104 protein-coding genes (2 of these 104 cut by a window edge) are annotated in these 115343 nt (G+C 39.5%); 27 read left to right on the forward strand and 77 right to left on the reverse strand.

The genetic code is table 11. The features are described from left to right. Nucleotides 1–480, reverse strand: the 5' portion of a protein-coding gene (rph, locus tag PaeCFBP13512_RS13100; protein ID WP_069325547.1) for a ribonuclease PH. Its footprint begins 279 nt before the window's first position; the window shows 480 of its 759 coding nt (coding positions 1–480); it begins with the start codon at nt 478–480; the stop codon falls past the left edge of the window. Nucleotides 481–646: 166 nt separating this feature from the next. On the opposite strand from rph, the gene PaeCFBP13512_RS13105 reads away from it, so the two are divergent. Next, complete coding sequence (locus PaeCFBP13512_RS13105; protein WP_137223601.1) at nt 647–1231, forward strand: phosphatidylglycerophosphatase A family protein; 585 nt, start codon at nt 647–649, stop codon at nt 1229–1231. 89 nt (nt 1232–1320) lie between these two features. On the opposite strand, the gene PaeCFBP13512_RS13110 is transcribed toward PaeCFBP13512_RS13105, so the two are convergent. Beyond that, nucleotides 1321–1983 carry a hypothetical protein gene (locus tag PaeCFBP13512_RS13110; protein ID WP_137223603.1) on the reverse strand — a complete coding sequence of 221 codons (663 nt, stop codon included), beginning with the start codon at nt 1981–1983 and terminating at the stop codon, nt 1321–1323. 127 nt (nt 1984–2110) lie between these two features. Here PaeCFBP13512_RS13110 and PaeCFBP13512_RS13115 point away from each other — a divergent pair, with 127 nt between their 5' ends. Continuing rightward, nucleotides 2111–2539, forward strand: a complete 429-nt coding sequence (locus PaeCFBP13512_RS13115) for a hypothetical protein (RefSeq protein WP_137223605.1) — start codon at nt 2111–2113, stop codon at nt 2537–2539. A gap of 148 nt (nt 2540–2687) precedes the next feature. Here the strand turns inward: PaeCFBP13512_RS13115 and PaeCFBP13512_RS13120 are convergent, their stop codons facing one another. From PaeCFBP13512_RS13120 to PaeCFBP13512_RS13130, 3 genes are all read right to left on the reverse strand, one after another. Then, on the reverse strand, nt 2688–3671 hold the full coding sequence (locus PaeCFBP13512_RS13120; RefSeq protein WP_137223607.1) for an MBL fold metallo-hydrolase: 984 nt from the start codon (nt 3669–3671) through the stop codon (nt 2688–2690). A gap of 131 nt (nt 3672–3802) precedes the next feature. Beyond that, the gene (locus PaeCFBP13512_RS13125; protein WP_069325552.1) at nt 3803–4234 is read right to left on the reverse strand and encodes a hypothetical protein; all 432 of its coding nucleotides are present in this window, start codon (nt 4232–4234) and stop codon (nt 3803–3805) included. Nucleotides 4235–4759: 525 nt separating this feature from the next. Continuing rightward, entirely contained in the window at nt 4760–6127 is a 1368-nt protein-coding gene (locus PaeCFBP13512_RS13130; RefSeq protein ID WP_069325553.1) for an Nramp family divalent metal transporter, read from the reverse strand. A gap of 465 nt (nt 6128–6592) precedes the next feature. On the opposite strand from PaeCFBP13512_RS13130, the gene PaeCFBP13512_RS13135 reads away from it, so the two are divergent. Further along, entirely contained in the window at nt 6593–7951 is a 1359-nt protein-coding gene (locus PaeCFBP13512_RS13135; RefSeq protein WP_069325554.1) for a dipeptidase, read from the forward strand. A gap of 165 nt (nt 7952–8116) precedes the next feature. Here PaeCFBP13512_RS13135 and PaeCFBP13512_RS13140 read toward each other — a convergent pair whose 3' ends face one another. Continuing rightward, a complete protein-coding gene (locus PaeCFBP13512_RS13140) occupies nt 8117–9343 on the reverse strand; it encodes a MalY/PatB family protein (protein WP_137223609.1) in 1227 nt (408 codons plus the stop codon). 108 nt (nt 9344–9451) lie between these two features. Next, nucleotides 9452–10090: a beta-phosphoglucomutase gene (gene pgmB, locus PaeCFBP13512_RS13145; protein WP_137223611.1), complete on the reverse strand. Its 639-nt coding sequence runs from the start codon at nt 10088–10090 to the stop codon at nt 9452–9454. Nucleotides 10091–10989: 899 nt separating this feature from the next. Here pgmB and efeO point away from each other — a divergent pair. The 8 genes from efeO to PaeCFBP13512_RS13185 all read left to right on the forward strand — a co-directional run bounded on the left by efeO (nt 10990) and on the right by PaeCFBP13512_RS13185 (nt 19766). Further along, the gene (gene efeO, locus PaeCFBP13512_RS13150) at nt 10990–11886 is read left to right on the forward strand and encodes an iron uptake system protein EfeO (protein ID WP_137223613.1); all 897 of its coding nucleotides are present in this window, start codon (nt 10990–10992) and stop codon (nt 11884–11886) included. 5 nt (nt 11887–11891) lie between these two features. Continuing rightward, a complete protein-coding gene (efeB, locus tag PaeCFBP13512_RS13155; protein WP_083243269.1) occupies nt 11892–13277 on the forward strand; it encodes an iron uptake transporter deferrochelatase/peroxidase subunit in 1386 nt (461 codons plus the stop codon). Between the two features lie 115 nt (nt 13278–13392). After that, nucleotides 13393–15144 carry an FTR1 family iron permease gene (locus tag PaeCFBP13512_RS13160; protein ID WP_241669372.1) on the forward strand — a complete coding sequence of 584 codons (1752 nt, stop codon included), beginning with the start codon at nt 13393–13395 and terminating at the stop codon, nt 15142–15144. A 175-nt stretch (nt 15145–15319) separates the two neighbouring features. Beyond that, entirely contained in the window at nt 15320–15889 is a 570-nt protein-coding gene (locus PaeCFBP13512_RS13165; RefSeq protein WP_161594267.1) for a histidine phosphatase family protein, read from the forward strand. Nucleotides 15890–16066: 177 nt separating this feature from the next. After that, entirely contained in the window at nt 16067–16930 is an 864-nt protein-coding gene (locus tag PaeCFBP13512_RS13170) for a MurR/RpiR family transcriptional regulator (RefSeq protein WP_069325559.1), read from the forward strand. Then, nucleotides 16930–17658, forward strand: a complete 729-nt coding sequence (gene nagB, locus PaeCFBP13512_RS13175) for a glucosamine-6-phosphate deaminase (RefSeq protein WP_069325560.1) — start codon at nt 16930–16932, stop codon at nt 17656–17658. The genes PaeCFBP13512_RS13170 and nagB overlap by 1 nt, the downstream gene beginning before the upstream one ends. Continuing rightward, on the forward strand, nt 17658–18854 hold the full coding sequence (nagA, locus tag PaeCFBP13512_RS13180) for an N-acetylglucosamine-6-phosphate deacetylase (RefSeq protein ID WP_137223619.1): 1197 nt from the start codon (nt 17658–17660) through the stop codon (nt 18852–18854). The genes nagB and nagA overlap by 1 nt, the downstream gene beginning before the upstream one ends. Before the next feature lie 156 nt (nt 18855–19010). Further along, nucleotides 19011–19766 carry a DeoR/GlpR family DNA-binding transcription regulator gene (locus PaeCFBP13512_RS13185; protein ID WP_069325561.1) on the forward strand — a complete coding sequence of 252 codons (756 nt, stop codon included), beginning with the start codon at nt 19011–19013 and terminating at the stop codon, nt 19764–19766. 97 nt (nt 19767–19863) lie between these two features. Here PaeCFBP13512_RS13185 and fba read toward each other — a convergent pair whose 3' ends face one another. From fba to PaeCFBP13512_RS13305, 24 genes are all read right to left on the reverse strand, one after another. Further along, nucleotides 19864–20739: a class II fructose-1,6-bisphosphate aldolase gene (gene fba / locus PaeCFBP13512_RS13190; protein WP_137223621.1), complete on the reverse strand. Its 876-nt coding sequence runs from the start codon at nt 20737–20739 to the stop codon at nt 19864–19866. Between the two features lie 44 nt (nt 20740–20783). Beyond that, the gene (gene iolD, locus PaeCFBP13512_RS13195) at nt 20784–22697 is read right to left on the reverse strand and encodes a 3D-(3,5/4)-trihydroxycyclohexane-1,2-dione acylhydrolase (decyclizing) (protein ID WP_137223831.1); all 1914 of its coding nucleotides are present in this window, start codon (nt 22695–22697) and stop codon (nt 20784–20786) included. Between the two features lie 7 nt (nt 22698–22704). Continuing rightward, on the reverse strand, nt 22705–23697 hold the full coding sequence (gene iolC / locus PaeCFBP13512_RS13200) for a 5-dehydro-2-deoxygluconokinase (protein WP_137223623.1): 993 nt from the start codon (nt 23695–23697) through the stop codon (nt 22705–22707). Between the two features lie 59 nt (nt 23698–23756). After that, entirely contained in the window at nt 23757–24572 is an 816-nt protein-coding gene (gene iolB / locus PaeCFBP13512_RS13205) for a 5-deoxy-glucuronate isomerase (protein ID WP_137223625.1), read from the reverse strand. 15 nt (nt 24573–24587) lie between these two features. Then, complete coding sequence (gene iolA, locus PaeCFBP13512_RS13210) at nt 24588–26060, reverse strand: methylmalonate-semialdehyde dehydrogenase (protein ID WP_137223627.1); 1473 nt, start codon at nt 26058–26060, stop codon at nt 24588–24590. Between the two features lie 328 nt (nt 26061–26388). Further along, nucleotides 26389–27369, reverse strand: a complete 981-nt coding sequence (locus PaeCFBP13512_RS13215; protein ID WP_137223629.1) for a DUF4340 domain-containing protein — start codon at nt 27367–27369, stop codon at nt 26389–26391. An 18-nt stretch (nt 27370–27387) separates the two neighbouring features. After that, nucleotides 27388–28803 carry a GldG family protein gene (locus PaeCFBP13512_RS13220; RefSeq protein ID WP_137223631.1) on the reverse strand — a complete coding sequence of 472 codons (1416 nt, stop codon included), beginning with the start codon at nt 28801–28803 and terminating at the stop codon, nt 27388–27390. A 5-nt stretch (nt 28804–28808) separates the two neighbouring features. After that, nucleotides 28809–29522 carry an ABC transporter permease gene (locus tag PaeCFBP13512_RS13225; protein WP_137223633.1) on the reverse strand — a complete coding sequence of 238 codons (714 nt, stop codon included), beginning with the start codon at nt 29520–29522 and terminating at the stop codon, nt 28809–28811. Next, nucleotides 29519–30538, reverse strand: coding sequence for an ABC transporter ATP-binding protein (locus PaeCFBP13512_RS13230; protein ID WP_137223635.1), 1020 nt, complete (start codon nt 30536–30538; stop codon nt 29519–29521). The genes PaeCFBP13512_RS13225 and PaeCFBP13512_RS13230 overlap by 4 nt, the downstream gene beginning before the upstream one ends. Nucleotides 30539–30665: 127 nt before the next feature. After that, nucleotides 30666–31121, reverse strand: coding sequence for a hypothetical protein (locus tag PaeCFBP13512_RS13235; RefSeq protein ID WP_137223637.1), 456 nt, complete (start codon nt 31119–31121; stop codon nt 30666–30668). 37 nt (nt 31122–31158) lie between these two features. Then, nucleotides 31159–32016: a pilus assembly protein TadG-related protein gene (locus tag PaeCFBP13512_RS13240; RefSeq protein WP_137223639.1), complete on the reverse strand. Its 858-nt coding sequence runs from the start codon at nt 32014–32016 to the stop codon at nt 31159–31161. Between the two features lie 39 nt (nt 32017–32055). Beyond that, nucleotides 32056–32244 carry a hypothetical protein gene (locus PaeCFBP13512_RS13245; RefSeq protein WP_137223641.1) on the reverse strand — a complete coding sequence of 63 codons (189 nt, stop codon included), beginning with the start codon at nt 32242–32244 and terminating at the stop codon, nt 32056–32058. A gap of 30 nt (nt 32245–32274) precedes the next feature. Continuing rightward, on the reverse strand, nt 32275–33753 hold the full coding sequence (locus PaeCFBP13512_RS13250) for an S-layer homology domain-containing protein (protein ID WP_137223643.1): 1479 nt from the start codon (nt 33751–33753) through the stop codon (nt 32275–32277). 24 nt (nt 33754–33777) lie between these two features. Continuing rightward, entirely contained in the window at nt 33778–34071 is a 294-nt protein-coding gene (locus PaeCFBP13512_RS13255) for a hypothetical protein (protein ID WP_137223645.1), read from the reverse strand. 32 nt (nt 34072–34103) lie between these two features. Continuing rightward, nucleotides 34104–35750, reverse strand: a complete 1647-nt coding sequence (locus tag PaeCFBP13512_RS13260) for a hypothetical protein (RefSeq protein WP_137223647.1) — start codon at nt 35748–35750, stop codon at nt 34104–34106. A 38-nt stretch (nt 35751–35788) separates the two neighbouring features. After that, nucleotides 35789–36268 carry a TadE/TadG family type IV pilus assembly protein gene (locus PaeCFBP13512_RS13265; RefSeq protein ID WP_137223649.1) on the reverse strand — a complete coding sequence of 160 codons (480 nt, stop codon included), beginning with the start codon at nt 36266–36268 and terminating at the stop codon, nt 35789–35791. Continuing rightward, on the reverse strand, nt 36237–36464 hold the full coding sequence (locus PaeCFBP13512_RS13270; protein WP_137223651.1) for a hypothetical protein: 228 nt from the start codon (nt 36462–36464) through the stop codon (nt 36237–36239). Before PaeCFBP13512_RS13270 ends, PaeCFBP13512_RS13265 begins: the two co-directional genes overlap by 32 nt. A 55-nt stretch (nt 36465–36519) precedes the next feature. Beyond that, on the reverse strand, nt 36520–37446 hold the full coding sequence (locus tag PaeCFBP13512_RS13275; protein ID WP_137223653.1) for a type II secretion system F family protein: 927 nt from the start codon (nt 37444–37446) through the stop codon (nt 36520–36522). A 7-nt stretch (nt 37447–37453) separates the two neighbouring features. Further along, nucleotides 37454–38395, reverse strand: a complete 942-nt coding sequence (locus tag PaeCFBP13512_RS13280; protein ID WP_161594268.1) for a type II secretion system F family protein — start codon at nt 38393–38395, stop codon at nt 37454–37456. Further along, nucleotides 38385–39731: a CpaF family protein gene (locus PaeCFBP13512_RS13285; protein ID WP_137223657.1), complete on the reverse strand. Its 1347-nt coding sequence runs from the start codon at nt 39729–39731 to the stop codon at nt 38385–38387. Before PaeCFBP13512_RS13285 ends, PaeCFBP13512_RS13280 begins: the two co-directional genes overlap by 11 nt. Next, a complete protein-coding gene (locus PaeCFBP13512_RS13290; protein ID WP_137223659.1) occupies nt 39697–40911 on the reverse strand; it encodes an AAA family ATPase in 1215 nt (404 codons plus the stop codon). The genes PaeCFBP13512_RS13285 and PaeCFBP13512_RS13290 overlap by 35 nt, the downstream gene beginning before the upstream one ends. Before the next feature lie 47 nt (nt 40912–40958). Continuing rightward, nucleotides 40959–41795: a Flp pilus assembly protein CpaB gene (cpaB, locus tag PaeCFBP13512_RS13295; RefSeq protein ID WP_137223661.1), complete on the reverse strand. Its 837-nt coding sequence runs from the start codon at nt 41793–41795 to the stop codon at nt 40959–40961. Continuing rightward, the gene (locus PaeCFBP13512_RS13300; protein WP_137223663.1) at nt 41788–42255 is read right to left on the reverse strand and encodes a prepilin peptidase; all 468 of its coding nucleotides are present in this window, start codon (nt 42253–42255) and stop codon (nt 41788–41790) included. Before PaeCFBP13512_RS13300 ends, cpaB begins: the two co-directional genes overlap by 8 nt. Before the next feature lie 476 nt (nt 42256–42731). Beyond that, on the reverse strand, nt 42732–43646 hold the full coding sequence (locus PaeCFBP13512_RS13305) for a DMT family transporter (protein WP_137223665.1): 915 nt from the start codon (nt 43644–43646) through the stop codon (nt 42732–42734). Nucleotides 43647–43765: 119 nt separating this feature from the next. Between PaeCFBP13512_RS13305 and PaeCFBP13512_RS13310 the strand changes: the two genes are divergently transcribed. Further along, entirely contained in the window at nt 43766–44656 is an 891-nt protein-coding gene (locus PaeCFBP13512_RS13310; protein WP_137223667.1) for a LysR family transcriptional regulator, read from the forward strand. A gap of 129 nt (nt 44657–44785) precedes the next feature. On the opposite strand, the gene PaeCFBP13512_RS13315 is transcribed toward PaeCFBP13512_RS13310, so the two are convergent. The 9 genes from PaeCFBP13512_RS13315 to PaeCFBP13512_RS13355 all read right to left on the reverse strand — a co-directional run bounded on the left by PaeCFBP13512_RS13315 (nt 44786) and on the right by PaeCFBP13512_RS13355 (nt 57107). Further along, the gene (locus tag PaeCFBP13512_RS13315; RefSeq protein WP_137223669.1) at nt 44786–48586 is read right to left on the reverse strand and encodes a DUF5704 domain-containing protein; all 3801 of its coding nucleotides are present in this window, start codon (nt 48584–48586) and stop codon (nt 44786–44788) included. Nucleotides 48587–48703: 117 nt separating this feature from the next. Beyond that, entirely contained in the window at nt 48704–49951 is a 1248-nt protein-coding gene (locus PaeCFBP13512_RS13320; RefSeq protein WP_161594269.1) for an S-layer homology domain-containing protein, read from the reverse strand. 264 nt (nt 49952–50215) lie between these two features. Continuing rightward, entirely contained in the window at nt 50216–52885 is a 2670-nt protein-coding gene (gene clpB / locus PaeCFBP13512_RS13325) for an ATP-dependent chaperone ClpB (protein WP_137223673.1), read from the reverse strand. Nucleotides 52886–52898: 13 nt separating this feature from the next. After that, nucleotides 52899–53813 (reverse strand): DnaJ C-terminal domain-containing protein, encoded by a 915-nt coding sequence (locus tag PaeCFBP13512_RS13330; RefSeq protein ID WP_137223675.1) that lies wholly within the window; start codon nt 53811–53813, stop codon nt 52899–52901. Between the two features lie 172 nt (nt 53814–53985). Then, nucleotides 53986–54462, reverse strand: coding sequence for an Hsp20/alpha crystallin family protein (locus tag PaeCFBP13512_RS13335; RefSeq protein ID WP_137223677.1), 477 nt, complete (start codon nt 54460–54462; stop codon nt 53986–53988). 288 nt (nt 54463–54750) lie between these two features. Then, nucleotides 54751–55707: an acetylxylan esterase gene (locus tag PaeCFBP13512_RS13340; RefSeq protein ID WP_137223679.1), complete on the reverse strand. Its 957-nt coding sequence runs from the start codon at nt 55705–55707 to the stop codon at nt 54751–54753. 33 nt (nt 55708–55740) lie between these two features. After that, a complete protein-coding gene (locus PaeCFBP13512_RS13345; RefSeq protein WP_069326287.1) occupies nt 55741–55965 on the reverse strand; it encodes a hypothetical protein in 225 nt (74 codons plus the stop codon). A 73-nt stretch (nt 55966–56038) separates the two neighbouring features. Beyond that, nucleotides 56039–56599: a pyridoxamine 5'-phosphate oxidase family protein gene (locus PaeCFBP13512_RS13350; RefSeq protein ID WP_137223681.1), complete on the reverse strand. Its 561-nt coding sequence runs from the start codon at nt 56597–56599 to the stop codon at nt 56039–56041. A 64-nt stretch (nt 56600–56663) separates the two neighbouring features. Continuing rightward, the gene (locus PaeCFBP13512_RS13355; protein ID WP_069326285.1) at nt 56664–57107 is read right to left on the reverse strand and encodes a GNAT family N-acetyltransferase; all 444 of its coding nucleotides are present in this window, start codon (nt 57105–57107) and stop codon (nt 56664–56666) included. A 274-nt stretch (nt 57108–57381) separates the two neighbouring features. On the opposite strand from PaeCFBP13512_RS13355, the gene PaeCFBP13512_RS13360 reads away from it, so the two are divergent. Then, complete coding sequence (locus PaeCFBP13512_RS13360) at nt 57382–59097, forward strand: glycoside hydrolase family 13 protein (protein WP_137223683.1); 1716 nt, start codon at nt 57382–57384, stop codon at nt 59095–59097. Between the two features lie 70 nt (nt 59098–59167). Here PaeCFBP13512_RS13360 and PaeCFBP13512_RS13365 read toward each other — a convergent pair whose 3' ends face one another. The 3 genes from PaeCFBP13512_RS13365 to PaeCFBP13512_RS13375 form a co-directional block, all read right to left on the reverse strand. Further along, on the reverse strand, nt 59168–60136 hold the full coding sequence (locus PaeCFBP13512_RS13365) for an aldo/keto reductase (protein ID WP_137223685.1): 969 nt from the start codon (nt 60134–60136) through the stop codon (nt 59168–59170). A gap of 59 nt (nt 60137–60195) precedes the next feature. After that, the gene (locus tag PaeCFBP13512_RS13370; protein WP_137223688.1) at nt 60196–61107 is read right to left on the reverse strand and encodes a helix-turn-helix domain-containing protein; all 912 of its coding nucleotides are present in this window, start codon (nt 61105–61107) and stop codon (nt 60196–60198) included. A 204-nt stretch (nt 61108–61311) separates the two neighbouring features. After that, nucleotides 61312–62103, reverse strand: coding sequence for a GNAT family N-acetyltransferase (locus PaeCFBP13512_RS13375; protein ID WP_137223690.1), 792 nt, complete (start codon nt 62101–62103; stop codon nt 61312–61314). Between the two features lie 127 nt (nt 62104–62230). On the opposite strand from PaeCFBP13512_RS13375, the gene PaeCFBP13512_RS13380 reads away from it, so the two are divergent. The 3 genes from PaeCFBP13512_RS13380 to PaeCFBP13512_RS13390 all read left to right on the forward strand — a co-directional run bounded on the left by PaeCFBP13512_RS13380 (nt 62231) and on the right by PaeCFBP13512_RS13390 (nt 65775). Beyond that, nucleotides 62231–63439: a cytochrome P450 gene (locus PaeCFBP13512_RS13380; RefSeq protein ID WP_137223692.1), complete on the forward strand. Its 1209-nt coding sequence runs from the start codon at nt 62231–62233 to the stop codon at nt 63437–63439. Nucleotides 63440–63615: 176 nt separating this feature from the next. Next, nucleotides 63616–64587: a nuclear transport factor 2 family protein gene (locus PaeCFBP13512_RS13385; RefSeq protein WP_137223694.1), complete on the forward strand. Its 972-nt coding sequence runs from the start codon at nt 63616–63618 to the stop codon at nt 64585–64587. Between the two features lie 240 nt (nt 64588–64827). Continuing rightward, nucleotides 64828–65775 carry an AEC family transporter gene (locus tag PaeCFBP13512_RS13390; RefSeq protein ID WP_137223696.1) on the forward strand — a complete coding sequence of 316 codons (948 nt, stop codon included), beginning with the start codon at nt 64828–64830 and terminating at the stop codon, nt 65773–65775. 33 nt (nt 65776–65808) lie between these two features. Here the strand turns inward: PaeCFBP13512_RS13390 and PaeCFBP13512_RS13395 are convergent, their stop codons facing one another. Then, nucleotides 65809–66426 (reverse strand): NUDIX hydrolase, encoded by a 618-nt coding sequence (locus PaeCFBP13512_RS13395; protein ID WP_137223698.1) that lies wholly within the window; start codon nt 66424–66426, stop codon nt 65809–65811. Between the two features lie 38 nt (nt 66427–66464). After that, on the reverse strand, nt 66465–67064 hold the full coding sequence (locus PaeCFBP13512_RS13400) for a histidine phosphatase family protein (protein ID WP_069326277.1): 600 nt from the start codon (nt 67062–67064) through the stop codon (nt 66465–66467). Between the two features lie 222 nt (nt 67065–67286). Between PaeCFBP13512_RS13400 and asd the strand changes: the two genes are divergently transcribed. Next, nucleotides 67287–68132: an archaetidylserine decarboxylase gene (gene asd, locus PaeCFBP13512_RS13405; protein ID WP_137223700.1), complete on the forward strand. Its 846-nt coding sequence runs from the start codon at nt 67287–67289 to the stop codon at nt 68130–68132. Between the two features lie 448 nt (nt 68133–68580). On the opposite strand, the gene PaeCFBP13512_RS13410 is transcribed toward asd, so the two are convergent. Further along, nucleotides 68581–69366, reverse strand: a complete 786-nt coding sequence (locus PaeCFBP13512_RS13410; RefSeq protein ID WP_137223702.1) for a helix-turn-helix domain-containing protein — start codon at nt 69364–69366, stop codon at nt 68581–68583. 129 nt (nt 69367–69495) lie between these two features. Next, nucleotides 69496–71031: a MocR-like pyridoxine biosynthesis transcription factor PdxR gene (gene pdxR / locus PaeCFBP13512_RS13415; RefSeq protein ID WP_137223704.1), complete on the reverse strand. Its 1536-nt coding sequence runs from the start codon at nt 71029–71031 to the stop codon at nt 69496–69498. A 114-nt stretch (nt 71032–71145) separates the two neighbouring features. On the opposite strand from pdxR, the gene PaeCFBP13512_RS13420 reads away from it, so the two are divergent. After that, nucleotides 71146–71763, forward strand: a complete 618-nt coding sequence (locus tag PaeCFBP13512_RS13420) for a pyridoxamine 5'-phosphate oxidase family protein (RefSeq protein ID WP_137223706.1) — start codon at nt 71146–71148, stop codon at nt 71761–71763. A 193-nt stretch (nt 71764–71956) separates the two neighbouring features. After that, on the forward strand, nt 71957–73255 hold the full coding sequence (locus tag PaeCFBP13512_RS13425) for an aminotransferase class I/II-fold pyridoxal phosphate-dependent enzyme (protein WP_137223833.1): 1299 nt from the start codon (nt 71957–71959) through the stop codon (nt 73253–73255). Nucleotides 73256–73421: 166 nt separating this feature from the next. On the opposite strand, the gene PaeCFBP13512_RS13430 is transcribed toward PaeCFBP13512_RS13425, so the two are convergent. The 8 genes from PaeCFBP13512_RS13430 to PaeCFBP13512_RS13465 form a co-directional block, all read right to left on the reverse strand. After that, entirely contained in the window at nt 73422–74126 is a 705-nt protein-coding gene (locus PaeCFBP13512_RS13430) for an ABC transporter ATP-binding protein (protein WP_137223708.1), read from the reverse strand. After that, nucleotides 74123–74926 carry an ABC transporter ATP-binding protein gene (locus tag PaeCFBP13512_RS13435; RefSeq protein ID WP_137223710.1) on the reverse strand — a complete coding sequence of 268 codons (804 nt, stop codon included), beginning with the start codon at nt 74924–74926 and terminating at the stop codon, nt 74123–74125. The genes PaeCFBP13512_RS13430 and PaeCFBP13512_RS13435 overlap by 4 nt, the downstream gene beginning before the upstream one ends. 65 nt (nt 74927–74991) lie before the next feature. Continuing rightward, nucleotides 74992–76260, reverse strand: a complete 1269-nt coding sequence (locus PaeCFBP13512_RS13440) for a branched-chain amino acid ABC transporter permease (RefSeq protein WP_137223712.1) — start codon at nt 76258–76260, stop codon at nt 74992–74994. A gap of 9 nt (nt 76261–76269) precedes the next feature. Beyond that, complete coding sequence (locus PaeCFBP13512_RS13445) at nt 76270–77256, reverse strand: branched-chain amino acid ABC transporter permease (protein WP_137223714.1); 987 nt, start codon at nt 77254–77256, stop codon at nt 76270–76272. Between the two features lie 131 nt (nt 77257–77387). After that, entirely contained in the window at nt 77388–78599 is a 1212-nt protein-coding gene (locus tag PaeCFBP13512_RS13450) for a branched-chain amino acid ABC transporter substrate-binding protein (RefSeq protein WP_137223715.1), read from the reverse strand. 490 nt (nt 78600–79089) lie between these two features. Further along, nucleotides 79090–79710 (reverse strand): TetR/AcrR family transcriptional regulator, encoded by a 621-nt coding sequence (locus PaeCFBP13512_RS13455; RefSeq protein ID WP_069326267.1) that lies wholly within the window; start codon nt 79708–79710, stop codon nt 79090–79092. A 107-nt stretch (nt 79711–79817) separates the two neighbouring features. Next, on the reverse strand, nt 79818–80969 hold the full coding sequence (locus PaeCFBP13512_RS13460; RefSeq protein WP_137223717.1) for a YhgE/Pip domain-containing protein: 1152 nt from the start codon (nt 80967–80969) through the stop codon (nt 79818–79820). A 249-nt stretch (nt 80970–81218) separates the two neighbouring features. Then, nucleotides 81219–81491: a DUF6809 family protein gene (locus tag PaeCFBP13512_RS13465; protein ID WP_137223719.1), complete on the reverse strand. Its 273-nt coding sequence runs from the start codon at nt 81489–81491 to the stop codon at nt 81219–81221. A 182-nt stretch (nt 81492–81673) separates the two neighbouring features. Here PaeCFBP13512_RS13465 and PaeCFBP13512_RS13470 point away from each other — a divergent pair, with 182 nt between their 5' ends. After that, entirely contained in the window at nt 81674–81940 is a 267-nt protein-coding gene (locus PaeCFBP13512_RS13470) for a hypothetical protein (RefSeq protein WP_137223721.1), read from the forward strand. Nucleotides 81941–82116: 176 nt separating this feature from the next. Here the strand turns inward: PaeCFBP13512_RS13470 and ald are convergent, their stop codons facing one another. The 7 genes from ald to PaeCFBP13512_RS13505 all read right to left on the reverse strand — a co-directional run bounded on the left by ald (nt 82117) and on the right by PaeCFBP13512_RS13505 (nt 89914). Further along, nucleotides 82117–83253 (reverse strand): alanine dehydrogenase, encoded by a 1137-nt coding sequence (gene ald / locus PaeCFBP13512_RS13475; protein WP_137223723.1) that lies wholly within the window; start codon nt 83251–83253, stop codon nt 82117–82119. A 232-nt stretch (nt 83254–83485) separates the two neighbouring features. Beyond that, nucleotides 83486–84700 carry a PucR family transcriptional regulator gene (locus PaeCFBP13512_RS13480; RefSeq protein WP_161594270.1) on the reverse strand — a complete coding sequence of 405 codons (1215 nt, stop codon included), beginning with the start codon at nt 84698–84700 and terminating at the stop codon, nt 83486–83488. A 305-nt stretch (nt 84701–85005) separates the two neighbouring features. Then, a complete protein-coding gene (locus tag PaeCFBP13512_RS13485; protein WP_137223727.1) occupies nt 85006–86232 on the reverse strand; it encodes an ABC transporter permease in 1227 nt (408 codons plus the stop codon). Nucleotides 86233–86234: 2 nt separating this feature from the next. Beyond that, a complete protein-coding gene (locus PaeCFBP13512_RS13490; protein WP_069326259.1) occupies nt 86235–86981 on the reverse strand; it encodes an ABC transporter ATP-binding protein in 747 nt (248 codons plus the stop codon). Between the two features lie 10 nt (nt 86982–86991). After that, entirely contained in the window at nt 86992–88473 is a 1482-nt protein-coding gene (locus PaeCFBP13512_RS13495; protein WP_069326258.1) for a DEAD/DEAH box helicase, read from the reverse strand. A gap of 205 nt (nt 88474–88678) precedes the next feature. Continuing rightward, nucleotides 88679–89458 (reverse strand): SDR family NAD(P)-dependent oxidoreductase, encoded by a 780-nt coding sequence (locus tag PaeCFBP13512_RS13500; protein WP_069326257.1) that lies wholly within the window; start codon nt 89456–89458, stop codon nt 88679–88681. A 51-nt stretch (nt 89459–89509) separates the two neighbouring features. After that, nucleotides 89510–89914, reverse strand: a complete 405-nt coding sequence (locus tag PaeCFBP13512_RS13505) for a hypothetical protein (protein WP_137223729.1) — start codon at nt 89912–89914, stop codon at nt 89510–89512. Nucleotides 89915–90293: 379 nt separating this feature from the next. Between PaeCFBP13512_RS13505 and PaeCFBP13512_RS13510 the strand changes: the two genes are divergently transcribed. After that, nucleotides 90294–91628 (forward strand): FxLYD domain-containing protein, encoded by a 1335-nt coding sequence (locus PaeCFBP13512_RS13510; RefSeq protein ID WP_137223731.1) that lies wholly within the window; start codon nt 90294–90296, stop codon nt 91626–91628. Between the two features lie 12 nt (nt 91629–91640). Then, entirely contained in the window at nt 91641–92780 is a 1140-nt protein-coding gene (locus tag PaeCFBP13512_RS13515) for a S1C family serine protease (RefSeq protein WP_137223733.1), read from the forward strand. Nucleotides 92781–92921: 141 nt separating this feature from the next. Here PaeCFBP13512_RS13515 and PaeCFBP13512_RS13520 read toward each other — a convergent pair whose 3' ends face one another. Further along, on the reverse strand, nt 92922–93380 hold the full coding sequence (locus PaeCFBP13512_RS13520) for a chemotaxis protein CheX (RefSeq protein ID WP_069326253.1): 459 nt from the start codon (nt 93378–93380) through the stop codon (nt 92922–92924). Between the two features lie 409 nt (nt 93381–93789). On the opposite strand from PaeCFBP13512_RS13520, the gene PaeCFBP13512_RS13525 reads away from it, so the two are divergent. Further along, a complete protein-coding gene (locus PaeCFBP13512_RS13525; protein ID WP_069326252.1) occupies nt 93790–94692 on the forward strand; it encodes a LysR family transcriptional regulator in 903 nt (300 codons plus the stop codon). 82 nt (nt 94693–94774) lie between these two features. Next, nucleotides 94775–95584, forward strand: coding sequence for a histidinol-phosphatase (locus tag PaeCFBP13512_RS13530; RefSeq protein WP_069326251.1), 810 nt, complete (start codon nt 94775–94777; stop codon nt 95582–95584). Between the two features lie 349 nt (nt 95585–95933). On the opposite strand, the gene PaeCFBP13512_RS13535 is transcribed toward PaeCFBP13512_RS13530, so the two are convergent. The 9 genes from PaeCFBP13512_RS13535 to PaeCFBP13512_RS13575 form a co-directional block, all read right to left on the reverse strand. Beyond that, nucleotides 95934–96869, reverse strand: a complete 936-nt coding sequence (locus tag PaeCFBP13512_RS13535) for a DMT family transporter (protein WP_137223735.1) — start codon at nt 96867–96869, stop codon at nt 95934–95936. Next, nucleotides 96866–97507, reverse strand: a complete 642-nt coding sequence (locus tag PaeCFBP13512_RS13540) for a GNAT family N-acetyltransferase (RefSeq protein WP_069326249.1) — start codon at nt 97505–97507, stop codon at nt 96866–96868. The genes PaeCFBP13512_RS13535 and PaeCFBP13512_RS13540 overlap by 4 nt, the downstream gene beginning before the upstream one ends. A gap of 17 nt (nt 97508–97524) precedes the next feature. Continuing rightward, nucleotides 97525–98268 (reverse strand): metallophosphoesterase family protein, encoded by a 744-nt coding sequence (locus PaeCFBP13512_RS13545; protein ID WP_069326248.1) that lies wholly within the window; start codon nt 98266–98268, stop codon nt 97525–97527. A 139-nt stretch (nt 98269–98407) separates the two neighbouring features. Continuing rightward, nucleotides 98408–99373 (reverse strand): metallophosphoesterase, encoded by a 966-nt coding sequence (locus PaeCFBP13512_RS13550; RefSeq protein ID WP_441343330.1) that lies wholly within the window; start codon nt 99371–99373, stop codon nt 98408–98410. 156 nt (nt 99374–99529) lie between these two features. Then, nucleotides 99530–100306: a DUF3891 family protein gene (locus tag PaeCFBP13512_RS13555; RefSeq protein ID WP_161594271.1), complete on the reverse strand. Its 777-nt coding sequence runs from the start codon at nt 100304–100306 to the stop codon at nt 99530–99532. Between the two features lie 65 nt (nt 100307–100371). Further along, the gene (locus tag PaeCFBP13512_RS13560; RefSeq protein WP_069326245.1) at nt 100372–101169 is read right to left on the reverse strand and encodes an aminoglycoside N(3)-acetyltransferase; all 798 of its coding nucleotides are present in this window, start codon (nt 101167–101169) and stop codon (nt 100372–100374) included. 119 nt (nt 101170–101288) lie between these two features. After that, nucleotides 101289–102077, reverse strand: coding sequence for a succinate dehydrogenase iron-sulfur subunit (sdhB, locus tag PaeCFBP13512_RS13565; RefSeq protein ID WP_069326244.1), 789 nt, complete (start codon nt 102075–102077; stop codon nt 101289–101291). Nucleotides 102078–102130: 53 nt separating this feature from the next. Continuing rightward, a complete protein-coding gene (sdhA, locus tag PaeCFBP13512_RS13570) occupies nt 102131–103873 on the reverse strand; it encodes a succinate dehydrogenase flavoprotein subunit (protein WP_069326243.1) in 1743 nt (580 codons plus the stop codon). A 200-nt stretch (nt 103874–104073) separates the two neighbouring features. Beyond that, nucleotides 104074–104742, reverse strand: coding sequence for a succinate dehydrogenase cytochrome b558 subunit (locus tag PaeCFBP13512_RS13575; protein ID WP_069326242.1), 669 nt, complete (start codon nt 104740–104742; stop codon nt 104074–104076). A 277-nt stretch (nt 104743–105019) separates the two neighbouring features. On the opposite strand from PaeCFBP13512_RS13575, the gene PaeCFBP13512_RS13580 reads away from it, so the two are divergent. Beyond that, the gene (locus PaeCFBP13512_RS13580) at nt 105020–105937 is read left to right on the forward strand and encodes a LysR family transcriptional regulator (RefSeq protein WP_069326241.1); all 918 of its coding nucleotides are present in this window, start codon (nt 105020–105022) and stop codon (nt 105935–105937) included. A 10-nt stretch (nt 105938–105947) separates the two neighbouring features. Here the strand turns inward: PaeCFBP13512_RS13580 and PaeCFBP13512_RS13585 are convergent, their stop codons facing one another. Continuing rightward, on the reverse strand, nt 105948–107288 hold the full coding sequence (locus PaeCFBP13512_RS13585; RefSeq protein WP_241669373.1) for a TrkH family potassium uptake protein: 1341 nt from the start codon (nt 107286–107288) through the stop codon (nt 105948–105950). A gap of 233 nt (nt 107289–107521) precedes the next feature. On the opposite strand from PaeCFBP13512_RS13585, the gene PaeCFBP13512_RS13590 reads away from it, so the two are divergent. Then, a complete protein-coding gene (locus PaeCFBP13512_RS13590; RefSeq protein ID WP_069326239.1) occupies nt 107522–109321 on the forward strand; it encodes a CPBP family glutamic-type intramembrane protease in 1800 nt (599 codons plus the stop codon). 82 nt (nt 109322–109403) lie between these two features. On the opposite strand, the gene uvrC is transcribed toward PaeCFBP13512_RS13590, so the two are convergent. From uvrC to PaeCFBP13512_RS13610, 4 genes are all read right to left on the reverse strand, one after another. After that, nucleotides 109404–111470, reverse strand: coding sequence for an excinuclease ABC subunit UvrC (gene uvrC / locus PaeCFBP13512_RS13595; RefSeq protein WP_137223741.1), 2067 nt, complete (start codon nt 111468–111470; stop codon nt 109404–109406). Nucleotides 111471–111663: 193 nt separating this feature from the next. After that, entirely contained in the window at nt 111664–112017 is a 354-nt protein-coding gene (trxA, locus tag PaeCFBP13512_RS13600) for a thioredoxin (RefSeq protein WP_273594606.1), read from the reverse strand. Nucleotides 112018–112165: 148 nt separating this feature from the next. After that, entirely contained in the window at nt 112166–113128 is a 963-nt protein-coding gene (dnaI, locus tag PaeCFBP13512_RS13605) for a primosomal protein DnaI (protein ID WP_137223743.1), read from the reverse strand. 29 nt (nt 113129–113157) lie between these two features. Continuing rightward, nucleotides 113158–114720, reverse strand: coding sequence for a helicase DnaB (locus tag PaeCFBP13512_RS13610; protein ID WP_069326235.1), 1563 nt, complete (start codon nt 114718–114720; stop codon nt 113158–113160). Between the two features lie 319 nt (nt 114721–115039). Here PaeCFBP13512_RS13610 and hemQ point away from each other — a divergent pair, with 319 nt between their 5' ends. Next, nucleotides 115040–115343: the beginning of a hydrogen peroxide-dependent heme synthase gene (gene hemQ / locus PaeCFBP13512_RS13615; protein WP_137223745.1), read on the forward strand. The gene runs 446 nt beyond the window's last position; only the first 304 of its 750 coding nucleotides appear in the window; its start codon is at nt 115040–115042; the stop codon falls past the right edge of the window.

Here is a 115343-nt window from a genome sequence, read left to right on the forward strand (position 1 = left end):
AGCTAAATAATCTGTAATAGGGAATTTAGTAAATTTATTTTGAGCTGATAATTTGTTCATGGCAATCGCTAAAGCGACAAAAGAACCTGTGATTGAAGTGGTACGTGTACCTCCATCCGCTTGAATCACATCACAATCGACTGTGATTGTACGTTCTCCAAGAGCTTGTAGATCAATCACAGAACGAAGAGCACGTCCAATCAGACGTTGAATCTCCATCGTACGTCCGCCTAATTTACCTTTAGCGGCTTCACGTTGGTTACGGGTATGTGTAGCACGGGGTAACATAGAGTATTCTGCGGTTACCCAACCTTTACCCTGACCTTTCATAAAGTGCGGTACACGTTCTTCCACAGATGCCGTACATAATACTTTGGTATCGCCTACTTCAATATATACAGAACCCTCTGCATATTTGTTCACGTTCGGTGTTATCGTTAACGGGCGTAATTCGTTGGCTTGTCGTCCGTCTGTTCTCATAAATGGTTGCCTCCTGCGTCATATTCACCTTCTTATTCTAACAAACCTAACTTGTAAAAGCATCCTTATCTGACGATTGATTCTAACGTTGATGAGGAACCTTGAGATTTTCACAAAAAATAAGGTTAATACTACATAACGTTATCTATGAAAGAGGTGTCTACTCATGGAATCCAAACCAAGCAAAGTTCCTTATAATCTAAGCAGTCTAAATGTAGAACAAGCGACAAGAGAATGGTTGCTTAAACGTGGGGTAACGATTTTGGAAATAGCTGATATTGTGATGTTTCTACAAAAAAGTTATTATCCTTCACTTACGATTGAAGAGTGTGTAGAAAGCGTAGAAAAAGTACTGCTCAAACGCGAAGTACAGAATGCTGTCTTAACGGGTATTCAACTGGATATTCTTGCAGAAGAAGGAAAGCTTATCTCACCTTTACAAGAAATGATCGAAAATGATGAAGGTCTGTATGGTGTCGATGAAATTTTGGCATTTGCGATTGTAAATGTATACGGAAGTATCGGCTTCACCAATTACGGTTATGTGGATAAATTAAAACCGGGCGTTCTCGCACGATTAAATGATAAAAGTATCGGACCAATCCATACGTTTTTTGATGATATTGTAGGTGCGATTGCAGCAGCAGCAAGTAGCCGGATTGCGCATGGTAAATATAAAGAACAAGATCCCGCTGTAGATACGACCGATACTGAACTGCCTGAAGATGATGAACCGAAGCAACCAATGTAAATCCAACAAAAAAACTCTGACTCCCTAGTATGTTAAAAGGGAATCAGAGTTTTTGCTTAGGATAATTGTTATACCTATTGGAATACATTTTAGAATCCTTTGGAATGAAATAATGAAGAATCTGGTTTGGATTCTGGTTGTACATTAGATGAGGAGTGATGACCGACTTTGATATCAGGGCTAACCCACCAGTGTTTGCGTTCACGTCGTCTTTTGCTTTCTCCTGACATAAATTGCAATACGAATAGCCAGATTAAACATAACCCTGTAAATACATAAAATAAATGAATCGATATAACACCTGAATCATTACGAGTCAATAATCCAGATAATAACAACAATTCTAATACGGGATACAATAATACCGAAATAAAACGGGGTGAAGGATGATGATTACGGCATTGCCAGAGTAGAATAGCCGGAATCACATAAGCCAGAGTGATATAGAAAGCAATCAGCGCACAACCATTTGCCAAACGCCCTGAAGCAGTAGTGAATGGAATAATAGCAGCAGACCATCCTTGATGAATCATTATGTTCACCATACTGGTGATTCCTTGAATAATACCTACACCAAGTCCCATATAGACCATCGTATTACGGCAACGATACCAGACAGAACGGTACTTTTCTTGTATCATAGACATATTACTAAATATTCCGATGACTGCACCAATAAGCAGTAATAAATAAGCAAGGAATCGCAATCCTTCGACTGTGATATCCAATATCGTTCCATTTGTGCTGAACATGTTAGATGCCCCTTTCACGTTTCGGGGTGTTGACTAGACTTATTGTAAAAGGATTAGCTTAATTTTGGATGAAAATGGACTTAATCTTAGTTAAAACTAATAATGATAGGTTGCGGAGGTTGATCTGATGTCACAAGAAGTGAGTCGAGTACACAAAATTCCTTTTCGTAAAATATGTGGGCTGTTGCATATCAGGCAAAAAATTGTGAATGTCTATCCTGATTATGCTAACAAAATGGTGGTTGTGGAAACAGAGCGTAATGCTCGTAGTACAGAAACAGTTATCGAATACAAAAATAGTTATCTTGATATTCGCAAAATGTCAGCTTCCGAGTACAATCAGATGCCACATGAGCCGAATGTAACCGATAAGCTCAAAGCATTATTCGATGAAAATGAACGTGATGTGCTTCTTCGCAGTCTGCAACACACAATTCATCAATCGGAAAGACAGTTAGAACAAGTTCAATCTGCTCAAAATAAAGCACACTCTGAAGAAACATTACAGATTGCCCGGCGTGCAATTGCTAAACTAACCGGCGATCTCACTGAATAATAGTCTACTCCCCGTTAGCTAAATATAAAGTTATCTAAATACAAATATTTTGAATAAGATATACATTCCATAATAAAAAGCATGATAGAGACTGTAATTAGCCTATATCATGCTTTTTTAGTTATGGATGAGAGTTGATAATCTAACTCTATTCATGAGCTGTATAGATCCAAATTCCATCTTGCTGATATTTATGAGCACGATCACGGCGAATTAATTCTTCTAAATGTGCCAATGTCTCTGACATCGCAAATCGTAATTGATGTAAAGTGAGCTTACTATTAAATATAGACATACATACATCGTATCCATTTAAAGGTTGTATACGAATACGTTCTGCCATAGCATCCAATCGCTGTTCATGATGATCCAGTAATTTGACCGTTCGCTCTCTAAATCCTGTAAAAGGACGACGATGTCCTGGATATGCCCACTCTACTTCATATTCACCCAGTATACGTAATCCATCTAGATAAGATTGTAGTGGTTCAGGGTCACTATTTGGAATCAAACTAATATTAGGCGAAATCTGAGGTAATACAGCATCACCACAGATCATTAATTTCCAATCCGCTTGATAAAAAGAAAGATGCCCTGCCGCATGGCCGGAAGTCTGAATCGGTATCCACCAATGACCGGATATCTTAAAAGGTTGTTCTGGCGTAATTATGGATACTTGAGGTTGTGGCAATACCTGCGCAACAAAACTTTGTAAATGTTCTGGAAGCTGGTCTGTAATTTCGTTCGGCATGCCATTAACAGTGTAAAAATCAATAAGATCATGTGCTGCTGTATTGCCTTCTCCCCATGATAATCGTGCTTCTGCGAGTGAACGTGCTGACATATATACAGGTGCATCACTTTGTGCTTGTAACCAGCCAGCCAGACCATAATGATCTGGATGATGATGAGTTAAAATAATAGATTCCAATTGGGCAACGTCTAATTCGAGTGTTCCCCATACTTTTTGCCATGCGGCTTCATTTTCTTCGCTACGAGGTCCTGGATCTATAACACTCCATGTACGATCGCCAACGATAATATAACTGTTTACCCAGCGCAATGGATAAGACATAGCTATTTTCACCTGAATAATCCCGTGTTCAAACATTGTGATTTCTGGTAATTCCATAATGTATGTATCCTCCGTCAATCCGTCTATATTTCTATTATAAACGATCCAAACACAAAAAACTCTCCTGATTGCACCTCTATAGCCTGAGGTGTTCAGAAGAGCTTATTTTTGAATCGGTCATTCATTGCTCAATAACTTTCTTCCCATGGGTTGAACATTTCATGCTTGAAGTACGTGCTGTCTGCCGCTTTTTCGTTCCAATCCCACAATTTTTGGCTTGCTTTTTCGATCTCATCATTTTTGATTTGACGAATTTCATCAAGAATAGTGAATGATTTGCCTGATTCTTTTTGGTGTTCCCAGATCACGAACATAATGCTATCTAAATTATCACCATAACCTACAACATTTACTTGGTTAGCGTGATCGTTTAATCCCACATTTAGAAAATCATTAGTTACGATATATTTGTCATTAGCTACGTGGTAAATCGCTGCCCATTGTTCCATTTCATTAGCATTGTTTTTAATTTCGCTATTTTCTACAAATCGGAACCATCCACCAGAAGTTGCTTTAGCTTTTTCCATAATTTTTACGTTGGATAATTTAGTATAATTCATAGGTTGAATCCCCCTTAGATTTTAGGTAATATTGGAGTCTTTCATGCGACTTTGTGCCTGTTATATAGTTTATCGGTAAATTTTGCATAATATTTATAGCACTTTCCTCTCATTCGTTCTTTTTCGACATTTTTATATTCCTATATATAGGTATAGGAATAGGAATAGCATGTCTATAGAACCATAAATCAATAGGAGTAAGTAGGTATTATTACTCATCAGTAACTTTTATAATGAAGCTGATAAGTACTGTTGTATATATTGTAACCACAGTGTATCAAACAAATCTGAAAAGGAATATTTAGTTATTGACCAAGCCTTATTCTGTTTCAAAGGTGTTCTACTTATATATACGTAAAAAACAAAGAAAACGATTAGTATTTTATCAAAAAAAATTCAAATTTTACCACTTTTTTTATATTAAAAATGTAAAGAAAATATAATAAAAAAAGCTTTTACCCCTATAAAAAGGATAAAAGCTTTTTGGATAGACTATGCAGCTCATAGGTTTAATGAATGTGTTACTTAAAAACCGCCACCTGTTGCAAAAATATAAAGTATTAAAAAGATATTTAAAGCAACAATAATGACTGTAGCGATCCATGCCAAAATTTTGACCCATGCTGGATTTACAAATGAACCCATTTTCGCCCGGTCGCTTGTAAAGCGTACCAATGGAATAATTGCAAACGGTAATTGGAGACTCAGTACTACCTGACTCCACAATAGCAATTCTCCTGTTCCTTTGGCACCTGCAATCCATGTCACAATAAAAGCAGGAATAACGGCTAATAAACGAGTAATGATTCGGCGTAACACTGGCGAGATACGTAAGTTGATAAATCCTTCCATTACTATCTGTCCTGCAAGTGTACCTGTAATCGTAGAATTCTGACCTGAAGCCAGTAAAGCTACTGCAAATAATGTACTGGCGATTCCTACTCCTAGTGTTGGACTAAGTAAGGCATACGCATCTTCGATCCCACTTACATTCAATCCAGTTCCAAAAAAAGCAGAAGCTCCCAAGATAAGAATCGCCGAGTTGATTAGAAAAGCGACCGATAATGAAAGAATCGAATCGATATTTGCAAATTTCACAGCTTCTTTGCGACCTTTTTCGGTTCGCTTGTATTGCCGGGTCTGTACAATCGATGAATGTAGATATAGATTATGTGGCATCACTGTTGCACCCAAAATCCCCAAAGCGACAAATAACATCGCTGGATTCGTAACAATCTCGAACTTCGGTACATATCCACCTAATAGTGCATGAATTTCCGGCTTAGAAATAATCACTTCAAACACAAAGATACAGAAAATCGTTGCCATCAATACGATAATAATCGATTCGATAATCCGAAATCCTTTTTTCTGCAATAGTAATAGAAGTAAAACGTCAAATGTAGTGATGACAATACCCCATAATAGTGGGATACCAAATAATAAATTCAGTGCTATAGCTGAACCGATAACTTCAGCTAGATCGGTAGCAATAATCGCAAGCTCTGTCAGTATCCATAGAAACACAGCTGTTCTTTTGTTAGTCGTATCACGGGTAGCCTGTGCCAAATCTCGACCTGTTACTATTCCTAATTTGGCAGACAGACTTTGTAATAACATAGCAATAAGATTAGAAATCAGTACTACTGATAATAGGGCGTAACCAAAGCGTGCTCCTCCTGCTATTGAAGTTGCCCAGTTCCCCGGGTCCATATATCCAACAGCAACCAATGCTCCCGGACCGGAAAAAGCGAAGAATTTGCGCCAGAATCCAGCATTTTCAGGAATCTTAACGGTATTATTGACTTCTTCCATACTGATACTTGAACTGGAATGTAACCAGTTTGATTTTTTGACATCTATCTTTGCATTTAATTCTGTGTTGGAATCCATTCTTCATCTCTCTCCTTTCTCTCTATCCTTCTATATATTTGACTGATTTGATTTAGAATATAAGCGCAACAGCCTATCTATCTTTATATCAATAGCAACATAATACATTGACCATATTTTGCACTAGGGAAACATATTTGTCAACAGCTAATTTTTATGGCTAATGACAATATAAAAGGCATCGCTTTGCCATGTTCATATTATAAAATATGTATATGATCTATTACACATTACCCATTAATCTTATCGTTATGATGTTGCTACAAAAATTATTTTTATATTCTCATGCCATCTATACGGTATCTACGATTTTAAAAAAGGGTTTGAACATCAATCGATTTGATTTGTGGTTAAAATTTTCGCAATTAGAGCAAAACGTAGTAAAATAGAAACATACGCTTTTTGATGATAGAAATGATCTATCAGCTTAAGCAATGATCTCTATTTCCCAAGGAGGATTATATAATGACGAATTATGCTACATATTTTCAAGAAAACCGTGAACACCATTTAAATGAGTTAAATGAATGGTTATCGATTCCAAGTATTTCTGCTATTTCAGAGCATAAGCCTGATATGCAACGTGCGGCTGAATGGTTAGCTGCAACATTGAAAAAAGCAGGTCTAGAACATGTAGAGATTCATCCAACAGCAGGTCATCCGATTGTTACTGCTGATTACCTTCATGCCCCTGGCAAACCAACGGTATTGGTCTATGGTCATTATGATGTACAACCTGTTGATCCATTACACTTATGGGAGACACCTCCATTTGAACCTACAATTCGTGGTGACAAATTATTTGCTCGTGGTGCAACTGATGATAAAGGTCAAATCTTTTTGCATATCAAAGCAGTTGAAGCCATTCTGAAGCAAGAAGGAACACTTCCGGTTAACGTCAAATTCTGTATCGAAGGCGAAGAAGAAATTTCAAGCGCAAATCTACCTGGCTTTTTGGAAAGCAATAAAGAAATGTTATCTGCGGATGCTGTATTGATCTCAGATACGTCTTTGATCGAAAAAGGTAAACCAGCGATCTGCACTGGATTACGTGGACTATGTTCACTTGAATTTACGATTCATACTGCTAATACGGATCTACACTCTGGTAGCTTCGGTGGCGGTGTTCCAAATGCTCTTCATTCGATTGTAGAACTGTTGAACTCTTTGCATGACAAACAAGGTCGTGTACTGGTCGATGGATTCTATGAAGGCGTATTGCCTTTGTCTGATGAGATGCGTAATGAATTTATCAAGCAAGCTTTCGATGAGAAGAAATTACAACAATCTTTGGCTCTTGAATCTCTTCATGGAGAAGAAGGCTATTCGTTTGTAGAGCGTGTTGGTGCTCGTCCGACACTTGAAATTAATGGATTGTATGGTGGTTTCCAAGGCGAAGGTAGCAAAACCGTTATTCCTAAAGAAGCAAGTGCCAAAATCACTTGTCGTCTAGTGGCTAATCAAGATCCAGCTTATGTATTGGATCAAATTATCAAGCACTTGGAAGCCAATGTACCAACAGGTGCAACGATTGATATCAAACCAGGTGAAAAAGCGCGTGCATTCAATATCGATCCGTCTAGCGAATTGTTGCAAAAAGCGGCTGATGCATTCAAAACGGTCTATGGAACACGTGCCTTATTTACCAAAGATGGCGGTTCCATTCCAATCGTTGAAGCTTTCTCTCGTCTGATTGCTCCTACCGTAGTATTGATGGGCTTCGGTCTGCCTGATGAGAACCTTCATGCACCGAATGAGCATTTCAACTTGGAGAACTTTGATAAAGGCTTGCTTACCATTGTAGAATATCTAAACCAAATCTAAATGGATAGCTACATTTAATACTGAATTGTCTTTCTTTCTATAATTAGATGATTATTTCTCAAACAAAACAGACCGCTTTCTAGATACCTGTATGTCGGTATGATAGAAAGCAGTCTGTTTTTAATTATGATGAAGTTTCTTTTTCAAGCATACCTATTCATCTATCTATTCATTATTCATGTGTGAAGTGGTCGTTACTGCTTGGGTAGTTCGCCATGTCTTTATAGCATGATGCAATCGCTCCATCGCTTTTTCTAATAAAGAACGTGAACAAGCGATATTCATACGCATATATCCTTGACCTGTTATCCCAAATGCATTGCCATCATTCAGCGCAATTTTGGCATGATCCAGTAGGAAAGAAACTAAATCCAATTGCTCCATCCGTAGCTTACTACAATCGATCCATAGCAAATACGTAGCTTCTGGTAGACGCACCGATAATTCCGGTATATGCGTAGCGATATATTGCTGTACATACTCCATATTTCGATAAGTATAGACTTTACACTGCTCTAACCACTCTTCGCAATACGTATAAGCGGCTTGAGTGGCTACAGCGCCAAATGTATTAATTTGTCCCACACCGAATTGATTGATTTTTAACGCAAATGCATTCCGTAATTGTTCATTCGGGATAATAATATTAGATGTATTCATACCGGCGATATTAAATGTTTTGCTTGGTGCTGTACAAATAATACTACGGTTCATCGCAGATTCAGATAGACTGGCATACGGAATATGAGCATGAGGTGCATAAACAAGATCGCCATGAATTTCATCGGACACGACAATAATATTCCACTTCGCACATAAATGTTCTAACTGTTCCAACTCTGTACGTGTCCACACTCGCCCTATCGGATTATGTGGATTACACAAAATCAACATTTTCACCTGTTCGTCCAGCACAGTCTCTAACTGTTCAAGATCCATACGATAATCTCCATACTGATCTTGCATGAGGGGATTTTCGACCAATTCTCGTCCATGCCCTTTGACTACATTATAGAAGGGAGGATACACTGGCGTCTGAATAATCACTTTATCTCCAGGCTCCGTATAGGTTTGCACCGCAAAGTTCAAGGCAGATACAACACCAGGTGTGAAAACAATCCAGTCGTTTTCTATCGTCCATTGATGCTTACGCTCCATCCAATTTACAATAGATTGATGATACTCATCGGTACGAAATGTGTATCCAAGTACGCCATGTTCAATCCGTTGACGTATAGCCTCCTGTACAGGCAAAGGTGCCGCAAAATCCATATCTGCTATCCACAAAGGAATAATATCTTCTTTGCCAAAATGCTTATGCAGTGCATCCCATTTCTCTGAACCAGTCCCTATGCGCTCAGGTGTATGATCAAATGTTGAAGTATAATCCATACAAGTCCCTCCATATCCATCTATCCAAATATTCTATCTATTCATTGTCTTTATCCCAGAATGAATTTAAGATATATTCATCATATCAGGTTTTGGAGGGTGTTCAAGTTATAATACTAATTCAAGCAATTCATCGACACTTTCCAGATAGTAGTCTGCATCTGAACTACGCAATGTTTCACCTACAGCAGCCACATTCATTTTACCTGCAATCGCCGCTTCCACACCTGCTAACGCATCTTCTACAACCAGACATTCTTCCGGTACGATATCCAGACGAGTTGCCGCTAGCAAAAAGACTTCAGGATCAGGCTTACTGCGAGTAATATCGTTACCATCTGCAATCGCATCGAACTCTTTATCCAGACCAATCTGCTTCAGAATAGTCGGTGTGTTTTTGCTCGAAGAACCGATCGCGATTTTGATATTATTTTGTTTCAATGTTTTTAACGTATATTCTACTCCCTGCAAAAGATCGCTTGGGCTTAAATGGTGCAACGATTGGCGATAGTACTCATTCTTTTTCTCTGCCAATTGCAATTTTTCTTCATCCGAGTATGTTTTGGTCGCACGTTGCAAAATAATATCCAGACTCTCCATCCGGCTTACTCCGCGCAACTGATGATTGATCGTTTCATTAAAAGGAATGCCTTCTTCTTCACTGATTTTACTCCATGCCTCAAAATGATACTGATCTGTCGATACAATCACGCCATCAAGATCAAAAATAACTGCTTTAATTGTCATTATTACTTCCTCCTCGGGTATGTTCAATGATTTGTAGTGATGGGTTAACAAATTAAGTATGTTCTTTATTAAACAAGAAACAAGGATACTAGACAGAAAACGCTAAATTATATTTGCAGATGAAGTGGAAAAATAGGTACTTTAGTGTGAAGTGAGATTTAAAAATAGTAATCCAGTGTTAGCTTAATGAAGTTCATTCCGCTACCCAAACGGATCATTCTTCTGATCCCTGTTAAGAATAGATATCTTTGAAATCTGCTGTCGTAGAGGATATCTATTCTTAAAGGCGAACGCTACGCTTCTCCAGAACGATTCCATTTGCTCCGCTAGAGGTGCTTATCTACATTATTGTTTTGTATATCATTTCTTACTTTAGCATATGCCCGTAAAGTTAATTTCCCTCTAAAATCAAGCAACAAGATTAAACAATACAATTAGATGAATCTATTTTAATAACAAATAAGATTTGTATGTTTTATCCATTCATCCTTCACTCATTCCAAATAAAATATAACTATATTTTATTCCCTTATCCTCTTTTCTACCTCCTCCCCCCTGATTGAAAATAAGCACTCCCTACTAAACACCCGGCAAAGGTGCTCACCGAACCTAGCGGAGGTAAAGGAATCGTTCAGCAGAAGCGAAGCGTTCGCCTTTAAGATCGGATATAATCTGTTGAAAACAGAATTCAATATATCCGATCTTAACAGCGATCGTATGAATGATCCTTTACCAGAGCGATATTCCCTCACACCCTTCGCCACTCCCCCAACCCTCCGGCTTATTTTCCACCTTCCCTGTATTCATTTACATAAAAATAAAGATTGACGCTCTTATCGTTCACCATTATGATAGATTAATAATTGAGAACGATTATCATTATTAAGGAGTGTAATTTAATGAAAGCACGTGTAACTTTACCAGCTACAATTCTTTTATCTTCTGTACTGTTTGCCGCTTGTGGGAATCAAGCTGCTACCAATACAACCACAACTCCAGCTACAACAGAAGCAACGACTACAACACCAGCAGCGTCTACCTCATCTACCGAAACAACAACTACAACAGCTGATTTCAAAAATGAGACCGAACAATATCGTACATATGCGATCGGTGAGATTGATTCCTTTGTAACAGAGACAGAGAAATTTACGGAAGCGGTCAAAGCAAGGAAATTAAAAGAAGCTCAAGCGCTATATGCTCCAGCTCGTATGCATTATGAACGGATCGAGCCGATTGCCGAAGCGTTAGGAAATCTTGATCCTGATATCGATGCTCGTGCAGGCGATGTGGATGATAAAGACTGGCGCGGATTCCACAAGATTGAACAAGCTCTTTGGGAAAAGAAAACAACCGATGGTATGAGCGAATATGCAGATCGTCTTTTGCAAGATGCACAGTTGTTACGTGCTAAAGTCGAAACGGTTGAAATCGATGCCAGTATGCTTGTGGTTGGAGCCGTTGAACTACTGAATGAAGTTTCTTCTTCCAAAATCACAGGTGAAGAAGAACGTTACTCTCATACCGACTTGTATGATTTTGTAGCCAATGTAGAAGGTGCAGAAAAAATCTACGAAATCCTCAAACCACGTTTGGCTGAAAAAGATCCTGATTTGGAAAAACAAATCGGCGAACGTTTTGATGCGTTAAATAAAGAATTAGCTCCTTTTGCTACTAAAGACGGTGGCTATGTTACGTATGACAAATTAACTAAAGAAGATATTCGTACATTAAGTCAGAACCTTGATGCTTTGGCTGAACCTTTATCCCAGATGGGTACAATTTTAGGGGTGTAATTATTATGAGCAAAAAAGACTCTTCCGAAAATAAAACAAAATCAACTCCTGTTCAATCTGATGTCGATTCTTCTACAGAAGTGTCGACAGAATCTCAAACAGGAGTATTCAAAAAGCCTGTTAGCCGTCGCGATATGTTGCGGTTAGCAGGCGCTTCTGGCGTTGGGCTTCTTTTAGGAGGTTCAGGCGCGCTTGGAATTATGAAAGCTACTGGACTGACCAAACAACCTTTATCAGATACGCCGGGTAGTGCTGAAAATGTAACGACAGGTATTACAAACGTAGGCGATGAGCATTCTTTTTATGGTACTCATCAATCAGGGATTGTTACACCAAGTCAGAACTTTATGTGCTTTGCTTCTTTTGATGTAACGTTAAGTGATGCAGCAGGTTTACGTCGCTTATTTCAAGCATGGACGAAAGCCAGTGCTTCGTTGATGGCTGGCGAATTGTTAGATGGGCAAAATGAAAATCCCAATCTTCCGCCTGCTGATACAGGTGAAGCGGCTGGACTTTCTTCTTCCAAGTTGACGATTACATTTGGCGCAGGCCCTGCTTTATTTGATCATCGATTTGGACTATCTGGCAAAAAGCCTGCTAATTTTGCAGACTTGCCTGCCTTTAATGGAGATAATCTACAATCGGAATGGTGCGGTGGCGATCTAGCCGTACAAATTTGTGCAGATGATATGCAGGTCGCTTTTCACGCAATGCGTAACTTGATCCGAATTGCTCGTGGTTCTGCGGTTCTCCGTTGGAGTCAAGAAGGATTCCAGCGCAGTAGTGCAGCAGATCCGAATCAAGCCACTCCACGGAATCTAATGGGCTTCAAAGATGGAACTGCTAATCCAAGTGTCAAAGACAACTCGATGATGAATGAAGTTGTCTGGGTACAACCGCAAGATGGTGCAGGTTGGATGACCAACGGTAGTTATATGGTCGTTCGTCGTATTCGGATGCGTATCGAAGTATGGGATCGCTCCAGTCTAGCAGATCAGGAAAATACGTTTGGACGGGAACGGGTCAGTGGTGCTCCAATCGGTTCACATCATGAATTTGATCGTGGCGATATGGAAGCCAAAGATGCTTCAGGCAAACCTGTTATTCCGATGAATGCACATATGCGTGTAGCTCGTGGAGATGGAAGTATGCAGATTTTGCGTCGTCCTTATTCTTACTCTAGTGGGATGGATAAAGTTACTGGACAATTGGATGCAGGATTGTTTTTTATCAGTTATCAGCGCAGTATCGACAAACAATTTATTCCTATGCAGCAAAGACTCGCACAGATTGACGCATTGAATGAATATATTCAGCATATCGGAAGTGCTGTTTTTGCTTGTTTTCCGGGTGTACAGCAAGGCGGTTATATCGGAGATGAATTGGTATAACCGCTCGTTATTTATTTTGATATAGAAAAGAGGGTTCTAGGCTATGCGTAAAAGTGCCCTGTTGATCAGGTTTATGCTTTGCTTGAGTCTATTGATTGTTTTAGGTGGAACACCTTTGAGCGTAGGAATATCTACTGCACAAGCATCTGCTACCGATTCTTCCTCTATCGATCAACTGTTACCGCTTGTAGGTAGTGCGCTTGTCGATGCTGGACAGCAGAAATGGACAGATGCCAAGCAGGAATTAGATACTTTCGCCACAGCATGGCAAACGATTGATACATCTACCGCTTCAACAGAAGCTGGCGCAGTCAATACAGCTCTGACGGATGCACAGACAGCGCTTGCTGGGGCTTCGTCTGATCCCAAAGCAGCTACCTCTGCGCTAGGTACACTAGCACGTGCAGTCAATACGTACGCAGAAGCAAGTCAAGCCAAAGCAAGCGGTACAACGACAGATAACAATGGACCTTCTCAGCAAGGGTTAACCGCTGTGAAAGTGATTCTCCCACTTGCAGATACGACGATTCAACATATTGATGAACGTAACTGGCAAGCCGCTCAAGATAGTTATAAACAGATCGTCAATTCATGGCCGGATGTTGAGAATGCGATTCGTGCCGATAATTTTACGGTGTATAGTCAACTAGAGATCAAAATGAGTATGATCCGTGTAGCTTTACAGGCTGATCCTCCACGTGAAGAACAAGCCAAAGCAGATACTCAAGCTCTTATTAAACTACTCAACGAATATGCCGCAGGCGATATTGCAGATACGGCTCCTGCGAGTGGTACCGTTCGCTTAAGTGATGCTGTGACGTTACTTCAACAAGTACAGACAGCCACAACAGCTCAAGATCAGAGCAAAGCATCTGATCTGATGACTCAATTTATCTCGATGTGGCCTCTGGTTGAAGGAGAAGTACAGATTTCTTCGGCTTCGACCTATACTTCGATTGAAAATGAAATGGCTGAAGTACAAGGATATTTAGTATCTAATCCTCCTGTATGGACACAAGCTAGTACTGTAATTCAGACGATGCTGGATGAACTCACTCCTTTAACATCCAAAACATCGTATACAGCTTGGGATGCAGCGATTATTTTATTACGTGAAGGTCTAGAAGCGATTCTGGTATTAGCTGCTTTACTCGCTTATGCCAAACGCAGTGGTAGCCGTACCGCAGGACAGTATATCTGGTCTGGTGCTATTTCAGGTCTAGTGCTCAGTGGTATTATGGCGGTGATCTTTGTCTATGCGTTCTCTCAAGTATCGAGTAGCGGTAGTACACGCGAAATGATCGAAGGCATTACCGGCCTCGTCGCTGTTGTGATGATGCTTAGTGTAGGACACTGGTTACATCAGAAAGCCAACTTAAAAAATTGGAATACTTATATTGAAAATCAAGTCAGTGGTGCTTTAGAACGTGGTAGTTTATGGTCATTAGCGATTGTCTCCGGACTTGCCATTTTACGTGAAGGTGCCGAAACAGCGATTTTCTATATCGGTATGGCTCCTGCGATTGCTCTTTCGCAATTCATTTTGGGTATAGCGATTGCCCTTGTCATTCTGATTGTGATTGCTGTACTGATTATCAAGTTCAGTGTGAAATTACCGATTCGTCCGTTCTTCTTAACGGCAACAGTATTGATTTATTATCTGGTATTTCGTTTTCTGGGCGAAAGTATTCATGCCCTTCAAGTGGCAGGTAAATTCCCTGCACATACAGTGGCAGAATTACCTTCGATCAGTTGGATCGGTATGTATCCGACATGGGAGACCTTTATTCCTCAAATGATCGTCTTGATCTGGATGGTATGGAGATTGATTTTACCAGAATATCGCAGTCGTAAGCAGACGGCTTAACTAGGGTGTTATGGAGTTAAGAATGATAGTGTGATCCGCTCTACACCATAATAATGATGAGATGAAGTAAATTTAGAGAGTCTGTATCCTTTTGTATAAGGATGCAGACTCTTTTTGTTAATATATTATATGTAGTCCATTCTATGCACGATTCATTATGCTAAAGGAGAATACGATGAAAATTATTTTTATACGTCACGGTCAAGGAGAACATACATTATCTCCACCTGAAAGTTTGCAAATGTCTGATGCCACTCTGACGGAAAAAGGAGTTCAACAAGCCCAACAATTAAAACAGACTTTTCCTTTAACGAATAAAAATATCATTATTATCAGCCCTACTCGTCGTACGATTGAAACAGCACTTATATGGGCAAAAGAAATCTCTTGTACATTGTACGTTCATCCTTTGGTGAGTCCACGTATGTTCCCTTTATTAGCCCCTGATCAAGCGTATGCTTGTGATCACATACTTCATTATACCAAAATCAAAACAGATTACCCTTCCCTACATAACATTGAAAGTTCAGAAGAAATATGGACAAACGGAATAAATACAATAAGTGAGGAAGCATTTCATAGAGTAGCTAAAGCATTTACGATCTGGTGTAAACAACTAAACCAACACACATTGTATATTGTTTCTCATGATGGAACGATTAATGCTTATCGTTCATTTTTGGGGGAATCGGTTACTCGTGATCATTTTTTAGATGAGTCCGGATCATATATTGTACATCTATAATGGAGCAACATTTCATACTCCATCCACTCTAATCTACCTTATTTATAATCGTGCCCCAAAATAGAAATTTATGAGTTGCAATCTTTGACGGGGTGCTTTAAGATAATGGTGAAAGAAAATAATTTTCTATATATATTATTATAAAATAAAAATAATTTTCATTAGGGAGGGTTAAACTTGTCTCCTATTTTGCATATGTTGGAGCAACGCATCGAAAGTTTATCTCCTCAAGAGCGCCGACTGGCTCATTATATTTTACAACAACCTTCCACTGTTATTCGGCTTGGGATTACACAGTTAGCGACTCAATGTGGAATCAGTCCTGCTACTGTTACTCGCTTCTGCAAAACATTTCATTTCGAAGGCTTTCCTGATTTCAAAATGAAGTTAGCTAGTGAATTAGCGCAACAGTCGATTCCAAGTTCGTATCAAGATATTATTGCAGGTAATCCGCTTGCCGAGATTGTTAAAGCGATTGAAACCAATCATATTACATCGATCAACGATACTACCCGTTTACTCGATTTACCCAAGCTTGAGCAAGCGATAGGTTACCTTACCCGTGCACGTCGGATTGATCTGTATGGTATCGCTACCTCATCTATTGTAGCGCAAGACTTTTATCAGAAATTGATTCGAGTCGGTAAAAACAGTACATCGTTTTCTGATTCTCATATGCAAATCACTTCTGCTTCTACACTTTCTTCAGAAGATGTAGCGTTAGCGATTTCGTATTCTGGGGAAACTAAAGAAACGATCGATGCATTATCATGTGCCAAAGATAATGGAGCGACTGTATTATCACTGACTCAATACAGCAACAATAAGCTCGCTTCGATGGCGGATATCGCTTTATTTTCATCATCATTGGAACAAGGGGTTCGCCGTGGAGATATGGCTTCACGGATTGCTCAACTGCATATTATTGATATTTTATTTACCGGTATGATTAGCGCCCAATTTAACGATTCTGTAGCGAAGTTGGAGCTATCTTATAAAAATGTGCAACGTTATCGCAAAGACTCAGGAGGTTTTGAATAATGGCTAATGTAATCAAAGTGACTCATGAAGAAGATTTTCACAAGGTAGCTGCTCATATTGTTGCTAGTCTGGTACAAACTTCTCCTCGTGCTGTATTAGGATTGGCTACCGGAGGCACGCCTGTAGGCTTGTATCGTGAATTGATTCAGATTCATAAGCAAGGATTAGTCAGTTTTGCCAAAGTGAAAAGTTATAATCTGGATGAATATGCAGGTCTACCGACAGAACATCCAGCTTCCTATCGTACATTTATGAACGAGCATTTATTTAATCATATTGATATTAATCTTGAAAATACTCATGTGCCTGATGGACAAGCAACCGATTTGGATGCCGAATGTCGCCTGTATGATGAAATGTTGTCTGAAGCGGTGATTGATCTACAAGTTCTAGGCATTGGACATAATGGGCATATTGGATTCAATGAACCCGATGATAGCTTGAATCCTGCGACTCATGTCGTGACATTATTAGAACAGACCCGAGAAGCGAATTCTCGTTACTTTGGTTCGGTGGATGACGTTCCAGCACAAGCGATTACGATGGGTGTAGGTAGTATTATGAAAGCCCGTCAAATTCTACTGCTTGTACGTGGTGCAGACAAAGCTGAAATTATCCATCGCGCTGTAACAGGTCCGATCACAACACAATGCCCTGCTTCACTATTACAACTGCATTCCAACGTTACTGTACTGCTGGATGCAGAAGCAGGGAGGTTGTTCCAGTAATGTCTATTTCAACAGATGTACCACATTCCTTTCAAATTATTCATGGACGTGTGGTTACACCTACAAAAGTGATTGAAAATGGAACGGTACAAGTCCAAGATCAGACGATTACGTATGTAGGTTCTACAGCGAACGCTCCGATATGGAAAGAACAGACAACATATGATGCCAAATCTGGACTTGTGATTCCCGGCTTTATTGATATCCATGTGCATGGTGGGATGGGTGCCGATTTTATGGATTCCGATCCACACGTATTAGATACGATTACTTCTTTTCATGCCAGTCAAGGAACGACAGCTCTACTAGCGACAACGATGACCGCACCTCATGCTGATATCGATCATGTATTAGAACAAGTCTATGCTTATATGCAAAATGGACAAATGCCCGGTGCACAGATCGAAGGCGTGCATCTAGAAGGCCCTTTTATCAGTCCTAAGTGGCCTGGTGCTCAAAATCCAGAACATATCGTACTCCCAAATATCGAATGGTTAGAGCAATGGGAATCTCGTTATCCGGGGCTAATCAAACAACTTACTCTAGCTCCTGAACGAGAAGGTGCTTTGGAACTGATCTCATGGCTACGTCAGCATGACATTACAGCTGCCGCAGGTCATACCGATGCTTCTTATGAAGAGATTATGTTAGCGGTCGAACAAGGACTTAATCATGCGGTTCATACATTTAATGCAATGACTCCACTTCATCATCGCAAACCGGGAGTAGCCGGTGCAGTACTAAGTACCCCTGCAATTCATGCCGAAATTATAGCAGATGGGATTCATGTTCACCCTGCGGCAGTATCGATCTTAGCTCAACTTAAGCAACAAGATAATTTAATCCTGATTACCGATGCGATGTCTGCGGCTGGACTTGGGGATGGCGAATATATGTTGGGTGATCAACCTGTCAAAGTCATCAACGGTATAGCGACTTTGCCGGATGATAGCGGAACACTTGCAGGTAGCCGTTTAACCATGATCGAAGGTTTCCGCTTTTTAATTCAGCAAGTAGGGCTATCGATTCTACAAGCTTCTGCCGCAGGTAGTGGTAATCCTGCGCGTGAACTAGGATTATACGAACAGACAGGTAGTCTTGAAATCGGTAAACGTGCTGATATCCTAGTACTGAATCCAGATATGGAATTACAGCATATTTTTATTAAAGGGTTATTGAAATCATATAATGAATAGAAGCGGTATTAGCAAGTTCTCTGTTTTTGATCATAGAGAACTTGCTTTTTTGTGAGTTTGGACTTCAAATTATTGTTTTAAGATTAACTATTGATTAACTTTTGGTCATGTGTTATATTTTGAGTACTATTTTCAACAAGACAGGAGTTCAATCGTATGAAGGAAAAAAGGCTACAACATCTTGAAGATTATATTCACTCGGTGGGTACAGTTTCTTTAGATGAACTTTGTGAATATTTTAACGTTTCTAAAAATACTGTGCGGCGTGATGTGAATCAAATCCTTGAAAAAGGAACGATTCAAAAGGTCTACGGTGGAGTGACTTCTGTAACTCCTGCTCTAATTCCATTTGAAAATCGGGATCATACTAATCATCCTGAAAAAGTGAAAATTGGACAACAAGCGGCTGCACTCGTAGAAGATCAAGATTTGATTTTTATCGACTCGGGCACAACGACTCGCAATATGATTGAGTTCCTTCCTTCTTCTCAACAGTTAACCATTTTGACCAACAGTCTGGATGTGATTAATGCGGCTGTCGCTTTTGAAAATATTACGCTGATCACAATTGGTAATCGCTACAAACGCAAAACCAAATCATTTGTTAGTATTGATGATCTACATATTTTGGATAAATATAATATCAGCAAAGCTTTTATGGCGGCTACGGGTGTATCGATTGCTCATGGGTTAACCAACTCTGATATTTTGGAGTACGAAATAAAAAAACGAATCGCTGAAAAAGCTCAGACTTTATATTTGCTAGCAGATGCCTCCAAATTCGGCAAATCTACTCAGCTTACCTATGCTCCTTTGCATGAAGTCGATGTATTGATCACCTCTGGTGCATTATCAGAAGAATACCATTCGTTCTGTCGTGAGCATCGAATTGAATTATATATTTGTAAATAAAAGGACTCAAAAAGACATATCTTACTCTAAGAATAACTTAGAACAAGATATGTCTTTTTAATGGAATATTAGCTTTATCCTGATGGGAAGCGACTTATTATACTTTAGAATAGTTGGCATTCGCTTGACCACTTGTGCCAAATTCCTGCATTTTACTTTGTACCACTGCTTGGATCGCTTCAGTACCGGGGGTAAGGATTTTACTTGGATCATATATATGAGTGTCTTGATTCAATACTTGGCGAACAGCTAATGCCCATGCTTGAATACATTCGGTATTTACATTGATCTTGGCATGCCCTAATGCGATGGCTTGCTGGATCTGATGCTGTGGAATACCTGAACCTCCATGTAGAACTAACGGAATGCCTGTTAAGTCTGCAATGTGCTTCATTTCAGCAAATCCAAGTACAGGCTCACCTTGATAAGGGCCATGCACTGAACCGAGTGCAGCGGCTAATGCATCGATCCCTGTTTCTTTGACCAGTCGATCACATTCAAGCGGGTCTGCATATTGAATACCTCCGATGAGTCCATCTTCCATACCACCTACAGTGCCTACTTCTGCTTCAACCGATACGCCATATGCTCTAGCGTACTCTACCACTTCACGAGTCATGGTTATATTTTGTTCGATCGAATGATGTGAACCATCAATCATGACAGAGCTGAATCCACTATCGATAGCTTTTTTACAACGTTCTACACTGATGCCATGATCTAAATGTAAAGAGACAGGTACTGTAATGGATAACGCTTGTATCGAAAGGTCTACGATAGCAGCAATCAGCGCATATCCACCCAGATAGTCTACCAATCGATCAGAAGCTGCTAGAATCACAGGTGCTTGTTCCTCTTCTGCTGCTCGCAAAATCGCTTGTACCCACTGCACACCGTTTATATTATACTGCCCGATAGCATAACCACCTGCTAAAGCTTCTATTAGCATAGATTTCATTGATACGGTTCGCACATGTCATCTCTCCTTTAATCATCATCATTTCAGAAGAGCCTATTTTAATATTGTTTAGCTTTTTTTAACTGATGTTGTCTAGCTTCAAATACTTCATGAATCTTTTCGTTGTCAGAGACTTCAGCCACGCCCACATTCCACCAGCTATCATAGCCATTGGTCATTGTTTTCGGTAATACTTTGATCTCGATCAATGTGGAGTTCGATTGCTGTGATGCATCTTTCAAAGCCGCCTGCAATTGTTCTATCGTATTCACTTTGTAAGACTTGGCGCCATAACCTTCAGCTACTTTGGCATAATCAATATTCATAATCCGTTGATCGTGAGTACGGAATTCGCAGAAATAGCTACCTCCGCCGTTCTCCATTTGTAGATTATTAATACAGCCAAAACCTGCATTATCAAAAAGGATAATATTGATCTTATGATTGTATTGAATCGCTGTAATGAATTCAGAGTGTAACATGAGAAAGCTACCGTCACCGACAATAGAATACACTTCTTTGTCAGGTACAGCTAACTTAATCCCTAGAGCACCAGACACCTCGTACCCCATACAAGAGTATCCATATTCCAAGTGATACGTGTTAGCCACTGTAGGATTCCAAATGCGTTGTAGATCACCTGGCAATGATCCTGCTGAGCCAATAATAATGCTATCTGCTGGAATAACTTCATTGATAGCGATCAATGCTGTCGTCTGTGGTAATTCAGTCTGAAGTGCATCGGCATATTCATTGAGCATCTGTTGATCAAATTGATCGCTCACTTCTGGCTTAAAATTGTCCCGCTGAAAAGTAATCTTACTTAAACGATCTCGCTCCTGATTCCACTCTGCTTTGAATTGCTGAATCTGATCTCCAAATTCACTAACGTATCCTTCTAATAAAGGAGACAGTTGTTCCAAGGCTGTTCTAGCATCCGCTACCATTTGAAAAGCATCCAATTTGTATGCTTGAGCACGGCTAACATTAATATTTAAAAATCGACCATTTTCAAAATCAAAAGCTGTTTTGGAAGATGTCGCAAAATCAGTGTACCTTGTACCAATACCAATCACTAAGTCAGCTTGTCTTGCCACTTGATTCGCGGCAAGTGTCCCGGTTACGCCTATACCACCTAGATTATTAGCAAATGTATATTCAACTGTTGCTTTACCTGCTTGTGTTTCTACTAATGGAATATGATGCTTTTCAGATAATTGGATCAATATATCCCGTGCTTGCGAATATTTAGCTCCACCGCCTACAATAATCACTGGCTTACGACTGGATTGGATTAATGCCGCTGCTCCTGTTAATTCGCGCATCGTAGGCAATTTACGATCTAAATAATGAACCCGACGTGCAAAAAAGGCTACATCATAATCATAAGCTTCTCCTTCTACATCTTGCGCAATACAGATCGTAGCTGGGCCAGCTTTGGCAGGATCAGTCATCACTTCAAAAGCTCGTAGTAAGCTAGACATTAATTGTTCAGGACGAGTGATCCGATCCCAATAGCGTGATAATGGTTTTAACGCATCATTGGTTGTAATCGCTGCACTATATTCTTGTTCAATCTGTTGAAGTACAGGATCAGGCTGTCTTGTAGCAAACGTATCTCCAGGTAAAAATAATACTGGAATGTTATTAGATAATGCTGTCCCTGCCGCCGCTGCTAGATTCGCTGCTCCTGGCCCTACCGATGTGGTAACCGCATATATTTTTTGACGTAACATTTGCTTGCTGTATGCGATAGCCGCATGAGCCATTCCTTGTTCATTTTTACCTTGTATGACTTTGAGATGACCGGATTCTTGTTCTAATGCTTGACCGATTCCCAGTACGTTACCATGTCCAAAAATAGTAAATATCCCTTCGACAAAAGGAAATTCTTGACCATCTACATGGATATATTGGGCATTCAAAAAACGGATTAAGGCTTGTGCTGTTGTCAGCCGAATGGTTTGCATTATGTCACCTCTATCTGTATTGTGCCTCTTTTTCATCTGCTGTAATCAATTGTTCAATTTCATTTACTGTAGGCATGGCTTCAGAAGAACTATGCTTACTCACCACGATCGAAGCTGAAGCACTGCCGTATTTAAGAGCGGTCTCGATATCTTTACCTGCAAATAAAGCATACAGAAAAGCAGAAGCATACGAATCACCTGCACCAAATGTTTTCAATACTTGAGTGATATACGCTTTACTTTGAAAACGTTGACCTGACTTTGTATAGGCATATGATCCTTCGACACCATGCTTGATTACAATCAGTTGCGGAAGATGCTGGAATAAATAAGCGATCGTTTGCTCATTTTTTCCTTTACGATGTTCAAGAATATCGAATTCATCGCGTGTTCCGATCACAATATCTGCTTGCTCGGCAACCAGTGCATAATAGATAGCCGTTTCTTCTATAGAGTTCCATGTATATGGACGATAATCTAATTCAAAAATCACTTTTACGTTGTGTTTACGCGCAAGACTGACTGCTTTGAGTACAGCTTCCCGTGAAGGACTTTGCGAAAGAGCAGTACCTGATACTAATAAAGTACTTGTTTGTCGGATATAGTCTTCATCTACTTCACTAGGTTCCAAGTACAGATCGGCTACATTATCACGATACATCAGAATACTGCATTCTTCAGGGCTTTTGATTTCGGTAAAAGCAAGCCCTGTTTTGTGACCTGCTCGATCAATTACGACTCCTGTGGTATCGATACCTAAATTCTGAATATAGTTAGCAATAAAGCGACCATGTTGATCATCTGCTAGCTTCCCGATAAAGCCTGTTTTGAGCCCTAATTTGGAACTTCCAATTGCGATATTAACAGGTGATCCACCGACGTATTTGGTGAACGTCATCGTTTCTTCCATAGGACGATTGTATTCTGTAGCGTTCAGATCTATACAGGCTCTACCGATCGCAATAATATCGAAAACACGTTCACTTTTTAATTCGTACTTCATCTGTTCTTCCACTCCGTTTCCTTCACAAATTTCTATTCTGTACAAGCTTGATCATCAGCTTAACGTTGCAATATCCATTCATGATCAGGATCGTTGTGGAATTTCCAGATGCGCTTGGGTCCTGCCATCACATTAAGATAATACGAAGTGTATCCGTCAGGCACACCTACAGGATGATAACCGACAGGCACGATCACAACATTCCGATGTTCAACCGCCATCGTCTCATCTATTGAACGATCATCAGTATACACACGTTGAAATACAAACCCTTGTGCAGGATCGATCTCATGATAGTATGTTTCTTCTAATAACGATTCCGCAGGCAATTGATCAACATCATGCTTATGAGGTGGATAACTGGACCAGTTCGCACTTTCTGTGATGACTTCAACGACCAAAAGACTATTTACCGTCTGATCAGAGTCTGGCAAAATATTATGTACCAGACGCTGATTGTTGTATTTCCCACGATGCTCGACACCATTTTCGGCGGCTTGAATCATACGGGTTGGACGTTGTTCGATAGAAGGTGAATAACATAAAGCCACTCTAGCTGTTGTCTCTGCGGTAACGGTAAATGCACGATCATTTGAAATATAAACGCTATCTGTAGGCTTTTTCTCAAAAACACTTGCACGTGTTCCTACTCCGGTAAACGTCTGTTCATGATCGCTGACTGTAATTTGGCCTGTGACGGCTACAATACAACATTCGGTTTTTCCCAGTGCTTCGCTATATGTCGCACCGGGTTCGATATCTATCATTTTGAATCCTACATAGTGTAAAGGAGAATTATCTTGATTCACTTCATGTAGCAGAGTTACTCCTGTGCTGAGAAGTTGTTGTTGAGGTTTACGCAATAAACGACTCATGATTTGGAACCCTCCTTATTCAAACGTAGGCGTAACATAACGAGCAGTGACTACTTTTTTGTGCGTATAAAAGTCTACACTGTCTTTTCCATTAGCATGTAGCGTACCGAAAAAGGAAGATTTCCAACCGGAAAATGGAAAGAATGCCATCGGTGCAGGTACACCTAAGTTCACGCCTAACATCCCGGCATCTATATTTTCACGGAAATAACGAATCGCTGAAGCATTGGATGTAAAAATACAAGCTCCATTAGCAAATTCCGAGCGATTAGCCGTTTCGACTGCTTCTTTCAAATGCTTCACACGAATAACCGATAAGACAGGCGCAAAAATTTCATCTTTCCAGATCGTCATATCTGTTGTGACATTTTCAAAAATAGTTGGTCCGATAAAATAGCCTTCTTCTGAAATGTGTTCACGACCATCGTAGACCAACGTTGCGCCTTCGCTAATCCCTTTTTCGATGTAGCTTATAGTACGTTTCTGATTTTCTTCTCGAATCACCGGACCTAAAAATACACCGTCATCAAGACCATTTCCGATTTTGATCTCGCCTGCTCGCTCTTTCAAACGGGTGATAAAAGCATCCGCAATTCCTTCTTCAACAGCGACAACAGCACATGCCATACACCGTTCACCTGCTGAACCGAAAGCAGAAGCGATCACATTGGTCACCGTGTCTTCTAGATCAGCATCGTTCAGTACAATCGTATGATTTTTGGCTCCTGTTAATGCCTGCACTCTTTTGAGATTATTACTTCCACGCTTAAATACATATTCTCCTACAGGCTTCGAACCAACAAATGAGATTGCTTGTACCGAAGGATGATCCAGAATACCATTCACCACATCATGCGCTCCGTATACGATATTGAATACGCCTTTAGGCAATCCTGCTTCAGTAAATAATTCAACCAGACGTCTAGTTAATAACGGTGTACGTTCAGAAGGTTTGAGAATAAATGTATTGCCTAAAGCAATTGCCATCGGGAACATCCAACAAGGCACCATCATAGGAAAGTTAAATGGAGCAATCCCACCAACTACGCCTATCGGGTACCGATAATTTACCGCTTCTACATCTGTTGCAATAGAAGCCAGTGAATCGCCCATCATCAATGTAGGCGCACCCGCGGCAAACTCTACATTTTCGATACCACGACCTACTTCACCTAATGCTTCGGTCAAATTTTTCCCATTTTCTAAAGTGATCAGACGAGCTAATTCTTCTTTATGAGTAGACAATAATTGTTGGAAGTTAAACAGAATGCGTGCACGACGAGGAACAGCTACTTTTTGCCAGGATTGAAAAGCTTGGTGGGCTACTTCAACAGCATAATCAATATCTTCTTTGGTAGACAGGGGGACTCTTGCAATAACTTCTTTGGTCGCTGGATTGTAGACATCTTCGTAGACGGTTGTTTTACTTTCGATCCATTCCCCATTGATATAATTTTTTAGCTTTTCTACTTGTAGCGCTTCTGTCATTTTTGTTCCTCCTCTAATTGAATACACTTCAATAGATCATCACAATAGTTGTATCATTGTTATATTTTGATTAATTTATCACTTTTTGATTATGTTTTGATTAATTTATAGTTAAATATTATTCTCAAAACTGCTTACAGTCAATCATTTTATCCTTTTACCTTCTTTTTTTATCAAATGAGATCAATATAGATAGATATCGAACTCAAAAAACACCTTTTACCAAGTATGCAATCTACTCAATAAAAGGTGTTTGGTGTGAATGTTCACTTTATTGGCTGTGGATAACTGATGATTAGACAACGATCATTGATAACAGATAAGCCTATCATTTAGAGAGCGCTTGTGCCGACTGTATCACTTGATGGATCGATTCTGAAGGTAGACGATACACCCACATATGAGTAGGATCGGTCACCCAAATTGATGTAGGATCATCGGCATTTTGAAATCCTCGATACGTATCTACAACCGTATGCCCTTGCTCTGTTCGAGTCACTTTCAAAATGAATACAGACGATTGCGATGATTGTTTAGAAGCAGGTTGTGGCAATTGATCAGTTGGTATATTTTTGATACTATCTGTCAAATTGGATGCTTGTTCAGCAGTAATAGAATGACCATTAAAAGTCCAACGATCTTGCGATGGATCTTCTAGATTGGCTTGATGATGTACTGTCCAATGGCTCTGATCTTTGGTATCCGTCCAGCTCAAAGCTGTCATATCTTGATCATTCCAACCCATTGGCGTCGTATCGACAAATCCAAAAACAGTAGCTGACAAATCTGTAACGGTCTGCTGTGCTAATTGGATAATTGCTCCTTCATTTAAGCGTGCATAATAATATCCATCGGTTGGTAATTTGCTCCCAATATACAGTCTATCTTGTTGCCCTGTCGATGTGGTTAATACCATATTAGGTTGCTGTGGATCTATCCCGTATTTGGTTACATCGGTTGGTGCTTCTTCTACAATATTGTGCACTGTAGCAGCTTGTAATGTGGTCAACCAATCTGCAATCATATACGAATTGGTAGGGTAGCTGGCAGGTAGACTCATTTGCCATTGATCCTTATTTTTTTCAAGCACAATCGGTGTTAAAGATCCCGACGGTGTAGTCGCTTCCTGCTGTTCAGGTAAAGGTTTGATTTGGATCTTCTGCACAGTATCAGGTGTAAACGAAATCCATTGGGCTTCTACAGGAGTTGTCTGATCTTTTTGAAAAAAGTTGTGTGAATACGCGTACGCTCCACCTACCAGCAAAATGATAACCATACTTATAGTCGGTATCCATTGACGAAATTGCACGATCTGTAAGACTCCTTTCTATCCTCTCCGTCGTCTCCACCATAGTACAATCCCTATAATGACAAAGAGTAAAGGAAATACAATCACTGTTCCGATGAAAATCATTTTCGCTTGAGATAATGATAAATTCGCAGTCTGGTATTGTTCTTGTACTTGAGGTCGAATCGTGATTTTACTCGTATTACCTAACAGATCATTGATACTATTCAGTGCAAAATCTAAATTCGCTTGCTGAACAATTTCCTGATCCATCATAAAAGTAGATCCGCCTAAAATCACTGCTTTGGGTGCACCTTTGCTATCAGCGACAGCAAATCCCAGATCGAAAGGGCCAGGTAAATCTTTCTGATCTCGTTCTGTTTTGGATTCTAATAAGCCTGACAGATTGGTTTCTCCATAACTATTACTCGAAGAAGTCAGTAACGGTGTTGTTGTCCATCCTTGTACCGCTTCTAATTGCAAACCAACTGACAGAGACATCATCGTATACAGCTTGCTTGTTGCTAATTTGGATGTAATCTCATGTTGTCCATAGTCTGGAATAATCGTCAGTGGATCATATAAGGTCGTGTCTTTAGGTTCTACAGCTACAGTATGAGTATCTTTAACCCCATACATGCTCATTAATGAGTCTAAGTTCTTCCAACTACTACTCATTTTTTCATTAAATCCAAGAGATAAGAATAACTTGCCTCCATTACTCAAGTACTGCTTAATGAGCTTGGTTTCCCCATCACTCAAATCATTTTGCGGGCCTACAATCATAAGTAGACTTGCGTCTTTCGGAATAGCACCTTCTTGTAGTAAAGACAGATCGCTCACCGTAATATGTTCTTCTTTTAAATGATTCACCAGTGTACTGATATCAGTGGTTGCAAATTCATTATGCCCGTTGAGCAGATATGCTTTGTGTGTTGTAGATGAAGATAGAGATAACAGACCTGAAGTTAGCTTTTCTTCACCACTAAATTGATAAGAAGTACTGGCTTCTGCGCTTTCTGCACTCATATCACTTGCTCCTGCACCATCAGCAAACATATCATATACCGGAACGATTTTGGTACTATCTCCTTTTTTGAGTACCACTGCACTTTCAGTCACTCCGTATTGCTTGGCAAGTGTTGGATTGGTCAGCAGATCATACGTTTTGACTTGCAACTTGCTGTTCACTTTATGATATTCTGCTAATAAATCTGTCACTTCACGGGTATAGACTTCAGCATCTTGCGAGTTGAGAAAGACTAGTGCTTCGACATTCTGGTCTAATCCTTGCAATGTTGTTATCGTCTGATCGGATAACGTATATTGTTTATTTTTGGTCAGATCGACTTGAAAAGTGCCAATCGAATTTAGAAATAGTGTCACAATAATAAAAATCCCGATCACTGCTACTGAAAAGACAACTGCATTTGTACCCTGTATCCATTTTTTCATATTGATCACCTCCACCTTTTCCGTTCCACGACTTGTATACTCAGCACGAGGAACAATAGAGATAACGTAAGATAGAACAGAATATCAGGTCCATGCAGTACGCCTTTAATTAAATTATCGATTCGACTCGATATTGAAAAAGGTTCTAACCATTTCTGTGCAATATCTGAATTCATTGTAAAAGAATCAATAATCCATAGTCCCAGTAAGAGTACAAATGCGATCACTGCCGATACCATCTGGTGTTGAAACAGACTAGAAGCAAATAGCCCTATCGCCATCATTGCGGCACCGAGTAAAAATACCGCCAATAAAGATAACAATAACATTGGCATATTCATCGTACCGAAAAAAGACATCGTCATCGGATACACTAGATTACATGCAATTAATACTACTAATAAACCAAGCGAAGCTAAGTATTTACCCACCACAATCTCTGTTACTGTGACAGGCGAAGTGAGCAGAAGTTCATCGGTTCCCTGTCTAAATTCTTCAGATATCAAACGCATCGTTAACAGCGGAATAATAATCAATAACATAAAAATCGTATTGCCCAAAATCAAACGGTAATCCAATATACTTGGCTGATAACCGACAAAACTAACATAAAACATATAACTGGATAGCAATACATAGACGGCAATTGCAAAATAAGTCGTTGGATTTAAAAAATACAGCTGTAATTCTTTAGAACAGATCGCCCACATGCGTCTCACTTGGATGTATCCCCCTTTGTCTCAGGAGTATCTGTAACGTCCACAGATGATACATTGGTTTCTTTACTCGATATCGAATCTGTTGTTAATTTGGCAAATAGATCTTCTAAACTGTGACCTTCTTTACGCATTTCTAATACAGGTATTCGTGCTTCGGCTAATAATAAAGAAAGTGATTCTCTAAAATCTTCCTGATCGACTCCAGTTAATTGGATCGTAATCAATTGTTCTTGTTGTTCATTGGTATCTGAATACTGAAATTCCATATGTGCAAAGACTAAATGTTCCAGTACTGATCGTACGATCGCAGGCTTAGACTTCACTTCCAATTGCACCTGGAAATTCTCATGCAATGAATCACCAATATGATCAGCTGCTCGATCCAGTACTAATTTGCCTTCATGGATAATCAACATTCGGTTACAGAGCATACTGACTTCTGGCAAAATATGAGTGCTCAACAACACGGTATGTTGCTCTCCTAATTCTCGAATCAATTGACGAATTTCCATAATCTGATTTGGATCAAGCCCAGATGTTGGTTCATCTAAAATCAATAATTCCGGTTGGTGAATAATCGCACCTGCTAATCCTAGACGTTGCTTATATCCTTTAGATAAAGAACGAATCACCTGTCGTTCTCTTCCTTGTAGTCCAAGCCGATCCACCATTTCACTTATCCGTAACTTCTGTTCTCGTACCGACACATCACGTAGATCCGCCACAAAACGTAAATACGAACGCACGGTCATATCGGGATAAAGTGGCGGTGTCTCTGGCAAATAGCCGATTTTACTACGTGCTTGTCTGGATTGTTCATGCATCGGTAGTCCATCTACCCATATCTGTCCCGTAGAAGGGGTTAAATATCCTGTAATCATCCGCATAGTTGTTGTTTTACCCGCACCATTAGGTCCTAGAAAACCAACAATTTCACCACGCTTCATCTCAAAATCTATTCCATCTACACTGCGACGCTGATCAAACCATTTGCTTACTTGCTGGACTTGCAGCATATTGTTTTCCCTCCCGCTTTTCCCAAAATCCTTTTTACTATAACGTAAATGTTATAAATCCAGCTTAAAGGAAGGTAAAGGAAAGCTTAAAAAAAGCCGCCAGATCATGATGATCTTAGCGACTGATTTAGGAAGAAGAATGAGCAGAATGATCCAGTTCAAAAAACCATTCTAAAAATGAATTAAAATCGGACCATTGCGGTTGTAATTGCCCTGCCCAAAAGTCTTGTAACGGTTGACCAAGACTCAATTCTAACACTTGTCCCGTCTGCCGATTATAAAAGTATCCACCTTCACCGACAAAAGCATCCAGTGGAAGATATTCTTCTGGTAATTGCAACGTCGTGCGGGCACTATGTACACTTAGATCATAATTCGAATACAGTACAAACCAAGCAATATGGTAAAGTTCACGATGTCTACTGTAAAACGTAGGCCCTGTCTCAGCATGTAAATAAAATTGAGCAAAGTCTGAGTCTAGCGGAATATTTAACTGTTCCAAAGCACCTACATAGTCAGACGAAGCTTCTTCATACCAGCCATTTTGTTCTTTGAAGTATTGTTCAACTTTGGATGATAACAAGGTCTGCCTCCTTTTGATTTCATGATTCGATTCGTTCTTACCAGTTTATCGTAAATTCTGGCTTTGTGCTCACATCGATCGGTACATCTTTAGAACCTATCCCTGCGGCAGATGCAGCAAAAATATCTTCTTCGATCCCTAGTTTTTCTAATTTGAGTGTTCGCGCTGCTGAAAGTTTGAATTTGGCTTCTCCTTCAACAGGAAACGTAAGACTACCTTCACTTGTATCTCCACCATTACTATCTATTGCTTGTTGAGCAGCAGCGCCGATCTGACTTGCATACTGACGCATTCGATCATACAATAAATCACCATTTTGGGCTGCTGTAAATTCTTCTTCAAAATAAGGCTCTTTCACCACCAGCATCCAATCAGTTGTAGCATCAAATTCATTATCAATCAAGATATCTTCTAACTTTTTGGTATATATATCTTCTTTAATTTGTTCTTCGCGATCTGATTCTTGATCACCACCTGAACCAGAACCACTGTCGCTATTAGAACCTGTCGAGCCTGATCCATTTGTATGTCCACCTGCATTACCTTCATAGTGACCACCACCAGAAGAATTTGAATGATTAGATGAACTTGAAGAAGAACCACTACTTCCACTTTCAGAAGATTCTTCATCCAGCTTTTCTAAATAGTCCTCTATGGTTTGCTCTGCTTTTTCTTGCATTGCCAATTCATACTGTTTTTTCACTTCTTGTACAGCAGTAAGCGACGCGGCATCAGCTACATTCTGTGCCTGTCGCTTTTCAATAAAGACAGTAAAATAATAAAATAAAAACACACTACCGATGATAACAAAGGCAAGTGTCGATACTGTCAAAATCGACATTCCGCCCTGTTCATTATGAAGTTTTTGCTGTATATTCTTCATCCATCGGTTCATGTGTACTCATCTCCATTTTTAGTTTAACCAAACCAATAATTAGCCGTATACAATAACACAAATAGCAATAATCGCCATTACGACAAGTACTAACATGATTTGTTTATTCGCTTTTGTCATCTGCTGCGGATCCGCTACAATCTCACCGCCACATCTAGCACATACCATTTCTTTACGTAATAATTTGTGCGTCGAGATATCCCGGCAAGATTGACAGGTATATTGCATGCTTTATCCCTCCGTGTTTATATTGCAGTCTCAATCATCTTTATCAGTGAATTTTACAATCCACTGTGCTGCTTCTGCTCGTGATACTTCAGCTTGTGGTTGAATATGGGGAACATAGCCAAATACTTGACGATATTCACGATCTCCAATCAGAAACGGCAATACAGCTTGCTGATAAAATTCTTTGTTTTTATAATCTTTTCCAACTTCTTTACCATCGATATAATTTAATAGATTAGTTTGTGTTACAGATGGGCTCACAATCGGATCTTTCAAAGAACTTATATTAGTATAAGCTGTCCATAACAAACACAATTGTTCACGAGTCAAAGGTTGATCTAACTTTAAAGAATGATCGTCAAATCCTACAATTTGATCGGTTTGCTGTAGTTTTTGAATCAATGCATAATCAGGATCATTTTCCGCTACATCTACAAAAGGAGTAAACTCTGTTAAGGGAGTAGATTCTTCTATAGGATGATAACGATACATCCATTCAATAAAGTCTCGTCTTGTAATGAAATCATTTGGATTAAAATGTCCGTTAGTATCTACAGAAGCAGCACCAGAAGAAAGCAAATTCACAATATCATTTTGAGCAATATTGTGAGAAAGATCAGTTACTGTGACCGTGGTAGATGCTGATGTCTCGAAATTGGCTTTTACATCGTCTGTATCTTCTTCTTCGCGGTCTTCGATTTTGGTGTAGTCAACAATCCATTTTGCAGCTTGTTCCCGAGTTACAGCTTGTTGAGGTTGTAGCTTATTATTTTTCCCAAATACGTTAGTATACTCACTATCATCATTAGCCCCATAACGATATACGGCATCTATAAAAATATGACCTATTTTTTTATAATCACTATAGTTTTTTAATGCTTGTAGATGAATTTCTGGAGAGACAGCAGAATCTACTACATCACCATCACTTTGATACCAGCCCCACAATAGAGTTAATTCTTCTCGTGTTAACGATTTATTTAATTTCATAGTTCCATCAGGAAACCCTGTAATCACACCTGATGTATAAAGTCCTTCAATTAATAGATAGTCAGGATTGTCTGAAGCAACATCATCAAAACTAGCGTTAGGATTATTTTTAAGCTTGATTTCTTTATTGTCATATCCATACATCCATTGGATAAATTGAGAGCGAGTGATTGGCTCTTTGGGATTAAAATTTCCGTTATCGTCTAGCGTTACTGCAACTGATTCTATTAATTTTTGGATTTGCTGTTGAGCAGGACTATTGCTGATATCTTTAGCATCATTAGGTGTAGTACTGTATGATTCTTTATCATTTTGTACAACTACTTTTACAGGAGTAGCAGCAGCTAATGGATCATTCGTTGTTGTTTGCTGAGTTGCTGTTTCTGTATTTTCTGTTGATGTTTCTATCGAACTGGTTGTACTTGTAGATGGATTGGCTGGTTCTGATGCGTTGTTATTACATCCTGCTAGAGCGATTACAGCAGTCAGCAATAAGATATAATATCCCTTCTTTCTCATAACTATTCACATCCATTTGTTAATTTATATTCCATATCTTAAATATCCGATGATACTAAATACAATTACTCCTAAGTATAATCGGATTCGATATTGTTTACGCTCTGGTCCATCTGCAAGTATATAATTAATCGTTGTTATGATTAAAGCCGGGATTAATGAAATAACAACAATAATTACTCCCCATTTGAAACTTAATATACCTAAGTGTCTATTAAGATAACTTGTTAACAACATTGCAGCAACAAAAATCAAAGCACTTATTCTCAAATAATTTAGTTGTCGCTTACTAGTAAAATATTCACGAATTGCCTTCACGGTACCACTCCTTTCCTTGCAAATGTATCATATTATTTAGCAGATTTTGATGGATTATCATTTGATAACCATTCTGTCCCTTTATTTAGAGATTCTTCTGATATCTTTTGAGTAATATCCAGTGGATTTTTTATATTTTGTAATGCTTTTTCTTGTTCTAATAAACGATCATACTGAGCTTGAGTTAGAGAAGAATTATGATTATTCTGCCAACGATTAACAGTATTTTGATTGGAACGATTATTCCAAATCATATCTAATTGACGATGCGTTATTGATTTATTTCCTACATTACTTTGGCTTACTTCAATGCCTCTTTCTTCAAGATCTGATGTAGTAGTAGTAATACTATTTTTAGTTCTTAAATTTTTAAGAGCTCGTCCAAATATAGGAGTCAAAATCATTGATTTAATAACACCAGATTGACTTTGTTCGAGTATACTTTTGTTTTCCTTTGGATCAATTAATGATTTGATTTTAGTTATTGAAAGAGATTCAATCATTCCTCCAAAAAATCCAGATACAGATTTCCCAAAGTTAGATATTGCTGGCTTTTTGAGGATATCTGCTACTTTATCAAAAACTAATGCTCCAGCAACACTTTCTAATAAGATTACTCCTGATTCTTTTAAATCAGGCAATTGTCCATCAAATGCCAATTTATTAAAAAACCCTACTGCTGCATTTATTGTAAAACCAGTAATTGTAGTTTTACTTGTTATTGCAGTCTTTAGTAATTGGATAGGAGAAGTTACTAATCCTCTACCTGCATCCCATAAACCTTTACCCAAACCTTTTACATATCCTAAAGATTTTTTTCCTACTTCTTTCAAAAACAATTTTGTACCTTGGCTCCTGAAGAAAGTCCAACCGCCTCGGACTGCACCAACTATTCCAGATTGTGCTATACCAATTACAGATATGGCTCCTAAAGCACCATAACCAATTCCTTTAATAAATTCAAAATTATCTCCTGCCATTAATCCATATATACCACCGGCTACAATACCAACTACTCCAGCTACAATAAGAACAGGCACAGAAATAGGGGCGCTCAAAACAACTGCGAAAATTACAACAGCTGCTATGATAACAACGCCGGCTCCAACAGCTCCTGCTGCTGCACCTTTTCCAAAATTCTGTAAGCTTTCAATAGGGTTAGCAGCAATATCTTTTGCTTTATCCCATAGCTTCTCATACCATGGTCGATTGTCTGGTGCACTGACGTTTGCTTGATCTGCAGGATCTGTCGAGGTACTTTCTGTCTTGGTTCCATCTGTATGAGTTGGATCTATGTTGGTTCCATTGGTAGTAGTGCCATCTATTGGGTTAGGACTTGGTATATTTATACCATTTGTAGAAGTTCTATCTGTCTGAGTACCACCATTTTGATTGCTGTTAGGAACTTCATTCGTAGGCGTTGAGACATTTCCTTCTCCATTAGGATTTGGTATCTGATTCTGTCCCTGATGATTCCCATCTGGATTCACTCCATCGATAGGCGGAATTGCTGTATCTGTTGTTGTGTCTTGTGGGACTTCATTTTGATCTTTCACTTTAACATCACTAAGATGAGTTTTAAAAGGTGATTCTTGATCTGCATCTGCTGTGGCAAATACAGGAGTCGCCGATATGAGAACAAAAAGCACTGCAAGCAGTGCTCCACCTATTTTGTACATAACGCGCCGGATATTGAACACTTCCTTTCCGTACGTTTTTATTCCACTACTTTTGTCGGATCTTCTTCTTTGCGTACCGTCGCTGAAGATGAAATAGGAATAGATAATCCCGATGTATTGAATAAAGCTCCAGATACAAGCGGTGATTCCAACGTCACTTTGACGGTGACATATGTATTGCCACCCGATGAGTATTCTTGCTTACTCATTTCTTTGATATCATATTTACCTGCAAAATTGCGTATAGCCGTCTGATATCCTGCATTACCTTGATCTTCTACCATAGCTACGCGCGCACCCTCCATGACAGCTTGCTTAACTGTTACAGCTGTAATCGCAGCAGAAGCAAATTGAAATACAATAAGTACCATTAAAATAAATAAGGGTAAAACACCTACAAATTCGATCGCTTGTGCACCACGTTGATTGCGAAGATAATGACGCCAACCGCCCGTAGACGGCACGTCACCCTTGCGAATATTGGAGTTATCCACCAATTTTGATTTTATCGATTGCATCTTTAATTTTATCAACCAAAGCTTCTGCAATTCCGCCACCCTCTTTACCAAACAAGCTCATAAGTGCAATGATCAGTACAACGACAACAGCAGCTACACCTACATACTCAATCGCTTGAGCACCTTTTTCATTTTTGGTATATTGCCCAATTGTTGTTGCTTTAGCATATAGGTAAGAACCTAATTTATTCATCATCGTTATTCACCCCCTCTCAAGTAAAGTCAACTATTTAGGATACAATGTTCATGTGTTACTGCAAAGCATCCCATGAGACACCAATACCTTCAGGATTGTAAATAAAGTTAAGCACTAACAATCCAACAACACATAGTAATACCGCAGGCAAAATGAGAAAACTAGTAATTAAAGTAACTTTAGGTCCTGCTTTAGCAGCCCGCTCTTTCATCATTCCAATTCGTGTCTCACGCATATCTGTCGATAGCAGATTAAATGTCTGTGAGATAGGAACCCCTAATTTGCTACCTTGCACCAGTGAAGAGACCAATGTTTCTAACTCTTTACTTTGATTACGATTCATTAAGCGTACGTAAGCTTCTTCACGAGGAACACCAATATCTAATTCTTGCTGAAAACGAGATAGTTCCTCTTGCAAAGGTCCTTGCATTTTCATAATGATCTGCTTCATTGCAGGATCCATTGGTACACCTGCTTGTAAAGTTACACTCATGGCATCCATAAAATCAGGCAAGTCCAAACCTAAGCGTTCTTGTCTTTCTTTTGCTGCGCCTCTTAACCAAAGTGAAGGAAAAGCTAATCCTGCTACGATGAATAAAATCAATACGATTCCATTTCCGAATCCCATCCATACCAATAATGTTCCAAGCAACATTCCTGTAAAGACACATAAAAAGCGAAATCCGTAAAATGAATCCAATCGCAATCCGCCAGGGTGTCCAGCCAGTTCGATTTGCCCTTGAATAGTAGCCGGATTTGTAAATAATTTAAAGCGTAACCCTAATGGAATTAATTTCTCAGACCATTCAAATACTCGCTTTTTAAATTGTTCACTAATCTTCTGTTTCTTCTTCTTATCTTCATTTACCATACCCATTCTTTTTTTGAGACTAAGACGCTTGAGTTGATAACGCCAGTAAAAGAATACGGCAGCGCCCCAAAAAATTAAAGCTGTATACAATAATGTATTTATCCATAACATAAATTATTCACGCCTTTATATTGGTGACTTTACGAATCATTAGAAATCCGAACACCATCAAAATAGCGACAACGATTAATAGAATCAAACCTGGAATCGTAAATAAAGGAGTAATGAATCCTTTAAATACAATATTAAAAGCAATAATTAGAAATACAGGCATCAGTCCAAGTGTTAATGCAATATATCTAGATTCTGCTGTTTGATTGCTTAATTCTTTGTTCATACGTTCTCGTTCTTCTAAGGTTTTGGCTAGTTGATCAAGTGCTTTAGCAAGATTACCTCCAGCTTGACGTTGAATAGTAATAGTCTGGGTCATTAATTGGATATCCCGACTGCTAAATTTCTCATTCATATTTTCAAGTACAGTATCTAGATTGTTACCAAGCTGCATCTCACGAGCCATTCCTTGAAAAAGAGGTCCCGCAGGTGCTTTCAGTTCTTTGGCTACCATATCAATTGCTTGTTGAATACTCATTCCTGCACGAATAGAGCTCCCCATCATGCGACATACTTCTGGTAATTGACCATTAATCTGTGCTGCAAACTTTCTTCTTCTTGATTTGAGCCATTGAGAAGAACCGATTGTGACTAGAAAATAAGCGACAATAATATCCATTGGAAACTGTAATCCTACCAATACATTCAATAAATAGGTTGTTATAAAGAGCAATGCACATTGAATCAATACATAATTAAATCCTGAGATATTCAAATCTGCTCCTGCCAAACGGTTATCCCATTCACGTCCATATTCAGAACGATTAAACTTGCCAGCTAATCTACGATATGTTCCTTTGTTTGTTTTAATCTCATCTGTATGAAGATCAGCAAGTCGCTTATTTAGTACTTTTACTTTTTTACGTACTGTTGTAATTTCCATAATAGCTACTGTAGCAACCACAACAGTTAAAAAAAGAATAAGTAAAAACCAATCTTCAACCAACATATGTGATTGCCTCCTCCGCAGGAGTGAAAAATGAATTCCCCAAATCATAACCAAATGTTTTTAATTTATCTGCACATTGCGGAATATAACCTGTAGTTACAAACCCACCTTGGATACGCCCATTCGCTTCTGTGCCTATTCGGTGAAAACGAAAAATATCGTTTAATAGAATATTTCCGTTCTCACTGATTGCTTCTGCAATAGACACTACTTTGCGGGTACCATCAGATAAACGTAATGTCTGTACCACTAACTGAATAGCTGCAGAAATAAAAGGTCTGACTACTTCAGCAGTCATAGATGAATTATTCATCAAAATCATAGCTTCTAGTCTAGACATAGCATCTTGTGGACTATTTGCATGAATCGTTGTTAATGATCCTTCATGACCTGTATTCATCGCTTGAAGCATATCCATAGCTTCACCACCACGTACCTCACCGACAATAATTCGATCGGGACGCATACGAAGTGCATTTTTAACCAGTTGCCGAATTGTAATCTCGCCAGCACCCTCCATATTGGCTGGACGTGCTTCAAGAGAAACAACATTTTTACGATTTAGTCGTAGCTCCGCCATATCTTCTATCGTAATGACACGTTCACCAATCGGAATCGCTGCAGACACGACGTTAAGCAGTGTTGTTTTACCACTACCTGTACCACCTGAAATAATAATATTCATTTTGGCACCTACCAAAGCTTCTAGAAAAATAGACATTTTATTAGATAATGATTGAAACCCAATTAAATCATTCATCATATATGGGTCTTTTTTGAATTTACGAATTGTAATGACAGGACCATGTAGAGCGATAGGTGGAATTGCTGCATTTACACGACTGCCATCTTCTAATCGTCCATCAACAAGTGGAGAACTTTCATCAATACGTCGGCCAATTGGAGCCACAATACGATCAATAATATTACGAATATGATCATCATTTTTGAATGAAACATCTGATAATGTAATCTGACCTTTACGTTCAATATAGATTTCGTCAGGAGCATTAACCATAATTTCTGTAATATCATCGTCTTGTAGCAAAGGTTCTAGTGGACCAAAACCAACAGAATCGTCTAGAATCATATCTAGTAATTTCGTTTTGTCCATCTGCGTAATAATAACTTTTTCTTGCTCCATCATATCGCTAATCAGTTTCTCTATAGCTCGCCTTTTTTGAAAATTAGGCAGTTTGATCAACTGATCCAAATTTGTTTCTTTAAGTAGTCGATTTTTATAATGATTAAATAAATAATCTGTATAATCTAAAGGTTTCTGCTCTTCTGCTTGTGGATCGTCAAGCCTGCTGCTTAACTTTTGAAAGATCGACATGAGCTTCGCCTCCTTCTTTAACACTCAAAACAGATTGAAGATTAATAAATTCTTTAATCAATCCTTTGACCCCTTTTAATTTTTCTTGGCGCTCTAATAATAATGGTTGCCCTAAATTCGCACTCGTTTGTAACTGACCTTTAAGATCTTCTGAAATAGATCCAATAGTCGGAATATTGACGATCTTTTCAAGATCACTTGTTGTCACATCTGATCGTTTACTATGTTTATTAATGACTAACGAGATACGGTTCATATCCATCAAGTGATAACGATCTAAAATATCCATCACACTTTTCAAACTTAAAATAGAAGATCGATCTAAATTCAATACATATACCAATTCATCTGTCTGACTGATCGCACTAATTGAGACTTCATTAAGTTCGCGAGGCAGATCCAATATGATGTAATCAAAATGTTGACGACAAGTAGTGAACAACATTTCAATATCTTCCCCTGTAAAATTTTCAGCTTCTTGCGGATGGGCTGGGGATAACAATAAGTTCAAACCAGATGATGGCAATGGGTATAGCACATTACTTAACTGGCTATACGTAATTTCTTTCAATACTGACTTGAGATCGCCTAAATTGCGTTCAAATTGAATATCTAAGTAATGTTGAATGCCGCCAAATTGTAAATTAAGATCAATCAAAAGAACTTTAGCTTCTGTTTGTAAAGCAATAGTTTGAGCCAAGTTAACACTTATAGTTGTTGTTCCTGCGCCACCTTTACCACTATACAAAGCGATCACTTTCCCACCATTTGTATCATGTGTATGAATAGAACGTTGATCTGTTCCTCGTTGGGCAAGTAGTATCGCTTTTTCAAGTACATTCTCAAGATGATCCAATTCATCAGGGATTCGCAGTACATCGGTTACACCAGCACGATACATTTCTCGAATCTGTATAAAATCTCCAGTACGACTTAAAAAAATAACAGGCGCTGATGCATTTACCTTTTTCAATTGTTGAATAATAGGTGTCAAATCAGTCAATTCTTCCGATTCTGCTAACAAAATAACACGTGGCTCTTTAGGATGAATTTGCATATAAGCTTCACGTGGTTTTTCAATCACTTCACCGGGTTGCATATTATAAAAATGAATACTTTGTATTAACTGTTGGGTGAGGCGCTCATTGCTAGATACGATAGATATTTTAACTGCGGACAAATGGATAGCCTCCTTGCTGATTATAGTAAGTTTAGACTTTGCTTATGTTACTCATCTGCTTTTGAAGTAACTGATTTAGTTGTATTGCTAGAGGGATCTTTAGGTTTTTGAGATACATCTTTTGTTTTCGTATCTTTTGGAATAACTTTGGTCTCTTTAGATGGTGATTTACTTTCTTCTTTAGTTGATGTAGTTGGACTTTCTGATAATGATGATGATTTATGTGATGTATTACTGTTATCTGTTCCTACATCTTTGCTACTACCACTTTTTAATAAACGTACTTCTTTACCGTAATTAAGTGCCCACACTACAGATTTAGAATCATTAAGACTGACAAGCACACCAATAGCTGTAATCTCATTACCTGTTTTTTGAACACTATTTACTGTTACATCTTTGAGTAATACTTTGGTGATTCGACTATCTCCATTACTTTCTTTTTCCTTAGTCGATTTGGCATCATAAGAATACACAATGTCTACTTTGTCATACGCATCAATCTGTTCATCAAAAACTGCTAATGGAGCACGTAGCATCACTTGACGATAATCTCCTTTGACAAACGTATTGTTGCGCAGGACGGAGGTTGTAAGCACAGACCCTTCTGTAATAGGCACAACGGATATTTTATTTTCTAATTGCTGTGGAGATGTGATCAACGAATCCATCATATATTTACGTGGAATTTCCTGATTTGTTAAAAGTTCAGGTTTGATTACACTACCTGCTGGAATATCTTGCGCTGCTACTTGTACGGTTACAAATTCACCTAGACTGGCTTTGGTTTCTTTCATATAGCTAGAAAACAAAATAACTGCAACAGCACCTAAGGTGATTGCAATAAGCATAAATACAAATGCACGCTTTTTCGATTCAAACATATGTCTCTGCCACCTTTTGTAGTAATACCATCAGTAAAAAACAACTTATACCTATAAACGGAGCTAAAGGCAATTCATTTGGAACATGAAATGTTTTTGGTGCTACTTTGCGTAAAAGCAGTAAAGGAAGAGCCACGAAAGCTGCTAATGGAAAAGTAAAAAGGAATGCCCATATTCCGGCAGACCACCCTAAGCATGCACCCACCATTGCAAAAAGCTTGATATCGCCTCCACCTAATTTGCCTTTACTCATAATAGCAAGTAAGAGTGCAATACTTCCCAAGCCTATAGCACCGATTAGACTTTGCCAGATTGTAATATCTTTGACAACAAGATGAATTAGCAAAAAATACACGGTACCAGGTAAAGTAATAACATCTGGAATGATTCGTTTTTGACAATCTGTTATAATACAAATCATTAATAGAACAAGAAATGGAATATAAATAAGTTCTATCATTTGTGATCTCCTTGTTCTAATCAGTTTGTAAAAATCAAGCTGTAAAGATCAATATGTAAATATGATTCACGAATAAGTTTTGAAAAATATGTTCTTATTTTGTCCGAATTTAAAGCAAAGGTAAATAGAACTGTTTTCCTAATAAAAGGAAAAAATAGTAACTTACTATTTAGCAATGTACATTTTTTACATTAGGATAACCAAATTTAGGTATTTTAATCTGAAAAATAGTTCAAAACTCAGTGTTGTTCGACAAATATACCATTATATGTAATATAAATAAGGTCTAACGGACAAATCATAAAGGTACTTACTTCATAGTCAGTTTTACCTAGATTTTATTAAAAACTTCGTTAGTTTATGTATGATTCAGAATATAAAATCTAATGCTCTTATTATTTAAAATAAAAAAAAGACTATTTCTAAGAAAGAAGTAGTCTTTTTAGGATGATGTTGTACTCATTTATTAGAGATTATTACTTTTTATCTAAAGGAACTTGTACGATCAATGGAAGCTTGACTGCCTTTTTCCAATTTACAAACGCTATACTACAAGCAATCATAACCAGACCGATCAATAAAGGTAAAGTGATCGACTCATTTAATATCCAGATACTAAAGATATTAGATAATACCGGGATTAAAAAAGTATACGTTCCTACGGTACTCACTTCTCCACTGTCGATTAGTTTGAAATACACCATCCAACCACCAGCAATAACAAAAAGGGAAATAAATAATAACACTTCGATAAAAGAAGGCGTCCACTGAATATCACTCCAACGTTCGGTAGATGATCCAAGAATCATCAGCACAACTCCACCGATTAACAATTGCATGGTCACTGTCCATAAAGAATCCAATTGCTGATTATTTTTCTTCATATAAATCGTACCTAGCGCCCAACATAACGACGATGCCAGAGCCAAAACGATACCTGTTACCGATAAGTTACCTTCGATCCCGCCAGAACTAATCACAGCCACACCGGCAAACCCAAGTACCAATCCAACCACTTTCATCGTATTCATTTTTTCACCTAACCATAACCATGAAAACAATCCAAGTAAAATCGGTTGTAAAAATACTATCGTTGAAAATAAACCTGCTGGCAAATAGCCAATGCCTATCGTCTGTAGTCCGTAATATCCGATAATATTCAAAATAGCGAGAACCACATAGATTTTCATATTCCGTTTCCATTGCAATCGTTCAATATGTTTTAAGGCAAAACCTAATAAAATTACACCTCCTATTAAAGTCCGCAGTCCTGAAAATAAAAGAGGTGGCACATCAGGTAATACTAATTTGGTTAAAGGCCAGTTGATTCCCCAGATCGTAACAAGGAAAATCACCAACCATAATGTTGTTTTAGGGGATAATGTCTTCATATTATTCATCCTTTCATTTACTGCGTTTACACTGTTTTAAATTTGTGCTTCTTTAGGTTATACTGTTATCACTTATAAATAAAATGAATGTTTTGCATAAAGGAGATAACGATATTGTTATGACCATTACTCAGATTATGACCTTTGTACGTGTTGCTGAGACATTAAGCTTTACTCAAGCTGCTCATGATTTGCATATGACCCAACCTGCGGTGAGCCATGCTATAGCCAGTATTGAAAATGAATTAGATACTCTATTACTACTGCGTGATCGCAAAAAAGGAGTTTTGCTGACAGAGGTCGGTGAGCAAGTTTTGGTGCAGTTCCGTACCATTTTGCACAGCATGGAAAAAGTACAACAACAGGTAGCTGCTGTCAAAGGGCTTGATGTCGGTACAATCTGTGTAGGTGCTTTTCCATCAGCATCTGCTTATTTTTTACCGCCTATTATTCAAAAGATCAAACAAAATTATCCTAACCTGGTCTTCGATCTTCATGAAGGCTCTGCAAACGATGTGAAAGAATGGGTATACAATCGCAAAATCGAAGTCGGCATTGTTCTTCTGCCTGCACCCGAATTAGATGTGATTCCGTTATGTGAAAATGATATGGTGCTTCTTTTACCTGCTAACCATCCGTTACAACAACAAGCGCATATTACGATTCAACATCTTCATAAAGAAGATATGATTTTGTGCAAAGGTGGACACGAAACAGCGATTATTGAAGCTTTTGACAACGAAAATTGTGAGCTTAATATTACATTCACTACTCATAATGTGAGTGCATTAATTAATATGGTACGTCAGGGGCTAGGCATCGGTATTGTATCCAATCTAGCCTTATCTATGCACCCCCATCAACTAGATGTTCGAGAAGTTACACCACGGATCACAAGCCAAATAGGCATCGCTATTCCTTCATTACCAAATGCTTCACTTGCTGTGCAGTTACTAATCAAAACTGCTGAAGAATTATTTATCGAGTCGGCTATATCTATTCCTTCGTAAATAACGACTTAAATAAATACCCTCGTAAATAAACACAAAAAAGTCTGTATCTTTGACATAAAGAATACAGACTTTTTGTATATCCATTTTATATTATTCATATAGAGGTTTGATTGGAGATACATGGTATTAATGCGTCACCGAAGATTGGAAGTCATCTTTACTTCCTTTATTCGCATGATAAAATATCACATCACCATCTTGAAGCTCAAATGTAAATCCCCATGGATCATTAAATTGCTTTTGAAATCCTTCCAGTTGCCATTGATTCATAAGTGGCGCATGGATGTACTGAAGATGTGGATGTTCCAGATCTCCATTCTGAATCGTTTCGATATTAAAATTAACAACGATATAGCCATCACTTAGAAAAATAGAAGAATGATCATCCAACCCTTTTGGAGTATTTATCGCAGATATAGATGAATGCTTAGACTCTGTTGTTAAAGATGGATTGTTGGAACGATTGGTAGACGTTGACCCTGTCACATCTTGCAAACGAGTTCCTTGCTTTACGACATATACATCAGCAGGCAGACTATATTCACCGTACCATTTCTGCACAGCTGCTAAGGAACGCATCGTATTATTGCCTTCAGGTAGATGTTGCTGTGGCCCTATCAATGTACGTAAGGGCTGAGTCAGTAACAATTGAGTAAACTTGCCTATATTGACTTTGCGCTTAGCACTAGCATCTGCAAACATAGCAATCGCTTCTTCTGAATTAGCAGGTAATGACTTCGTCGTATGTTGTGTAAATGAAGCGGGTGTATCTGTATTATTGTTACTATGGCTTAATTTTTGCGTGATTGCTTGGATCTGTTCAGCTGTAATTTCCCACGAGATTCCCGTTTGATTAACCCAGATGGATTCGGCTACTGTTTCGATCAGGGCTGTCCAGAAATGATTGGATTGTTGTTGGTCTACGATTGATCCATTAGACTCCGAGCTACTAATTGGTTCATTTGGTTGTTGTAATAATCGATCATACATATAAAGAGCCGTATTTTGGAGCTCTTCAGCAGGTACTTTTCGCAAAGGATCATTCAAAATCGTATACCGTTGTACTTGGTCTTGCGCCGATCCTATTTGAATAAAGTTTTTACTCGCATTCGAATAATATAAATCGACTGGAAACGGCTTTCCACCCTGACGAGAAACATAACTGAATGAAGGTGTAATTCGAATACTATCTTGTGCTCCAAACATATTGCCTTTGGTTTTGAGATCGAATTTGAAATGATAACCGGTTTTGACCGCTAAGTTGCGATAAATCGGATGACTTCCTTGACGAACAGGCAGTATATAAGGAGCCGTAGTTCCTCGCGTTTCACCATCTATTCCTTTATCACCAACCCAATAAGAAGCTGACTGAGGAATGTCTAAGTTCTTCCACGGTGCAAATACAATCTGCCAGTTATAATCAGCAATATCGGTAATATGAAAATCATAGACACGTCCAATCACATCAACAGGAACACTTTCTACAGCGACATGATTGTCTAGAGTCACATTAGCGTTATGTTGAACTGTAAAAGCAGCCGGTGCATTTTCAGCAATGGTACGAAATAAAATATCATACTTGCCTTCATCTACCCATACCGGCAAAAAGAAAGATGTATCCAATTGATTTACCGGTATATCCACCCATGTATGTTTAGGAATAAATGTGGTCTGTTCGTTGTTATATACATCAAAAGGAAACTGTACTTGTTTGGTACGCATATATTTTGCATAATCTCGATTCCCATAGCCCGGATAATTTGTATGCTGTCCACTCGTAGGAATCCGAACAGAGAAAGGACGATCTAATATAAGCGCAGAACTGTATAGATCCGGAATTGTTTTCTGATTATGTGGTTGATCATCCGCTACCAATGAATAGTTTACGACAGGTGTATGTACAGTCACCGTATTGATACCTTGGATCGGCTTTTGAATAGGAGTATAGTTTCCTTTACCACCTTCCATTATGGTGTAAAAAACGGTTCCTGTACTTTGAGTATCTTTCCGATTCACTTTTGTTTTTTCAATTCGATTTCCACTTTTATAAAGAACATTACGTCCGATCATGGTCGGGGTAGGCATACTGGTCGGTGTTGGTGTAGACACTGTTTTTTCTTGAGCATCCATAATCAATTGTCCTACAACAATAAGCTTATCATTATGCACTTGAATATCAGGAACTTCTTTTTCTGCAAATCGGTTTAAATCTTCTGTAGGTACAGAAGGTGCTGACTTTTGCCGTCCTCCATTAAGTGAAGAAGAAGGGGCATCTGCTTTAACCGATTCTGGCTTTGTAAACCCTCCTGTATATTCTGCCTGATAGGACGGCGGACGATATCCATTTGGAGTGAGAGTAATTTTCCCATTAGGTAACGCATAATTTGCAAGTTCCGCTTGCGACAATTGGTACATCGCTAATGATGGAATCGTCCAATATGAATAAGGTCGGGTAATCGTATAATTTTTAGTTACTTTTTTATCATCGCTTTTCCAATCGGAATCCCAATACCGATTGCCATTGCTTCGTTCTTTATATTTTCCTGCATCCCATTTACGATGATAGACTTTGGTAACCGGTACTTTAAAATCACATGTTCCCGTCATTTGCGTAAATGTTGCATCATATAAATATTCACGAGATAGAACATTCCCATATAAATATTCAGAAGTGGGAATCCCTTGAGCGACATCAAATGTTTCCTGATCTCGTTTGTCTGCTTTGATCACGCCAGTAGGCGTCGGGTCTATATAAGCAGGATGTAACGTATTACTGACAGCAGGTATAGTACAAATCACGCCTGCATCGGGTTCTTGTGACCCGTTACAATCGACCACATGCACCGTAAACGTATCTTGTACGTCTAAAGCTTGTTCGGTATCTACAAAATGCGCTGTAATCTCTGTACTTCCAATAGTTCCCGTAGGTGTGAGTACACCATTTTTACCTATCGTCGCAATACTTGAGTCTGAACTTGCCCATGATAATGAAGGATGGGATTGCAAGCTATATGTAGTTTCATCCATCTTAGTTAATGTAGCTTCTGCTTGTATGGGTGATGTATCAGTCGTACATATTTCATTTGGCAAATCTATCGCAATTCTTGCTCCGCCCTCTCCAACAATAACCTCTGCTGTATCGGAGATCAGATACTCTTCTTTTTTCCATATCGCTCGAATCGTCACTTTGCCTTCACTAACAGCAGTCACCAACCCAGTTGTCGGATTGACTGTAGCAATCGACTCATCCGAAGACCACCATTTCAGTTCGTCTGTTCTAGAAGTGATATCAATGTAATTGCCCCATGTATCACTTCCAATACTTTTAGTACGAATAGATGCTTTAAGTTGCTTCGTATCATTAATTTGCAAAACAGAATCTGGATCAACTTCAATTTCTTTTTCTTCTATTAAATCTCCCTGCCAAGTAATATCCACAGGTGTATCGTAACCCACTGTTACTTTGGAGCAGTCACCGAAAGGTCTTTTCATAAAAACATCATAAGAGTTATAATCAAAATCTCCACCCGTTGTAGTTTTTATTGCAACTTTTGTTTTTGTAGTAATTACTGGCTGTCCTACACCTTCAAACGAATTTTGTTTATGAAATTCAACTTTATCTAATCTTATATTTTGAACAGATGACGAAAGTACTTTAGTATCTCTATATTCTTCCCATGATGATGGAGGCCACTTTGCTAAATCAACTTCATCAGGAATTACCGTTTTTGAAGGGAATGGAAATTCGCAAGATCCTACCATAGGAGTATTGGTTGTCTTTCCATCAGAATGATCAGCATTAAAAGTTCCATTATCTAATTGATACCAGTAAACACCAGGTGTTCCTTTAACTTTATCAGATTTTATTACTTTAACAATTTTTTGAGATTTGGGGATAGATATTTCATTAGAATATGCTTTATCCATCCCAACAACTACAGAAAAAATTACTTGTATTATTAACAAAAGAAAGCTAGATAAAATCCAAAAATTAATATAACGGCTATATACCTTTTTAAACAATTTTTTCCACCTCAAAAACTATTATCGATTGTTAAAACGCACTTCATTGTTATTATCTACTCTTAATCTGTATCCTGTTCCATTTGCATCAATATTAGATTCCGTCCAGAAAGATGTAGTTTTGCCGATAACTTTAAAATTATTAAAATCTTTTGCAATCGTATTGATTCCCATCTTGTTTATATAATCTACATCTGATGGACGATTAATACCTATAACGCTATTTTCTAAGCCATTATTGTAAGTATTCACACTTAAATTAGAATATTCAGTCATAGTGGTAAACGTTATATCTGCATACGTCAAAAACAATCCTTTTTGATAAGATTTTAACCCTTTTTGTGGATCAATAAATAAATCGGAATATACACTTCTAGGTTTGCTATTACGAGCATCAATAACAATATAATGATGTAATTTTAAGGAAGCTGACTTATTGCTTAAAGTCATTTTCGTATCCATAATCTTTCCAAAATCGCCTTCAGTGTATTTATAATTCGAGATCGTCAACAAATTAGTCCCTGTTGTTCCTACTTCTCTCATTTCATTCAGATCAGCATACTTACTGGCTTCTTGACCTTCAATATCAATATATCTTAATAAAATAGCAGCAACTTCTGCACGGGTTGTCGGTTCTTCCGGTTGTAATGAACCATCTGCAAATCCGCCTACAATCCCTGTACCTCTGACAAGAGCAAGATAAGGAATTTGAGCTTTAGCAATTTTACCTTTTGTCGCTTCTGGTGTAGGCAATAATGTATTTTGAGTATCTTCAAAGGCTTGCTTAAAGCTGGTATTGGACTGCACTAATCCATTACTCATCCATTTCATCATTTCTAAGCGCGTTAACTCTGTATTGGGCTTGAATCCATTCGAATAATCAATGTTATTAATAAAACCAAGTGCTGATAATCTAGTAACTGCACTTTCTGCCCAATGCCCTTTCATGTCTTTGAAAGATGAACCACCCGTTCCGCTTCCAAGCTTGGTTGCTCTTGTTAACAGTGAAGCATATTCAGCACGTGTTACTTTGGCATTAGGACGAAAAGTACCATCTTGATAACCTTGAACAAGTCCCATAGCATACGCTTTGGCAATTGTTGCTTCTGCCCAGTGTCCTTTGACATCTTTAAAATTCCCTGAGGAGCTGGATGCATAAGCTACAGAAGGGGGTTGGGATGCTGTAGACGAATGTAACAGCGGCTCTAAATAAGTGATGCCTGCACAGACGATAGATGTTGCCAAAACAGATACTATTAATTTTTTCATATAAGTTATTCCTCTATTCATCAATTTTTAGGTATTTAAACCTAATTTATGTACCACAAGCATCATTATATGGGATAAATAGGATTCTTCCAAGTACTTATTTAGTTAGCAAATAATCAGTTATACCGAGAATTAAACACAAAAAAGCGGATTACTCCCTTAGTAAGGAATAATCCGCGTGCTTCGCGATATTATAGGTATTAAGACATAGTTTTCTTTTGGCAAGAATATCATATCTATTCTCACCTGTAAATAACTTTATGATTATCCGATTGATACCGCAGCAGAATCGCCTTCTATCGGTTGGTCTTCAGATGATCCAGAGGCTGGCTGAATTACAATCTGCAATTCGTTATCCACCATACTCACTACAACAGTCGATCCTTCTGACGCTTCACCAGCAATCATTGCACGAGCAACTTTGGTTTCTAACGCTCGCTGAATAAACCGTTTGAGGGGTCTTGCACCATATGCAGGATCAAAACCTTGTTCAGCGATTAGATTCACGGCTTCATCGGTCAATTGTAGTGTAATCTGACGATCATTCAGGCGTGCTTGCAAATGCTCGACTAATTTACGAACAATCTGTCCAATTTCAGTTAAGCTTAGCGGCTTGAACAACACAATATCATCGACACGATTTAGAAATTCAGGGCGGAAATGATGACCGAGTTCACGCATCACATTTCCACGTACCGTTTCGCTCCACTCTCCATCTTCCTCTAATCCACTAACCAGATGAGTAGAACCAATATTAGAAGTCATAATAACGATCGTATTTTTAAAATCCACCACTCGTCCTTGCGAATCCGTTAATCGTCCATCGTCTAATAATTGCAATAAAATATTAAATACATCTGGATGAGCTTTCTCCACTTCATCCAACAGCAATACTGAGTACGGTTGACGACGTACAGTTTCTGTTAACTGACCGCCTTCTTCATAACCGACATATCCTGGTGGTGCGCCGACCAGACGAGAAACGCTATGTTTCTCCATATATTCCGACATGTCAATTCGAATCATACCGTCTTCACGATCAAATAAAGAAGCAGCAATCGACTTGGCAAGTTCAGTTTTCCCTACTCCTGTCGGTCCAAGGAATAAAAAAGAACCTATTGGACGATTCGGGTCTTTAATCCCTGCGCGCGAACGAATAACAGCATCAGCAACCAATTGTACAGCTTCATCTTGACCGACTACACGCTCATGCAGACTATCTTCTAACCGTAATAACTTGTCTCGCTCTCCTTCAACCAGACGACTTACTGGAATACCCGTCCAGCGAGAAACGATATCTGAAATTTCTTCTTCAGTGACAGCTTCACGTAATAAACGATTGTCTTGATCTTGATAAGCTTCTTCTTCGGCTTGCTTCAATTGACGTTCCAGATCTGGAATAATCCCATAACTGAGTTCAGCCGATTTGTTCAAATCATATTCTTCTTGTGCTTCTAATAGATCGTTGCGTGCTTGTTCTAAATTCTTTTTGAGATCCCGTACGATTTGAATCGCTGACTTTTCTTTTTCCCAACGTGCTGTCATTTCTAATTGTTTTTCTTTAAGATCTGCAAGTTCACGTTGTAAATGCTCTAATCGACGTTGACTGGCGTCATCGGTTTCTTTAGTCAGTGCTGCTTCTTCGATCTCAATCTGCATAATACGACGTGTCACTTCATCCATTTCACTTGGCATCGAATCGATCTCTGTACGAATCATCGCACACGCTTCATCAATCAGATCAATCGCTTTATCTGGTAAAAAACGATCTGAAATATAACGATCTGATAACACACCCGCCGCTACAATCGCACTATCATGAATTTTAACACCATGATGTACTTCAAATCGTTCTTTTAAGCCACGTAAAATAGAGATCGTATCTTCAACATTGGGCTCATGTACAAGTACCTGTTGAAAACGACGCTCCAAAGCTGGATCTTTCTCGATATAATTGCGATATTCATCCAGTGTGGTTGCACCAATACAATGAAGTTCTCCACGTGCCAACATCGGTTTGAGCATATTACCTGCATCCATGGAGCCTTCTGTTTTCCCTGCTCCAACAATCGTATGCAATTCATCAATAAATAAGATAATCCGTCCATCACTTTCACGAATTTCTTTGAGTACTGCTTGTAGACGTTCTTCAAATTCACCCCGATACTTTGCACCAGCAACCAGTGCGCTCATATCTAATGAAAAGATCGTTTTGTCTTTCAGCCCTTCCGGTACGTCTTTACGAACAATTCGGTGAGCTAGACCTTCTACGATGGCTGTTTTACCGACACCTGGTTCACCGATTAATACCGGATTGTTTTTGGTTTTACGCGATAAAATACGAATCACACGGCGAATCTCTGCATCCCGTCCGATCACTGGATCGACTTTGCCACTACGCACTTCTGCCACAAGATCACGACCGTATTTTTGCAACACTTCATAAGTGGCTTCCGGTTCACGACTGGTTACCCGTTGATGACCTCGTATCTCAGCCAATGCCGCTAATAAAGGATCACGTGTTAATCCTTGTTGTTCTAACATTTTGCGTATCTCTTGATTCTCACGATCATGTCCCGATACGATAGCCAGTACAGCATGTTCTACAGCTACAAATTCATCTTGCATCTTATTGGCTTCTTGCTCGGCTTGATCTAACACAGATAATAAAGCAGGTGATGCATAACGACGTACTGCCCCAGAAGACCCGCTAATGGTTGGTTTGCGACGCAATAATTCGTTATTCAGTCTGGTTACTTCTGACAATGAAATATTCATCTTTTGCAATAATCTAGGTAATAAACCTTCTGATTGTTCTAGTAATGCTTTTAACAGATGAGTCGTATCAATCTCTTGATGCCCCATCGTTGAAGCAATGGATTGTGAAGAAGCGACAGCTTCTTGAAGCTTTTGAGTCAGCTTATTATAATCCATTGTGAACTCCTCCTTAGTTATTTTTGATTTGAGGCTGGAACGGGTTAAATTCTGCTAATTGACGATAAAGCTTACGTTCTTGCTCGTCGATATCATTAATTTCAGGAATAATCATTTCAATACGGATGAGTACATCACCATAGTTATGTTTATCTTTGCTTAATCCTTTGCCTGATAGTCGCAAGGTGTGACCAGTCTGTGTGCCAGCAGGTATTTTAAGGCGAACTGTAGATTGATCAGGTAAACGTACAGGTATATCTCCACCGAAAATCGCTTGCCATGGTGCTATTTGAGCTACTGCAACAAGGTTACTTTCTTCTATCGTATACATAGAATGATGTACAATATGGAAACTAATCAATAATTCTTCGTTCGGATCAAGTCCATTGCTACCATTGCCACGGATTTTTAAAGTACTATTATTTTTGATACGAACAGGCAGTTTAAGTTGAATCGACTTCCCACTAACCCGTACAGAGATACGATCTCCCCGGTAGGCTTGTTCTAATGTAATATCTAGATTGGCACGCAACGTTTGAGTGATATTTCCCATACCCATCCCTTGACCACCGGTACGACTATTGAAAAACATATCGAATAGGTCTTCATCAGGAAAACCTGCATTATCAAAACTATCAAAATTGTAAGCTCGACCTGCATTATTTTCACGGGTTGAATATGCGGTATTCGCTCTTGTACGACGAGCAGGATTTTCTTGAGCATATAGTTGTTGATCATATTGTTCTTTTTTAGAAGTATGACTTAACGTTTCATAAGCTTCTGCAATTTCTTTAAATTTACTTTCCGCTTCTGTTGCTTTATTAACATCAGGATGCCATTTCTTAGCTAGTTGTTGATATGCTTTTTTAACCTCTTTGGATGAAGCTTCGCGATTAACCCCTAGAATCTTATAGTAATCTTTGACCATAGGTTCTCCCCCTTTCCTGTAGCTCTAATCTTTCTATTTATTAACGTACTTTACAGGAAAATAAGCGGAATGGCTTCTTTTTACTTAAAAAAGGTGCATCATAGCTGTTTAATCTACAATGCACCTCTGGATATACAATTATTTTACAGCTAACCTGCGAATGATGCGACCTTTATTCAGAAGACGTTTGCTGTCCGTCTTCAAGTCGAGCTGTAGAGGAACTTCCATCAATCTGAATTCGTCGTCCTTCAGAGCGCTGTTTTTTCGGAATAGTTAGTAACAATATCCCATCTTTCAGAGTGGCTTGAATCTGATCTTCTTCAATATCTTGTACATAAAATCTCCGGACATATTCTCCATAACGACGTTCTTTACGCACCATACGTTGATCTGTATTTTCTTCTTGGCGTTCTTGTTGCTGAACAGCTTTGATCGTCAGATAAGGAGCTGCATAATCAATGTCGATATTCTCTTTTTGCAAACCAGGCAATTCGGCTTCAACTAGATATGCTTTTTCATTTTCTCGAATATCCGTACGGAAGGACAAGGTCGATCCTTTGAACGGTGTTAACAAATCATCTTCAAAAGATTTCATCCATTGACTCAACATATCCTCACGACGTTTACCAAAAGGAACTAAATCAAACATATACAATCTCCTCCTTAAATGATTTTAAGTGCTTTTGATGTGTTTGACTTTGTTTGACCTTATGTCTTTATTATAGTTATGACCTTGGATTTGATCAAAATTGATTATAGACAAAATAAGTTCATTTAGATCGATTTTCAGGTCTTTTTTATATTAAAATTCTTGTTTTCAACTTCTTTTAACGATTTCGACCTATTTTGACCTTTTATTTAAAAAGAAATAATTTTTAGCAAAAAAAGACTGTTTCTTATCTATCTCGAAACAGTCTTTTAGCAATATATCTATACTTTATCCGAAATGTTTCTGCACAAATTCCATCGTTTTACGTTGATGATATGGACTTACCATATGCCCATCAAACGGATACAAGCACATTTCTTTTTCCGAATGAATCCGGTTATAGACAGCATAGACCGTTTCAGGCATACAGACCGTATCTTTAAGACCACATGAGATCAAGATAGGCACCTGAATACGATCAGCTAGATTAATCATATCAAAATAACTCAACGTCTCTAACACTTGATCCAAATGCTCAGGATAACGACTTACCAATTGAGCAGCTTCACGTAGTGAACTTTCTGAATTTAAGATCCCAAAATCCATATGACTCATATTCGGAATATTAGCGACAGCAATCACTGGAATATCACTAAGTGCAGACGTGATCAGTGCCAGTCCGCCACCTTGACTGCTTCCGTACACAGCAATCTTGGTATGATCTACATCGGCTTGCTGAGCTACCCATTCTATCGCTTTAAGTGCATCCACCGTAATCGCTCGATAATAGAAGTGATCTTTGTCCAACAATCCTTGAGACAACCAACCACTACTCATCCCAAAATCAGAATTCAAATGATTGCCTGTATCTCCACCCTGACCGCGAATATCAATCGCGAATACCGCATAGCCCATCGCTGTCCAATGTGCATAATCTTCAGGATACCCTTTGTTCATCGTATACCCGTGGAACATAACGATACAAGGTATAGGTTGCCCTTTTTGATCGGCAGGACGTACATAAATGCCATGTAAAGGCGTATCGTCAAACCCTTCATAGATCACTTGATACGATTCAATAGCTTTCATGGGTGTCACTTGCTTCGTTTGCTGTGCATGTAAAGGTTTATCTTTAAATTGTTGTAATGTGTATTGCCAAAAATCAGCTAAATCAGATTGTGCTGTGTGCATCGGGGCATATTGTTCCAATTCACGGACTCGTCTCGCAATCGCATGATTTTTCATCATAATGACTCCTTTGTAGGTCTAAACTTTCATTTATTCGTTAAGCTTTACAATCCATCCTGTAATCAAGCGGAAAAAGAAACTAAAAATAGCCGCTGGAATCAGTGCAGTTACAAGTGTAATCAATACACCTAGAAAAGTAACACCATCTGGATTATTTTTCACTTCTAATACAGTCAACAAAATCGCCATAATCACATACCATGTAATAAAATCAGATATTCTAAAATTATTTTTGATCGTATTGATCAATTTCATGCTCATCCCTCTTCATCTGCATATATAATCCATCATTTGAATGCTATCAATAATACAGGTGAAATACAACAATTTACCGCATATCAGCAAACTTTTTACCGATCGGGGTTGTGATGCCATCGATTGTGGTTGAGTTTTTCTGCTTGCGATATTGTTCCAATTGTTCTTCGCCTTTATTGCCTGCCCAATCTATTAATGTATTTCGTTCACCTTCATACGTATAGAAAGGAATACTATACCCGCAAGAAGTCTGCACCCGGTGAATATTCGATACAATAATCTGTCGATATCCGGGATGTAGATCAAATAGTGAGGCATATTGCTCCCATGCAGAATCATCAGGTAAAATAACTTGTCCATCTCCATACAAGCGCAAAATCTGGGGCTTACCTTCTAAAGCGATAAACATATACGTCATTCGATTGTTATCTTGCAAATGTGCACTGGTCTCATTACCACTACCTGTTAGATCAAGATAAGCGACCTGATTAGGAGATAACATGCGAAATGAATCGTAACCTTTAGGCGAAATATTGACATGACCATCTACTCCAGCACTACCTACAAAAAACATCTTCTGTGCTTGAATAAAATTCGCATGCTCGGGAGAGATCGAATCAAATGCTTTAGCCATCATGAACATCCTCTCTATACATAGATGTGATTATTCTGATATAGACATATTATACTCTACTGACTTATAGTTTTTTGACAAACCCTGTGGATAACCCTGCAAAGCCCAATTTACGATAAAATTCATGTGCTCCTGTACGTTCATCACGATTACCACTATTTAGAGCTATCGCTTGAGCACCGACACTGCCTGCCCAACCTTCTGCCGCTTGTACTAAAGAATGTCCAATTCCTGCTCCGCGGTATTGCTCATTCACAACTAATGAACCGATGCGTACATGTACACCATCTCGTTCAAATCGAAGTTCACGGATTAATCCAATCATCCCAACCACTTGCTCATCCACTTCAGCAACAAAGATTTGATAATCTTCATGTTGCTCTAAAGCATCCATTCTTATTTTAAAAACTTCTTCTGTCGTCGGATAACCTAATTGCTCCATTAACCCTACTAATGGCGTGATATCTTGCTGATGTGCTTCGCGAATAACAACCGTATGATTATTCATTATGACAAACTCCTTTAGATAAATATGTATTTGTTAGCAGTTTAGCAGATACGATGAATGACCACAATAAATACACATTTCAGGTAAGAATACGATAAGAATACTTATTTTCGTTTTCGTAAGTAGGTAAATTGGATAAAAGTAAAGTAGAGATATAGCGTACATCGTAGCGCTTAGAACGTTAAGCCCCTATTTTATACCTACAACTATACAAAATGGTGGAAAACACTTTTAACAACGAACATATAATCAGCTTGCAGATGGAGGAACAACGATGATACGCAAATGGTGGAAAGAAAATGCTATTTATCAGATTTATCCAAGAAGTTTCAAAGATTCTAACGGTGATGGTATCGGTGATTTTCAAGGAATTATTTCCAAACTAGATTATCTGCAAGAGTTAGGGATCGGTGCGATCTGGCTATGTCCAATCTATGAATCTCCTAATTTTGATAATGGATACGATATTAGCAATTTCCAAGCGATTATGAAAGATTTTGGAACGATGCAAGATTTCGATGAATTTATGCGAGAAGCTCATGAACGTGGAATTAAAGTCGTGCTGGATATGGTGCTGAATCATACATCCGATAAGCATGATTGGTTTGTAGAATCACGTTCTTCTATCGATAATCCGAAGCGCGATTATTATATCTGGCGCAAAGGGAAAAATGGCGGTTATCCGAATAACTGGGAATCTTACTTTAGTGGATCGGTCTGGGAATATGATCAGAAAACTGAAGAATATTATATGCATCTCTATGCTCGTCAACAACCCGATCTCAATTGGGAAAATAAAGAAGTCGTCAACGAACTTCATGATATGATCCGCTGGTGGATGGACAAAGGGGTCGATGGATTCCGCTTGGATGCGATTGCTCATATTGTCAAAGCTGTCGGTCTCCCTGACGCAGATAATCCGCAAAACTTACCTGTAGTGCAAGCTTTTCAATTTTTCTCTAATCTCGAAAAAGTACACACCCTACTCAAAGACCTTAATCAACAGGTATTTGCAACTCGTGATCTAATGACTGTCGGCGAAACATCCGGTCTTGGCCCTGAACAAGCATTAGAATATGTAGGTAATGAACGTCATGAACTGGATATGGTATTCCAATTTGAGCATATGCATCTGGATTGTGTGGGTACAGGAAGTTCCAAATGGGTTGGACGAAGCTGGAACTTACTTGATATCAAAAAGATTATGAGTCACTGGCAGACCGTTCTTCATGGTAAAGGCTGGAATGCTAACTATTTCTCTAATCATGATCAACCCAGACATCTATCCCGATTCGGAAATACAGGCGAATATCGTAAACAATCTGCCAAAATGCTAGCCACTCTTATCCATTTACTGCAAGGAACGCCTTATATTTATCAAGGTGAAGAGATTGGGATGACGAATGCTAGCTTTGAACATATCGAAGATTATCGTGATGTAGAGACGATTAATTACTATAATATTTCGTTAAAAGAAGGCAAAACCGAAAAAGAAATTCTTCAAAATCTAGCTAGACGTAGTCGTGATAATGCCCGTACCCCTATGCAGTGGGATAACACAACCCATGCGGGTTTTACAGACGGTAATCCATGGATTCAAGTGAATTCGAACTATACCGATATCAATGTTGAACAAGCATTGAATGATCCAGATTCGATCTTTTACTATTACAAAAACCTGATCGCTTTACGCAAAAAATATCCGGTCGTGATCTATGGTGATTATCGTTTACTATGCGCACTGCATCATCAAGTGTATTCATTTATACGCAGTTATGAAGGTACAGAACTGATGGTTATTATGAACTTCTTTGACGATGAACCGACATTCGAATTGTCTGAACGTATTAGTGATGAAGGTTGGGAATTGGTGTTGTCTAATTATGATGAGCATGAACATCATCATCTTCATTCGTTGCCATTACGTCCATATGAGACCAGAGTATATTACAAAGACACCCCATTTGTATTGCCGAAAGCGGCTCAATAAATTTCAAGAAAAAAGAGCGCTTTATCATAAGCGCTCTTTTCACGTTCTAGATTTCACATCATGATCTATTTTAAATATTTAAACCTTTCATATGCGAATCTTCGTAACGACCGCCTTGAATAGCAGATTCAGGGCTAACCGCTTCTATACGTTCTAATTCATCTGGAGTTAATACAATATTTGTTGCTTCTGCATTTTCTTCTAGATAACTAACTCTTCTAGTTCCTGGAATAGGTAGAGCACCTTTAGCTATCGTCCATGCCAATGCTAATTGTGATGCTGTACATCCTTTTTCGTTAGCCATTTTCAAAATCTCTTCAACAATATCTACGTTTTTCTGGAAATTTTCTTTTTGGAATCTTGGTAAATACCTACGTAAATCATCTTCTGCCAGATCTTCAAATTTACGCAATTCGCCAGAAATAAAGCCACGACTTAGAGGACTATAAGCTACAAAAGTAATACCTAATTCGTTAAGAACAGGTAAAATATCTGCTTCTACTTCTCTACTCCATAAAGAATACTCTGTTTGCAGTGCAGAAATAGGATGTACAGCATGTGCTCGTCTAATGGTCTGTGCAGAAGCTTCAGATAGTCCAAGATAACGTACTTTACCTGCTTTAACTAGCTCACTCATAGCTCCTACAGTTTCTTCAATCGGCACATTTGGATCTACACGGTGTTGATAATAAAGATCAATATAATCCATATTTAATCTGCGAAGACTTTCTTCTACTGCTTTTTTCACATAATCGGGATGACCGTTAATAGTTTGAAAATCAGGTCCGTATGAAAATTTCGTAGCGACTATTGCTTGATCCCTGCGACCTTGTAAAGCTTTCCCAAGCAATTCTTCATTATGTCCATTTCCATACACATCTGCAGAATCCAAAAGAGTCACACCAAGCTCTAATGCTCTATGAATCGTTTGAATAGACTGCTCATCATTACTTTGACCATATATACCTGACATTCCCATAAGTCCCAAACCGATAGAAGATACTGTCACATCGCTATTGCCTAATTTTGTCGTTTTCATTGTTCTAATCTCCTTTAATGTTCTCATCTATTGCCAATTTATTAATAGTTTTTATCCTATCAATAGAAAGAACTTCTATATTCTAATGGTGATTGATCCGTTTTACTTTTGAACAATTTACTGAATGACTGTGGATGCTCAAATCCCAACAAATATGAAATTTCACTGACGGATAATGTTGTCGTTGCCAAGTAATTTTTTGCTTTTTCGGTCAACTGATAATGAATATGTTTTTGCGCGCTTTGTCCTGTATATTTTCTCAACATATCGCTCAAATAATTTGCAGAGATATTTAATTTTTCTGACAGATATTGTACAGTCGGAAGACCATGTTCCTGTCCTAATTCATTATCTAAATAGCCAGTAAGCAAAACATCTATTTTGTCTAGCAAATCCAGATTAGGTGCTTTGCGTGTGATAAACTGTCTGTTATAAAATCTATTTGTGTAATTTAGCAACACCTCAAGATGGGAGACCATAACATCTTGGCTATAATTATCAATAGAGGCATGATATTCTTTTTTGATGCTATCCATAATATTCAAGATCATGTTTTCTTCTTTTTCTGATACATGCAATGCTTCATTTACATTATAGGAAAAAAAGCCGTAGTTTTTGATTTTTTGCCCTAATGGATAATTTCTAATAAAATCAGGATGAAAAGCTAAAAACCATCCAGTAATATTTCCTCTATTATCATTAGTAAAAATTTGACCAGGAGACATTAACCCCATGATTCCTTCATCAAAGTCGTAATAATTCTGACCATATTTTATTTTGTTATCTACGTTTCTTTTCAAAGAAATGGTGTACAAATTCATATTCATACGGACTGCATCATGATTAGCATGCGGAAGATCGTCTATTTTAAAAATACTAATTAGAGGATGTTCAGGCTTGGGAATTCCCATATAATGATGCTGTTCAGAAATAGAGTTTATTTTAACAATAGGCAGTATTTCATCTGTCATACTGTGCTTCCTTTCATATACCTTTTTTAATATTAATATAACGCCTCCTTACCGTGAAAAGTATTTATGTGAAATGTGTATATATTGATTGTATAGAATTGAATTCAGCAATGAAATAATCGAATCGCTGATTATTGTAGCTAAAATCAGGATTTGAAGTATTACTATATAACAAAGAGCGCCTTAGAAAATAGGCGCTCTTGTTTATTTTTCCAACAGTACACGATACCAATAACGATAGACTTCCTCAAATCCTAAACCTGCATATAACTGAATAGCCGCTTGATTATGTTCGCCCACTTGTAGATAGGTGTAACTTGCTCCATGTGATTGAGCCCATTTCATTAAATGATATAACATCATTTTGGCGATACCTTGACGACGATACGGAGCGCCTGTAATCACATCATAGATGCCCATATAATCATGATCTAGCACACCGATAACACAAGCTACAGGTTGATCGGCTTGATATACGGTCATGTATGCTTTGGGCAATGTATTTACACTCATCAACTTGGCGATAGAATGTCCCACACTGTCAGGCCATTCTCCAAGTGCACTTGCTTGCTTAATCCACTCTTCACTCCACTGCTCTTGAATCGTATAAGTCAGTTGCGATAATTTATCTGATCTGGACTCCTGGTACTGCTTATATTCTTCCTCTATTCCTGCTAATGATCTGCACTGCACACGGGTCTCATCTTGAATCTGATAATTGCGTAGGTGCAACTGTTGATCTAACTCTGATGGTTGGGTAAAAGGAGTCATCTTGAAGACCACAGGTAATCCGGCCTTATGATAATTCGCTTCACAACTCGCAATCTGATCTTCTAGTGTTACATCGGGATCAATATCCTCTAAAGTGCTGACTGAATTGGAACGTTTACTATATCCATCTGACAAGCGCACATTCCATCCACCTACTTTTTTACTATGCAGTGCAGGCCAAGTCTCTAAAGAACTTTGTTCGATCTTTTTCCATAATGAATGCATGATTGACACTTCCTTTAGATCTGTATATTCAACATAAAAATTACAAAATTTGTATCTTAGTACAAGTACGTTTATAATAAAGAAAGAAATTAATATGTAAATAAATATATAAAGGCGGAGGAATATGATGAATCAAGCTACCAAGAAATATGCCAACTACATTCCTATTCGAGAACTAGCGGCGATAGAAAGCCAGCTTTCTCCCTTTAACGTTTATGATGAAATGAGAGAACAGACTCCTGTTCGTTATGATGAAAATCGCAAATGTTGGGATATTTTTCGCTATGAAGATGTACAATATGTACTTAAAAATCCGAAATTATTCTCGTCCCAGCGTAACCGTGCCAATGAAAGTATGTTAACTACGGATCCACCCAAACACAAACAATTACGTGATCTCGTCAATCAAGCATTTACTCCACGGGCGATCGAAGCACTCGCACCACGGATTCAAGAGATTGCTGATGATCTGTTAGCCCCTCATTTAGCTACAGGACAGATTCAGATGGTACATGATCTAGCTACACCACTACCTGTGATCGTAATCGCTGAATTGATCGGTGTGCCTTCATCGGATCGTGAACGATTTAAAGAGTGGTCTGATATTCAGGTTAAAGGTGCTAAAAATGATAGTGATGAAGCTTTTCAAGAGTTAATGGTTGAAAAGGCTAAAAATCATGAAGAATTGTCTTCGTACTTTATGAATATTATGGAGCAACGCCGTGTTCAACCAGAAGACGATTTGATATCGTTATTATTAGCAGCCGAAATTGATGGACAGAAATTAACAGACAAAGAAATCGTCGGTTTCTGTATTTTATTATTAGCAGCGGGTAATGAAACTACCACTAATCTGATTACCAATACTGTTCGTATTCTAGCGGAACAACCTCAGTTGCAACAGCAATTGCGTGAACATCCTGAAATGATTCAGACCGCTGTAGAAGAAACTCTACGTTATTATCCACCAATTGTCGCTATTGGACGTGTTGCCAAAGAAACCGTTGAATTAGGTGGACAAACAATTCAAGCCGGTGATCAAGTCATCTCATGGGTCGGCTCAGCCAATCGAGATGAACAGAAATTTGCAAACGCAGATTCATTTATTCCTGATCGCAAACCAAATCAACACATGGGATTCGGATTCGGAATCCACTTCTGTCTCGGTGCTCCGCTTGCTCGCTTAGAAGGCAGAGTTGTACTTCAGACATTATTAAGTCATATGGATCAGATTCAATTGGTTCCTAATACACCACTACAACCGATTCAAAGTGCTTTTGTATTTGGAGTCAAAGAGTATCCTGTCACATTCACACCTCTACACGTTAACGAATAGAAGTCATTATATACGAAGAGCCACTTCAACGTCTACCTGACACGAAGTGGCTCTTTTTGTTGTTTCTACAAGTATGTAAACGGTTTAAAGTAAAACTTGCACACTTGTAACTATATAAGTTACAATCATTTCATCCATACAGGATAGACAATGTTTTATACAAAGGAGTGTTATTCATGATGAAGAAAACAAGTACGTTAGCGATCAGCTTTACATTGGTATCTGCACTAGCAGTGACAGGAGTACATGCAAGTCCGCTTACAGGATCAAAAGATAATACATGCACCTCTTCTCCTACCCCAATGTCTTCCACCAGTGTTACAGCAGCTAGTGCGACAACAGCCAAGTCTACTGAAGCTCAACTGGCCAAAAATAAAAAGCTGGTACTCAACATGTACAAAGATGTTTTCAATGATCATGAATTGAACAAAACTAGCTTGTATATTGCTTCTAATTATAAGCAACATAATCCGTTAGCTGGTGACGGTCGCCAAGCTTTTGTGAAATTTTTTGGATCTTATCTGAAGCAGAATCCAAATTATAAATCCGAAGTCAAACGTATTATCGCTCAAAATGATCTAGTGGTTGTGCATAATCATGTGACAACAGGTGCAAAAGATCGTGGAAGTTCCGTAGTCGATATTTTCCGTATCAAAAACAATAAAATCGTCGAACACTGGGATGTTTTCCAACCGGTTCCTGAGAAATCAGCAAATACGAATACCATGTTCCCTGCTAAAGGCACACCAGTAGAAGTGACTCCTCTCAGTCCAAGTGAAGTCCAAGCCAATGCCAAAATGGTGCGAACTTTTTACGATGATCTATTCAACAAACATGATGTCTCTGTAATCAATAAATATGTTGCTGAAGATTATATTCAACATAATCCAAGTGTACCTACAGGCAGAGAACCTTTGAATCAATTCGCTTCTTTCTTGCAATCGAATAAAAGCAGCAGTAACAAAATTATTCGAGTGATTGCTGAAGGCGACATCGTTGTTCTGCATAGCTGGAGTCGTATGGATAAAAATGATCGTGGGTCTGCGGTTGTCGATATTTTCCGTGTAGCTAATGGTAAAATTGTAGAACACTGGGACACTGTTCAAGCCGTCCCTGAGAAATCAGCAAATAAAAACACAATGTTTTAAATCATTAGGTTAAAAAGCTAGGAACACGCAAAAGCCACTTCAACGTATTCTATGTGATGTAGAATAGCGAAGTGGCTTTTGCGTGTATACATATCAGTATATTTATCCTCACATCACTATAACCAATAAGTAAATTATCATTAATAGTTACAGCCTATAAACGAATAGGATATAGGTATTTGACGAACTATAGATTCAGACGTAAATTGATAACATCGTACTGGAAAGGATGAATATCATTTGATCATGAATCTGTTACACACGTTATACCAAGTTTTTTTACCGATTTCGCTACCTGTGATTGGTGGTATTCTACTCAAGCGCTTCCGCAATCTAGATAGCAAACCGATTGCTACGATGTCACTTTATGTATTGACGCCCGCCATTGTTTTTAATACGTTGCTACATGCAGATATTTCTTTAAATGATATCGGCACCACGATTAGTTTCTCTTTATTAAGCCTTGTATTGTTATGGGCAATTGCAATCGGTATGAGCCGTATCCTGCAATTAAATAAAGAAGAACAAGCAGGTCTAACCCTTATTTCTACATTTACGAATTGTGTGAATTATGGATTACCGTTGGTGTTGCTTGCTTTTGGACAATTGGGATTAGATAAAGCTTCTGTCTATGTTATCGGGCAAATGATTATTGTAAATACGGTAGGTGTGTTTTTTGCAGCTCGTTCTCAATTTTCCGTTAAGCAAGCAGGGTTGGCTATATTCCGTCTGCCTGCCATCTATGCCACACTGATTGCTGTGATCTTGAGAGTCACTGATATTGCGCTCCCTACTGCACTCGATTCAGGATTTGCGATGTTAGCTGCCGCCTATTCACCCGTCGCTCTTGTCGTGCTAGGTACACAAATGATCAGTGTAGGCTCTACAAGCGCTACAGTTACTGCTAACCAGACAACACAGTCTAGCAACAGAGCGTTCTGGGCAGGTCTAAGTATCCGTCTGCTGGTCGCTCCGTTGCTGTCATGGCTATTGTTAACATGGTTACAAGTAGAAGGGATATTGTTTAGTGTCTTATTAATCTTGACCTCAATGCCAACAGCCGTTAATGCTGTTATTCTTGCAGGGCAATTCAATGCCGCGCCTAAGCTTGTCTCACGTTGTATTCTCTGGACTACACTGGCTTCATTTATTCTAATGCCTGTATTGATTGTCTGGTTACAGTCCTAAGCTGATCCTGATGATGGATAGATTTTATGAGTATCAATCGCAAAATACGGTTTTGTGCGGACTCTTCATACAATCAAACATTTTCAACATTTGCTCTTCTGTATTACGTTCAACTGATAAAGGTGGCAATTCATGCGCAGCAAAAAAGCCTACATCGGATGTCTCGTCACCTACAGTTGCTTCTCCACCGACAATACGGCACAAAATAAAAAACTTATACACATGCCACGGAGAAGGTGGATGATTATGAAAATTTTTGTCAGCCACACCAAGCAGACGTACCGCTTCTACTTCAAAGCCAGACTCTTCTCTGGTTTCTTTCACAGCGATCTGCTTGGGCGACAATCCGATATCTCCCCATCCACCGGGTAATGCCCATGCACCGTCCTGCTTTTCACGTACCATCAGTATTTTATCCTGTTGAAAAACTACCGCACGTATATCCACTTTCGGTGTAGCATAACCAGTTTCACTAGCAAAAAGTTCTTGTACTTTTTCTACTTCTACATCGGTGTACTGATGCATAATCTCTACACTAAGTGCGCGTAACTGTTCAAACCGTTCAATATCATACATGTCTTTGGAATATTCTAACCCTGCTTGACTGATTGCTTGAATTTGTTTGGCCCACTCTAGCCACTTTAATTGCATGATTATGCTCTCCTTTGATCAGCCACACTCTGTCCCTTTTAGTCTAATGCTTCAGCTTCAGACGGCAACAAATGCTGAGTACAATTGTATAATTCACAGCTCCATACATGATCTTCATTACAGTGTACAACAGTCATCGACATATTTTCCAGTCCATGCCATTTTGGTTCATCAGATAGAATCTGATTCAGCACATGATTGAGTAGCACACCATGACTTACAATCAGAATACGTTCATTGGGATATAAGCTTACCAGTTCTTCTAGACAGCTCACCCCACGTGCCGCTCCTGATTCTGGTGTTTCCAGTCCAAGATCCTGACTTTTCCAATCTTCTCCCCAGCGTGCGATCCGATCAGCTTGAGTTGTACCTTCGATCAATCCTCCATCTAATTCACGTAGACGAGGATCTGAGCTAATCTGCAAATCTCCACCTTCTGCAATCGCTTGAGCCGTCTGCTGTGCACGAATCAGATCACTTACATAAATCCGATCCCAAGATTCAGTTTTGATGCGTTTACCTAGTTGACGTGCTTGTTCCCATCCACCTTCATCCAGAGGAATATCTGAACTTCCCTGTGCTCTACCTTCTTTATTCCAAATGGTACTTCCGTGTCTTATTAATCCAAATGTAGTCATTCTTATTCCTCCATTCACGTACGTGTTCTATCTATTTTATCATTGTTAGGTGACGATTCGTAGGCTGATTTTAGATACGATACTGTCACATTTGATTCAAAGCATTGATTTCATGTGTTATATATGGCAATATAACGTAGCGCACTAAAGAACTTTATTTTAAGATAGTTTGCTTTGCATCTTTATCGTTTTCCCGAATGTAGAAAGGGGTTCAACTTGATTATGGCCAATACAGTGTTTCGCCTGATGACCGAGTTATCTTCACGCAAGTGGGTTTCGCGGCTTACAGGAAGCTTCGCTAAATCACGGGCCAGCCGGAAATTTATCCCGAAATTTATTCAGGCATATCATATTCCAGCGGAAGAAGCAGAAAAAAATATACAAGATTATAATAGCCTTAATGAATTTTTCACACGTCGACTTCGTCCGGGTATGCGTCCGATTGATGCCGATCCGATGTCGCTTGTGAGTCCGGTGGATGCTGTGATTACAGCAATGGGTCCACTTCAGCATAATGTTATTCCTCAAGTGAAAGGCCAAGATTACTTACTGGAAGAACTACTTAATTATTCTCCACGTATGGAGTCATACAAAGACGGATATATGTTTGTGTTGTATTTAAGCCCAACCGATTACCATCGTATTCATTCACCGGTTACCGGTAGACAAACTGAATCAGAGCATATTCCGGGTAAAGTCTATCCTGTTAATGATAAAGGCATGACCTTTATGCGTTCTGTACTTAGTCGTAATGAACGATTAATTACGTATATGTCTCATGATTGTGGCGAAGTGGCTGTCGTCAAAGTAGGTGCATTAAATGTAAGTAGTATTCAATATGCTGATCCTGAACGCACCTCATGGCAAAAAGGTGATGAACTTGCTTATTTTGAATTTGGTTCTACCGTTGTGCTTCTGGTACAACAAGGAACATTTGTAGCTAATGAACAGTTACAGATTGGCAGCAAAGTCAAAATGGGTGAGAGTCTAGGTACATTAGTGGATCTACAAGCAACTCGACCGTATCGTCGTGTTGCACCTGAAAGTATAGGATCTATCAAAGAATAGGAATAGAAAGACAGCCCTGCTTGAAAGAATACTTTCAAATAGGGCTGTCTTTCTGTTATGCGTCAACCAATAATGATTGAGTTATGCTATATATAGTAGATTGCTGAATAAGCATTCAACAAGCTTCTTATGAGTTAAATGAACGGCTTAAGTATATGGTTTGCTTAAAACCATGATTCAGTTACAGTCGTCGATCCTTTAAATCGACGCAGCCGATTGCGAAAAATGTTTTTGCCTGCTGTAGATGAACCGCCTCTGTTACGAATCCGCTGTCTAAAACGCATTAGGTATATTCCTCCTTCCATTTACATTACGTTAACATGACAAGTATTACCCGTTGACAATTATTGTGAAACAAACTGTAATCACGAGTATACTCATCTTAAATCAAGCATCATGTAAAATGCAAAGTTCGCAGAATATCCTGATACGCAGTAAATCGATAACTTTATCTAATTTCTGAGGGGCTTTTGCCTGTGTATTGCTTGAATTGACGGCTGAAAAAGAAAATATCACGATACCCCAGCGCATCGGCGACCTCAGTCACATTCATTCCAGTATAGACCAGTAAATGCTCTGCCCGCTCAATCCGCATCTTAATGATATACGATTGCACAGATACACCTATTAACTCTTTGAATTTGATCGAAAAATAGCGTGGCGACAAACCAGCCCGAGAAGCCAAATCTTCTACCCGGTGAGCTAGACTTGGATGCTGACGAATATAGTTAGCAATCTCTTGCACCACTTCACTCAGTTGGTTACTGACTTTACGTTCAACGGGTTGACGCTGATCTTCACGCAGTAAATGAATCATTAATTGCTTCAGAATCAACTTCGCTTCTTCTTCTGCGGCAAAAGCGTGTTCAAGAAATAGTCTCACATACCGTACAAGCATATATTCAAAATCAATCCGTTCGTCTAATTTGCGATAACGTACAGGAATCATTTGTGCAGGTTCAGCAATATCGAAGTGAATATAGGTAAGGACTAGCGGCTTTTGCGGATTGTGTGTTGCTGTTGTCTCATCCCCAGGATAAAACAAAAAGCAACTTCCTTGACTGATTGGATAAGCCTCGCCGTTCAACATTAATTCTCCTTCGCCACTCCATACATAGAACAAGTCATAGTTCGGCATCGGTTTCTCTCTTTTGGGCCAGCGCCATTCCGGTTCGCAAAAGATTTTGGCAAACGCTGGTTTTAGTATAAATGAAGAAGGTGACAAATTCAGCATCACTCAACCCTCCTTGGTTTTAGATTTATTTTTAATTTGAATATAGGTTGATGATGAAATAGTTTGTATAGCTATGTTTTAGATAACTTTACTTTATATTGACCAAAAAGTCTGTAATCGTCAATCCTTCTATTGTAGACTTTCCCAAGATTGCCGAAGACGCTTAACACCTTCCATGATCTGAGGCTCTGATAAATGAGCGAAAATAAAGCACGCCGATGAAGCGCTAGGCGTTAACTGATAATCAGCAGCATCGCGCCAGATCACACCGTATGTGCGAGCAATTGTCATCCATTGATTGTACCGGGTAGCATCGTGCTTCCATGTGGCATAGGCATGTAGACCGCAATCGGTTTGTTGCCAATCAAATAGTTCATCCAATCGCTCTTCTTGAATAGATTGTTGAAAAACATCGTAACGGGAACGATATAATCGGGTCATACGGCGCAAATGGCGTACATAATCACCACGGATCATAAATCGTGCCAGTGCTCTTTGTTCTAATCGAGCAGGCGGTAATGGATCATATAATCGCTTAGCAGCCGTTAAAGCTTCAGCAAGCACAGTTGGCAAGATCGCATAACCAAGACGAAGACTGCTGAACATGCTTTTGGAAAAGGAACCGACATAGATAACGCTATCTGTTTGATCCAATGCTTTAAGCGGTTCGATAGGACGACCTGACCAGCGAAATTCGCTATCATAATCATCTTCGATAATCCATGCACCATGGGTATTCGCCCACTCTAGTAGCTGTTGACGACGAGCCAATGGTAAAACAGCACCTGTAGGAAATTGGCGACCCGGCGTTACAAATAACAATCTAGCCTTCCAATCCTGCGGAATAACACCATGTTTATCTAGTGGAGCCGGCTGGATCACTCCTCCGCAAGCTATAATCGCACGCCGCATACCCGAATAACAAGGATCTTCCAGAATCACTTGATCATCTTCATTGATCAACAACTGGCACAACAATGTAATCACTTCCATCGAACCGCTACATAATACAACTTGTTCAGCAGTCGCTGTAATTCCTCTTGTTCTTCCTACATGATTGCAGATCGCTTCACGTAACCCAATATCTCCTTGCACAGTCGTAAGTGCTGAATCAGTAGTAGATTTTTGCAAATCTTTGCTAGCAGCAGACATGGCACTTTTCCAAGAAGTCTGCGAACTTCCTTCTAACATAATGTCTCCTGATTGAAAAGAAATCTGCTCTAGTGGCGGACGAGTGTTACTTATAGCAGAATGAGTCTGGTCATCTCTCTGATCAGAATGATCTTTTCGAAACTGTATAATTTCTTGTTCCATTTGGATAATACGCTGTCCCCATACAGATAAAGAAGACAAAGGTGCTTTTTCATTTATGTAAGATGATGCTTCAATATGTACTTCTTTGCCAGACACAATAGGCTGTTCAATTACAAATGTTCCTTTACCGACAGCAGATTGAACATATCCTTCAGCCAGTAACATATCATATGCTTCCGATACACTTCCACGCGATAATCCGTACATCGCAGCCAGATCACGAGTAGAAGGTAAACGTGTTCCACTGGCAAGTGACCCACCTAGAATCCCTTCCCGTAAGGCATGGTATAACGCTAGATATTTGTGCTGATACGTCTGAATAGCACGCTGATAAGCAATAGTAATATCCATAACGTTCTCCTTTATTGGACTACTTATTTTCATTCAAATTGGCTCTTTTGACTAATCCAATTGTAGCATATGCTGAAAATAAGATTTGGTCAACAGAGAGAAGGAGAGATACCGATGAGAAGAAAAGAATTTACGATAGAGGAAGAAGAAGAATTGGCGTTATTTTTGGAGGAAATGAGTTTTGGATTTCTGGGAATGAGTCATGAAGATGGATTTCCACGTGTGACTCCACTTAATTTTGCTTATGGTAATGGTGTATTTTATATTCATGGTAGTCGTGCAGGCGAAAAAATGAAATTGCTTAAAAATGATACACGTGTGACGTTTTCAGTAGCGAAAGAGTATGCGTTAATCCCTTCTTACTTTACCGATGCTGAAATGGCATGTCCGGCTTCTGCCTTTTTCAAAAGTGTTACGGTACGTGGTCATGCAGAATTGATTACCGATCTGGAAGAAAAAGCAGGTGCCTTTTCGATCTTTATGCACAAGCTTCAACCTGAAGGTGGCTATGATACGATTGATGCCAAAGATCCTCGTTATATTCCGCGGCTAAACGGGGTCGCTTTGATCAAAATTGTCCCGCAGGAGTGGACAGCCAAATTCAAATTTGGTCAAAATGCTAAAGAAGAAGAACGTCAACATATTATGGATGGACTACAAAAACGAGGTCTGGATGATGATCTCACAACGATCGAAATGATGAAAAAATATTGCCCGCATCACCAAAGTTGAAGCATATCGTCTTAAATCATTTAATATTCACATCATATTCACAACTAACCCATCAAATTTCACTTCCTACACGGTGACACTTCCGCGCGAAAAATGATATACTAGGGCAGCAGAAATCAGGCGAACTTCTACTGTTCCATTATCATCAGGTGCGGCTGATTCATTATTTAACAGACCTGGAAGGATGAAAACGATGAACCCACTGGCTGGACAATTGAACGCGAAATTGAAAACAGATAGCCCTCACATTTATGAGATGCTATCCACTCTTGGTAAAGAGATTTATTTCCCTAAAGAAGGTATATTAAGCCAATCGGCAGAAGCATCAAGCCAGGCTAAAAAATATAATGCAACGATTGGAATTGCAACCGAAAATGGCGGGCCCATGCATTTGAAGGTTCTACAAGATTCGTTGTCTGCTTTTGCACCTAAAGATCTGTATCCTTATGCTCCTCCTGCTGGCAAACCAGAATTGCGCAGTGTATGGCGTGAGAAAATGATCAAAGACAATCCTTCACTACAAGATAAAAAATTCAGCAATCCTATCGTAACCAATGCGTTGACTCATGGTCTAAGTATTGTAGCGGATCTGTTCGCAGATGTAGGCGATGCTGTTATATATCCAGATAAAAACTGGGAAAACTATGAACTTACTTTCGCAGTTCGTCGCGGAGCTGAGATCATCACTTATCCATTATTTACAGAAGAAATGACATTCAATAGTGATGGATTACGAGATGCTCTACTCGCGCAAAAAGAAAAAGGTAAAGCGATTGTTGTCTTGAACTTCCCAAATAACCCAACAGGTTATACCCCAAGTGTAGCAGACGGTAAAAAAATTGTAGTTGCCATTAACGAAGCCGCTGAAGCTGGAATCAATGTCGTTGTGGTTACAGATGATGCTTATTTCGGATTGTTTTTCGAAGATTCTCTGCATGAATCGTTGTTCGGATCATTGCTTGACTTGCATCCTCGTATTTTACCGATCAAAGTCGATGGTGCGACGAAAGAAGAATATGTATGGGGATTCCGTGTCGGTTTTATCACGTATGGCGCACAAGATCTTGAAGCGATTGTCGCGTTGGAACAAAAAACACTGGGTATTATCCGTGCAACCATTTCCAGCGGACCGCACCCATCCCAGACATTTATTTTGAAAGCATTACAAGACCCTAATTTCGAAGCGCAAAAAGAAGAAAAGTTCCAAGTGATGAAGGGCAGAGCGAACAAAGTTAAAGAACTGCTCAGCACTGATCAATACGCAGACACATGGGAATACTATCCTTTTAACTCCGGTTACTTTATGTGTTTGAAATTAAAAGATGTCTCTGCTGAAGATGTACGTCTACGCTTATTACGTGAATATGAAGTCGGTACAATCGCACTAGGTGCACATGATCTACGTATCGCTTTCTCTTGTATTGCAGAAGAATATTTGGAAGATCTGTTCAACTTGATCTATCAAGCGGTTCAAGATGTGAAAAAAGGCTGATTGATTTATATTTAACTTTTCTTATTTATAAGCAAAAAGCTCCTGTCGAGATCACTACACGACAAGAGCTTTTTTACTTTGTATCCATAAAGACCACCATCAGTGACAATAAGAACAACGTATTTTCTGTAGCGGTTATATTCAACTATGTTCAAAACCAATGAACTTATGCCAAATAAGCTTCCCTCACCTGATTATTCGTCAGAAGTACCTTCGCATCATCCTGCAAAATAATCTCCCCTGTCTGAATCACATATCCCCGATGCGCAATCTGTAGCGCTTGATACGCATTTTGCTCTACCAGTAGAATCGTCATTCCTGTACTATTCAACTCCTGAATAATCTCAAAAATCTGATCTACCAATACGGGAGCCAATCCCATCGAAGGTTCATCCAAGAGTAGAATTTTGGGATTCATCATTAGTCCTCTAGCAATCGCAAGCATCTGCTGTTCGCCTCCACTCATCGTTCCGCCAGTCTGATGATAACGCTCTTTAAGCCGTGGAAAATAAACAAATGACTTTTCAATTCGCTCTTTGATCAGCTTTTTACTTTTGACTGAAAAAGCACCCATTTCCAAATTCTCTTTCACAGTTAAACGTGGAAAAATACGTCGTCCTTCCGGTACATGAGCAATCCCACTTTGTGCAATCACATGCGGTTCAAGCGAGGTAATCTTTTGGCCATCGAACCAGATTTCACCTTTAGTCTGTACTTGACCGCAGATTGATTTGAGTGTCGTAGATTTGCCTGCACCATTAGAACCGATCAATGTTACGATTTCGCCTGCTTTGACTTCTAGATTGATTCCTTTGAGTGCTTCGATTCCACCGTAAAAAGCTTGTACATTTTTCAATTCCACCAGACTCATATCTGTATCTCCTCCTCGACCGCACTTTTACCGAGATATGCTTCGATCACTTTCGGATTAGAACGAATATCTTCTGGTCCACCTTCAGCAATCTTTTCTCCATGATCCAGTACAAGAATATGATGAGATAATTCCATCACTAATTTCATATCATGCTCAATCAAAATAATTGAAATATTGAGTTCTTGCTGTATTCGGCGAATCAATCCAGTCAATTCAGATGTCTCACGGGGATTCATGCCTGCGGCGGGTTCATCTAACAGTAATACTTTGGGCTTAGCGGCAAGCGCGCGGGCAATTTCTAAGCGCCGCTGTGCTCCATATGATAGACTGCTTGCTTCTTCGTTATACCAATCAGCAAGACCTACGTATTCTAATAACCGATAAGCTTCACGTTGAGCATCATGTTCTTCATGACGGACACGAGGTAAATTTAACAATGTGCCGACAATCCCTGTTTTGAGATGAATATGCATACCGACCTGCACATTTTCAAGAACCGTCATACTCCCGAACAAGCGAATATTTTGAAAAGTACGTGCAATCCCGCGACTGGTAATCCGATCAGGCTTAATATTCACAATCGATTCTCCATCCAGTTCAATATTACCTTTGTCCGGTACATATATGCCTGTAATCATATTGAAAAAAGTGGTTTTCCCTGCGCCATTGGGACCGATTACTGCTGAAATCTGCCCTTTAGGAAAATCAAAATTCACTCCGTTTACAGCCGTCAATCCACCAAAGCGCTTTATCAGATTAGTCACTTTCAACACATTATGTTTCTGGTGATCACTCATTCATATGCTCCTTTCTAATTGAATATTGCTCGATTGATTCGCTATTTCCCTTAGTCCGATCGCCTTTAATCGGGTTGTACCTCTGGCTTGGATAACGGTGGAGACGGATCTTTGACCGCTTCTGGAGGAAGTTTGCGATTTCTAGCAGCAATCAATCCATGAGGACGGAAAACAGCCACCAGAATCAAGATCATACCGAAAATAAAGCGTTGCATTTTAGAAGGAGATAACGCATTCGGCACTTCAAAAATTCCTTGCTGAGACAATTGATTAAGCCAGCTTGTAAATTCAGTCAATACCTGCAAATTCAGAATCGTTACTAGACTTGCTCCTAAGATCACACCGGGCACACTCCCCATTCCGCCCAATACGACCATCACTAGAATCGTAATTGACTCAATTAAAGTAAAGCTGGTCGGATCAATAAAGGTCTGCTTCGCTGCGAATACCACACCCATCATTCCTGAAAAAGAAGCACCAATCGCAAAAGCCATCAACTTGGTACGGATGAGCGGAATACCCATCGACTGAGCAGCAATTTCATTTTCACGTACTGCTTTCCATGAACGACCAAGACGTGAATGTTCTAACCGTCTCACAGCAAAGATCACAATTAACAATATCCCGATCACAATAAAATAAAATTGGTGCGGAAATGTAAATTGAAAGCCAAACAAATCAGGCGGTTGAATCGAAGATAAGCCCATCGCGCCATTTGTAATATTGATCGGCTTTTCTAAATTGTTAAAAATAATACGAATGATCTCCCCGAAGCCCAGTGTCACAATCGCTAAATAATCACCTTTGACACGTAGCACAGGCAGACCGAGCAATATGCCGAAGATCCCTGCTATAAAGCCACCAATAAGAATAAAAATCCAGAAGCTTCCACCGGATAACGGAAAGAGTTCACCCGATATAAAATTATTGGCTTGCCCTGTCGCAAAAATGCCGTATGTATAAGCCCCTACAGCGAAAAAAGCAATAAATCCCATATCCAACAATCCTGCAAATCCTACTACAATATTCAGCCCGAGTGCCATCGCTACATAGATACCGCACTGGGTCGCCACTTCCATATACGATTCACGTGAGGTGCCGCCTGAAGTCGCAAATGGAATCACAATCACTAATAGAAAAACAGCAATACTCCATTTCATCCCGTTACTAAAAGACGTATAGTACAATAGCAACAGCGAAGCCAGCATCAAAAGAAAGGCAGTGACCGAACGATCGATCAGATAGACAGCGCCTGCGGTTACAAGTATAAATGCGGCTAATAATAATCCTTGTGCAAGTTTATTCGCTTGCAACATCGTTTGTATCTTTCCCATCGGTGTCACCTACACTTTCTCTTTGATTGCTTTGCCGAATATACCCTCCGGTTTGAAAATCAATACGATGATCAGAATCATAAAGGCAAAAACATCTTTGTACTCTGCTCCAAAGTTACCACCTGTCAAAATGCCCAGATTCGATGAAGCAAACATTTCAAGTACACCCAGCACGATCCCGCCGAACATCGCACCTCGAATATTTCCAATACCTCCAAGCACAGCGGCTGTAAATGCTTTGAGCCCTAGAATAAATCCAATATACGGATCAATCGTTCCATATTGTTGTGCAAATAATACCCCTGTTGATCCACCCAGAGCAGAACCGATAAAAAAGGTTAATACAATCACTTTATTCACATTAATAGACATCAGCGAAGCTGTTTCTCGATCTTGCGCAACTGCACGCATCGCTCCGCCCCATTTGGTACGATTTACAAAAATATCAAGTCCAATCATTAATACAATCGCAATAGCAAAAATAAACAAAGTATTCGCTTTGACGGAAGCATCGGTAAACCAGCTGGATATCGAAGAAAGAGGTAATTGATAACGTTGATCAAATAATTGCGGAGTGCTGATAATATAGTTACCTGTTTTAAGTTCAGCAATAAATCGAATCACATCTTGCAAAACGAACGAGACACCAAATGCAGAGATCAATAAGATTAACTTGGGCGCTTTGCGTAACGGTCGATAAGCCACCCTTTCAATCCCGACACCAAGCGCACCGGTGACCAGCATAGCAATCAGAATAATCAGTACATACGATAACCATGCCGGCATGCCGGTTAACCATCCTGCTCCTTGAAAAATAAAAAGCACCGCTGTCCCTACAAATGCTCCGGTCATAAAAATCTCACCATGCGCAAAGTTAATTAATTCGAGAATACCGTATACCATCGTATAACCGAGTGCTACAACCGCATAGATTGCACCTAGCGCCAGACCATCAATCAATACTTGAGGTAAAGTTTGCAAAATACTTGAGAACATTCAGTTACTCCCTTCATACGTTCATCGTCATTTAGCTATAGGATGATTTTGCAAAAATTCTCTAAAACAAAAGCCAAAAGATGTGTATATCACAGCACATACCTTTTGGCTTTTGGTGTACATCAAAGTTTTTATTTGGCAGGTTGAGCAATCTCTGCTTCCAGTGACCCTGGATACGTGGCATCTGCGAATTTGTAAATAAAGACTTTCGCATACGCATTGTCCCCAATATCATCAAAGCTCACTTTAGTCGCAACACCTTCAAAATCTTTGGTCGCACGCACGGCATCTCGTACCGCATCACGAGCAGGTGCTTCTGTTCCTGAACCCATCGCTGTTTTGATTGCTTCTAACATGACCGTCATCGAATCATAAGCATAGACAGAGTACCCTTCTGGATTTTTACCAAAAGCTTCTTTATAACGTGCTGTCCATTCTTGTCCATCTGGCAATTTACTGATATCTCCTGCTACTGAACTGTACAATGCCCCTTTAACATCTGCGCCAGCAATATCCACTAACCCTGAAGAATCCAGCGCATCTCCGCCCATAATAGGAGCCATAATCCCTTTATCTCGGGCTTGCTTAATCAACAGACCTGCTTCTGCATACAATCCACCGAAAAATATAAAATCGGGCTTTTGGGTAGCCGCAATATTAAGTACACCGTTGAAATCTTTTTCACCGACGGTGATTCCTTCATAGCCTGAAATAGTTGCTCCTTGCGCTTGAGCGGCATCACGAAAAGCTTCCGCCAATCCCTGACCGTAAGCTGTTTTGTCCTGTATAATAAAAATGTTTTTGGCACCTACTGTTTTGACAGCATATTCAGCTGCCGCAGGGCCTTGAAAATCATCACGTGCCACAACACGGTTTACCACTTTGAGTTTGCGATCTGTAAGTTCTGTAGCGGTACTTGCAGGGGAGATCATCGGAATGTTGTATTTTTCGTAGACAACCGAAGAAGGGATAGATACACCGGAGTTCAAATGTCCAATAACGCCTAGCACTTGTTGATCTGCACCGATCAATTCAGCATTGGCTACCCCTTTTTTGGGATCACCTTGATCATCATAAGGAACCAATTCAAGCGAGTATCCTAATTTGCTAAACTCTTCTTTGTGATCTTCCATCGACATCTGAGCACCAAGCTTAATCGCTTCGCCTTGGATAGAGCTACCACCGGATAATGGGGATTGCGTAGCAATTTTGATCACTTTATCACCTGTGCTTGCAGTCGAACCACCAGCTGAACCCGAAGAACTTGTTGCTCCATTTCCACACCCTGCCAGTAATCCTGTAATCAATGCTGCGACCATCAACCCACTCCACTTGCTTCTCATCATAATCCCCCTTTAATAATGTTAACTTTAGTAACACATTAAATTAACTATGTTGCTTATTTCTTACATCAGTATAACGATATCCATTATATTATTCAATTAGAATTTATTTCTTCTTATTCCAAATAATATAATTAATATTGATTATTAACTGATTTATGCTTATTATACTGTGAAATTTTAGGTTATCAATACTTATTTTATTCTTTTTAACTGATTTATGAATTAAAAGGTTATTATTTTATAAGGCCTCGCTACCCTTTTATAAATGTGAGCTTATTGTACATAATCATTTAATACCTTTATAAATAAAGCTTGAATAGCTTTTTATGTTATTTTATGTAACATTTAATTCAGAAAGAAAAAGCCAGAATATGATCGTATCTTCGTGGTATCCAAAGATAAAATAAATTCTGGCTTCACTACAGAATAACTTTAAAAATAACAGCCTCAGTCACACAACAACTTGAGTTTTTTCACATTTGGCAACTTACTTATTATCGATCTGTTCAACCGTACAACCTAATCCACGCAGAATATAAACAATCAGTTCTTCTAGCGGATCGCCTTGTTCTACAAGCTGAATATCTAATAATGTTACTATCGTTAATGACTTGGCTTCATTACTGCCAAATAAAATACTGCCCATCACCTGCAAAAAGGTATGATCTAGCGAATGAAAATGGAATACACCTTGTTCCCGACCTGCTTCTAGGTAATGGCGAAGTAACAACCATACCGGAAGAGTATACTTTTGAATGATATCGATCCGCTCCGAATGTAACGTAAATTCCTGATGTACAATATCAGAAATCTCAGGATCAGATTTACAAAAGCGATACATCTGTTCAATCAATCGCTTCATACCTTGAATCGGATTCATTTCTTCATGACGAAGCTGTTCTGAAAATACAGGAATCGGGATAAATTCCTGCAACATAGCTTCGAATAAAGGCTCTTTCCCACCATAATAGTAGGACACTAGAGAGATATTCGCATTTGCTTCTTTGCAGATTTCTCGTACCGAAGTCGCTTCAAATCCTTTAGTTGCTGCTAATTTTTTGGTTGCTTGTAAAATTCGCATTTTAACATGGTCTTCACCTTTATCCACCACGTTCACTTCCCTGCCTCTAATTCCTTAAAGCCGAAAATAAATCCATTTGCAATAACACTCTGCAATGTTAACGATTTCCAGCTCATATTCTTTCTATAATACCATCAAGATTCGGCAACCGCTACCAATGGTGAGACAGGCATCTTATCTTTGCGTAATGACGTTGCAATAGCGATCACAATAAGAGCAAAGACCATAATTAGTATAAGTGCCAGACAATCTTTGCCTACACCGGTGCCACCGAATAATAGATTCATTAATCCTTGTACAGCATAGGTCGCTGGAAAAGCAGACCCGATCCACTGGTAAAAGTCAGGTAGTAATTCGCGCGGCATCATCGCTCCCGAAGACACCAATTGTACAGACAAAATCAAAATATTAAATAGCATACCCGCCATATCAAATACAAATAAAAACATCTGTGCAACCAGCATAAATGTTAATAAGAATAGCGCTTGGAAGCCCCATAACGCCATAAATCCATGCCCCAATTGTCCACCGAACAAGGCGACGAGAGAAGTACCTACCAGTGACACCACAATCGAAGCGCCTGCGGTAACTAACAATCGCACAGACATGCGTGACCAACGTCCGAACCGACTTGCTAATGCTTTGGATGAAATTTGGAAATTCTGTCCCATAATCATTGCCCCTACATAGGAAGCTAGGATCATCATCATTGGAACCATCTGGTTATTCATGCCTTGTACAGGATTAACTGATTGAATATCCGAGACAACACGCTGAGACATCATCGTTGCCGCTGTTTGTGCTTGATCATCGGCAAGTTGTCCAGCAAATACACCTTTAAGCCCACTTTCAACAGCCGCTCGATTAACAGTGGCTGTCACTTTGTCCGCAATCGAAGTCATCATATTTTTGATCATAATTGGATTGGATTCATTGATAAAATAATGCAATTGCGCAGGAGTCTGAGATTGTACAGTTGATGAAAAATCAGCTGGAATCTCAATAATCATCTGTACATCACGTTGTTGCAATTGTTGCTGAGCTTCAGCTAACGTCATTCCTGTCTGCACGCCAACAGGTAGTGAAGATTGTAGATTGGTAATCAACTGCTCTCCGTACACTTTATCTTCATTAACAACAGCTACCTTCAATTGATCCAACCGATCTGTTATCCCGTGATAGCCTGTCATCCATACAATTGTAAAAATAAGCTGAAACAAAATCGCTGTGGCAATCCCTACTTTGGTTGTAGGTAATTTCATAAATGCTGCAAAAATAGATTTCATATTTCCCCCTGTATCGGCTATGTCTACCGTTCACTTTATTTTGTACATTTAAACAATCGTTTTAAACGACTGTTTGATAACTATAGATTTTGAAAACGATTACTGTCAATCTTTATTTTAAATTTTAGATATGTATGGTGTTCAGACGATAAAAAAGCATCTAGCAACTTGCACCAGATGCTTAGAAAATATGTAATTCTATATAAAGAATATACATACTCCTCTACTATTATTTAATCTGTACTGACCTTAACGTTCTCCTTTTAACACCTCTATCATCAATTCTCCACCTAAACGAAATCCATATGTAAATGAACCTGCACGATCCATACTATTCAACTGGTAATACAAGTCCCACATGGTTTCCAGTTCTAACCATTCTTCTGGAGAAAGCTTCACTTTCCACTCTGCCATTTTCGCTGATATTTGCTCACTGATCTGTGTATATTCTGCGCTCTGAGATACAGCTTTTTCATCTGGACGTAGGTTGCCGTAGTAGATACTTTCTAACACACTGCTCATAATTTTGTATCCTTTCTGTAGTTGAGGATATATATTCAATAGGATTGGCTGAATACCTTATAATCATCATATACTACAGAGTGAGCAAGCCTATTTATTTATGCGAAAGTCGCATACATTTAGTTTAAGATAACTTTAAATACTATAACTAGATATATCCCAATTGAAGGAGGTATTTATTAATGAAAATGCGTATTCCATTAATCGTTTTATCTTTGGGGATAGCCTTATTCTTGTCCCATTATGTAGGTCTTGTCTGGAATGATAGTGCTAAAAATGTATCTTATATGTTATTTATGGTAGCGCTAATATTTGCATTTGAGAAAACAAAAATCAGTGAGAAAAAAGTCAATGTATTTGCGGGGATTGGTGTAGTAATAGTTGGTTTACTTTTTGAAATTGTGACTGAGCCTAAAGACTGGTCTTATCTGCTTGGAGTGTTAACTTAGGATTCTACAAATGTATAATTCAATATACTCTTCTTTTCTTTTTCGCAAATGGAACATATAAATATGTATTGTTGTATAGAAGTTAGATATCTACAACTAAATTAAACACAACTAGCTAATCGCAAAAAGAGCTACCGCATCTTCCTTGCGGTAACTCTTTTTTGTTTATCCAACCCTCAATTCAAAGCCGCAAAAGTCTCCACCAACGCTTCATTCACATCCACATGCGTGTATCCCAAATCTCTTGCCACCGCCGCATACGTCATTCGACCCGCCGCTGTGTTTACACCTAATTTCAAAGCAGGATTACTTTCAAGTGCTACTCTTAATCCTTGCTTCGCAATCTGTACCACATAAGGTAGAGTCGCATTCGTTAACGCCATCGTCGATGTTCTTGGCACAGCACCCGGCATATTCGCTACAGCATAATGCACAACACCATGCTTCACATAAGTCGGTTCGTTATGCGTCGTAATCCGATCAATCGTCTCGACAATGCCGCCCTGATCGATCGCTACGTCAACAATCACAGAGCTAGGCGACATCGATTGTACCATCGCTTCAGTCACTAATTTCGGTGCTTTGGCTCCGGGAATGAGTACTGCTCCAATCACTAGATCCGAAGCGGCTACCGCTTCTGCAATATTGTAAGGATTGGAGATTAACGTCTGGATCGATGAGCCAAAGATATCTTCCAGTTGACGCAATCGGTCTGGGTTCAAGTCCATAATCGTGACATCGGCTCCCAAGCCGATAGCCATTTTGGCGGCATTGGTTCCAACAACTCCACCGCCAATAATCGTCACTTTTCCTTTTTTCACACCCGGTACACCACTGAGCAAGATACCTTTTCCTCCATGAGGGCTTTCAAGGAACTGTGCACCGATCTGACTTGCCATACGTCCAGCCACTTCGCTCATTGGCGTGAGTAACGGTAAGGTACGGTTCACTTCTACCGTCTCATAAGCAATCCCGATCACTTTGTGCTCAATTAGAGCAGCAGCCAGCTTCGGTTCTGCGGCAAGATGGAGATACGTGAATAGAATTAAGCCTTCCCGAAAATAAACATATTCGGAGGGTAACGGTTCTTTCACCTTCAACACCATATCTGCGGTAGCCCAAACTTGAGAAGCTTCGTCCAGCATCTGTGCTCCTGCTTGTTCGTAGACACTATCGGTAAATCCACTACCTGTGCCTGCTCCAGCTTGAATATAGACCTCGTGCCCTGCTCCGCTCAATGTTGCTACACCCGCAGGGGTGATGGCTACCCGATTCTCGTTATTTTTAATTTCTTTCGGGACTCCAATTCTCATGCCAGTTCCTCCTTTAAGGTACGTGCTTGCTCTACCTCATCATTATAGGATAGATAAAATGTCATGTAATCGTCTAATTATCCAAATTTGAAGGTTTTAGTTTGTGTAAAAATACAAAAGATTATCTTATATGTTATATAATCTAACCCGATAATTTTCAGTAAGCAAAAATACTAAAAAATTGATCAGAAATTTTACATGATAAGACAATCTTTATACTACATATATACCCTTATTGAGATTCTTCTAATAGCAAAAGCTTGATTTCCAAATATAAAGTTACTTTTTGCGCCATACTGTTCAGATCGATCTTGCCTACTTCAGCGATTCGTTTAAGTCGATAATTCAAGGTGTTGGTATGCACATGCAATTGTTGTGCGGCTAATTTGGCATCGCTATTGTGATCTAGAAATACAGCTAATGTATGCAGTAAGTGACTATGATGCTCTTGATCATAAGCGGCTAGCGTATCCAGTGGCGAAGTATACGCTGGAAATTGCTCGGCTTCTTGCTTCATTGCATACAGATAACGGTAAAACCCTGCCTGCGGATAATATAAGATCGAAGATGTCTCAGGTAATTGGCGGTGTAACATCAATAGATGCTGTGCTTCGTTATAACTACGACTAATCTCTAGCAATGATTGCACCACACTACCTGCTCCATACTCAATAGAAGAATGTGGCAGTAAGGTATAGAGACGATCTACTAACGGAATAATCGTTTTTTCGACAGCAAGAACTGAAAGAGCTGTTTTGGCTGTACTACATAATAGAATCAATCGATGTTGTTCCCGTACATGAAGAACAATGCGTACAGCATGTTCGTTAGCGGCTTGAGATGCTTTTTCTAACCAATCGTTTATTGGCGCGCTATCCTCTTGTTCGATCATAAGAATGTATGAATACGCAGGCATTTGAATACCGACTTCACGGGCTTGGATGAGAGCTTCTTGTTCTGAAGTAAACCGACCTTTTAATAAACGATTGAAAAAGTCGATACTTTGTTTACGCTTTTGCATTTGAATCATTTTGGATGCGGCGAGGTTAGCACTATATTTTAATTGTTGGATTTGCTCGGGGGTAAACGAACCGTTATTTTCAAGCAACCAGATATAACCGATCACTTCATCATAGTGTCGGATTGCGATTGCCATTCGATTATTGAGACCAACCTGACTCATCCCCTGAACATGTACCGGTTCCCATGTGTCTAGTAGTTGTTGCATAGCTCCTGATTCGTACAAGGCTTGCACCACATCTGCTGGAACTTTGCGGCCCACGATCGTAGCAATGCGTGCAGGATCGGAATTAGGATCATGAGAACTATATGCCAGTAGGCGATGTTCTGCATCTTCTATCGTTACAGGGGTATCCATCACTTCGCTTATTTTTTCGACCAATGTTTGTAAATTATCAATATCCACTTCGTTGATTTTTGGGATCATAGTACACCACCTGTAGTCAGCAATTTTACCCGTTCGATACATGATAGGCTTTATTGAATATACTGTTTTTTTCTGGAATTTACAATTCTGGATAATTCAATTGACATTCATTGCAAAAAAACCTGTTGATCCTGATCCACCACATGAAGAGTAGCAGATCGAACAACAGGTTTTAGATAGAAATCATATCATTAGATGATTATTAATAATCGTGGAAGAAAGTTCGATATAAGATATTTCTTCTGACAAAAATCACTTTTTACTGTATCAGAAGAAGTCTTGCTTATAGTGACAAGCACTGAATGTTAATCAAATTCGGCTTCAGCTTCAATATCTTTAAGCCATTTGCGATTTAGTGAACGGCGATAAAGCCAGACAGCTACTAAGCCTGCGATAAATGTAAGAATCATACGCATCGGATCGCCTGCGCTTGCAAGTGGCAACCACAGTAGAAGCGTGATCCATACTTGTGTCTGTGTGATCAATTTCACCGTTTCCAGACGTTGCGATTCAGGTGGAATTGGATAGATCGACAACCAGAGCGTATCGGTATGTTGCTTACGCAAACTGGTCATCTGCATACCTGCTAATAGAATAAACAGCAGATAGACAACAATCCCGAACCACGATTCACGAGTGATCAAAACAAATACCACACCGATAATCACAAAGCGGATTAAGATCGGTAATAATTCTCCGCGCACTAATGTTTTGGAAACGAGAAAACGGAATGATTTGGCAGGCACCCAGGGTACTCGATTCCCGACAAAAGATAACCAGCGACGATGGCTGACTTTACGCTCCCCATTCGGTACATCGACAAACCAACCAAGTAGACGCATCACGCCTGCGGCATGATTTTTTTCAGTCGCAATCAATCGTTCCCAGGGTACCGATGCTTTGCCAGGAATACGCAATAGCACGATATAGACGAGAGCGATCACGACGACTGCAATCAGTGCAGTCATTAGTGGCAACCAGAGAAATGCCGCCAGTAATCCGATAATCAACACATAACGCAATAGACGATAACCAACACGAGCAGCCGCTGTATTCATACGCAATTCTTGCCAGCTTCCATAACTACCGAGCAATTTGGCAATAATCAGCACAATCACAAGTAGACTTAACGACTTGGCATTCATGTCTGCTCGGACGTAGAACGGAAAAGCGACCAGTGCTAGAATCAACAACCAGATCGTTTTCCCAATCACACTACTACGCCATGCTGGAGCAAAGTATTCACGCATTCGCACTTCGAGTGGCAACATAAAGACAATATCTGCTGTCCGCATATACGTACGCACACTACCGTAAATCGCTAATGGTGTAAATAAAATCAGTAATATCCAGTGTACAGGCAGACCTTGAGGTACATTTTGCAAAAACGTGGTATACCATGCTGCAAATACAATGAGCAGAAAAAAAGTGACGATTGCGAGTCCGCTTTGCATCACATAGCGTAAATAAGGAAGCACTTCTCCCCAAAAAGCTTGTTGCCTCTGCTGACGTAACTTGAGCAGATCATTCATAATTACAGTCCATCCTGAACCAGATCATAGAAAATCTGTTCGAGTGGTACGTTCTGCTGACCCGTCTGCTCACGAATCTGCTCTAATGTCCCTTGAATAATCACTTTTCCTTTGTGCAACACAATAAATCGATCACAATAATTTTCGATGGTGGACAAAATATGTGAACTCAGCAAGATCGATGATCCACTTTCTTTGGTCTGTACCATAAAATCAAGTAATGAACGAATCCCCAGCGGATCAAGTCCCAGAAAAGGTTCATCAATCACATACAATGGCGGAGCCGCTACAAAAGCACACATAATCATGACTTTCTGCTTCATCCCTTTAGACAAATGCATCGACAGACTATCTTCTTTGTCTCCCATATTAAACAACTTGATCAAATGAGCGGAACGTTCTTCATAATCCGCTTGGCTCACATTATACGCACGAGCGGTAAATTCAAGATGTTCACGCACCGTCATTTCTTCGTACAATTGCGGAGATTCTGGTACAAAAGCAAGAGAAGCACGGTACTGCTCGGTTTCTTTTGCCAGTGTAGATCCTTGAATCCGAATCTCACCTTGTTGCGGCGTCATCAATCCCAAAATATGCTTCATGGTTGTGCTTTTTCCTGCACCATTCAGACCAATCAGTCCAATCATCTCACCGCGACCGACTTCAAAGCTGATATCATGCAGGACAGGCTTACCACGACTGTATCCACCACTCAGGTGATCCACGTTAAGTATAGCTACCTGTTCCATTATTGTTACCTCACTTTTCGTCTTGAGATGCAGCCCGTTTTTCTTTTAACCATTTCGGTGCACCTTTACTTTTGGTATCTACTTTTGGTTTGCGTTTCTTTTTATCTGTTTTCGGATTCACTTTAGCCGCAGGTGGCGCTGTTCTCGGTTTAGGTGAACGCTCTGCCGGGCGAGCTGTTGGTGTACTGCTATTCATATTCGATTCTGTCGTCACAGGAGATTCCACCGATGAACGAGGTTCAGCAGATTTGGTTTCTTTTTTGACCGCTGGTGTAGACGTAGGGCGAACAGAACGAGCTGCCGCCGCTTCTGCACGCGAAGCACGATACGATTCTTCACGTTCTTGTTGTTGCTCCAGTGTCAGTACAGCTCCACCTTTTAATACATGCTCTTGCAGATCAATATGAAGGGCATCGGCAAATTTACGCATAATAAACCGTTCACGTTCCGTAATAATCGAAGCAGCTACTCCTTGTTTACCCATACGTCCTGTACGTCCACTACGATGTACATAATGATCAGTGTCAAACGCAGGATCAAGACTAACGACCAGATTCAAGCCTTCAATATCCAATCCTCGCGCTGCTACATCTGAAGCGACAAGCACTTTGATTTTGCCTTCTCTAAATTGAGACAATACCGTACTACGAGTTACCTTGTTCGCATCTCCATACAATACGCGCGCAGATAGACCCAGATGGTTCAGCTTCGCTTCCACTTCTGCAATATCATTGGTATCGTTCACGAATACCAGTGAACGTGGAGAATTGTAATGGCGTAATACACGTCGTAGAATTTCTAACTTATCTCGTTCTTCAGCTACAAAATACACATGTTCAATCCCTGCGGATGTACGTGTATCTGGTTCGATACCGATTTCGAGCAAGTCATTCATTTCACGATTCGCTAGTGTCAAAATCTCTTCGTTCACTGTAGCGGATAAAAACACCAGTTGACGATCTTTGCGTGTACTGCGGATAATTTTCTTCACATCTCCGCCACCACCAAGTCCAATCACTTGATCGACTTCATCGACAATCAGTGTGTTCACAAGGTGCATTTTTAACTTACGTAGATTGATCAATTCACTAATCCGTCCAGGTGTACCGACAACGATTTGCGGATGACGTTTGAGCTTCTCGATCTGGCGCTTCATTGCTGCTCCACCGATCAGACCCAGTGTCATAATGCCATGTTCTGCTCCATAACGTTCACTTTCACGTACGATCTGCATTGCTAATTCTTGCGTAGGCGCTAAGATCATCGCTTGTAATTGCTTACGTTCTGGATCGACCTGTTGTAACACAGGTAACAAATAAGCCAGTGTTTTACCACTACCTGTTTGCGATTGAGCGATAGCATCTTTTCCTTCAAGCAAATGAGGAATAGCCTCCGCTTGTACTGGAGACGGCTCCGTAATTCCATAACGTTCCAGCACATCATTCAACCATTCATGGATGCCTAGTCCGAGAAAATTCACATTTGATTCCATACATTTCATCCTTTCAAGCCCTTGAATCATTTCATAAGTACAAACTATTCAACACTTGTTTATATTCTAAAACATTGTAAACAGACAGAGTACAACACTCTACTATTATATGCGAAAACAGAGAGGACACCAAATATAATCATAACGCACCAAAAACCGGTTCTATGCGAACCGGCTGGATCACTCTTTTTAGTGTGGAATGCCTTTATTTTCGATCAAACAAACGATATGTTAACCGATCAATAAATCGTGGGAAAAGTCCGTATATACGCATAGCAGGAATCGCTATTCGTGGTAAATCCAGTTCTTCTTTGCGCTTTTCCATCACTTTCACAATATCCCGAGAAACTTTATCTGTTGTCATCATAAATTGGCTCACATTTTTGACATAATCCCCTGAAGGATCTGCACGATCAAAAAAGGCTGTCGCAATCGGCCCTGGATTAATAGACGAAATTTTGATCTTCGTTTCTCTTAATTCTTGTCGCAAGGCATTGGTAAATCCGAACACCGCATGCTTAGTTGCTGTATACGAGGTCGATTTGGCTGTCGGGAATTTACCCGCCAGTGAAGCGATATTCACAATCTGTCCTGTACCTGCGGCTAACATATGAGGAAGCACCGCTTGTGTACAACGTACAATACCTAGATAATTGACATCGATCATCGTTTGGTAATCTTCGATCGGCATTTCAGCTATCGTTTTGAATTGTCCGTAGCCAGCGTTATTAAGCAAAATATCGATCTTACCGTATTGCTTAATGACTTGTGCGACTACACGCTTCACATCCTCATCTTGCTGAACATCCATTCGAATAATCTGATGCTCACCTTTCAATTGTCTGGATAACGTCTGAAGCTTATCTTCAGAACGTGCTGTCAGAATCGGAATTGCTCCTTTTTCGACTAATAATGAAGCAACTCCTGCACCTAGCCCGCTAGAAGCACCTGTGATAAGAACAACTTTATTCGCAAGTTTTACCATATTGTCGCAGTAAACATACTGCATTCCTCCCTTTTATCACCAACCCGAAATCTATAAATTACCAGTAACCTCTATACCCTCTGCTGACTGTAACCGTTCACTAATCCATGTATGAAATTGTTGCAAAAACAGCTGTAGTTCTTCCTCTTCTCCATTCTGTTGTTGCAATTCTGCTAAGATATCCATCCATATTTCTTTACCAATAGGATTATCCCAACATGGATCGAATTGATTCATCGTTTCCATCGTGTATGGATGTATCAGTGGAAATCGTTTGTCCAATAACGGACGAATATAATTAAAATCTTCATTATATATAAACAACATATCTTTGAATGAAATCTCTGTTTGATTTTCTTCCTTATTAAAAGGGGATAAATGAAATCCTATATTTCTTTTGGGCCCTTGATAACGGTAGATCAGCACAGGTATCGAATTGTTCGCTTGCTTTGCCATGTTCCTCCTCCTGCATGTCTTGATGGTAAGACTTTACAAAATTCTTTTTCATTATACTTTGATCCGTCTGAACTGCCAAATCAGCTAACGATCTATTGATTTACTTATAGGAAATTATTTCCTAAACATCAAGAAAACATGTTATATTTTAGTCAGTTATTTGGCGATTATCTTAGTGATAGAAGATGTTGTGATAATACTGCCAAGCGCTGGATGGTAAGATATTTTGCTTGGCAAAAATCATTTTTGATTGTACTAGAAGAAGTCGCGCTTATACTGCCAAGCGCTGGATGTAAGATATTTTGCTTGGCAAAAATCATTTTTGATTGTACTAGAAGAAGTTGCGCTTATACTGCCAAGCGCTGAGGAGGGGTTATATATGTATTGTAATCATTGTGGGGCAAATCAGCCGGATCATGCTGTTTTTTGCAGTCAATGCGGAGCCAAGCTTCAGACGCAATCCGAATCCACAGTACCGAGTGAGCAGGAGATAGATAAAGAGCAGACTCCTGTCGATTATTTAGATCAACTTCGTTCTGATCAATCTTCAAATCATACCGATTCCGAACCTACTCTTCCTATTGCTAATAAACCGATTCATCGCGCAGAACCTGCATCATCGACTGTATCTGTACCACCATCAGGATCACCACCCTATCGGTCTACTTCTCCAGCCCGTCATCTTACATGGATTATACCGACTGTACTTTTGCTGGGGATCGCAGGCACTTTATTTTGGTGGTATCAACATCAACAAGATATCAATGTACAAGTCACTCAATTGCATCAAGAAGCCAGTCAGCTGGCATTGAAAGGGCAATATGAACCAGCTCTTGCCAAAATCACGCAAGCGACTACATTACGACCCACCTATGCTGTATTAACAAAAGATCAGACTATGATTGAGACAGCGAATCGTATTCATACTAAATTGGAAACGGTCTCTTCTAATCTTAAACAAAATCAACTTGAACCCGCTGAGAAATCATTAATCACTTTACAAAAAGCGTTAGATACTCGTAAAGAATCTATATTTGAGCAAGAAAAAACACTAGCTAATCGCAATCAAGATTTGTTAGCTGTCCTTAAAGTGAAAAAAGAATTGGATCAATTAGATACGATTGATGCGCTGGCATACAAGCTAGACGAAGTGGATCGACTGAACAATCAAGAAGCCAAAGAAGTACATCAACTGATTATTAACAAAATCATCACGATCAGTATGAAAAATGCTGAAAAACTTCTCCAACAGAACGATTTTAGTCAAGCAACAGCAGCCGTCAAAGCAGGGCTACAATATTCTAGCAAAGACGAAAAATTGTTATCTTTACAAAAACGTATCACTTCTGAAAAAGAAGCTTTTGAACTGGCTGAAAAACAGCGTATTGAACGAGCGATTCAACAAGCCGAAGAAGAAGATTTGAAAAACCGAACAGCCGGCGTAGAATTATTGAATGTAGATACACAACTGAACGAATACGGTGATATTGAAATCTATGGCGAAGTTAAAAATGTAGCCACTAAACCGATCTATTCAATCACTGTCTATTATTCCGGTTATGATGCGGCAGGCAATTATCTATTCTCTTCTTCAGCGTCAGTAGAACCTTACGATTTAGAACCCGGTGCAACCGGATCTTACAGTGCTTATGAATATGATTGGTATGAAGAAGTAACTGTACAGATTGATAATATAACATGGTATCTGGAATAAGGAGGAGCCTATATGAATAAAGGATGGATATTTAGCAGTATTGCCAGTGTCGTGATTATAGCAGCAGGTATAGGTTCCTTCTCGTATATCAATCGTACAGTGCCTACTCAATTACCGAACAAGCCTTTGTTAGCGAGTACGACTGCCCAAACAGCCAGTCAAACAAACACAGGCACTTCGACACTGAAAGATGTTATTTTTAACACTCAGAAAAAAGTAGTGATGATTGAATTGGAAGATGGATCACTAGGATCAGGATTTCTGTATAACGATCAGGGAGATGTTATTACTAATGCGCATGTCGTGGCAGGGGCACTGAATGTTAAAGTCAAAACAGCAGATGCTCGCACACTAACAGGCAAAGTGATTGGTATCGGAACAGATACGGATATTGCAGTGGTTCGTGTACCAGAACTGGTAGGCACTGAACCTTTAAAACTAGCTCAAAAAGGTTCGGCGGATGTAGGCGATAATGTACTGGCACTCGGTAGCCCGCTTGGCTTACAAAATACGATCACTACAGGCATTATTAGCGGAGTTGGACGTGACTTTACGATCGATCCTTATGTGTATACCAATCTGTATCAAATCTCTGCACCTATCGCTCCCGGTAATAGCGGAGGTCCACTGATTCATGCAGACACCGGTGAAGTACTGGGCATTAATTCAGCGATGGCAAGTGAATCCAATACGATTGGATTTAGTATTCCAGTAGCCGAGATCCAAAAAACTGTACAAAACTGGTCTAAAACCCCAATGAAAGATGTACCAACTACTTCTGCATCTTCTGAAAATGTCGATGATGAGATGCCTTCTGTCCAAGATGAAGCGCAGTATATAGTCAGTTACTTTTATGAAAGTCTAAGTATGCAAGATTATGTAACTGCCTACTCTTTACTCGGCAGTCGCTGGCAAAGTAATCTATCTTATGCTGATTTTCGGCAAGGATATATCAATACAGGGGCTGTTTCTATTGATTCGATTATTGCCACCAAAGACGGAGAACAGGTGAAAGTCACTGTAGAGATCACCGCCGAAGAGCGCAAAGATTCTGGTAATGTCTACAGTTCTTATAAGCTCCATTATATTTTGGCATATGAGAATGATATTTTGAAAATATTAAGTGGTGAAGGTAAAAAAATGAGCTCTTAACGCTATATAGCCTATGTTATCCGTCGTTGCACCTTTTTATACTCTCATACCAAAAAACCTCTTTAACCATAATGACTATGGTCAAAGAGGTTTTTTGATTCTCTTGTAAAGATAAGAGATCGTACTTGAATAGCTTCCCGATTAAGAGATCATTACTTGAATATCGAGTTCTCCGATTCCATCCATTAACAAAGGAATTGTTAATGCTTTGGTGGACACAAATCCAGTCATGGCACTAGTCTTCATTACCTTTGGAGGTGTAATGTCTACTGTAACGCCTTGATTAGACAAAATGGTACTTGCATTACCACTAATCATATTACCTAACTCTGAAATAGCACTTTGGCTCATCTCATCCATTTCTGTAATGACAAAGCCGCCCATCATTGCTGAAACCATACGTAAAGCTACAGCTTCTTCAATTCCGAACATAATATCACCACTCATTTGCCCGGTCATTCCGATTTGAATCCAAATATAACCGTCTACTAGTTCCATATCCTTGATACCAAGGCTTCCTGTAGAAGGAGCCACTTGTACTACTTGTCCAATGACGAGTCGAGCAGCTTCCAAAAATGGATTGATTACTTCCGCTTTCATAATTCGTTTACTCCCCTTTACAATTGGGTTCATATTTAAATACAACTTTTGACCTATGATGTTAATGGATATTATACCTTATAACCTAGTTCAAATCATCTAGAATCATTGCTGTATATTCCATTTTTTAATAATTTTTGTAAATCTACTACTAATAATCTTATGAATCGACATTTTCCAGTAAATTTGTTGCTCTTTTTTTATGGATCTTAGGTCTTTTTAACTGTCTTTATCTATTATCGGTCGCAAGCACTGATTTATGTACATTTTATATGAATAGATTTTAAACATTTCTTAGTACATTGATGCTTTTTGTGTAATCCCCTATAATTTAAAATAGGTATCGATTGTTGAATACTTCATCGGTTAGGCAAGTATTTAACAATTTGGCATACATAAGGAGGAACTCATGAATATCAGTCAATTGGAAACCTTATTGACCATTTCGAGGACAATGAGCTTCCGTAAAGCAGGAGAACTACTTAATCTGACTCAACCTGCGGTATCTGCTCAGATCAAAAGTCTGGAAGATGAATTCAAAACGGTACTGGTCGATCGTAACCAACCGGTTACATTAACCGATCAGGGTGTTGTTTTTTTAGAGCATGCTGAACAGATGTTAGCGATTGTTGAACAATTAAAACAGCGGTTATCCGACTTGGATGAGACTCCGCAAGGGCGGATTACGCTTGGCACTCCAACTTCGATTGCAATTCAAATTTTACCGAGAGTGCTTTCATATTTCCAGGATCAATTTCCACTGATTCAGACGATGATTCATTCGATGTCTTCTTCCCAGGTCTATCATAGTGTGGAAAATGGTCTGGTTGATGTAGGTATCAGCTACCTGATCGAACGCAATCCGAATTTGAATACTTCGATTTTGTATTATGATATGTTTGAGTTAGTCGTTTCTCCACAGCATCCTTTAGCTCGTACCAAAAAAGCACATATTCAAGATCTACAACAGTTACCTCTTATTATGTTATCTCCAGATACGGTAGGTCGCCGATTTGTAGATGAAGTATTCAAAGAACATGGGATTGAACCTCAGATTGTAATGGAGCTGTCTAGTAGTGAAGAAGTAAAACGGATGGTTGAGATTGATCTTGGTGTCGCGATTATCTCTAGACAGTCGATTACCAGTGAATTGCGTCATGGTACACTGGTGATGATTCCAATGCCAGAATTCGAGGTAAGTCATCCTGTAGGTCTAATTTATAAATCAGGTCGATATTTGAACTCAGCCATGCGTCAATTTCTAGATGATCTCAAAGGCATGCCAGCCGATCAATTTATCAGTACAGAGTAAGATATTTTGCTTTGCAAAAATCATTTTTGATTCACTATACGAAATTGCGCTTATACTGCCAAGCGCATAAGGAGCGATTTTTATGAAATTTGATCTTCATACCCACCATTATCGTTGTGGACATGCGGATGGCGATATCCGTGATTATATTGAAGCTGCGATTGCTGCGGATATTCAGGTGATCGGAATTTCAGATCATACCCCTTTTTTCGGCAGTGACAAAGAACAAGCTTTCCCGCAGACTGCTATGGGCAAAAGCGAGCTTCAACATTATGTACAAGAAGTATTGGATCTCAAAAAAGAATACGAAGGCAAAATTGATGTGTTATTAGGAATCGAATCTGATTATTTCCCTGATTACGCTAAATTATATCAAGACATTTTGTCTCAGTATCCTTTTGATTACATTATCGGTTCGGTTCATTATAGTAGTGGTTATAGCATTTTCGATCGTTCTCGTTGGAAAGGCATGAATTCCGCCGATCAGATTGCGACCAAAGAAGAATACTTCCGAATGATCGCTGAATCTGCACGTAGTGGCATGTTCCAGATTCTTGGACATATCGATGCAATGAAAAGCAATTATCCTGACTTTACTCAAATTGAAGCTCCACAAGCGATCGACCGTACATTACAAGTGATTGCCGAATGCGGTGTAGCGATTGAAGTGAATACCTCCGGGAAGATCAAAGTCTGTGGACTCTGGCATCCTGTTGATGAAATTCTAGAGCGTGCTCATCATTTTGGCGTCGATATTTCATTCGGCTCCGATTCGCATATTCCTCAGCGTGTCGGTGATGATATTGATAAAGTCGCTCAAAAATTGCGTGAGATTGGCTTTACTGAATGGGTTTATTATAAGCAAAAGCAACGTCATGCTGTAGCGCTTTAAATATTTTCAATTCATTTTTATAGCCATTTTTGATCATCTTTTTTAAACAGGGAATGTATAGATATTAAATGATGACTGTACATGTCCGAGAGATTTTCAACTTACTCCAATCTTTTGCTATATGCCGCTTAGCCGTACAAGTAGTATATCCAGTATAAAGATTGGAGTTTTTGTTATGTATTTCTTTAGTTTTTGTTTTTATTGGGCGGATAATAATATAAAAGCGCAAAAAAAGAGACCTGCACTCACGCAGGTCCATCATATATTCAAAAAGGGGGTCTTGAGAACAATCTTACCTTTTCTCTATTGAGATTGAGTTGCAACACGATTGCAGTTGTATAACAAAATCTTACTCTTTATGTACAATACGTTCTCGATTGACCAATATAATACCACTTGCTACTAAAATTAGAGCAAGCGCCGCCCAGATCGATAACTTTTCATCTAACCAGAGAGCCGATAACACCACTCCAAATAATGGCGTTAAAAATAGATACATCGATACTTTGCCTACTTTATTGTATTTCATCACTGTATTCCAGAGAGCGAATGCTCCAGCAGAGAGTACGACAAGGTATAGAAGCATCCCTACAGCCGCTAGATCCCAGTGGAAAGGAAATGGATGTCCTGTTAAGGAACCGATGACAACCAAGCCTAGACCGCCCCAGAACATCTGACGACCGGTAAGACTCAGTACAGGTTCAATCCCTGCTTCACGGCGTGCTAGCACATTCCCCCAGCCTCCTGTCAGAGCAGACAATAACATCAACAGTTCACCCAGTCCAAAGCCAAAATGTACATTGCCTCCACTTTGCCCAAAGCCCATGACCGCAATCCCTGTAAATCCTAGCAACAACCCGAACCATTTGCGCATCGATAATCGTTCGGTCTGATCAATCCAACGAATCGATAACATTTGAAATAGCGATACAGAGCCAGCAATAATCGACATCGTCATGCCTGATCCCAACCCAAGCGCTGCATATACAAAAATATATTGTAATAATGTCTGAAACATTGACAGGCTGATTAATCGCTTAGCCGGAATATGGGGAATTGGTTGCCCTTTAGGATTTAAGATTTTGGCTAATACCATCAACAATAGCCCTGCCAGTGTAAAGCGATATCCTGCAAATAACCATTGCGCAAAAATATCATGACTTTGTATCCCCAGATGAGCATAGCTTAACTTGATAAAAGGCAGTGCACTCCCCCACAAAATGGTAGCGATCAGTGAACTGCTCCAAATACCAAGCGGACGGGTGAACCACTGTTGTCCGTTCATGAAGAGGAAGCGCCTCCGCTTCTTTCCTGACTGTGTGTATGAGAAGCGGCACGTTCTTTGCGCAACAAGTATTCCGTATGAGCGATAGAATAAATCATAATGCCCATCTCTTCCCAGTAGCTCTGAATCCCTGCATTAGAAGATGGTTGTTGTGGACGCATTCCATTTTTCTCAAGTACCCGTTGAGAGAGCGCATTATCTGCATGACAACGTCCCACAATATGCGATAGACCCATATCTTCAAAGCCAAAATCAACCATGCGACTAGACGCTTCAGCAGCATATCCTCTTCCCCAATGACTACGACAAAGAGCAAAACCGATCTCTGCCCGTGCTGCCCGTTCATCCCATCGTTGAAAAGAACACACGCCGTATAGAGTACCATCGTCTTTGGATGTGATTGCAAAATGCATAGAGCTGAGACTGCGAAAAGCTTCTTCGACTCTGCGCCCCAGACGATCTGGCTGTAATGACTGATATTCCTTACTCTCTTTCGCTCCGTACAAATATTTCATCACTTGTGGATCACTGGCACATTCCCACCAGATCTCCACATCCTGTGCAGTTAGACGGCGTAATTTGAGTCGATCTGTATACAGATCAGGAAAGCCCTTTTTCAAATCCTGTTTACTCAACATCGCCATTCCTCCTATGGTTAGTCTTGCTGCATCGCACGGTATACGCCGGTGCGTAGTTCTTTGATATAGTAATCCAGTGCTGGAATATTCGCATCACGGGCATCTTGTACCGCTTGTTCGATATCATACGGCACACGAGCAAATTGTAACGAATAAGGAGCTATCTCTTCCGATAAATATTCCCCTTCTAGAATCGCATAAGAAGCTGCGGGTATATCTAACGGATTCCCTACACTCCCTGTATTAAATAATAGTCGACCTTCTAGATGTTGCATATATGCATTATGGATATCTCCATAGCCTACGATATCGGGAATAATGGATTCTTGCGTCGTTGGATTCACCACAGGTGCAAACATACCTAAACGGCGTTCTAGATCATCCCATGGTTGTACACGATGAAATACATTTTCAGGGGATGCATGAACTAGCGATACCCATCGTCCACTTAGTAAAAATTCATGGCGAAATGGTAATTCTTCCAAATACTTGACTCGCTCCGGTCCCAATTGCTGAGCTTGCCAGCCAAATAATTCATCATCACCGCTCATCCGAGCAACAAGCTCTTCCCAATTGCCACGAATAATCACTTCACAACGTTGCGCAACTTCATCCGTAATTTTGACAGCATCAGGTCCTTTACCCACTAGATCACCAAGACAAAAAATACGCTTAATCCCTCTTTGATCAATATCCGCTAATACCGCCTGCCATGCTGGATAATTACCATGAATATCAGACACCAAAGCAATACGTTCCATCCTTCATTCCTCCTAGCGCTTGGCATGATAAGCGCGACTTCTTCTACTTCAATCCATCATGTAGTTCAATCTATCGTGATTTTTGCTTGCAAAATATCTTTCTTTTAGCACTTGGCATATAACTGCAACTGCTTATTTTTTATTGATCTGCTCGTCTAAGCGTAAATATCGTTAATTCCGGTCGACACATCAATCGAATAGGCACTTGAGACGTTCCGATGCCCCGATTAACATAGAGCGGTAGCTGACGCTGTGGCCCTGCTTGATACCAACCCATAATATATTTACGTGAACCACGAGGGGTAATCACAGCGCCGAACCACGGTAATCGAATCTGCCCGCCGTGACTATGACCTGATAATTGCAAATGAAAACCAAAGTTAATCGGAATCTTATCTGCATAATCCGGTTCATGCATTAATAAAATGCGACAAGCATCTTCAGCAAGATCTGATGTTGCTTTGTTCACATTCGGCTTTCCTAATAACTGATCATCCAGACCAATAATAGCAAGCGTTCCATCTGGCCGCTTAATCTGTATATTTTCGTTGGTTAACATGGTGAATCCGCCTTGTTCCATCATCTCCGAAACAAGCAGTACATCGTTTAAATAATCATGATTACCGAGAACTGCAAATTTACCTAACGGTGCAGACATTTTCTGAAGCGCTCCTACTCCTGCACGTAAAGGGTTTGGATCATCATCTACCATATCTCCAGTAAAACAGATCATATCTGGTTTCTCCGCCGTAATGATATCGGCTAACTTTTCCAGATCGGCGGCTTCTTTTCCCATCCCTAAATGAACATCGCTGAATTGAATCAATTTCATTCCATTTAGACTTGAAGGAAGCTGAGGTAATGCCAGATCAATATAGACTTTATCTAACCAGTTGGGTTCTCCTAGCCAGCTGTATCCGGCTGTTCCTAGTCCAAGCGAAGCCACGACCAACGTACCTCGCTTGAGAAATTGCCGACGTGTAATTTCATATCTATGCTTAAAATAAAAAGGAATTCTTATCGGATTGTAAAATGTGTATAAAGAGCAATAGGCATTCAGGCTAAAATTCCTCCTTTGGATTCGGCTGCCCTCAGGCGGTTGAATATATTATGTTTATTGTGCCGAATCCAACAGCTATCGTCAAATTTACGATAGTGGACTACTCTTTTTACAATCAAATACTTATGTAAAAATGTATCTCTTAATAGATATATATCCTTTCTTCATCATTAAGAGATACCCCTAGCAATAGATCATCAATTACGATTCAGCAGGAACAAATGTAATCGTCCACGTTTGTTTGTCAGCATCGGCAAAAGCTTGTGCTAGACCGGATTGTTGAATATGTGTTTTGCTAACTTTGCGATAGATCAATTCCAATTCAAAAGGAGCTTCAAATGGAAATGGAGCAAGGCTAATACTATGCTCATCTACCCACCGTGGCATAATCGCTTGATCGTTAGTGAACGCGAACTTTTTCCCGACTTCAAATCCTTCTTTCCACCATTCTTGCTCATTTTCTTTGCTCACTCCAGGATCATTCAAGCAGACATAGAGTGAAAGATCATCGCATAATTCCAAGATCGATCGGTGAAATTTGAGTGCTTTTTCGTTAGGATTCAACTGTGCTTTGATCCGTTCCTGACGCTCTTTCTCTTCTTGCACAAAAGCGATCCCAAATGGATCTTCTTCACCATAATGACCGACTAGCGCGGCATAATGATAACTGGCAAGCATTCCTCCGTACGGAGTCATATTTTCCAATTCGTTAATTCCATATCTGTAAAAAACCAGCTTCGCCGGTTCTGGAAAATGCATAAACGAAAATGGAACTTGCTTCGCATCATCCCATAGTGGAATTTCATCTAATGGAATCCAACCACGATCATGTTGTTCACAGCCAATAAGCACTTCATCCCAGCGTTCATCTTGTTCAATATATTCAGGCTTCCAATGACGAGCAAATTCTCCCGATAGCTTCGCATGATCATGTTGACGAATCATAATAAAAGCATCTTCATTCTCTCTCCAAATCATAAGTATACCCCTTTCGATATCAGTCATTTCTATAGGATGTAACTTCTATTATTCATTATTTATCCTTAACGATGCGTTTCCAACCATCCTGAGGCATAATCGACCAGTCCACGCTGCTGAATCAACTTCGTTTGCGCTTTGGCAATCGTGCCTTGAATGAATAAATCTGGGCAATCTTGTTCAAAATCGGCTCCGATCTCATCGAAATCATCAGAGTCAAAATTCAAATCTTTGAATTTCACCCACTGTTTACCGTTATCCGTCATCATTGGTGCTTTCATCGTAATCTCTTTTTTACCATGCCATTCTGCAAAATATTCTGCTAAATGAATGGATGTATTGGTATGATAAGTCGTCCCCAACATCAATATATACCCATTTGCATTATATAAATCTTGCAACGGAGAATGACTTCCTAATCCAAAATCCAGATCGTGATCGCTCATCCATTCTTCTGCATGTTTGCCCCATGCTGCAAAAGAGACTTGCGGATGTGCACTTCGATATACTCCTTTTTGCTTACGGAATGTCTCCGCTATAACACCCATCCCTGTCGTCACTGTAAAATCAGGATCATAAGGCGGCATACTGTCACGAATCAGATTCCACCAACGCTGTTCAGCAGGTGGATACATCCACCCTTTGGGATCGGTTAATTGCGAAGTCTGCGTTGGCATAATTAATGTACCTGACTCTCCCAAAACAGCCTCTAACGCTAAGATAACGGTTTCAGCACTGCCGGGAATCCATCCTCCAAGACTTTTCAAAGAAGAGTGAACCAGAATATTCATCCCTGCTGTAATCCCTAACGCTTTAAATTCATCGACTAATTGATCATAACTTATCGGTCTTTCACTGATCATCAACATCACTCCTATCGATCACCGGCTCAAGATAAAAGGCGGGTTTCCGCTTTTACACGGAACCCGCCTGATTAGTGGCTTACTATCAACCCGGTATAATCGTATATACGACTATACTATTATACACCCAACCAACGTTTGAACATATGCTTGGATGTGTCTTTATTCATTTCAGCAATCGAAGTTGTCAAAGGAATACCTTTTGGACAAGAGCGTACACAGTTCTGCGAGTTACCGCATCCCTCAATACCACCCGGCTCCATCAATGCATCTAGACGATCTTCTTTATTCATCTCACCTGTTGGATGAGCATTGAACAGACGAACCTGAGACAATGCCGCAGGGCCGATAAAGTCTGTTCTGTCATTCACATTCGGGCAAGCTTCCAGACATACGCCACAAGTCATACATTTCGACAATTCATATGCCCATTGACGTTTTTTCTCTGGCATACGTGGTCCTGCACCCAGATCATACGTACCATCAATCGGAATCCATGCTTTTACTTTTTTCAGTGCGCCGAACATACGGCTACGATCAATAACAAGATCGCGTACCACTGGGAAAGTTTTCATTGGAGCGATATGAACGGGTTGCTCTAATTTATCAACGAGAGCAGAACATGCTTGGCGTGGCTTACCATTGATCACCATCGAGCAAGCTCCACATACTTCTTCCAAACAGTTGGATTCCCAACAAACAGGTGCTGTTGCTTTACCTGTGTTGTCTACAGGATTACGTTGAATCTCCATCAGCGCACTGATAACATTCATCCCTGGACGATAAGGTAATTCAAATTCTTCTGTATATGATGGGCTATCCGGCTTATCCTGACGGGTAATAATAAACTTGACGTTTTTTTTGGCCGTTACATTAGCTGGGTGACTCTGTGTTGAGACTTCCGCCATTTCTAATGCCCCCTTAAATTAATCACTTTACTTGAGAATGCCGTCTTGGTGACTTAATCTTTAGAATAATCACGAATACGCGGTGGAATCAAGGATACATCCACATCTTCATAAGAAATCTGTGGACCATCTGGTGTCCATGTCGCTTTCGTCGTTTTGAGGAAATCTTCATCATTACGTGTTGGGAATTCAGGCTTATAGTGAGCTCCACGACTCTCATCACGCATTAATGCTCCAAGTGTCATTGCTTCAGACAATTCAAGCATATTCCACAATTGACGGGTAAACGCTACGCTAGGATTATTCCAACTGGATGAATCATTCATATTGATTTTGGTATAACGTTGCTTCAACTCTTTGATCTTGTTGATCGTAGCTTGAAGCTTATCGTTATAACGAACAACTGTCATATTATCAGTCATCCACTCGCCTAATTCTTTATGCAAAACATAAGCATTTTCATTGCCTTGCATATTCATCAGGTGATTATATTTATCTTCTTGCTGTTTGCGAACTTGATCGTACATCGTTGTTGGCATATCAGCAGCCGATTTTTTCAATCCTTTAATATATTCCACTGCTTTTGGACCTGCAACCATACCACCGTAAATCGCAGATACTAACGAGTTAGCACCTAGACGATTTGCTCCATGATATTGGTATTCGCATTCGCCAGCAGCGAATAGACCTGGAATATTGGTCATCTGATTATAATCTACCCACATACCGCCCATGGAATAATGGACTGCCGGGAAAATTTTCATCGGAATCTTACGAGGATCATCGCCCATGAATTTCTCATAGATTTCGATAATTCCACCTAATTTAACATCCAGTTCTTTTGGATCTTTATGAGAAAGATCCAGATATACCATGTTTTCACCGTTAATACCCAATTTCTCATCCACACACACTTGGAAAATCTCACGTGTTGCAATATCGCGGGGAACGAGATTACCATAGGATGGATATTTTTCTTCTAAGAAGTACCACGGCTTACCATCTTTATACGTCCAGATTCGTCCACCTTCACCACGTGCAGATTCAGACATCAGACGCAATTTGTCATCGCCCGGAATCGCTGTTGGGTGAATTTGAATAAATTCTCCGTTCGCATAATGTACACCTTGTTGATAAACAGCACTTGCAGCTGTTCCTGTATTGATCACCGAGTTGGTTGTTTTACCGAAAATAATACCCGGGCCACCTGTTGCCAAAATAACAGCATCAGCTGCAAAAGTAACCACTTCCATATTGCGAAGATCTTGCGCACAAATTCCACGACATGCGCCTTCATCATCCAATACAGCGGAAAGGAATTCCCAGTTCTCATGCTTGGTTACCAGACCTGCGGTTTCCCAGCGACGTACTTGCTCATCAAGGGCATACAACAATTGTTGACCTGTTGTTGCACCTGCATAAGCGGTACGGTGAAACTTCGTTCCGCCAAAACGACGGAAATCAAGCAATCCTTCTGGTGTACGGTTGAACATAACGCCCATCCGATCCATCAAGTGAATAATACCAGGTGCTGCTTCACACATTGCTTTGACAGGTGGCTGATTCGCTAGAAAGTCACCGCCATATACAGTGTCATCAAAATGGACCCAAGGTGAATCGCCTTCACCTTTTGTATTTACAGCTCCATTGATCCCGCCCTGCGCACATACGGAATGTGAACGTTTGACCGGTACCAATGAGAATAAATGTACATGAACGCCTGCTTCTGCTGCTTTGACAGTAGACATCAATCCAGCCAGACCGCCGCCCACGACAATAATATTGGATGTTGCCATAACGAGTTACCCTCCCCTTAGCCTACTGATCCTTAGATCCTATCTACCTTAAACGAACAGCAGAACGGTTCACTTGCCACCGTTCATTCCTTTAACTCTGTTCGACTACGAGCTGTACTGTGCATCATTTTGATCAATGAGACATCTGCTATGCCATCCACTGTTGTATTGAACAGTGCCGCACGGATCTTGCTATATGCTTATGCTACAAAATGACGAATCGTTTGTAGCGCAACCGTTGGATCTTCGAACTCCATATTGCGGAAAGCAACAAGAGATAGAATAAACATAATTGACACAATAACGAAAAGCGTCATACACACGTATGAGGATACACGTTGTGCTCTCGGTCCTACTGTAATTCCCCAGCTTACAAGGAAAGACCATAGACCATTTGCAAAGTGGAACGAAGCTGCCAATACACCAATAGTGTAAAGAACGAAGGTTACCGGGTTGGTCACGATATTGTACATAACTCCGCCGAGCTGTTCATGAGTGACATTACCGAGCGCAACTTGGAAACGAGTCTCGAATACATGCCATACAATATACACAAACGTGATTACACCTGTAATCCGTTGAAGTGTATAGCGCCAGTTACGTTCGTAACCGTAATTCGCATTGTTTGGCTTCGCTTGATAAGCGATATAAAGACCGTATACTCCATGATAAATCAGTGGTAAAAAGATGAATAAACTTTCCAAAACCAATACAAGTGGCAAGTTATTCAAAAATGCCACACTTTTATCAAAGGATTCTTTTCCGCCTTCATATGCAGAAAAATTGGTAATCATATGCTCAATAAAAAAAGCTCCGAGCGGAATGACCCCTAGCAGTGAGTGTAACCTTCTGGCGTAAAACCCTTTCATGAATGACGTTCCCCTTTCATAATAAGAGCGTTTTCATAGTGACAGTCATTGGTTAATGCTGTCCCAGACGTGGATCAACGAGAGAGATTCGGACCTTCGTTAATCTCCGCGTAGGAAGTCCCCATCTTCCGTAGCTTTACAATCTGTTCACAATGCTCTAAGACTGTGAACAACTTGTGTCACTTTTTATGTTACTCTACTTTGACTTATAATGGAATTGCAATATAATTATTAATTGTTATAACTAAAACGCATAAGAGGAAAGGAGAAATTCCAGATGCTTGAAGATATTGATATATTTGCGGTCGTTGTGGAACAATCTAGCTTAAATCAGGCTTCCAAATTATTGAATTTATCTCAGCCTGCTCTTTCTCGTAAAATTTCTAAATTAGAAGAAAATCTAGGTGTCTCATTGTTCAATCGTAATGGAAAGCGGCTTGAATTGACTTCAATTGGACGATTAACCTATACATTTGCATTAGAACAGCGTCAGCAGAACCTCAAGTTCTTGCAGAGCCTTAACCGCTATAAGTCTGAAGATCAGACCACAGTGACCTTTGGCGCCAGTCTGACGACCTTACAGACGACGTTGCCACCACTTGTTAGTAGCTTTACTCGTAAACACCCTTATGCAGAGCTCAAATTAATTACCGGCAAAACGCATGAAATTGTAAATGCCGTCCGTGATAAAAAAGTAGATGTCGGTATTGTAGCGTCCTCGATCCATGAATCGGGTCTTACTTGCGTTCCTTTATTTGATGATCATCTTGAATTAGTCGTCCCGAGCAATCACCCGCTTGCAGATCACCAAGAGACTACAATGCAGGATTTACAAGGTTTGGCTATGATTATTTTCTCAAAAGGCACATGGTATCGTAAATTAATAGATGATGTATTTCATCGGTATACAGTGATGCCCGACTTGCGTATGGAAATTGATTCTTTTGAAGCGATTGTACGTTTATTGCCTATTTGTATGGCTGCTGCATTATTGCCCAAATCCTATGTTGGGAAACAGTTATTGTCAGGCAATGAGCTGGTCTCTCTTCATATTCCAGAACTAGAGCAGACACGCCGCACCACCTGTCTCCTTTATAGTGAAAGTTCTGATCTAGGTTCAGCAGCCAGACAATGGATTATTGATACCAAAGAACAATTTGAAACGATAAATGATCCTATTCGTTTAGATGAATAAATATGCCCTTTTAACCAATCATAATCTTACCTTCAGGATAGCGATATAGTTCTTTGTCTTGTTTGGGAGCGAGTGCCCAGACCAGTGTAATCATGCCTACCCGTCCAGCAAACATCAATAAACAGATCACTAATTTACCAGTCGTACTTAGATTGGGAGTTAATCCAAGAGACAATCCAACCGTACCGAATGCAGAAGTGGCTTCAAATAAAACACTCATAAAGTCAGTCGCTTCTGTCATCGTAAGAACCATCGTAGCCACAATCACTAACGATAATGAAAACACTGTAATCGTTAATGCTTTATAGATCCGATCTTTGTTGATTCGAAAATAAAATAGAACCACATCTTCTTTTCCTTTGACCATACTGATGACTGCTCCAACAATCAGTAGAATCGTTGTTGTTTTGACACCACCGGCTGTTGAACCCGGCGAACCTCCAATAAACATCAGAATAATCGTCAGGAATAAAGTAGCTTGTCTTAATTGAGTTAGATCCAGCGTATTCGCGCCTGCTGTTCTTGTGGTGACCGATTGAAATAACGAACCCCATATCTTACTATCCCAACTCAAGCTTCCAATCGTTTTTAGGTTCGTAAATTCAAATATGAAAACCAGTACAAACCCTCCAACAAGCAGAATAGAAGTCATCCATAATACAGCTTTGGAGTGTATTGATAATTTACGATGTTTGCGATATTCAATCAGATCAGACAATACAACAAATCCGAGTCCGCCCAATACGATCAAAGCCATAGATATGATATTGAATGCTGGATCGGATACATATCGGGTAAAGCTACTATAATGACCGAACAAATCAAAACCTGCATTATTAAATAACGATACCGCATGAAAAGCACCATAATACATGGCTTGTCCAAGCGGAAAATCTGCCATTAAGCGTAGCGTAAATAAAAATGCAGCAATCAATTCAATAGCAAATGAATAATAAATCACTTTTTTTATTAAACGAACAATACCTTCCATATCTCCTTGATTCATGGCTTCTTGCAACACCAGACGTTCTCGTAAAGAAATACGTCTTCCAAACACCAAAGCAAATAATGTAGCAATCGTCATAAATCCGAGTCCACCGATTTGAATCAGACACATAATCACCACTTGACCAAAGGTCGAGAAAAAAGTGCCTGTATCCACAACGACTAGACCTGTTACACAAGTCGCTGAAGTCGCTGTAAAAAAGGCATTTAAAAAACTCAACCCTTCTCCACCTTGATGCGCAACAGGTAACATCAATAAAAACGTTCCTAATAAAATACAGATAGCATAGCCTAAAGCGAGAATACGAGGTGGTGTCCAAACTTTTATTGCAAAAACATTTTTCAAAATCTATTCAACCTCTCTATTCTCTAAATATGACTTATTCCAATCTGTTCACTGCTTCTGATTATAGTGGCTCTGAAGACAGACGGCTATAGCGTTTTGCAATCAAAAAAAGATTACGTTACACTAGCATTTAGTAGTATACATGCGAATAGCTTAAGTATAAAGAATTTGTCTACACCAAAATATCTTTCTCTATGCTAACTAGGTGTTTTTAAAATTGAAGGAGGACATTCATGAACCCCACCGGACAACCCGTACAGCTCAAACCGAATTACAAAATTCTCAGTGTACTCGCTGCTGTCGGACTGGTATTATTTTTGCTTTTACAAGTATTCCCTTCCACTGCTTCAGATACGTTAGAAGTGCAACAAGTGAATATCATCAGTCAGGAAAAAGCGATCGAAAGCGCTAGAGCGTTTGCCAGTGACACATTGGTATTACCTGATCTTCCCGCCCCTTCAGTAACGTATCATACGAATGCTGAATTAAGCGGTTATGTAGCCAAAGAAAAATTAACACAGACGTATATGAAGAAGTTAGAAAAAGTAGCTCCTTATGATGTATTCCGTGTTCATTATCCAGATGTGGGTACTGGAGATGCACTTGATATTGATGTACATATGAATACCGGTAAAGTGGTTGCTTTTTCTATGTATGACAACCAGACAGGAGCATCACAACCGTTCAGTCTAGATCCTACGGCAACTACGGAAAAAGATGAATCCGTTACACTGGCTGAAAAGCAAGAACAAGCACAACCTATTTTAAAAGCACTAGGATTTGATGCAGGACAATTAACATTACAGACTAAAGGTAATGAGCAAGATTTACTGTATACTGCCGCAGATGGCAAATTAGGTGATAGTCAATTACAACTCAAGTTCACCTATGAATATGGACAAATTCGTTCCTTCCAACCGGTATTGACTCCACCGGATACGTATACGGCTTATGTAAAAGAACAGACTGCTTTAGCTGGCTGGTTAACAGCTTTGGGTTATGGATTGTTCACTCTTGTACTCGGTGTACTCGCGATTGTATTCGGCGCACTCAAACGCAGACATACTTCATTTAAACGGGGTATTGTGCTAAGTGTAATCTATTGTGCAATTTCTATATTTAGCGTTGTGAATATGTGGCCTATTTTAGTAGATATTACTTTAGGTGAATCCAACAAAATCGTTTCTTATGTGATTATTGGTCTACAATTAATATTAAATATATTGATGGCAGTTTTACTCTACTTCTCTTTTGTAGGTGGAGATGGATTATGGAGAGAACGAGGAATCAATATCTGGCCACGTTCCAAAGAAATCGGTTATGGTAAATATGTATTGCATAGCGTAGCTGTAGGTTACTTGTATGCACTTATTTTACTAGGTGTACAATCCATTATTTATTTAATCTTAGAAAATGCGCTAGGTGTCTATTCTGCTACCGATGATACGAGTTCGCCTTATAATATGATCTATCCAGCCTTATTCCCATTATTAGCATGGATGGCAGGGATTGGCGAAGAAGCGGTCTACCGTCTATTCGGAATTGGCATGTTGAAGAAACTGTTACGCAATACATTTGTGGCTTGCTTTATCACGACGATGATCTGGGCGCTTGGACATACGTTATATCCAATCTATCCAATATATTCACGTCCGATCGAGTTACTATTTATCGGTTTATTGTTTAGCTTTATCTTCTTACGATATGGTTTTATTGCAGCCGTATTTGCACACGTTATATTTGATAGTATATTGATGTCGCTCAGTCTGATTAGTATGGGTGGAATCGTCAATATCTTACTCGGTGCATTCTATATTGTTTTACCCGCTATTGTGGCTATCATCATCTATACTTTTACCAAAAATAAAGGTGTCGAAAATGCTTATCCACCTTATGTACCGCCTGCACCTATCCCTCAAGTGTATTATGATCCTACACAAGGACAGCAGCAGTATCCAGATCATCCGCAACAATTTCAACAGTATTCTAATCCAGTTCCACCGTCTGAACATGACAATAAACCAAAAGAGTAGCCATTAGGCTACTCTTTTTTTATCTATATTTTGTTGATTGTAGGGAGCTATTATAATCATTGTATTGATATTGTTGGTGCATTTATTCTTCTTTTAAAGCATCCAAAATCTGCTTCGCTAATTTGTCCCCGATACCCAACTGGCGGAAATCGTCTACACTGGCTTCTCTGATTTTTTTGAGTGAACCAAAGTGCTTCAGTAACAACTTACGACGTTTGTCTCCGATTCCTGGGATACTGTCCAATTGCGAAGTAATCATCGATTTGCCCCGTTGTTCACGGTGGAATGTAATCGCAAAGCGATGGACTTCATCTTGAATCCGTTGCAATAGATAAAATTCTTGACTATCTCTTGCTAAGTTCACCGGTTCTGCTGGATCGCCCACCATCAATTGAGAGGTACGGTGCTTAGAATCTTTGACCAATCCACAGACTGGAATAAATAGACCTAGCTCATTTTCCAATACATCGGTTGCCGCTGAAATTTGTCCTTTACCACCATCGACAACGATTAGATCAGGCATCGGTAGATTTTCTTTTACCACACGTTCGTAGCGACGGCGAATCACTTCACGCATGGTTCCGTAATCATCTGAACCTTCAACGGTACGTACTTTGTATTTACGGTATTCTTTACGAGCAGGCTTACCATCTATAAATACAACCATCGCAGATACCGGATTGGTTCCTTGAATATTCGAGTTATCGAATGCTTCAATACGTTCCAAACTTTCTAGACCAATCGCTTGTCCTAGATTACCTGCGGCTTTGGACGTACGTTCTTCATCACGTTCAATTAAGCGGAATTTTTCGTCCAGAGACACTCTAGCATTATCTTGTGCCATCGTCGTCATCTGCTTTTTGAGTCCACGACGAGGGATCAATACTTTAACTCCTAGCCATTGTTGGAGAGCGGCTGCACTGCTTGAAGGATCAGCTTGTTCGCCACTTTCTGCTTGTGCATCCTGTTGTTCATTACCAAGTGCTGCTTCAGAAGCATTAGCAGCTTCTGCTTGCTCTACAGACTGTTCTGTCGTGTGAACAGCATAAGCGGTTCCTTCTTCTGCTACACGGTCACTCATTACTTCTGAGGTCGCTTGCTCGCTATCATCCAATCCTGCTTGTTCTGCATGATCTACAGCTTCATCCTGAACATCATTTTCTTCATCCACAATCACTTCTTCAACAGGCAACATAATCTCCTGTGGCATCGCTGGATTTTCGCTATAATACTGAGTCACATAAGACATAAAGTCATTATACGGCTCTCCATAGAAAGGGAACACAGAAGCATGACGTTCAATCATTTTACCTTGACGCATATACAGAATCTGTACACACATCCAGCCTTTATCGACAGCAAAACCAAATACATCACGATCTTTGGCATCTGCCATCGTGATTTTTTGTTTTTCCATCAGAGCGTCGATATTAATGATCTGATCACGCAATTCTTTAGCACGCTCAAAATACAAATCTTCAGCGGCTTCTTCCATTTTACGTTGCAACTCTTTTTTGATCTCTTCATGACCACCACTCAAAAACTTGCTGATTTCTTGCTTAATCTCATCATAGGATTGTTGAGGCACTTCGAACTCACAAGGTGCCAGACATTGCCCCATATGATAATACAAGCAGACTTCTTTAGGCATCGCTTTGCATTTACGCAACGGATACATACGGTCTAACAATTTTTTGGTCTGTTGTGCTGCAAACGCATTAGGATACGGTCCAAAATATTTGGCTTTATCTTTTAAAATACGTCGCGTGACTTCCAGACGTGGATGCGCCTCATTGGTAATTTTGATATATGGAAAAGTTTTATCATCTTTGAGCAGTACATTGTATTTAGGCTGATGCGTTTTGATCAGATTACATTCTAAAATAAGTGCTTCCATATTGCTTCCAGTCACAATATATTCAAAATCACGAATATCAGCAACAAGACGTTGCGTTTTACCATCGTGACTTCCTGTAAAATAAGAGCGAACTCGATTTTTGAGTACTTTCGCTTTTCCTACATAAATAATTGTACCTTCACGGTTTTTCATTAAATAACAACCCGACAGATCGGGCAACAATGCTAGTTTGTTACGAATATTGATCATCGCTTGTTCTTGCTCTTGAATAAGATCCATATGAGAGTCCATAAATCTCTCCTTTCTAACGATATAGAACAAATGTACCCTAATTATACAACTAAAAAACCCCCGGTGCATGACCGGAGGTTTTACATAAGCTAGTCGTATACACTCACTTATGTCTATTGGTAATTCATATGACTTATGATAAAGACTCTTGATGAGTAAATCGGCAGGATTTACGTGTATATGGAATTACTAATTATTGGTGTTTTGCAAGAATAGATTTAAGAGCATCTTTAGAATTCAAACCTACTACTTTATCTACAGGTTGACCGTCTTTGAAGAAGATCATTGTAGGAATACTCATAACACCAAAACGTGAAGCTGTTTCAGGGTTCTCATCTACGTTTACTTTAGCGATTTTAACACTGTCGCCTACTTCTGTAGATAACTCGTCCAAGATTGGAGCAAGCATTTTACAAGGTCCACACCATGGTGCCCAGAAATCCACCAATACTGTTCCTTGTCCTTCAACTTCGTTTGTGAAAGATTGATCAGATACATTAACGATAGCCATGTGAAATATCCTCCTTGAGTAACTTTTATTTTGAATTAATATTATTTAAACATTAAACAAGTATTGTCATTGCTGACTCTTTTATTATAACACAACATTGGTCATTCCGAAACAGATGTTACGATTTATTCATAATTATCTTTCAATTAGTAAGTATTGTATCATAAATAACGAAATAGGCATACTAGCTATTGCTCATTCCGCCCCGTTTGTTTTCACCTTCAACCCGAATCACTTTTACAAAAGGACTAATTCGGTTCATCAAACGTTCCCCTTTGTAGAACTCTTCACCATCTTTATTCGTAAAACTCAAATGCTTTTGCAGATCAGCTAATGAATAATTAGACGTGTAAAAAGTAGGTTTGCGATTCATTCGATAATTTAGAATCGAACCCAATACATGATCCCGTACCCATGAACTTAGATTTTCAGCTCCAATATCATCAAAAATCAACAGATCGGTATGCTTCATAATATCCATCGTTTCTTTCATCCGATTATTATCCTGGAACATTGACTTCAAGTCTTCTACAAAGTCAGGCATATACACAATAACACCGGTATGACCCACTTTGGCTAATTCATGTAACAGATACGAAGCCAAAAATGTTTTACCTGTTCCAAATCCACCTTCTAAATATAAGCCATGTGGCGATAATCCATTTTGCTTGGTTTCACTAATATATTGAAAAATCTGTACCACAGCAGGTACACGATTCGAATCTTTAGCAACAATTTCTTTGGGATTATACCCTTCATTCAGCGCGCGTTCATCAATATAGAAGCTATGAATACGCTGTTTGACCTGTTGCTCATGTTGTCGTGTTAATTGTTTATGACAAGGTGTTTTGCGATCGTATAACTTGGGTCCCGACTCTGAAGGCTCTACACTTAATTTGGTGTAATGTCCTTGAAAATCATTGGGACAGTTATCCAATCCCGGGCAGTTATCACAATGACCACGGTCGCCTACATATTGATACAGCTTACTAAGGTTCGTCATGAGTTCCTGATCGGTAAGCTCTGGATGCTCTGCTCTTAGTTCCAGCACAAGCGGATCACTGAGTAGACGCGCGGCAATCTTTTGTGACTCTTCCCGAAAGCGCGGACTTTTCATCTGCCGTAACAGATCACCGAGGGATTCCATGGCAGTTTGCCCCTTCCTTTTACATTCACTCAGCTATTGGTCTTTTGGACACGATCTTGTCCAGATTGCATTTGTTCAGCTAACCGCATCGCTTCTGCAATTTCTTCATCAGACACGATACTTGAACCTTCACGCGCACTTTTGACAATCGGAATCTCCGGTTTGGCATTAGGCGCTCGATTGTATGTTCGTGTATTGGTACGTTTATTACCGCCAGCGGTTCCACCTTTGGCTTGTGATTTCGCTTGATCACTGATTTTGAGATCTAGCTTATTCTGTTCTCTTACATAACGAACCGCTTTTTCATACGTATCGACTTGTTGATTAAGCATATTCGTCACGACCCAATCGACAAATTTACTACTTAAGCGTTCCCCGGGTTGAGACATTTTGATTGCCAATAAATAATGGATCAGTACATTAACCACTTCTTCAGACAATTTATAATTAATATCGACATGTTCGAATATATCATTCACACTATTAGGCACGCTACCGGGATAGAACATTTCCAGAACGCGCGTATATGGTTCATTGCGTAGAATTGTATTATATTGATGAATATCGCATTTGCTTGTAAATTGACGCGGTACTTCCAGATAATACTCCATTTCGACTGCATATTCTACAGGTAAATCTTGAGATTCTTCTTTTTTCTCTTCTCGTAATGAGATCACTTTAGCTTCGTGAATCTGGCGTTCTTCTTGACGCTTTTTCCCTTGACGGAATTGCAGATTAGCACGGCGCTGAATCTCATCTTCAGCCAGCTCACCTTTGGCATCAAAAACACCATCTTCATCTAACATCCGGCAAATATCTTGAATATCCAAACGATATTTATAAGCAATATAACTCAGTACATTCATCTGCTCTGGAAGAAAGCGTAATTTTTCTACATATATACGGTTACGAGAACCACGCGGGAAATAACGAATAATATCTGCATAGTTAATCAGATCATCTTCACTTAGCTTCGGCTGACTGCTACGCTGTTGTGCACTCACTTCAGTTAACGCCTGTTCTAATTCATAATCGATCACATGCGTATTTAATTCAAAAATATCATAAAACGGTTGTGAAATATTTTCTTTCTGAACTGTACTATCACCCCAGCCATCAGGCTCTTTAGCTAAAAAGCGTTCCCGTAAAGACAACACAGCGAATTTGCCGATTTTGTCCCGTAATAACAATGTTAAATGTTGTGTGCGGAAAAACTCACTTGGTGATAGCGGCTGTTGTAATTCATATTCATATATATAATCATCCTGATCGGGAAAGTATACTCGATTGGTCTGTAATAACCCTACAGCTTCTAATAAAGAAGTCTGTTCGACCAAAAATTTACGTCCATGTTCCCCCGGTTCAAGCCCTAAAGTTAAAAATAAACGACGCTGTTGTTCTATAGGCGAATAACCGACTTGCTGTGCTTCGACATGTTCACACAATAATCGATACACACTAATCGCAAAAGCCCCTGTTAACGGTTGATAAACCAGACTGAGCATCCGTTCATCCAGCGCACCTATACCGAATTCGCGGTATACGCAATATCGATGATTTTCAGTAAAATGAAGTAGATTCTTAATGCGCATGATCCGCCCCCTCTCTTTTTGCTCCTGTGCATGCGGAATTCTATTCTAACACAAATCTTGAAATTTCAATGCTGAAAAGAAAGGTGAATTTGGAACATAAACACCCTCGATCTCCATAACAATCATCCTTTTGCGCCATTACGCTAGAAATGAATATATTTTATACAATGATCGATTGAAATAAACATAATGATGAAGTAACCATGAACAGACTGTGAAGTCAATTGCTCTGTATCGACTCCTTCGGTTACAATAGATCAAGATGTGTAAGCACGATATGACCTAAAAACGGATTCCACTAATATATAGGAGTGATTTTATGAATGAAGCAGTAGAAACGCTTGAAGGCTGGTATGCATTACATGATTTTCGCACTATTGATTGGCATGCTTGGAAAGCAGCAGATGATGAAGAACGTGCCGGTGCAATCGACGAGTTAAATGCATTGATTCATGATTGGCAAGCTGTCAGCAACGATGGCAGTGGGAGTACGGTTATTTATACTGTTGTTGGACAAAAAGCTGACTTTATGATGATGCATCTACGTGAAACGTTAGAAGATTTAAATGCGATAGAAAATGAATTTAACAAAACCACTTTCGCTAGCTTTACGAAGAAATCAT

This window comes from Paenibacillus sp. CFBP13512 (assembly GCF_005233705.1).
Lineage (GTDB): Bacteria > Bacillota > Bacilli > Paenibacillales > Paenibacillaceae > Saccharibacillus > Saccharibacillus nuruki.

Bases quoted from the DNA above. Each gene is read 5' to 3' on its own strand.
- PaeCFBP13512_RS13105 (WP_137223601.1), top strand. From the start codon at position 647: ATGGAATCCAAACCAAGCAAAGTTCCTTATAATCTAAGCAGTCTAAAT.
- PaeCFBP13512_RS13110 (WP_137223603.1), bottom strand. From the start codon at position 1,983: ATGTTCAGCACAAATGGAACGATATTGGATATCACAGTCGAAGGATTG.
- PaeCFBP13512_RS13115 (WP_137223605.1), top strand. From the start codon at position 2,111: ATGTCACAAGAAGTGAGTCGAGTACACAAAATTCCTTTTCGTAAAATA.
- PaeCFBP13512_RS13120 (WP_137223607.1), bottom strand. From the start codon at position 3,671: ATGGAATTACCAGAAATCACAATGTTTGAACACGGGATTATTCAGGTG.
- PaeCFBP13512_RS13125 (WP_069325552.1), bottom strand. From the start codon at position 4,234: ATGAATTATACTAAATTATCCAACGTAAAAATTATGGAAAAAGCTAAA.
- PaeCFBP13512_RS13130 (WP_069325553.1), bottom strand. From the start codon at position 6,127: ATGGATTCCAACACAGAATTAAATGCAAAGATAGATGTCAAAAAATCA.
- PaeCFBP13512_RS13135 (WP_069325554.1), top strand. From the start codon at position 6,593: ATGACGAATTATGCTACATATTTTCAAGAAAACCGTGAACACCATTTA.
- PaeCFBP13512_RS13140 (WP_137223609.1), bottom strand. From the start codon at position 9,343: ATGGATTATACTTCAACATTTGATCATACACCTGAGCGCATAGGGACT.
- pgmB (WP_137223611.1), bottom strand. From the start codon at position 10,090: ATGACAATTAAAGCAGTTATTTTTGATCTTGATGGCGTGATTGTATCG.
- efeO (WP_137223613.1), top strand. From the start codon at position 10,990: ATGAAAGCACGTGTAACTTTACCAGCTACAATTCTTTTATCTTCTGTA.
- efeB (WP_083243269.1), top strand. From the start codon at position 11,892: ATGAGCAAAAAAGACTCTTCCGAAAATAAAACAAAATCAACTCCTGTT.
- PaeCFBP13512_RS13165 (WP_161594267.1), top strand. From the start codon at position 15,320: ATGAAAATTATTTTTATACGTCACGGTCAAGGAGAACATACATTATCT.
- nagB (WP_069325560.1), top strand. From the start codon at position 16,930: ATGGCTAATGTAATCAAAGTGACTCATGAAGAAGATTTTCACAAGGTA.
- nagA (WP_137223619.1), top strand. From the start codon at position 17,658: ATGTCTATTTCAACAGATGTACCACATTCCTTTCAAATTATTCATGGA.
- PaeCFBP13512_RS13185 (WP_069325561.1), top strand. From the start codon at position 19,011: ATGAAGGAAAAAAGGCTACAACATCTTGAAGATTATATTCACTCGGTG.
- iolC (WP_137223623.1), bottom strand. From the start codon at position 23,697: ATGAAGTACGAATTAAAAAGTGAACGTGTTTTCGATATTATTGCGATC.
- iolB (WP_137223625.1), bottom strand. From the start codon at position 24,572: ATGAGTCGTTTATTGCGTAAACCTCAACAACAACTTCTCAGCACAGGA.
- iolA (WP_137223627.1), bottom strand. From the start codon at position 26,060: ATGACAGAAGCGCTACAAGTAGAAAAGCTAAAAAATTATATCAATGGG.
- PaeCFBP13512_RS13220 (WP_137223631.1), bottom strand. From the start codon at position 28,803: ATGAAAAAATGGATACAGGGTACAAATGCAGTTGTCTTTTCAGTAGCA.
- PaeCFBP13512_RS13230 (WP_137223635.1), bottom strand. From the start codon at position 30,538: ATGCTGCAAGTCCAGCAAGTAAGCAAATGGTTTGATCAGCGTCGCAGT.
- PaeCFBP13512_RS13240 (WP_137223639.1), bottom strand. From the start codon at position 32,016: ATGAACCGATGGATGAAGAATATACAGCAAAAACTTCATAATGAACAG.
- PaeCFBP13512_RS13245 (WP_137223641.1), bottom strand. From the start codon at position 32,244: ATGCAATATACCTGTCAATCTTGCCGGGATATCTCGACGCACAAATTA.
- PaeCFBP13512_RS13250 (WP_137223643.1), bottom strand. From the start codon at position 33,753: ATGAGAAAGAAGGGATATTATATCTTATTGCTGACTGCTGTAATCGCT.
- PaeCFBP13512_RS13260 (WP_137223647.1), bottom strand. From the start codon at position 35,750: ATGTACAAAATAGGTGGAGCACTGCTTGCAGTGCTTTTTGTTCTCATA.
- PaeCFBP13512_RS13265 (WP_137223649.1), bottom strand. From the start codon at position 36,268: ATGCAATCGATAAAATCAAAATTGGTGGATAACTCCAATATTCGCAAG.
- PaeCFBP13512_RS13270 (WP_137223651.1), bottom strand. From the start codon at position 36,464: ATGATGAATAAATTAGGTTCTTACCTATATGCTAAAGCAACAACAATT.
- PaeCFBP13512_RS13275 (WP_137223653.1), bottom strand. From the start codon at position 37,446: ATGTTATGGATAAATACATTATTGTATACAGCTTTAATTTTTTGGGGC.
- PaeCFBP13512_RS13280 (WP_161594268.1), bottom strand. From the start codon at position 38,395: ATGTTGGTTGAAGATTGGTTTTTACTTATTCTTTTTTTAACTGTTGTG.
- PaeCFBP13512_RS13285 (WP_137223657.1), bottom strand. From the start codon at position 39,731: ATGTCGATCTTTCAAAAGTTAAGCAGCAGGCTTGACGATCCACAAGCA.
- cpaB (WP_137223661.1), bottom strand. From the start codon at position 41,795: ATGTTTGAATCGAAAAAGCGTGCATTTGTATTTATGCTTATTGCAATC.
- PaeCFBP13512_RS13300 (WP_137223663.1), bottom strand. From the start codon at position 42,255: ATGATAGAACTTATTTATATTCCATTTCTTGTTCTATTAATGATTTGT.
- PaeCFBP13512_RS13305 (WP_137223665.1), bottom strand. From the start codon at position 43,646: ATGAAGACATTATCCCCTAAAACAACATTATGGTTGGTGATTTTCCTT.
- PaeCFBP13512_RS13310 (WP_137223667.1), top strand. From the start codon at position 43,766: ATGACCATTACTCAGATTATGACCTTTGTACGTGTTGCTGAGACATTA.
- PaeCFBP13512_RS13315 (WP_137223669.1), bottom strand. From the start codon at position 48,586: ATGGATAAAGCATATTCTAATGAAATATCTATCCCCAAATCTCAAAAA.
- PaeCFBP13512_RS13320 (WP_161594269.1), bottom strand. From the start codon at position 49,951: ATGAAAAAATTAATAGTATCTGTTTTGGCAACATCTATCGTCTGTGCA.
- clpB (WP_137223673.1), bottom strand. From the start codon at position 52,885: ATGGATTATAATAAGCTGACTCAAAAGCTTCAAGAAGCTGTCGCTTCT.
- PaeCFBP13512_RS13330 (WP_137223675.1), bottom strand. From the start codon at position 53,813: ATGGTCAAAGATTACTATAAGATTCTAGGGGTTAATCGCGAAGCTTCA.
- PaeCFBP13512_RS13335 (WP_137223677.1), bottom strand. From the start codon at position 54,462: ATGTTTGATTTAGTTCCTTTTGGTAAACGTCGTGAGGATATGTTGAGT.
- PaeCFBP13512_RS13340 (WP_137223679.1), bottom strand. From the start codon at position 55,707: ATGAAAAATCATGCGATTGCGAGACGAGTCCGTGAATTGGAACAATAT.
- PaeCFBP13512_RS13345 (WP_069326287.1), bottom strand. From the start codon at position 55,965: ATGAAATTGATCAATACGATCAAAAATAATTTTAGAATATCTGATTTT.
- PaeCFBP13512_RS13350 (WP_137223681.1), bottom strand. From the start codon at position 56,599: ATGGCTAAAGCATTTGATTCGATCTCTCCCGAGCATGCGAATTTTATT.
- PaeCFBP13512_RS13355 (WP_069326285.1), bottom strand. From the start codon at position 57,107: ATGAATAATCATACGGTTGTTATTCGCGAAGCACATCAGCAAGATATC.
- PaeCFBP13512_RS13360 (WP_137223683.1), top strand. From the start codon at position 57,382: ATGATACGCAAATGGTGGAAAGAAAATGCTATTTATCAGATTTATCCA.
- PaeCFBP13512_RS13365 (WP_137223685.1), bottom strand. From the start codon at position 60,136: ATGAAAACGACAAAATTAGGCAATAGCGATGTGACAGTATCTTCTATC.
- PaeCFBP13512_RS13370 (WP_137223688.1), bottom strand. From the start codon at position 61,107: ATGACAGATGAAATACTGCCTATTGTTAAAATAAACTCTATTTCTGAA.
- PaeCFBP13512_RS13375 (WP_137223690.1), bottom strand. From the start codon at position 62,103: ATGCATTCATTATGGAAAAAGATCGAACAAAGTTCTTTAGAGACTTGG.
- PaeCFBP13512_RS13380 (WP_137223692.1), top strand. From the start codon at position 62,231: ATGAATCAAGCTACCAAGAAATATGCCAACTACATTCCTATTCGAGAA.
- PaeCFBP13512_RS13385 (WP_137223694.1), top strand. From the start codon at position 63,616: ATGATGAAGAAAACAAGTACGTTAGCGATCAGCTTTACATTGGTATCT.
- PaeCFBP13512_RS13395 (WP_137223698.1), bottom strand. From the start codon at position 66,426: ATGCAATTAAAGTGGCTAGAGTGGGCCAAACAAATTCAAGCAATCAGT.
- PaeCFBP13512_RS13400 (WP_069326277.1), bottom strand. From the start codon at position 67,064: ATGACTACATTTGGATTAATAAGACACGGAAGTACCATTTGGAATAAA.
- asd (WP_137223700.1), top strand. From the start codon at position 67,287: ATGGCCAATACAGTGTTTCGCCTGATGACCGAGTTATCTTCACGCAAG.
- PaeCFBP13512_RS13410 (WP_137223702.1), bottom strand. From the start codon at position 69,366: ATGCTGAATTTGTCACCTTCTTCATTTATACTAAAACCAGCGTTTGCC.
- pdxR (WP_137223704.1), bottom strand. From the start codon at position 71,031: ATGGATATTACTATTGCTTATCAGCGTGCTATTCAGACGTATCAGCAC.
- PaeCFBP13512_RS13420 (WP_137223706.1), top strand. From the start codon at position 71,146: ATGAGAAGAAAAGAATTTACGATAGAGGAAGAAGAAGAATTGGCGTTA.
- PaeCFBP13512_RS13425 (WP_137223833.1), top strand. From the start codon at position 71,957: ATGAACCCACTGGCTGGACAATTGAACGCGAAATTGAAAACAGATAGC.
- PaeCFBP13512_RS13430 (WP_137223708.1), bottom strand. From the start codon at position 74,126: ATGAGTCTGGTGGAATTGAAAAATGTACAAGCTTTTTACGGTGGAATC.
- PaeCFBP13512_RS13435 (WP_137223710.1), bottom strand. From the start codon at position 74,926: ATGAGTGATCACCAGAAACATAATGTGTTGAAAGTGACTAATCTGATA.
- PaeCFBP13512_RS13440 (WP_137223712.1), bottom strand. From the start codon at position 76,260: ATGGGAAAGATACAAACGATGTTGCAAGCGAATAAACTTGCACAAGGA.
- PaeCFBP13512_RS13445 (WP_137223714.1), bottom strand. From the start codon at position 77,256: ATGTTCTCAAGTATTTTGCAAACTTTACCTCAAGTATTGATTGATGGT.
- PaeCFBP13512_RS13450 (WP_137223715.1), bottom strand. From the start codon at position 78,599: ATGAGAAGCAAGTGGAGTGGGTTGATGGTCGCAGCATTGATTACAGGA.
- PaeCFBP13512_RS13460 (WP_137223717.1), bottom strand. From the start codon at position 80,969: ATGAAATCTATTTTTGCAGCATTTATGAAATTACCTACAACCAAAGTA.
- PaeCFBP13512_RS13465 (WP_137223719.1), bottom strand. From the start codon at position 81,491: ATGAGCAGTGTGTTAGAAAGTATCTACTACGGCAACCTACGTCCAGAT.
- PaeCFBP13512_RS13470 (WP_137223721.1), top strand. From the start codon at position 81,674: ATGAAAATGCGTATTCCATTAATCGTTTTATCTTTGGGGATAGCCTTA.
- ald (WP_137223723.1), bottom strand. From the start codon at position 83,253: ATGAGAATTGGAGTCCCGAAAGAAATTAAAAATAACGAGAATCGGGTA.
- PaeCFBP13512_RS13480 (WP_161594270.1), bottom strand. From the start codon at position 84,700: ATGATCCCAAAAATCAACGAAGTGGATATTGATAATTTACAAACATTG.
- PaeCFBP13512_RS13485 (WP_137223727.1), bottom strand. From the start codon at position 86,232: ATGAATGATCTGCTCAAGTTACGTCAGCAGAGGCAACAAGCTTTTTGG.
- PaeCFBP13512_RS13490 (WP_069326259.1), bottom strand. From the start codon at position 86,981: ATGGAACAGGTAGCTATACTTAACGTGGATCACCTGAGTGGTGGATAC.
- PaeCFBP13512_RS13495 (WP_069326258.1), bottom strand. From the start codon at position 88,473: ATGGAATCAAATGTGAATTTTCTCGGACTAGGCATCCATGAATGGTTG.
- PaeCFBP13512_RS13500 (WP_069326257.1), bottom strand. From the start codon at position 89,458: ATGGTAAAACTTGCGAATAAAGTTGTTCTTATCACAGGTGCTTCTAGC.
- PaeCFBP13512_RS13505 (WP_137223729.1), bottom strand. From the start codon at position 89,914: ATGGCAAAGCAAGCGAACAATTCGATACCTGTGCTGATCTACCGTTAT.
- PaeCFBP13512_RS13510 (WP_137223731.1), top strand. From the start codon at position 90,294: ATGTATTGTAATCATTGTGGGGCAAATCAGCCGGATCATGCTGTTTTT.
- PaeCFBP13512_RS13515 (WP_137223733.1), top strand. From the start codon at position 91,641: ATGAATAAAGGATGGATATTTAGCAGTATTGCCAGTGTCGTGATTATA.
- PaeCFBP13512_RS13520 (WP_069326253.1), bottom strand. From the start codon at position 93,380: ATGAAAGCGGAAGTAATCAATCCATTTTTGGAAGCTGCTCGACTCGTC.
- PaeCFBP13512_RS13525 (WP_069326252.1), top strand. From the start codon at position 93,790: ATGAATATCAGTCAATTGGAAACCTTATTGACCATTTCGAGGACAATG.
- PaeCFBP13512_RS13530 (WP_069326251.1), top strand. From the start codon at position 94,775: ATGAAATTTGATCTTCATACCCACCATTATCGTTGTGGACATGCGGAT.
- PaeCFBP13512_RS13535 (WP_137223735.1), bottom strand. From the start codon at position 96,869: ATGAACGGACAACAGTGGTTCACCCGTCCGCTTGGTATTTGGAGCAGT.
- PaeCFBP13512_RS13540 (WP_069326249.1), bottom strand. From the start codon at position 97,507: ATGTTGAGTAAACAGGATTTGAAAAAGGGCTTTCCTGATCTGTATACA.
- PaeCFBP13512_RS13545 (WP_069326248.1), bottom strand. From the start codon at position 98,268: ATGGAACGTATTGCTTTGGTGTCTGATATTCATGGTAATTATCCAGCA.
- PaeCFBP13512_RS13555 (WP_161594271.1), bottom strand. From the start codon at position 100,306: ATGATTTGGAGAGAGAATGAAGATGCTTTTATTATGATTCGTCAACAT.
- PaeCFBP13512_RS13560 (WP_069326245.1), bottom strand. From the start codon at position 101,169: ATGATCAGTGAAAGACCGATAAGTTATGATCAATTAGTCGATGAATTT.
- sdhB (WP_069326244.1), bottom strand. From the start codon at position 102,077: ATGGCGGAAGTCTCAACACAGAGTCACCCAGCTAATGTAACGGCCAAA.
- sdhA (WP_069326243.1), bottom strand. From the start codon at position 103,873: ATGGCAACATCCAATATTATTGTCGTGGGCGGCGGTCTGGCTGGATTG.
- PaeCFBP13512_RS13575 (WP_069326242.1), bottom strand. From the start codon at position 104,742: ATGAAAGGGTTTTACGCCAGAAGGTTACACTCACTGCTAGGGGTCATT.
- PaeCFBP13512_RS13580 (WP_069326241.1), top strand. From the start codon at position 105,020: ATGCTTGAAGATATTGATATATTTGCGGTCGTTGTGGAACAATCTAGC.
- PaeCFBP13512_RS13590 (WP_069326239.1), top strand. From the start codon at position 107,522: ATGAACCCCACCGGACAACCCGTACAGCTCAAACCGAATTACAAAATT.
- uvrC (WP_137223741.1), bottom strand. From the start codon at position 111,470: ATGGACTCTCATATGGATCTTATTCAAGAGCAAGAACAAGCGATGATC.
- dnaI (WP_137223743.1), bottom strand. From the start codon at position 113,128: ATGGAATCCCTCGGTGATCTGTTACGGCAGATGAAAAGTCCGCGCTTT.
- PaeCFBP13512_RS13610 (WP_069326235.1), bottom strand. From the start codon at position 114,720: ATGCGCATTAAGAATCTACTTCATTTTACTGAAAATCATCGATATTGC.